Below are 114120 nucleotides of genomic sequence, written 5' to 3' on the forward strand. Positions count from 1 at the left end.
AGTCGCCGGCTTCCTCCGCCATGCGGGCATGGAAGACCACCTGCAGCAGCAGGTCGCCGAGCTCGTCGCAGAGGTCGTTCATGTCGCCGCGCTCGATGGCGTCGGCGACCTCGTAGGCCTCTTCGATCGTATAGGGCTTGATGGTCTCGAAGGTCTGGACGATGTCCCAGGGGCAACCGGTTTCAGGTTGGCGGAGCGCCGCCATGATGTCGAGCAGGCCCTTTATGTCGCGTGAAGGTTCCATGGATCTCAGTTCAGCGGAATGGCGTTTTCGTCCTTGCCCGACTGGTAGCTGTCGGAAAGGCTCTGGTATCGGGCGCGGATGCGGGCATCCTGGGCGGCGAGCCGATCGCGGGTTTCAGCGTCGGAGTCCTTCGAAAGGGCAGCGATCGAGGCGGAATGCCAAAAGGCGTTGTCCTGTGCATAGCCGCCCGGCTCCAGCCGGAAGACCTCTTTCAGGATCTTCAGGTCGTGCGGGATCGCGAAGGCGTCGCGCGAATCCTCGTGGCTGAAAAAATAGTAGAAGTTGTCGAAGCCAGCCCAGGTGATCGCTGAAAGGCACATGGAGCAGGGCTCGTGCGTCGACAGGAAGATGAGATCACGCGTATCCGGCTTTTCCGCCATCTCGTAGAAACGCTTCAACGTATGGACTTCGCCATGCCAAAGCGGATTTTCCGTCTCGTTGTTGGTTTCGGCCAGCACCAGAGACAGATCGGACTTGCGCAGGATCGCCGCGCCGAAGACCTTGTTGCCGGCGGCGACACCCTTTTCGGTGAGCGGCAGGATATCCTCTTCGATGACGGTCAAAAGCCGTTCGGCGAGTTCTGGTTTTGTCATGTCACAGGTCTCCGGCAGGTCGTTGACCGCATTTAACGGAGGTTGCCCATGCGGCGCAATGGCCGCGCCAAGGTCGGCGATTGAACGGGCTCGGAGATATTTGCTCAAAATGGTGCAGCGCCGAGCAAAACAATACGTGCCTGGAAAGGCATTGAAATTTCTGTTCCTTCAATTGTCGTGCGCCATAAGGGATATTCGCCGCAGCCTGTAGAAGGAACGACCGTCTAACCATGCCGCAGCAGCTCGCCGTTTTCCCCGCATTCTTTCGCGTCGCGCAAAAGCGCGTGGCGGTTTTCGGCAATGGCGACGAAGCCTTCGCAAAGGTGCGGCTGCTGCTGAACACGGAAGCGTCGATTGTGGTCTTCGCCGACGCACCGGAAGCGGAGTTCGCGCAATACCTTCGCGAACGCGCCATCGAACATATCGCCGCCGCCTTCGCTCCCGAGCAGTTGGACGGCGCGATCCTCGTTTTTGCCGCGACCGGCAATGCCGCCGATGACCAGCGCATCGTCATCGCAGCACGCGAACGCAAGATCCCGGCCAATGCCGTCGACCAACCCGATTTCTGTGATTTCTTCACGCCGGCGCTCGTCAATCGTGCTCCGGTTGCCGTTGCCATCGGTACCGAAGGGGCGGGGCCGGTCTTGGCGCAGATGATCCGCGCCCAGATCGATCAGCTGCTGTCCCCCTCGCTCGGCGTCGTCGCGTCGCTTGCCGCAAGCTATCGCGAGACGGTCGATCGCCTGGTGCCGCGTGGCGTTGCCCGCCGCCTGTTCTGGCGCCGGTTTTTCCAAGGCCCGGTGGCCGACAAGGTCGCCGGCGGCGATCTGGCTGCCGCCCGCCGCGAGGCTTCGCGTCTGCTCGATGCGCCTGAGAAGGCGAAAGGCCACGTCTGGCTCGTCGGCGCCGGACCGGGCGCTGAAGACCTGCTGACGCTCCGCGCCCAGCGCGTGATGATGGAAGCCGATGCGATCGTTTATGATGCGTTGGTGCCGCAGGCGATCGTCGACATGGGCCGTCGCGATGCCGAGCGACTGTCCGTCGGCAAGCGCAAGGGCTGCCACACCAAGTCCCAGGACGAGATCAACCAACTGCTGGTGACGCTGGCTGCCGAAGGCAAGCGCGTCGTCCGGCTGAAGTCCGGTGATCCGCTGGTCTATGGCCGCGCCGGCGAAGAGATGGCGGCATTGCGTGAAGCCGGCATCAGCTACGAGATCGTTCCGGGCATCACCTCGGCCTTCGCCGCGGCTGCCGATTTTGAATTGCCGCTGACGCTTCGCGGTGTTGCCTCCTCGCTGGTCTTCACGACCGGCCATGATTTGACCGGTGAAGTCCTGCCCGATTGGGCGCGGCTTGCGGTCTCCGGAGCGACGATCGCGGTCTACATGGGGCGCACCGTCGCCGCGTCGGTCGCCGGTCGTCTGATGCAGGCGGGCCTTCCGCCGGAAACGACGGTTGCCGTCATCGAGAACGCCAGCCGCGCGGATCGCCGCCTGCTGCACGGCACGCTGAAGGACCTTCCGGATCTTGAAAACCGCACCGAGCTAGCAGGTCCGGTCATGGTCATCATCGGCGATGCGGTCGCCGGCGCCAACTTCGAGCGGTCCGAACCGCTGGTCGCAGGCAAGGTGCGTGGCGAGAAGAAAAGCGTTGAAGCCGCCTTCGGGCGTGACGAACAGATTTTGAACTGAGGAAGAGGTCATGGTGAGCAAGGTTTTGACGGCAAATCGACTTTCGGACGGCATCTCCGTCTGGCTGGATGCCGCGGGCAACTGGGTCGAGCAGCTTCAGGATGCCTTCATCGCCCGCCATGCCGAGGCCGTGACCGCCCTCGAAGCCACCGGCAAGCAAGCGTTCGACGACAACAAGGTCGTTGATGCGAACGTCGTCGATGTCGAAGAGATCAACGGCGCGCTTCGTCCGCTGCGCATGCGCGAGCGCATCCGTGCCGAAGGCCCGTCGATCCCGTATGCTGCCGGCTACAATGGCCTTTCCGGCCCGAAACACGCTGCCTGAGGAACCGATACCCGATGTACCGTTACGATGAATTCGACCACGCCTTCGTTTCCTCCCGCGTCGAACAGTTCCGCGATCAGGTCGAGCGCCGCCTGAGCGGTGAACTCGCCGAAGACGCCTTCAAGCCGCTGCGCCTGATGAACGGCGTCTATCTGCAGCTTCACGCCTACATGCTGCGCGTCGCCATCCCCTATGGCACGCTGTCGAGCCGCCAGATGCGCATGCTCGCCCATATCGCGCGCAAGTATGACCGCGGCTACGGTCACTTCACCACGCGCCAGAACATCCAGTACAACTGGCCGCGTCTGTCGGACACGCCGGATATCCTTCAGGAACTGGCAAGCGTCGAGATGCATGCGCTCCAGACCTCTGGCAACTGCATTCGCAACGTCACCGCCGATCACTTCGCCGGTGCAGCTGCCGATGAAGTCGCTGATCCAAGGCCTTACGCCGAAATCCTGAGGCAGTGGTCGAGCGTGCACCCGGAATTCTCTTTCCTGCCGCGCAAGTTCAAGATCGCCGTCACGGGTGCCGAGCGCGATCGCGCTGCGATCCAGGTTCACGACATCGGCCTGCACCTGAAGAAGGACGAGAACGGCCGCATCGGTTTTGCCGTCTATGTCGGCGGTGGCCAGGGCCGCACGCCGATGATCGCCAAGAAGATCCGCGACTTCCTGCCGGAAGAGGATCTGCTTTCCTACACCACCGCGATCATGCGCGTGTACAACCTGCACGGCCGCCGCGACAACAAGTACAAGGCCCGCATCAAGATCCTCGTGCACGAGACCGGCGCCGAGGAGCTGTCGCGCCAGGTCGAGGTCGAATTCGCAGCGCTCAAGGACACCGAACTGAAACTGCCGGAGACGGACATCCAGTCGATCTCCACCTACTTCGCGCCGCCGGCTCTCGAAAACCGCGCCGAAGGCTGGGAAAGCCTCGCACGCTGGAAGAAGACTGATCCGGAATTCTCCCGCTGGGTGCAGCAGAATGTGCAGCCGCACAAGCACCCGGACTACGGCATGGTAACGATTTCGCTGAAGCCGATCGGCGGCATTCCGGGCGACGCCAGCGACGCGCAGATGGATGCCGTTGCCGATATCGCCGAGGAATATGCCTTCGACGAAATCCGCGTCAGCCACGAGCAGAACCTGATCCTGCCGCATGTGGCGCTGGCCGATCTCGAGCCGGTCTACCGCGCGCTGGTCGCATCCGGTCTTGCCACCGCCAATGCCGGCCTGATCACGGATATCATTGCCTGTCCTGGGCTCGACTACTGCGCGCTTGCCAATGCGCGCTCCATCCCGGTCGCGCAGGAGATTTCCACCCGCTTCGGCGCGCCCGAGCGCCAGGCGGAAATCGGTGAGTTGAAGATCAAGATCTCCGGCTGCATCAATGCCTGCGGTCATCACCATGTCGGCCATATCGGCCTGCTTGGCGTTGAAAAGAAGGGTGCGGAACTCTATCAGATCACGCTCGGTGGCTCCGGCGACGAGAACACCTCGATCGGCGAGATCATCGGCCGCGGCTTCGAGCCGGAGAAGGTGACCGACGCGGTCGAGACGATCGTCGACACCTATCTGGGACTGCGCCGCGACAGGGAGGAGACTTTCCTCGAAGCCTATCGCCGCGTCGGCCCACAACCCTTCAAGGATGCGCTCTACGGCAGCGCGCAGGAAGCTGCCTGAGGCTCCGAGGAACAGACATGACGAAAATCTGGAAGGAAACTGGTTTCGTGGGCGATGATCCATGGATCATCGAGACGGAGGAAACCAAGGCAGGCTCGAACGAGAAGGCGATCGTCGGTCTCGACGCCTTCCTTGCCAAGGTCGCAGACAGCGACGAAACCGGTCTCGGTGTGGTCATCGCGCCCGCCGACGACGTGACGAAGCTCGCACCACACCTCGATCGCCTGGCGTTGGTGGCGGTCGCGTTCCCGGCGTTCAATGATGGCCGCGCCTTCAGCCATGCGTCGCTATTACGCGCGCGTCTCGGCTTTAGCGGCGAGGTGAGGGCGGTTGGCGACGTGCTGATCGACCAGATCCCGCTGATGCTGCGTTGTGGCGTCGAAAGCTTCGCTGTCAGCAATGCTACGGCTCTGAAGCGCTTGTCCGAAGGACGCCTGCCGGGCATTGCCGTGCACTACCAGCCGACCGCCAAACCCTCGACCGACGCTAAATCCTATAGCTGGCGGCGGGTATCATAGGGTAGGGTTGGCCGCGACAGTGTGAAGCACGCCGAAATTCCCAAAAACGACTATATTTGGAAGAGATTTCCTTTCAACAAGGCGCAGCTTGGAATATCGGCTTATTGTTGATAGACAGGGTCATCATTTACAGGACTTGTAGCTAAGATGAATGCTCCGGCAAAAACGGAAGATTTCGCGATCCAGGCACCGGCGGGCGTCTACGTCGAGACGGTGACCAGCGTTGAACACTACACGGATCGGCTCTTCCGCTTCCGCATGACCCGCCCTGCCGAATTCCGCTTCCGCTCGGGCGAATTCGCGATGATCGGCCTGATGGTCGGCGACAAGCCGGTCTATCGCGCCTATTCGATCGCCAGCCCCGCCTGGGACGAAGAACTCGAATTCTTCTCGATCAAGGTGCCGGATGGCCCGCTGACCTCGCACCTGCAGGGGATCAAGCCCGGCGACAAGGTGCTGATGCGCAAGAAGCCGACTGGTACGCTGGTGCTTGACGCGCTGGTTCCCGGCCGCCGTCTCTACATGTTCTCGACCGGCACCGGCATTGCACCCTTCGCAAGCCTGATCCGTGATCCCGAGACCTATGAAAAGTTCGAGGAAGTCATCCTCACCCATACCTGCCGCGACGTCGCCGAGTTGAAATACGGCTTCGATCTGGTCGAGGAAATCCGCACCCACGAATTCCTGAACGAGATCGTCGGCGACAAGCTGCGCCACTATGCGACCGTGACCCGCGAGGAGTTCCCGTTCAAGGGCCGCATCACCGACCTGATGGTCAACGGCAAGTTCTTCTCCGACCTCGGCCTGCCGCCGCTCGATCCGGCTGTCGATCGCGGCATGATCTGCGGCTCGACCGCGATGCTGAAGGACACCAAGGAAATCCTCGAGGCCGCAGGTCTCACCGAAGGTGCCAACAACAAGCCGGCTGAATTCGTGATCGAACGCGCCTTCGTCGGCTGACCTTTTTTTGTGCAATTTATCGTTCGAGGGGCGCGCCAAGGGTGCGCCCCTCGTCGTTTAAGGCGAAACGCCGTCGAGCTATGCGTCGGCGGTAGTTCCGCCTTTCCCATTCTGCGTACCGCCCTGCGGTCCCAGCGGCTATCGTGCTCCTGCAAATCTTCATAGCGTGCGCACGCAGACATGCGAAAATAGGCGCACGACGAACCAAGCCCGCGCCGTCCTGATATGAGCCTCGTGGGCCATTTCTGGGAGTGCCCGATGAGCCATGTTCCGCCAACCGACCTGGAAGCCAGGATCCGCTGCAAACCGCTGCGTGATCGCATCGCCACGCCGGAAGAAGCGGCCGCGCTGATCAAGGACGGCATGACCATCGGCATGAGCGGCTTCACCAAGGCCGGCGACGCGAAGGCCGTGCCGCTTGCCATGGCCGAGCGGGCCGCACGGGAGAAGTTTCGCATCACGCTGATGACCGGCGCCTCGCTCGGTCATGACATCGACAAGACGCTGACGGAGGCGGGAGTTCTTGCCCGGCGCCTACCGTTCCAGTCGGATCCGGTTCTGCGCGCTGCGATCAACCGCGGCGAGGTGATGTTCATCGACCAACATCTGTCGGAGACCGTGGAGCAGTTGCGCTCCGGCCAGATCAGCCCGATCGACTATGCGGTGGTCGAGGCGGTGGCGATCACCGAAGACGGCGGCATCGTTCCGTCGACATCCGTCGGCAATTCCGCAAGCTTCGCGATCCTGGCGAAGAAGGTGATCGTCGAACTCAATCTCAGCCATAGTCCCGAACTCGAAGGCCTGCACGATATCTTCATTCCGGCGAAGCGCCCGAGCCGCACGCCGATCCCGGTCGTCGCCTGCGACAGCCGCGCCGGTTCACCCTACATCCCCGTCGATCCCGACAAGATCGTCGCCGTCGTCGTGACAGAAAAAGAAGACAGCGCCGCGCGCATCTCGCCGCCGGATGCCGAGACGACGGCGATCGCCGGCCATCTGATCGGCTTCCTGGAGGAGGAGGTGCGCAAGGGGCGGCTCGACATGACGCTCAATCCGCTGCAGGCCGGCATCGGCGTCATCGCCAATTCGGTGCTGAGCGGCCTCGTCGACAGCCCGTTCCATGATCTGCGCATGTATAGCGAGGTGCTGCAGGACAGCACGTTCGAGCTTTTCGAAGCGGGCAAGCTGAGCTTCGCCTCGGCGTCGTCGATGACGCTCTCCAGCGCCTGGGCCGATCGGGTGTTTCGCAATATCGGTGCCTACAAAGACAAATTGGTGCTCCGTCCGCAGGAGGTGAGCAACCACCCGGAGATTATCCGTCGCCTGGGCGTCATCGGCATCAACACGGCGCTCGAATTCGATATCTACGGCAACGTCAACTCGACCCATGTCGGCGGCACCGACATGATGAACGGTATCGGCGGCTCCGGCGATTTCGCCCGCAACGCCTTCCTGTCGATCTTCGTCGCCAAGTCGGTTGCCAAGGGCGGAGCGATTTCATCTGTCGTGCCGATGGTTTCCCATGTCGACCACACGGAGCACGACGTCGATATCCTGGTGACCGAACACGGCCTTGCGGATCTGCGCGGCCTGGCGCCGCGCGAGCGCGCACCCGTCATTATCGAGAACTGCTGCCACCCGGCCTATCGGGCGCTCCTGTCGGATTACTTCGGCCGTGCGGTTTCTACCCGTGGCGGACAAACGCCGCACATTCTGGAAGAGGCTTTCGACTGGCATGTACGTCGGCTGAAGACCGGCAGCATGATGCCGGTGGCCTGACGCGTTTTGACGAAACCAGTGCGAAAGCAATCGCTTACAGTGGTTTCTTTTGGTGGAGACAATGCTTCTTCAGGCGTCTGACAGGTAGCTCATCAGCTCAGCCATCGCGGCCGATGCGCCTTCCGCATCGGCCCGCTCGATCGCATCGATCACCGTGACGTGACGGCGGACCGAGCCGGCCATCTTTTCAGGCGAGGACGAAGCAAACCAGATGCGGCGGGCATGTGTCTGCAGCGGCGCAAGCGCTGCAGTCAGGAACCGGTTCGGGCAGGCTTCTTCCATCAGTTCGTCGAACACTTTGTCGGCGACGAGAAAGCCCTCCATATCGCCTGCCTCGAGGCAGGCGGCCATCTCCGCACCGCAGGCTTTCATCGCGCTTCTGTCTTCGGCGCTTGCGTGCGCTGCGACCAGAGCGGCCGCAAGCGGCTCCAGCTTCTGGCGCGTCTGCATGACATGCACCTGGTCGTCCGGCCGGATCGTGGTGATTTGCAAGCCGACGCGGGGACGGATATCCATAAGACCCTGCCAGGCCAGCTTCTGGATCGCCTCGCGAACCGGTGTTCGCCCAAGCCCGGCAAGTTCGATCAGCTGTCTCTCGGTGACCAGGGCGCCGGGTTCGAGCTTCAACGTGACGATCAGGCGTTCGAGCGCGAGGTAGGCGAGGTGAGCCTGGGATTGCGGTGACATGCCGTTCCTTTGGTCCTGATATATCAGCAGCTTGCACGATTTCCTGCAGCCAGGCAAGCGCCCAGATTGTCCGGATTTACGCCGGTCACGAGCCGCGGTTTTCCGGTGTGCGCGATAAAATAAGTGAATGCTTAAAAAATACGAATTTCAAAGGCATGAATAAACGAACCTCATAGGACGTTTCCAATCGGAATCGTGTTGACGAACCGAAAGGTGCTTGCCACTCTCCCAACAAGGCCTGCACACGAAAGAGGTGTGAGGGCCGTTGCGGCAAGAACCTGGTTGCATGTTTCCTTGGTCGTTGGCGATCGAAGCCAACAGGCACAAGGTTGGGCAACAACCGTCAGCCATCGGCGTTGAGGGGCGCAAGATGCAAGTGGGCGCGTTTCTGGTCTGGTCCTTGATGGCATTTGCGGCGCTGCTGGCCGTACCCGCAGTCAGTCACACCAATGCATTGACGACGTTTTCGCTGATGGCCTCCTCTGCCGCCTTCGTCGGCATGGCGGTCGCCCAGTTCATGGCCGCGCGCCCGCCGTTCGTCGAAGCGCTCTTTGGTGGCCTCGACCGCGTCTATCACTTTCACCGCAGGATCGGCATTTCGGTGCTGTGCCTCATTCTCGTGCACTATTTCCTGAAACCCGACTTCAAGGGCCTGGCGCTGACGAGCGGGCTGAACCAGCTAGCCGCATCCGCCGGAGAATACGCGTTCTACGGTTTCGTCGTTCTGCTCGTTCTCAGCATCGTCAAGATCATCCCGCGGACGAAGATCGAGATCCCCTACCATCTCTGGCGCTACACGCACCGCTTCATCGGCCTGCTCTTCGTGATGGTCGCTTTCCACCAGATGTTCATCAAGCGTCCCTATGACGGCACCGCGCTTCTGGCTGTCTATCTCAACATGTTCGCGACGCTTGGCATCCTCAGCTATGCCTATACCCAGCTGCTGCCGTGGCTCCGAACCCGTGGCTACGAAGTCTTCGATGTCGCCCGCGAGGACGGGGCGACGGTGATTGCGGCGCGGCCACTGCGGCGTGCCCTGCGCGCCAAGCCCGGGCAGTTCGGTTTTCTGCGGGTGCTGAAGCCGGGGCTGCGTGAGCCGCATCCGTTCACGATTGCCGGTATCGAACCTGACGGCATCGTGCGCTTCGCGATCAAGCCGCTTGGCGATTACACCCAGGCCCTGCGCGACGGCATCGCTGTTGGTGACCGGCTGAAGCTCGAGGGTGGCTATGGCCGCTTCAACCACCGCCGTGGCGGCAAGAAGCAGATCTGGCTCGCCGGCGGCATTGGCGTCACGCCGTTCCTGGCGATGGCACGGCATCTCAAGGGCGACGAGGGGCAGGACATCCACATGGTCTATTGCGTGCGCGACCGGCGCGAGGCGATCGGCCTGGAAACCTTCGAGGGGCAGGCCGGAAAGCTCGACAACTTCACGTTTGTCCTGCACGACAGCTCCGTGGACGGGCGTCTGGACGCGGCCAAGCTTGCGAGCAGCAGCGCGATCGATCCGGCGGACGCCGATCTCTGGTTCTGCGGCCCGCCGCCCCTCAGAGAGGCGATCGTCAAGGGCCTGAAAGATCTCGGCAAGCGGCCGAAGCGGGTTGAATTCGAGCAATTTCGGTTTCGATAGTGCAGCAGATTTCAGTAGCGATTCTATTGTTTTAGGGAGTGGGTTTCATGCGCGGTCTGCAGAGAAAGCGAGAAGGCACCTCGTTCTTGTCCGGCTTTGGCCGCGGATCTTTGGCCGCTTCATTCGCGGCGCTGGTCGCCGTCTCGCTCTGTCCCGCTGGCGCCTCGGCGCGCGATGCCTTCGCCGAGGATGCCTTCTCCACCTACAAGGCCAATGTCGACAACGGCAAATACATGTTCAACGCCGCTGGCTGCGGCGCTTGCCACGGCTCCGGCGACAACACCGAACTGCTATCGGGCGGCATGGAGATGAAAACGGCGATCGGCACCTTCTATGCGCCGAACATATCGCCGTACGCCAACGGCATCAGCGGCTGGAGCAATGCGCAGTTTCTGAACGCTGTGCTGGTCGGTCTCGATCGGGAGGGCAACAACCTCTATCCGGTCATGCCCTACACCTCCTATGGCGGCATGAAGCCGGAGGATGCGCTCGACATCAAGGCCTATATCGAGACGTTGCCCCAGGCCGATGCGGCGTCGAAAGAGCATGAGATCGCGTTCCCCTTCAGTCGCCAGACGACGATCACGCTGTGGAAGCGCAGCCACTTCACGGTGCCGGCCTACCAGCCGCGCGAGGAGACGCAAGCCGAGCGCGGTCGCTATCTGGTCGAGAATGTCGGCGGCTGCGGCGATTGCCACACGCCGCGCACCACGACCTACGGGCTCGACCTGGAGCGCGCCTATGAGGGGGAAAAGGATTTAAGTGGCGCGGTCGCGCCCGACATTAGCAAAGCGAAGATGGCCGGTCTTGCCTCGCCCGACGTTTTCACCAAGGGCTTGATCGAGGAAGGCAAGAAGCTCTCGGGCGCGCCGATCAGCGATCCGGTGATGCGGCGTATCGCCAAGGGGCTGAACGTTCTTTCGGACGACGATCGCCGTGCGATCTATGCCTTCCTTGCCGATCGCGAGGTAAAGGCGCCAGCGCCGGTGGCGCAATCGGTCACGGCCGTCTGCAAGGAGAGCACGGCGACCGAAGCGCTCGGCGGCGGCAATGCGGCGCTGGCGCAGCAGGCCGATGCCTTCATCGGCAGATATTGCCGCAATTGCCACGGACCGGGCGAGAGTTCGCAAGGCAGCTACCCGGCAGGCGACCTCGCTTCGATTGCCGCCGACGCAAACTTCGTGACCCCCGGTGACGCCTCGAAGTCGCGGCTCTACGCGACTGTCGTCAGCGGCCGCATGCCGCTCGGCAAGCGGCCCTCTGCCGAGGAGATCAAAGTCCTTGAGGACTGGATCAACGCCCTGAACGAAAAGAGCCTGCCGCAGACGGTCGCCGCAAAACCGGCGCGCGCCCGCCCGATGTTGGGTTATGGCCAGTTCGTCGACGCGGCGCTGAAGGACATCGAGACGGTCAGCGCCCTCGACCGCCCTTACATGCGCTACTTCTCCTATCGCGACCAGTACAACGGCATGATGGGCTGCGAGGACGACCAGACATTCATGAAACGGATGGACGTGCTTGCCGGTGGCTTCAAGAAGCTTCTGAATTCGCTTTCCTACGGGCCGAAACTGGTGCTGCCGACAGAGGTCGACGGCACCAACGGCTTGCTGGTGCGCGTCGATCTGCGCGAACTGCAATGGGATACGGCGGACTATGACTTCCTGATCAAGCGCTACTTCTATGGGATCGACCCCGACAGCGACGCGTCGCTTTCGGCGCTCTCGAAGGAAACGGCGACGCAATTGCCGATCATGCGGGTCGACTGGTTCATGAGCAACGGCGCGCGGCCGGAGATCTACAACCGTCTGATGAAGTTGCCGACCCAGATCGCCGAACTCGAAAAGCGATTCAAGATCGACGTCGCCGGCAACATTCGCAGGCGCGACGTGCTGCGGGCCGGGTTTGCCGACGGATCGTCCGGGGTTTCCGACCACAACCGCATGCTCGAGCGGCACGACATGCCGTTCGGCGGCTACTACTGGAAGTCCTATGATTTTGGCGGCGACGTCGGCAAGCAGGTGCTGAAGCGTTTCCCGCACGGGCCGCGAGAGCTGGCGCCGCTCGACGCGGGCCTCGTGCCGTTCGAGCACGACGGTGGCGAGATGATCTTCTCGTTGCCGAACGGCCTGCAGGGCTACTACCTCTCGACATCAGCCGGCAAACAGCTCGACGTCGGACCGACGACGATCGTGTCGTTCCGTAAGCGACCGATCGGCAAGGGTGTCGAGATCATCAATGCGCGGTCCTGCGTCGATTGCCACGCCGACGGTATCCTTTCGAAGCGTGATCAGTTGCGCGAGCAGATCGAGACGTCGACGCTCTTCAGCAAGGACCAGCAGGACGTACTGCTGGCGATGTATGTGAAGCAGGAGGAACTTGACGAAACCTATCGCAAGGACCGCGAGCGCTTCGTCAGCGCGCTGAAGGTGCTCGGCGTCACCGAGCCGACCCCCGATGGCGGCCTCCAGAGCAAGCACGCGCCGGGCGAGGCCGAGATCATCACCTACTTCGCCGACAAGTACGAGGACGAACTCGATTTCGATGCCCTGGCGGCCGAGTTCGACATGACGCCCAAGCAATTCTCGGAAGCGATCAAGCGGGTTACGAACACCGATGTCCTGCGCCTCGGGCTCGACTGGGTGACGACGCTGGAAGCCGGCGGCACCATTCCGCGCAACGAGGTCGAGCAGCAATATGCGTTGCTGATGGCGCCGCTCACCCAGCGCCGTCCGCTCGACACGACGGCGATCATCGTTGCCGGTTCCGAGCCGATGGCGGACGCCAGGCCGCAGTCGATCGCCGCCGCCGTGCCGGACTATCGCAAGGAGGATGCGGGGGCTGACCACAAGCTCGAACTGGCACTGAACGTGAAGTCGACGACGGCCAAGGTCGGCGACGAGCTTTCCTTCGAACTCAGCGCCAACCAGGCCTGCGAGTTGCAGATCCTCTATGTCGAGGAGAACGGCAATGTCGAGGTCATCCCCGACGTCATGATCGGCAACACCACGCTTAAGCCCGGCGAGCGACGCCTGATCCCTCAGCCGGGCACGGGCACGCTCACCTTCGACACGCCGGCGCCGGCCGAAACGATGCTGGCCTTCTGTCGCGCCGGCGGCCTCGGCGAGCAGAGGCTGACGGTGGAAAAGGCACGGCAGTATGTCGCGACGTCGCGGTTGCCGCCGACGCGGGGGCTGGCGATCAACCTGGCCAAGCGGGCGCAGGGCGATGCCGGTGCCAGCAGTGTTCAGATGGTGACGTTCGAGATCAAGGATTGATGGGCGAGCCATGGTTCAGCTACGGGCATTTCTCCTCGCTTCGGCCGCTTTGGCGGTCTTCACCGCGCCAGCCGTGGCCTGCGACGGCCTTCGCCTGGCTTCGGAGGCGCTGAACCGCGCCGACGAGGCCGGCACCAAGGTGGCGGCCGATCCCGTGAACATGAAAGGCTGCTCGGCGACCGAGATCGCGCTGACCCGGCGCGTCGTGGCGCTCGCAACCTTCAACCGCATTGCAGCGGCCGTGGGGCAGGGCGCCAAGCTTGAGACCTTCGAAACGGAGCTGACGGTTGCAAGCCGGGACGCCGGCGGCCCCTGGCAGATCCTCGACGCGCTCGGCGATATCAAGCGCGGGCGCAAGGATTACGACGCCGCGGCGACCGCCTATCAGCAGGCACTGGAAGATGCGGCAAACGAGGAGCTGACGCCCGATTGGATGGCACCGGACAAGGCCTATATCGAGCGGCTGGATCGCCTGGCCTCGGAAATGCGGCTCGCTGCAACCAAGCCGGTCAAGCTCGCCGCGCGCGGCGCCTGCAAGTTCTCCTATCGCGGTGTCTCGATCCGGAAGAAGGCGACGCCGGTGCGCTATGTCTTCGGCACGGCCGAGTTCACGCCTGAAGGTCTCGAGTCGGCCAAGGATCTATTCGAGTGCCTGAAGTCGGCAAAGCCGCCCGCAATCACCCTGATCGGTCACACCGACCCGGTCGGCACGCCAGAGGCGAACATGGTCTTGTCGATCGCCCGTGCCGAGGCCCTGGCGCATTACCTTGTCGATGAAGGCTATCCCGGCACCTGGACCGTTGTCGGCAAGGGCGAGGAGGAGCCGTTCAAGCCGGACGATCCAAGTGCCTATGACGAGATGATGCTGAACCAGCTCGACCGGCGGGTGGAAGTGGATGTGGGCAAGTGAGGGGGCTGCGGAAAACTCTGTTGGCGACAAGCTTGATCGCCTTGCCTGCATCCGTCGCCAACGCGGCGACCTCGGCGCTTGTTGTCGGCGTCGATGTCTATCCGCACGAAGTGAGCCTCGACGGCGCGGTCAAGGATGCGCTCGACGTGGCGCAGGCGCTGAAGGCGGCTGACGTCGGTCCGATCCGCCAGTTCGTCAACGAGCAGGCAACGAAGGCGGCCATACGCTCCGCCTGGATCGATTTGGTCGCTGGTGCGACGCGCGGCGATACGATCGTCTTCACCTATGCCGGGCACGGTGCGCAGATGCCGGAGCTGGTCGCCGGCAGCGAGGAGGACGGGCTCGACGAATTTCTCGAACTGCCGGGCTTCGACCGGGCACGTGCCGAGGAGACGGCAAGCGAAATCATCGTCGACAACGAACTCAGCGCCTGGTTCGCGGAGGCGGAAGCCAAGGGCATTCACGTGCTGTTCGTCTCCGACAGCTGTTATTCCGGCGGCATGAACCGCTCGATCTTCGGCAAGACGCGGCTGGCGCCGATGGTGCGCGCCAAGGTGCCGCCGCCTTCCAAGGAGGCGCTGTCCGGCGCCAAGGTGAGGGACGTGGAGCTGTCGCAGGTGACGATCCTCGCCGCATCGCTCGAAAGCCAGCCGACGCCGGAGGTGGTGATCGGCGGCGAGCCGCGCGGCGCCCTGAGCTGGAGTTTTGCCCGTGCATTGGAAGGTGCTGCCGATCGCGATGGTGACGGCCGGATTTCGCGGGTCGAACTCGAAGACTATGTGTTTTCCAACGTCAAGCTGCAATCGGAAGCCTTGCAGGTGCCGAACTTCACGCCGCAGTTGGCGCGCTCCGACAAGGAGATCGTACTGTCCCTGCCGCGCAGCGCCAAGGTCGGCGTGGCGCTAACAGCGAACGGCGCGAAGCAGACGCTGAAGTCGCCACGCGAAACCGGATGGACGGGTACGCTGCCATTGCGCGTCGTCGGTGAGATGCCTGATCTTGCCAATATCGGCGGCAATGGCATGCCCTATCGGTGGGAGGCGGCATCCGGGGTCTTCTACACGCCGAACGGGGACGTCGCCGCCGAACATGTCGCGCCCGAAAGGCTCCAGGGCGTGGTCGACAAATTCATCCTGGTGGATTTTCTGAAGGCGCTTGCGGCGCAGAGCCCGGGGTCCGTTTCGCTAAAACCCGTCAAGGACATCTATTTTGCCGGCGACCGCCTGAATGTCGAGGCGCCGCAGGGCGGCTATGCCAACATGCTGGTCTTCAACCTCGCCAACACAGGTGAAGCGCAGCTGCTCGACGTGCAGATTGCCGGAAGCGAAAGCCATGCCTTCAAGCTGCGTGACCTGGAAGTGGTCAAACCCTTCGGCGCGGACCATCTGGTCGCCATCGCGACCAATGCGCCTGTCGATGCGATCGCGGCCGCCTTCGCCAATTCGAACCTCGATGCCGCGGCGTTGCTGCGCTTGCTCGAAACGCGCCTGGAGGGGAGCGAAAGTACGATTGCCGTTCAACCGCTTTACACGAGAGGTCAGGGCCAATGAGCGCGAGCCTCAGATCGCGGGTGTCGTTCCTCCAGATCCTTGCGTGTTTCACGCTCCTCGCCGCTCCTGCGGTCGCCGGCGATCGGGCTTTGCTGGTCGGGGTCGGGAACTATCAGAACCTGCCGGCGGAGTTTTCGCTGCCGGGACCGGCGAACGATCTGGTGGCGATGCAAGGGCTGCTCACGGAACGGTTCGGCTTCGACAGAGCCTCGATCCGTGTACTGAAGGACGGGCAGGCGACCAGGGCGGAGATCCTGTCATCCATGAACGGCTGGCTCGTCGATGCGACCAAGCCCGGTGATCGCGTCTATCTCTATTTTTCAGGCCACGGACTGCAGGTGAAGGACGTGGATGGCGATGAGGCGGATGGGCTGGATGAGGCGATTGCGCCTGCCGACATCGCCGCCGGCGAAACGGATTGGCAAGGCGCTATCCTCGACGACGAGATCGATGCGGTGCTGGAGCGCCTGAAAGGGCGCGCGGTGACGGTCGTGATCGATGCCTGTCACTCCGGCACGATCTCCCGGTCACTGTCCGAGGACATTGCGAAGCCTATCGACGGCGCCCGCTTTCTCCCGCGTCCCGATGCCAAGCCGGTCGAGCAGGCTCTGACCCGCGGCCTTCGGATCGATCTTGCCCTCGTCGACAAGCCGAAGCTCGTGGAAGCCGGGGTGACCGCCTGGAGTGCGGCGGCGCCCTATCAGGTCGCCTGGGACGACGTCCGGCTTCCGACCGCGGATCGGCATGGTGTTTTCACCGCAGCCTTCGTCGCCGGCCAGACCGGCAACGCTGCCGATGCCAATGGCAACGGATTGATGAGCAACGCCGAGCTTCTTGAGTATGTAAAGGCGCAATCTGCGTCCTACTGCGCCTCGCAAGAACAATGCGGCAATCTCGACCCGCAACTGGAAGGCAAGCCCGAGGCGCTCGGCGACAGCGCGATGGTGCCGGAAAAGCGCGATGCGGATGGCAACGGGCAGGGCGCCGACCAGAACGCGAACACCCCGAACGCAGCGGTGCCGGTCTATCAGGCGGCCAACGTCATCGATGCCGTCGGTGATATCATCGGCAAGAGCGAAGCCGGCGATGTCACGCTCTCGATCGATAGGCCGACCACCATGAAGGCCGGTGAGGTCTTCAAACTGACGGTCAACAGCCAGATGGCCGGCAATCTCCTGCTTTTCGATGTCAGCGGCCAGGGCAAGGCAACACAGATCTTCCCGAACGAGTTTGCGCAAAAGATCACGACGCTGGCGCCGGGCGTGCCGCTGACCTTGCCGGATGAATATTACGGCTTCGATTTCGAGGCATCGGGCGAGGGGGACGGCATTTTCGTCGCGCTTGTCGTCAGCGATGCGGTCGACCTGAGCGATCTTGCGCCGATAGCGCGAGGCCTCAAGGTGGAGGTTGATGCGCGCCAGACCTTGAGCGAGATCGTCGCGCGGCTGCAGAAGAACTGGACAGAGGATCTCGACACGCGCGGCATCCACTGGTCGGTCGGCACCCTGCGCTATCGCGTCGAGTAGGATCGAGAACGGTAGAACGAAAAAACCCGCCTCGATGAGGCGGGCTTTTTTCGTGTCGTCTCGGCCGATCCTAGTGCAGGATCTGGCTGAGGAAAAGCTTGGTGCGCTCGTGCTGCGGATTGTCGAAGAACTCGGCCGGCGAATTCTGCTCGACGATCTGGCCCTGGTCCATGAAGATCACGCGGTTGGCCACCTGACGTGCAAAGCCCATTTCGTGGGTCACGCACAGCATGGTCATGCCTTCTTCGGCGAGCGACACCATGGTGTCGAGCACTTCCTTGACCATTTCCGGGTCGAGCGCCGAGGTCGGCTCATCGAACAGCAGGATCTTCGGCTTCATGCACAGCGAGCGGGCGATCGCCACGCGCTGCTGCTGGCCGCCGGAGAGCTGGCCCGGATACTTGTGTGCCTGTTCCGGGATCTTGACGCGCTTCAGGAAGTGCATCGCGATTTCTTCGGCCTGCTTCTTCGGCATCTTGCGGACCCAGATCGGAGCCAGCGTGCAGTTTTCGAGGATCGTCAGGTGCGGGAAGAGGTTGAAGTGCTGGAATACCATGCCGACTTCGCGGCGCACTTCGTCGATCTTCTTCAGATCGTTGGTGAGCTCGATGCCGTCGACGACGATCTTGCCCTTCTGGTGCTCTTCCAGCCGGTTGATGCAGCGGATCATCGTCGACTTGCCCGAGCCCGAGGGGCCGGCAATGACGATGCGCTCGCCGCGCATGACCTTCAGGTTGATGTCACGAAGGACGTGAAAGTCCCCGTACCACTTGTTCATTCCGGTGATTTCGATCGCGACGTCAGTCGCAGATACGGTCATTTTGGAAGCAGTGGCTGCGTTTGCCATGCGATCCTCCCCTCATTTTATCGTTTATGGGCCGTGTCGAGCACGCGTTCCATGAAACCTGAATAGCGCGACATACCGAAGCAGAAAAGCCAGAATATGAAGCCAGCGAAAATTAGCCCTGAGATCGGCGTGACCGAAGAAGCCCAGTTGGCGTCCGTGAAGTTGAAGCGAACGATGCCGAGCAGGTCGAACATGCCGATGATCGACACCAGCGACGTGTCCTTGAAAAGGCCGATGAAGGTGTTGACGATGCCGGGGATCACCAGCTTCAGCGCCTGCGGCAGGACGATCAGGTTCGTCTTCTGCCAGTAGCTGAGGCCGAGCGAATCCGCACCCTCGTACTGTCCCTTCGGGATCGCCTGAAGGCCGCCGCGCACCACTTCCGCCATATAGGCCGAAGCGAAGAGCGACACGCCGATCAACGCGCGCAGGAGCTTATCGAAGGTCACGCCCTGCGGCAGGAACAAGGGCAGCATGACGCTGGCCATGAACAGCACTGCGATCAGCGGAATGCCGCGCACAAGCTCGATGAAGGCGGTGCAGAGCATCTTGATCACGGGCATATGCGACCGCCGCCCGAGCGCCAGCAGAATGCCGAGCGGCAGAGACACGGTGATGCCGACGTAAGACAGGATCAACGTCACCATCAGGCCGCCCCAGAGCGGTGTCTCGACATAGGTCAGGCCGAACCAGCCGCCCGGAAGCATGATGAACGCGATGATCGGCAGGACGGCAAAGAGCAGGATGGCGTTGATGCCCTTGTACGGGACCTTCGGCATTGCCATCGGTACAAGGAAGAGCACGAAGAGAACGCCGACCAAGGTCGGCCGCCAGCGCTCGTCGAGCGGGTAACGGCCATAGGCGAACTGATCGATCTTGGCGTTGACGAACGCCCAGCAGGCGCCGCTCCAGCCTTCCGGCTGGCTGCCGCCTTGCGCAACCGTTGCGCAGACGCCGCGGCCACCGCCTGTCCATGCCGCGTCGAAGAAGAGCCATTGGATGGCCGGTGGCACCAGCCATGCGAGCAACAGCAGGCTGATGATGGTCAGCACCGTATCCTTCGGCGTGGCGAAGAGGTTGTTGCGCAACCAACGGACGACGCCTCCCTTCGCTGCCGGCGGGGCGGAACCCTCGATCATCGAGGCGCGGACAAAAGTTCCCTGGTGTGTGTTCATGATCTTATCTCTCCACCAGGGCCATGCGGGCATTGAACCAGTTCATAAACAGCGATGTCGTGAGGCTCAGCGACAGGTAGACGATGATCCAGATCGTCACGACCTCGATCGACTGTCCCGTCTGGTTGAGGATCGTTCCGCCGACGGCCACGAGATCGGCATAGCCGATGGCGACGGCGAGCGACGAGTTCTTGGTCAGGTTCAGATACTGGCTGGTGAGCGGCGGAATGATGATGCGCAGCGCCTGCGGAACGACGACGAGGCGCGTGGTCAGGCCTGGCCGGATGCCGAGCGCGTGGGCCGCTTCCGTCTGTCCTTTGGACACGCCACGAATGCCGGCGCGCACGATTTCGGCGATGAAGGCCGCGGTGTAGAACGACAGCGCCAGGAACAGGGAGAGGAACTCCGGCCCGATGACCGAGCCGCCCGTCAGGTTGAACTTGCCGGCAACCGGAATGTCGAAGGTGATCGGCGATCCCGTGGCGAAGAACGTCAGGAGCGGCAGGCCGATGATGAGCCCGAGAACCGTCCAGAGCAGCGGGAAACGTTGTCCCGTGGCCTCCTGCTTCTTGCGGGCGTAATGCGCCACAACGAAGCTTAGGATGATCGCGATGACGAAGGCGAAGAACGTGTATTGCCAACCGTCACCGAGCACCGGCTTCGGAAAGGCGAGGCCGCGGTTGTTGAGGAACATGTTCAGCGGTAGCGCTGCCGATTCACGTGGCTGCGGCAGGATCGCCAGAACGCCGCTGTACCAGAAGAAGATCACGAGCAGCGGCGGAATGTTGCGGAACACCTCGACATAGGCGAGCGACAGCTTTGCGATCAGCCAGTTGTGCGACAGACGGCCGATCCCGACTGCAAAGCCGATGATGGTCGCCGTGAATATACCGCAGACCGCGACCAGCAGCGTGTTGAGCAGGCCGACGACCAGTGCACGCTGATAGGTCGAATCGCTGGTATAGGCGATCAGTGACTGCCCGACGTCGAAGCCGGCGCGCCCCCTGAGGAAGTCATAGCCGGAAGCAATGTTCGCCCGTTTGAGGTTTTCGATCGTGTTGTCGGCCACCCAATAGACGAAAGCCCCTACTAGGACGACGGTGATGACCTGATAGAAGATGCCGCGGACCTGAGGGTCGTTGATGAACGACCCGGACGCTTTCGATTTCTCAGGCGTAGTTGTGACGCCAATCGCCATGCAATGCCTCTTTTCCCCTTTTCACCCTTTTGGGTGTTTTTATCGTTGGGATGGGGAAGCGGTTGCCCGCTTCCCCCGTATTATCGGTTCGCCTTAGCGGACCGGCGGAGCGTACTGGATGCCGCCCTTGTTCCACAGCGCGTTGAGGCCGCGCTCGATCTTGAGCGGGCTGCCGGCGCCGATGTTGCGGTCGAAGACTTCGCCGTAGTTGCCGACGGCCTTGATGATGTTCACGGCCCATTCGTTGGTGAGGCCGAGGTCGGTACCGATCTTGGTGTCAGCCTCGACGCCGAGGAAGCGCTGAACGTCCGGGTTGGTGGACTTCTTCATTTCTTCGACGTTGGCCTGGGTGATGCCGAACTCTTCAGCCTGGATCAATGCGTAATGGGTCCAGCTGACGATATCGAACCACTGGTCGTCACCCTGGCGCACGGCCGGGCCGAGCGGCTCCTTCGAGATGATTTCCGGCAGGATCATGTGATCGTCCGGCTTCGACAGCGTCAGACGCAGCGAATAGAGGCCGGACTGGTCGGTCGTGTAGACGTCGCAACGGCCGGCATCATAGGCGGCGTTGACCTCTTCAAGCTTTTCGAAGACGACCGGGTTGTACTGCAGGTTGTTCGCCTTGAAGTAGTCGGCAAGGTTGAGTTCGGTGGTGGTGCCCGTCTGCACGCAGACCGCAGCGCCCGAGAGTTCCAGCGCCGACTTGACGTTCAGGCTCTTGCGAACCATGAAGCCCTGGCCGTCATAGTAGTTGACCGGGCGGAAGTTGAAGCCGAGCGCGGTGTCGCGGTTGATCGTCCAGGTGGTGTTACGGGCAAGGACGTCGACTTCGCCCGACTGCAGCGCCGGGAAGCGTTCCTTGGCGGACGTCGGGGTGTACTTGACCTTGCTGCCATCCGCGAAGATCGCGGCGGCGATTGCCTTGCAGTAGTCTACGTCGAAGCCGCTCCAATTGCCCGAAGCGTCCGGCGCTGCGAAGCCGGCGAGGCCGGTGTTCACGCCGCACTGGACAAAGCCCTTGGCCTTGACGTCATCAAGAGTAGCGCCCGAAGCCGCCTGTGTGCCAATCCCCATGACAGCAGCGCCAACGAGAGCTGTCAGAATTCTTTTTGCCATTTTTAGAACCTTTTTCTGTTGTCGTTAGTTCCAGTCTGCACCGTCGCGTCTCCTAGCGCGGTGAGCCTCCGCCACCCTCCTGGCGCGAGTGTCGGCTATCTCATGCTCAAATTCCATGAGGGTCAAGAGAGGCCGCCGATTTTCTGGTTTTGCATGTGAAAAACTCGAAACAAGCCAGAAAGTTAGGCAGATCTTGGGGGTGCGAAGCACGCTCTGGCGGAAAAATCGCCAGAAGTGGCCATGCAACGGTCAAAACGACACTCCGTGATTTTTGCCACTTGACCGCGATTGTGGCTCGTTCGAAGAGTTTTGCATTCGAAATCAAGAAGCGGAATGAGCAATGGCAGACAGTGGCAATGTGAACGGCAAGGCAGGCATCAACACGCGTCTCGCCCACAGCGGCAACAACCCCTCCGATTACTTCGGCTTCGTCAATCCGCCGGTGGTGCACGCCTCCACGGTGCTGTTCCCGAATGCCAAGACGATGGAAACGCGGGCGCAGAAGTACACCTACGGCACCCGTGGAACGCCGACCACCGACGCGCTCTGCGACGCGATCAACGAACTCGAAGGTTCCGCCGGGACGATCCTCGTGCCCTCGGGGCTGGCGGCGGTCACGGTGCCGTTCCTCGCCTATCTCTCGGCCGGCGATCATGCCCTGATCGTCGACTCGGTCTATTTCCCGACGCGCCATTTCTGCGACACGATGCTGAAGCGCCTTGGCGTCACGGTCGAATACTACGATCCGATGATCGGTGCGGCGATCGAAAGCCTGATCCGCCCGAACACGCGCCTGGTGCACACCGAAGCGCCGGGCTCGAACACCTTTGAAATGCAGGACATCCGCGCCATCGCCGATGCCGCCCATCGCCATGGCTGTATCGTCACCATGGACAACACCTGGGCGACGCCGGTCTACTTCAAGCCGCTCGACCATGGCGTCGACGTGTCGATCCATGCGGCGACCAAATATCCGTCCGGCCATTCGGACGTGCTCTTCGGCACAGTCTCGGCCAATGCCGAGCACTGGCCGGCCCTGACGGAGGCGATGGTGACGCTCGGCGTCTGCGTCTCGCCCGATGACAGCTACCAGATCCTGCGTGGCCTGCGCACCATGGGCATCCGGCTGGAGCGGCACCAGGAAAGCGCCCTGACGCTGGCGAAGTGGCTGGAAACACGCGACGAAGTGGCTCGCGTGCTGCATCCGGCGCTGCCGAGCTTCCCGGGTCATGAACTCTGGAAACGCGACTTCACCGGCGCGAGCGGCATCTTCTCCTTCGTCCTGAAGGCGGATAGCCCGGACCGGTTCAAGGCCAAGGCGCACGCCTTCCTCGATGCGCTCAGGCTCTTCGGGCTTGGCTATTCCTGGGGCGGCTTCGAAAGCCTCGCAGTCCACGTCGGTCTCGGTGATCGCAAGGTGGCGCTGGCGCCGACGGAAGGGCCGGTTCTCCGCCTGCAGATCGGCCTCGAGGACGTGCCGGATATCCGCCGCGACATCGAAGCGGGCCTGGCTGCGGCAAACGCAGTCTGACAAGGAAGGAACGGGCGCCGCGGTTATCCGCGGCGTTCTGCTTTTCTGGGGGAGGTTCGCCGGATGAGCCGGGCCAAATTGCAGCGAGATGCGGCTGGTTCTTAGCGTTCCGGCGCGCCGTAGCCGTAGAGCCAGTCGAGGTCGGCTGCGAGCGCGTCGGCGCCCTTGAGCTTCAGCACCATGTCGCGGCCGATGCGCACCGGGCCGCGGGCGTGATAGGCGAAATGGTTGAAAGCCGCGCGGCGGCGGACACGCGCGATGCGCGGCCGGCGAAGGGCTTCGAATTTCCGCAAGGCAGTCGGGACGCTGAGGTCTTCAGACAGGCAGGCCGCAAGCGCGAATGCGTCTTCAATGGCCATGGCCGCACCTTGGGCCGCAAAGGGCGTCATTGCATGGGCCGCGTCGCCGATCAGCACGGTCCTTTGCCCATCCTGCCAGGCGCCGTCGTCGACGGTGCAGAGCGGCCAGTAGGTGGGCGTTACCGCCTTTTCGAGAAGCGAGCGGATGCCGGGGTTCCAGCCGGAAAAGGCGTTCAGGCAATCCTGGCGCCGCTCGTCCGAATCCTTGCCGACCCAGACCGCGTCGGTCTCCTTGCCCTCGATGATGGCGACGAGATTGAAGCCGCCGACTTCCCGTAGAGGATAGGCGACGAGATGGGCGTGCGGGCCGAGGAAGGCGGTGACCTCGTCGCGCTTCAGCACGCCCGCGGCGATGTCGGCTGCAAGCGTCATGCGCCAGGCGACATTGCCGGAAAATCGGACGCGGCCGGCGCCGGGCACGGTCTCGCGCAGCCGCGACCAGATGCCGTCGGCGCCGATGACGACGTCCGGCTTGCGCCCGGTCACGTCCGCGATCGCCTGTTCCCCGGGCTTGTCGATCTGGCACCCGAGGTGGAGCCGGCAATGCGGTTCGGATTGAACGGCATGCAGCAGGATTTTCTGAAGGCTGGCGCGGTGAAGAACGCCATAGGGCGCATGCCAGCGGCGGCGCGCGAAGGTTCCGGCCGATACGTTGGCAAGCGCGCGCAAGGAGCGGCCGTCGACGAGCCCGATGCGTTCGGGCTCCGTCCATACGCTCTCAAGCTGTGTCTGCAGGCCGAGTTCGATGAGGATGCGGGAGGCGTTCGGCGAGAGCTGCAGGCCGGCGCCGACCTCGGTCAGCGCCGTTGCCCGCTCGATGATGTCGACTTCGAAGCCGCGCCGGGCGAGGCACAAGGCAGCCGTGAGGCCGCCGATGCCGGCGCCGATGATCGCGACGGGGCGCGACATCGCCGCTTATCAGGCAGCTTTATGGGCGAAGAGGCAGCCGGGAGGATTTGTTTCGGTCGCCTTCAGCTTCGGATTGTAGCGGTAGAGCGTGGAGCAGTAGGAGCAGACCTTCTCGCTGTCGTCACCCATGTCGATGAAGATGTGCGGGTGATCGTAGGGAACGGATGCGCCGGTGCACATGAATTCCTTGACGCCGATTTCGATTGCCTGATGTCCGCCGTCATTCTGGAAATGCGGGATGCTGTGGCCGGCCATGTCATGCTCCGATGAATGCAAGTCTGAAGGTCAAATTTGGCGGCACCATAGTCAGCTTTGCCGGAAATGTGTAGCGGCAAAGCTGCCGCAGTTGTGGTTTTTGCCGGTGCGGGGTTTCGCCCGCCAAAGCGACGAACTAGGTTGCGCCTGATCGATATGCCCGAGGATGAATAGATGGATCTCACCCCGCCGCCGTTTTCCCGTTTCAATCATGACGGTCTGGAGATCGCCTTCTTCGATGAAGGCGACCCGTCCGGCGCGCCCATTCTGCTCATCCATGGTTTTGCCTCCAGCGCCAACGTCAACTGGGTGTTTCCGGGTTGGCTGAAGACGCTGGGCGATGCCGGCTACCGCGTCATCGCGCTCGACAATCGCGGCCACGGCAAGAGCAGCAAGCCCTACGACCCAGAACTCTACCGCCCGCAGCAGATGGCTGGCGACGCTGCTGCATTGCTCGGGCATCTCGGGATCGCCGAGGCCCATGTCATGGGCTATTCGATGGGCGCGCGCATTTCGGCCTTCCTGGCGCTCGCGCATCCCGACCGCGTGCGCTCGCTGGTCTTCGGCGGCCTCGGCATCGGCATGGTGTCGGGGGTAGGGGATTGGGATCCGATTGCCGACGCTTTGGTGGCGCCGTCGCTCGACGACGTGACCCATGCGCGCGGCCGCATGTTCCGCGCCTTTGCCGACCAGACCAAGAGTGACCGGCAGGCGCTTGCGGCATGTATCTCGACCTCGCGGGATCTGCTGACTGCGCAAGACATGGGGCGCATCGAGCAGCCGACGCTGATCGGCGTCGGGACGAGCGATGATATCGCCGGATCGGCCGAAGAACTTGCCGCGTTGATGCCGCATGCGCGGGCGCTGGACATTCCCGGCCGCGACCATATGCTCGCCGTCGGCGACCGGGTTTTCAAGAAAGCGGTGCTCGAATTTCTGGCGGAGATCGATCGCGCCTAGCGTATCGTTGTCGCCGCCAGACGCCATTTAAGTCACGCCTGATTTCCCCTATAGTGATGGCAGGCACGGACAAGGAAGGAGAGCGACGATGGTCGCCAAGACCGAACTTCGCCAGGCAGAAGCGCTGAAAGTTATGGACCCGATCTGGAATAGCCTGCGCGAAGAAGCCCGGGTCGCCGCCGAGCAAGATCCCATGCTCGCGGCCTTCCTCTATTCCACCGTGGTCAACCAGCATTCCCTCGAAGAAAGCGTGATCTACCGCATCTGCGAAAGGCTGGATCACCCGGATCTGCAAGCGAACCTTTTGCGCCAGACCTTTTCTGAAATGCTCGAGGACTGGCCGGAATGGGGCGCCATCCTGCGTGTCGATATCCAGGCCGTCTACGACCGCGACCCCGCCTGCACCCGATTTCTCGAGCCGGTGCTCTATTTCAAGGGCTTCCATGCGATCCAGACGCATCGCCTGGCCCATTGGCTGTTGAAGCGCGGCCGCAAGGATTTCGCCTTCTACCTGCAGAGCCGCGCGTCCAGCGTCTTCCAGACGGATATCAACCCCGCCGCCCGCATCGGCCGCGGCATCTTCCTTGATCATGCGACCGGCCTCGTTGTCGGCGAGACGGCCGTCATCGGCGACAACGTCTCGATCCTGCACGGCGTGACGCTTGGCGGCACGGGCAAGGAGGGCAGCGATCGCCATCCGAAGATCGCAGATGGCGTCCTGATCGGCGCCGGAGCGAAAATCCTCGGTAATATCCATATCGGACACTGCTCGCGCGTTGCTGCCGGTTCGGTCGTGCTGAAACCGGTGCCGCCGAAATCGACCGTTGCCGGCGTGCCGGCGAAGGTCGTGGGCGAGGCCGGTTGTTCCGAGCCGTCGCGCCAGATGGACCAGATCCTTGCCAGCTTCGATATCTGACATGCGGGAACCGGTGCGTAGCCTCTTTCGAGGGGTTTACACCCGCCGATGCAGCGTGCGAGAAGCGCCGCACAGTTTAAACGGCTACGGAGACGTGTTTTGAAGCCCGAAGAAATCCGCAAGCTTGAAGCCTATTTCAAGCGCACCTTCAATCAGCAGATGGTCGTCAAGGCTCGCCCGAAGAAGGACGAGTCCGCTGAAGTCTATCTCGGTGACGAGTTCCTCGGTGTGGTCTTCCGCGACGAGGAAGACGGCGAGCTTTCCTACAACTTCTCCATGGCGATCCTCGACATCGACCTCTAAGGTCCAGCGTCGAACGCTTTCAGTATAAACCCCGAAAATCCCTGGGATTTTTGGGGTTTATTGTTTTGTGCGGGAGGTTGATGTCTCTCTGGGCAATTGCTCGCCATTGCTCATCTTGGGGCTGTAGTGAACGCGGCAAGAAATTTCATGCGGGACCGCGATATTTCATCAAGTTGTTGCATCTGTTGTATTTTATTGCATCGCACACTCGTCTTGACTTTTTGTGCAGTGCACATAAACTGAAGCCTCCAGATCAGGCCGTCACCAAGGAGACACCGGATGTTCAACTTCGACGATGCAAACAAGAAGAGCAAGGAAGCCATTGACGTGGCTGTGAAGAGCTATTCCGCCTGGACCAAGGGTCTTCAGGCTATCGCGACCGAAGCCGCCGACTTTTCGAAGAAGTCGTTCGAGGACAGCGTCGCGCATGTCGAGAAGCTGACCAGCGTCAAGAGCGTCGAGGCTGCATTCGAACTGCAGACCAACTTCGTGAAGTCGAGCTACGAAGGCTTCGTCGCCGAAGCAACGAAGATCGGCGAAATGTATGCCGACCTCGCCAAGGACGCCTACAAGCCCTACGAAGCGCCGGTTGCCAAGGCAACGGCAGCAGTCAAGGCAGCCGCTGCAGCAGCCTGATCACCGGCTAGAACAATTTCCCAATAAAAAGGCCGGTCGCAGCGCTTGCGACCGGCCTTTTTGTTTTTCGCATAAGCTGTGCGCAGCCCAAAGAAAGTTGATCAATCTTGCCGGTCAACGTGCGATTATGATTGCAGTGTGTTGGTTCGGTCTTAAAATCTGAAAACGAACCATTAGATAAAGGGCAAGCAGGCTGCGGCCGAGTTCGATGGGTCGCTGCTGGACAAGGAACTGACAAGAATGATCGCCATGCCGGTCCGGATGCAGCAAGGTAGCGATGATGAGGGGAACGGCAACAACCGCAGCACGTCCGTCATCACGCGTACCAAGCCGAAGACCAAAAAGCCGAGTTTGTATCGTGTTCTGCTTTTGAATGACGATTACACGCCGATGGAATTTGTCATCCATATTCTGGAGCGCTTCTTTCAAAAGAACCCGGAAGAGGCGACCCGCATCATGCTTCACGTCCACAATCACGGCGTGGGAGAGTGCGGCGTCTTCACCTATGAGGTCGCCGAAACCAAGGTGACGCAAGTGATGGATTTCGCCCGGCAGCATCAGCATCCGTTGCAATGCGTCATGGAAAAGAAATGAGGAACTAACGTGCCAACATTTTCGCCCAGCCTCGAAAAGGCGCTGCACCAGGCACTGACTTTTGCCAACGAGCGCCACCACGAATACGCTACGCTCGAGCATCTGCTTCTGGCATTGATCGACGATGCCGACGCGGCGGCCGTGATGGGCGCCTGCAACGTCAATCTTGAGACGCTGCGCAAGACCGTAACCGATTACGTCGATAACGAACTTTCGAACCTGGTGACCGGCTACGACGAAGATTCCAAGCCGACGGCCGGGTTTCAGCGCGTGATCCAGAGGGCGGTCATTCACGTCCAATCGTCCGGCCGCGAGGAAGTGACCGGCGCCAACGTGCTGGTCGCGATCTTCGCCGAGCGCGAAAGCCACGCTGCCTATTTCCTGCAGGAGCAGGAGATGACCCGCTACGACGCGGTCAACTTCATCTCGCACGGCATTGGCAAGCGGCCCGGCAGCTCCGAAGCCCGCCCGGTGCGCGGCTCCGACGATCACGAGAGCGAGCAGAAGCCCGCGCGCGACAACGAAGAGGCAAGCGCCAAGAAGCAGCAGGACGCGCTGACCGCCTATTGCGTCAACCTCAATGAGAAGGCGAAGTCCGGCAAGATCGATCCGCTGATCGGCCGTCACGCCGAGGTGAACCGCACGATCCAGGTGCTGTGCCGCCGCTCGAAGAACAATCCGCTCTATGTCGGTGACCCCGGCGTCGGCAAGACGGCGATCGCCGAAGGCCTTGCCAAGCGCATCATCGAAAAGAAGGTGCCGGAAGCGTTGCAGGATGCGACGATCTTCTCGCTCGACATGGGCACGCTGCTTGCCGGTACGCGCTATCGTGGTGATTTCGAAGAGCGCCTGAAGCAGGTGGTCAAGGAACTCGAGGACTATCCGGGCGCCGTACTGTTCATCGATGAGATCCATACGGTAATCGGCGCCGGTGCCACCTCCGGCGGCGCCATGGATGCGTCGAACCTGTTGAAGCCGGCACTGTCTTCCGGCGCGATCCGCTGCATCGGCTCGACCACCTACAAGGAATATCGTCAGTTCTTCGAGAAGGACCGGGCGCTTGTCCGCCGCTTCCAGAAGATCGACGTGAACGAGCCGACGATTGCCGACGCGATCGAGATCATGAAGGGCCTGAAGCCTTACTTCGAAGAGTATCACCACCTGAAATACTCGAACGAGGCGATCAAGGCGGCCGTTGAGCTGTCGGCCCGCTACATCAACGACCGCAAGCTGCCGGACAAGGCGATCGACGTAATCGATGAATCCGGTGCCGCACAGATGCTGCTTCCCGCCAGCAAGCGTCGCAAGCTGATCACCGAAAAGGAGATCGAGGCGACGATCGCGACGATGGCGCGCATTCCGCCGAAGACGGTCTCCAAGGACGACGAGGCGGTGCTTGCCAACCTCGAGCGGGAACTGCGCTCGGTCGTCTATGGCCAGGACCTGGCGATCGAGGCGCTCGCGTCGTCGATCAAGCTGGCCCGTGCCGGCCTGCGCGAACCGAACAAGCCGATCGGCTGCTACGTCTTTTCCGGCCCGACTGGCGTCGGCAAGACGGAAGTCGCCAAGCAGCTTGCGACCTCGCTTGGCGTCGAGCTCCTGCGCTTCGACATGTCGGAATACATGGAGCGGCACACGGTTTCGCGTCTGCTCGGTGCACCTCCCGGCTATGTCGGCTTCGACCAGGGCGGCCTCCTGACCGATGGCGTCGACCAGCATCCGCATTGCGTGCTTCTGCTCGACGAAATCGAGAAGGCGCATCCGGACCTGTTCAACATCCTGTTGCAGGTCATGGACCATGGTTCGCTGACCGACCACAACGGCAAGAAGATCGACTTCCGTAACGTCATCCTGATCATGACGACTAATGCCGGCGCATCGGAAATGGCCCGGGCCGCGATCGGTTTCGGTTCTTCCAAGCGCACGGGCGAAGATGAAGAGGCGCTGAACCGCCTGTTCACGCCGGAATTCCGCAACCGTCTGGACGCGGTCATTCCGTTTGCTTCGCTGCCGACCCCGGTCATCCACCAGGTGGTGCAGAAGTTCGTCATGCAGCTGGAAACCCAGCTCGCCGAGCGCAACGTCACTTTCGACCTCGCGCCGGAGGCGATCGCCTGGCTGGCCGAGAAGGGCTACGACGAGAAGATGGGCGCGCGGCCGCTCGCCCGCGTCATCCAGGAAAACATCAAGAAGCCGCTCGCCGATGAAATCCTCTTCGGCAAGCTGAAGAAGGGCGGCGTCGTCAAGGTGACGATCGGCACCAAGGCCGATGGCACCAAGGGCCTGTTGCTCGATGCAGTTCCGGAGACAACGCCGATCAAGCCGAAGGCGGAAGTATCCCGCCCGGCAATGAAGGCGGCGAAGCCGAAGAAGGCCGAAGACAAGGAAGAGGTGGGCGCCGAGCCCGCGCCGAAGTCCAAGCCGAAGAAGGCTGCCGCCAAGGCGTCAACGGATGACGAAGCCGGGGCAGGCGACGCGGCTCCCAGAAAGGGCCGCACGGTGCCGAAGGTGCCGCGCAAGAAGTAACCCGCAAGACACGTTCGACGGCGCCTGATGCAAACCATCCGGCGCCGTTTTTCTTTGAGGACGAAATAGGAACTCCAGCGTGGTTTTTCGCCCGCGGGCCGGTCCGATAGCCTATATTCGGCCTTGCTGATCCCGGACGATTCGATCCCGGGTCGTCGTGGTCGAGTTGGAAACAATCCGGAATCGCCGATGAAGAGAGAAGAAGACGAGCAATCTTCGCTCGCCTGGTTCGGGAAAGGCATGCGCGGCATCTTCAGCCTGCCAGCCTTCATTCTGATGCTGTCCTTTGTCGGCTTCTGTTCGCTGACGGCCCAGGCCGGCATCCCCGTCGAGCAAGTGGTCTTCATGGTCGGCATGGTCTGGGCGCTCCCGGCCAAGGTCATTCTCGTGAGCTCGATGATGAGTGGCGCGGGTCTCGCGACCGCCTTCCTCGCGGTCTCGCTGTCGTCCGTCCGATTGATGCCGATGGTCGCCGCGCTGATACCGGAATTGCGCGGGTCACGCACGCCGACTTGGCTTCTGCTCTTTCTGTCGCATTTTGTCGCGATCACCGCATGGGTGTTCGCGATGGAGAAGGTGCCGCAGGTGCCGCGTGAGCGGCGCGTCGCCTTTTTCGCCGGCTTCGGTATCACACTGGTGGCGGCAAACATGCTGCTCGTCGCCGTCGTCTACCACTTCGTCGCCGATTTCCCGCCAATCGTCGCCGGCTGCCTTTTCTTCCTGACGCCGGTCTACTTCCTCGCCTCGATCTGGCATTCGGCGCGCCACCCCGTCGTCTACGTGGCGTTGCTCTTCGGCCTTGCCGGGGGGCCGCTGTTCTACTGGCTGTTTCCGGAATTCGACATTCTGCTGGCCGGCCTTGTCGGCGGCACGCTCGCCTGGCTCATCGAGCGCCTCTGGCGCCGCCGCAAGGAGGTGGGAGCATGACCTGGCAGGATGGGTGGTGGGCCTATGTCTTCATCGCGATTGCCGGCTGGCTGGCGACCGACATCTGGCGCTGGCTGGGTGTCATCACCGGCAACAAGCTGCGCGATGATTCCGAGGCTCTGAACTGGGTGAGGGCAGTTGCTACCGCGCTGGTCGCAGCGGTCATCGCAAAGCTCATTCTCTATCCCACGGGCGTACTCGAACAATCTCCGCTCTGGCTGCGCGCCGGTGCCGTCGGCTTTGGGGCTGCCGCCTTCTTCCTGTTTGGACGAAAGCCGGCAATCGGGATCGCGTCATCGATTGCCGCGTTGGCGTTGGGCCTGTGGTGGTTGGGTTTTTAGGCCGAGGCGAGGTCTTTCACCTGACCGTCTGTTAAAGAGCCGGCGTCGCCGGCTCCTGGTTCCCAGAGGGGATGATGCGAGCGCGATTAAAGCGCCTGCCGTACCTTTTCGGCATTGGCCGCGAGGATGGCGCCGTCTTCCATCGTGCCGGAATGCGGCTTCAGCGGCACGCCTGCTTGCCGCGGAATGACGTGGAAATGCAGATGGAAGACCGACTGTCCGGCCGGCGCTTCGTTGAACTGCATGATCGTCACGCCATCGGCGTCGAAAGCTTCCTTGGCGGCAACGGCCAGTTTCTGCACGGTAGCAATCAGCGCCGGCAGCGTTGCGGCATCGGCGTCGAGCAGGTTGCGCGAGGGGGATTTCGGCACCACGAGGAGATGGCCTTCGGCCTGCGGCATGACATCCATGAAGGCGATCGTCGCGTCGTCTTCATAGACGCGATGCGAGGGAATTTCGCCACGCAGGATCTTGGCGAAGATGTTGTTGTCGTCGTAGCTCATTGTTCTTCCTCGTGTAATGAAACCGGCTTCACGAAAAGCGGCTTAGTCGTCCTGCCGTTCACCTTTGCGGAAAGGTCCATGCTCTGCAAGAATTTCGCCCGTTTCCTCCACATCCCTGCGCTCGCGCTGAAGATAGTCGCCGACGGCGCGGGCGAGCCCCGGATGGGTGATGAAATGGGCGGAATGGGTGGTAACGGGCATGTAGCCGCGCGCAAGCTTGTGCTCACCCTGGGCGCCGGCCTCGACGCGCTTCAGCCCCTTGGCGATCGCAAAGTCGATCGCCTGGTGATAGCAGACCTCGAAATGCAGGAACGGGTGATCCTCGATGCAGCCCCAGTGGCGACCGTAGAGCGCATCGCCGCCGATGAAGTTGATCGCGCCGGCGATGTAGCGGCCGTTGCGGCGCGCCATCACCAGCAGGATATCGTCGGCCATGCGTTCGCCGATCAGCGAATAGAAGGCGCGCGTCAGATAGGGGCGGCCCCACTTGCGCCCGCCGGTGTCCATGTAGAAGGCGAAGAACTCGTCCCAGATCGCTTCCGTCAGGTCGCTGCCGGTTAGCCAGTCGATCGAAATGCCGTTTTCGAGCGCAGCCCTGCGCTCCTTCTTCAGCGCCTTGCGCTTGCGTGAGGCAAGGGTCTCCAGAAAATCGGCGTGGGAGCCATAGCCTTCATTGGTGAAGTGGAACTGCTGGTCCGTGCGGTGCAGAAACCCTGCGCGCTCAAGCGCAGGGATCTCGGCTTCGGGCACGAAAGTCACATGGGCCGACGAGACATCGTGTCTGCGGGCAAGCTCCTTCAAGCCTGCCGCAAGCGCATCCTGAACGGCGCTCGTGTTTTCATCCGGTGCCGTAAGCAGCCGTGGTCCGGTCGCAGGCGTGAAGGGGATAGAGCTTTGCAGTTTCGGGTAATAGCGGCCGCCGGCGCGCTCGAAGGCGTCGGCCCAGCCGTGGTCGAAAACGTATTCGCCCTGGCTGTGGCTCTTCAGATAGCAGACGAGGCCGCCGCGCAATTGGCCGTCGCCGCCTTCGAGCAACAGATGCTGGCCGAGCCAACCGGTCTTGGCCGTCGCCGAACCGGACTCCTCGAGCGCCGAAAGATAGGCATGCGAGAGGAAGGGATTGTAGACGCCGCCGGGAAACGCCTTCGATGCACCGGACAGCACGTTCCAGCGTGCCGCCGGTATATCGGTGAAGGATTGCGCGATACGGAGGGTGACGGCGTCTGACATTACGTTAGGAAACCAGGGCCTCCCGCGGGTCGAAACCCTCGAAGGTCATCTGATCCGCATGGGCAAACGTGTAGGCTTCGGCCTGCCGGTCGCGCACGGTCCAGGTAATGATCGTCTTGCCGAGCGTCCGTTCCTTGGTGATGAACGAATTCGGCAGGTGGCCGTAGTGGTAGGAGATGAAGTCGAGCCCGAGTTGCATGGCTTCCTCATGCACGAAGAAAGTCTCCGGATTGGCGCCTTCCGCGGTGAGGCCCAGCGGGTAGGGCGCGTCGAGCGCCTTCAGGTCCTTGAGCAGCCAGTGGTCGAAGCTCATCAGCGCAACGTGACCCTTGTAGCCTTCGAGCGTTTCGAGCACGGCGGCGGCAAAGCCCTCGTCGTCGCCCTTGCGGCCCTTGAGCTCGATGACGAGCGGCACCTTGCCGGCGACCAGGCGCAGCATCTGCGTCAACGTCGGCACCTTGTCCTTCGTGCCGCCGATCGCCATCAGGCCGAGCTCGCCGGCAGTGCGCGAACGCACGTCGCCCTTGATGCCGCAAAGGCGCTGCGTGTCGTCATCATGGAAGACGACCGGGATGCTGTCGGCGGTGTATTGCAGGTCGCATTCGATCGCGAAACCGGCATCGACGGCGCGGGCGAAGGCAGAAAGCGTGTTCTCCCAGACCGCCTTGTTCATGTCGTGATAGCCGCGATGGGCGATCGGTTGGGCTTTCAGCCAGGAAATGTCAGCCATGTCGGGCACTCTGTCAGGCGATTTCGATGACGGCGTCGATCTCGACGGCGGCGTTGAAGGGAAGGGAAGCCATGCCGACGGCGGCGCGCGCATGCTTGCCGGCTTCACCGAGCACGGTGGCGAGCAGGTTGGACGCGCCGTTGATGACGAGGTGCTGCTCGACGAATTCCGGGGTCGAGGCGACGAAGCCGTTGATCTTCACCAGGCGGCGGATGCGCCCGAGATCGCCGCCGAGTGCTGCCTTGGCCTGGGCGAGGATGTTGATCGAGCAGAGTTCGGCGGCGCGCTGTGCGCGGGCAACGTCCACATCCTTGCCGACGATGCCGGTCACGGCGACCTTGCCGTCTTCCATCGGAAGCTGTCCGGAGATGTAGAGCATCGAGCCGCTGATGACGTAGGGCACGTAGTTTGCAACCGGGGTCGCAGCCTGGGGAAGGGTCACTCCGAGGTCCTTGAGGCGCGCTTCGATCTCTGCCGACATGGAAAGCTCCATTGTTGTCTTTTGTGTTAAAATCCTGCATTCAGGCCGGATCGCGGCGGGCGCCGGCTTTTTCCTGCGAACGCCGCCTCGCTTCTGCCGAACGCTTGTTTATAGCATTGCCGGCGAGTCCAACAGGAGGAAACGGATGTTTCATAAAGGCTTCGGTCTCGTCACTTTGGGCAGCGCCTGTTTCGCCGTCATGACACTATCGGGCGCCACGGCGGCGTACGCAAACGCCCTTGTGCCGCACCGTGCCGTCTATGATCTCGAACTCAAGGATGCGTCGGATCGTTCCGGTATCGCCGGCATGTATGGTCGCATGGTCTACGAGTTCAATGGCTCGGCCTGCGCCGGCTATACCGTTAGCTTCCGTTTCGTCACCCAGGTCGATACCGGTGAGGAAGTGCGCCTGACCGATCAGCAGACGACCACCTACGAGGACCTGAAGAACGGCAACTTCCGCTTCCTGACCCGCTCCTTCACCGACGAGAAGTTGGACAAGGAAGTGCGCGGGACGGCGCATGAGGATAAGGCGGGCGTCAAGGTCGAACTGACCGCGCCCGACAAGCGCGAAATAGAACTCGCGGCGAGCCGGTTTCCGACCGCGCACATGATGGAAGTGATCTCGCGGGCGAAGAAGGGCGAGAGCCTCTTTGAGGCACGCATCTTCGACGGCTCCGATTCGGGCGACAAGACCCTGATCACCTCGACCTTCGTCGGCAAGTCTCGCAAACCCTCGGCGGACGAGCCGGATGCCGGCAAGGCGGGCAAGCTCAGCGGCGACAATTACTGGCCGGTGACCATCTCCTACTTCAACGACGACAAGAGCGGCGACGCGCTGCCGATCTACCGCATGTCGTTCAAGCTCTACGAGAACGGGATTACCCGCGACCTGACGATGGACTACGGCGATTTCGTCCTGAGCGGCAAGCTTGCGGACCTCGAAGTGTTCAAATCCGAGGACTGCAAATAGCCGATTGCCGTAAAAAGCGGCGTTTGCGGCTTGATTTATCGGGCGGTTGCCGTTAAGGGGCTGCCCATTCCACACGTGAAGCTTGGGATGTTCCGGGAGAAATCCGGATCGTTCCGCCGGTGGGCCGGTCGAAAGACATGCTCGACGCTTCGCGGAGGTTAAACCGGAAAAGGAGAAAAGGCATGGCATTGCCTGATTTTAGCATGCGTCAGCTTCTGGAAGCTGGCGTTCACTTCGGCCACCAGACGCACCGCTGGAACCCGAAGATGAAGCCGTACATTTTCGGCGATCGCAACAACGTTCACATCATCGACCTCGCACAGACCGTGCCGATGCTGTCGCGCGCCCTGCAGATCGTCAGCGACACCGTTGCCAACGGCGGCCGCGTTCTGTTCGTCGGCACCAAGCGCCAGGCGTCCGAAATCATCGCTGACGCTGCCAAGCGTTCGGCCCAGTACTACGTCAACGCTCGCTGGCTCGGCGGCATGATGACCAACTGGAAGACGATTTCGAACTCGATCCAGCGCCTGCGCAAGCTCGACGAAATCCTCGCTTCGGAAGCTTCGGGCTTCACCAAGAAGGAACGCCTGAACCTTGAGCGCGAGCGCGAAAAGCTGAACCGCGCTCTCGGCGGTATCCGCGACATGGGCGGCACGCCGGACCTGATGTTCATCATCGACACCAACAAGGAATCGATCGCGATCGACGAAGCCAAGCGCCTCGGCATCCCGGTTGTCGCAGTCATCGACTCGAACTGCGATCCGGACCAGATCGACTATCCGATCCCGGGCAACGACGACGCTTCGCGCGCGATCGCTCTCTACTGCGACCTCATCGCACGCGCTGCCATCGACGGCATCGCACGCCAGCAGGGCGCATCGGGCCGTGACCTCGGCGCATCCGCCGAAGCTCCGGTTGAGCCGGCGCTCGACGAGGCCTCCGACGCCTGATCGGGCCTTGGCGGCAGATAAGCTCTGCCGCCCCCAATGAAATGTCGGGACAAGGCCGTTTGTGATGAAAGTCAAAACGGCCTTGTTCTTTTCAGCCAGGGGTGGCGCCGATCCGTTCGGATCATTGGATCCGGACAATGCCCGCGATGATGCAGTCATCACGGTGTCACAATGAAAAGCCATTCCCTGCCACACCTCCTGGTACCGCGCCCTCAAGGGCAGCGCGCCAACCAACAGACAAAGAGGCAATAAGATGAGTGTAACTGCAGCAATGGTGAAGGAACTGCGCGAAAAGACCGGCGCAGGCATGATGGACTGCAAGAAGGCGCTCGCCGAAACCAACGGCGACATGGAAGCTGCGATCGACTGGCTGCGCGCCAAGGGCATCGCCAAGGCCGACAAGAAGTCGGGCCGCACGGCTGCTGAAGGCCTCATCGGTATTGTCAGCGGTGGCGTCAAGGCCGTCGTCGTCGAAATCAACTCCGAAACCGACTTCGTTGCCCGCAACGAAGCCTTCCAGGAACTCGTCCGCGGCGTTGCCAATGTAGCGCTGACCACCGACGGCTCGGTTGAAGCCATTGCGGCTGCAAACTACCCGGCAACCGGCAAGTCGGTCGATGAGACCATCAAGGATGCGATTGCCACCATCGGCGAGAACATGACGCTGCGTCGCGCAGCTCTGCTCAAGGTCGAAGACGGCGTTGTTGCAACCTACATCCACAACGCTGCTGGCGACGGCATCGGCAAGCTCGGCGTTCTCGTCGCGCTGAAGTCGGTCGGCGACAAGGAAGTGCTGTACTCGGTTGGCCGTCAGGTCGCCATGCACATCGCTGCGACCAACCCGCTCGCGATCCGCGCCGACGAAGTCGACGCCGCTGTCGCCGAGCGCGAGCGCAACGTCTTCATCGAACAGTCGCGCGCTTCGGGCAAGCCGGACAACATCATCGAAAAGATGGTCGAAGGCCGCATGCGCAAGTTCTTCGAAGAAGTCGCTCTGCTGTCGCAGGCCTTCGTCATGAACCCGGAAATCACCGTCGGTCAGGCCGTCAAGGACGCTGAAAAGCTCGCTGGCGCGCCGATCGAAGTCACCGGCATGGCTCGCCTGCTGCTCGGCGAAGGCGTCGAGAAGGAAGAGTCCGACTTCGCTGCAGAAGTTGCAGCCGTCGCCAAGGGCTGATTTCTTCACCCATATTGGGAAAACCTTGGGGCATCGCGTGACAACGCGGTGCCCTTCGTGTATCCGGCTTCGTCAATGCGCTGGACCCGCCGGAAAATACGCCGTTGCGGTTGAAACCATGGAGCGCAATGTGTCCTTATGCGCTGTGCGCCGCCTTCGTGCGCACGCGCGCCGATCTGTTCAGGAGCGATGATGCCGGCCGAGCCACTCTACAAACGCGTTCTACTCAAAGCCTCCGGCGAAGCCCTGATGGGTAGCCAGGGCTTCGGCATCGATGTCGCGGTCGCCGACCGGATCGCCGCGGATATCGCTGAGGCTCGCGCCATGGGCGTCGAAGTGGGCGTGGTTGTCGGTGGCGGCAACATCTTCCGCGGCGTGGCCGTCGCTTCCAAGGGTGGCGACCGGGTGACCGGCGACCACATGGGCATGCTGGCGACCGTGATCAACGCGCTGGCGCTCGCAACGTCGCTGCGCAAGCTCGACATCGACACGGTAGTGCTCTCGGCCATCGCGATGCCGGAAATCTGCGAGAGCTTCTCGCAGCGTGCAACGCTCTACCATCTTTCCCTCGGCCGCGTCGTGATCTTCGCCGGCGGCACCGGCAACCCCTTCTTCACGACCGATTCTGCCGCCGCCCTTCGCGCCGCCGAAATGGGCGCGCAGGCGATCTTCAAGGGCACGCAGGTCGATGGCATCTATTCCGCCGACCCGAAGAAGGATCCGACTGCGACCCGCTTCGACCGCCTGACGCACAGCGAAGTCCTCGAGAAGGGCCTTGCCGTCATGGATGTTGCCGCCGTCGCGCTCGCACGCGAAAATGCCATTCCGATCGTTGTCTTCTCCATTCATGAGAAGGGTGGCTTTGCGGAAATATTGACCGGCGGCGGTCGCGCGACCATCGTCACAGACAACTAAGAAGCTGCAGAACGGCCTTGCGGCCGGCGCATGATAGAACGGGAGTTTCGACCATGAGTGAAGGTGTTGACCTGAAGGAACTGAAGCGTCGCATGGATGGCGCCATTTCCGCATTCAAGAGCGATATCGCGTCGCTCCGTACCGGCCGCGCGTCGGCGAACGTTCTCGATCCGGTGACCGTCGAAGCCTATGGCTCGCGCGTGCCGCTCAACCAGGTGGCGAACATCACGGTTCCCGAGCCGCGCATGCTGTCCGTCTCGGTCTGGGACAAGCAGATGGTCGGCGCCGTCGATCGCGGCATTCGCGAATCAAACCTCGGCCTCAATCCGATCATCGACGGCCAGAACCTGCGCATTCCGCTGCCGGAGCTCAACGAAGAGCGCCGCAAGTCGCTCGTCAAAGTGGCACATGACTACGCCGAAAAGGCGAAGGTCGCCGTGCGTCACGTGCGTCGCGATGGCATGGACGACCTGAAAAAAGCCGAAAAGGATGGCGACATCGGCCAGGATATCAGCCGTTCTCAGTCCGAGCGCGTGCAAAAGATGACCGACGAAACGATTTCCGATATCGACCGCTTGCTCGTCGAGAAGGAAAAGGAAATCATGCAGGTCTGATCTGCTCGTGATCTGAGTCTCCTTTCGCGGACGCCTTATGCAAAACCTCACTTCCACGACCGTTCCGGAACATGTTGCCATCATCATGGATGGCAACGGACGTTGGGCGAACGCGCGTGGGCTGCCGCGCACGATGGGGCACCGCAAGGGTGTCGAGACTGTTCGCGCCGCCGTCAAGACGGCGGGCGAGTTGGGGATCCGCTACCTCACGCTTTTTGCCTTTTCCTCGGAAAACTGGAGCAGGCCGGCGGCGGAAGTCAGCGATCTCATGGGGTTGCTCAAGACTTTTATCCGCCGGGATCTTGCCGACCTTCACCGCGAGAATGTGCGCATCCGCGTCATCGGCGACCGCTCCAACCTCAGGGGTGACATTCTGCCGTTGTTGGTGGAGGCGGAGGAAACGACGCGGGCAAATACCGGCATCACGCTTGTTATCGCCTTCAACTACGGCGCGCGGGACGAGATGACACGGGCCATGCGGCGCCTGGCGACGGAAGTCGCGGAAGGACGGTTGCGGCCCGAGGACATTACCGCTGAACGTATCTCGGCGACGCTCGACACATCGGACATCCCGGATCCGGACCTGATCATCCGGACCAGTGGCGAAGAGCGTCTCTCGAATTTCCTTCTGTGGCAGGGCGCCTACTCGGAATTGATCTTCGTTCCGGAACTGTGGCCGGACTTTACCCGAGAGACGTTCCTGGCGGCTCTTGAAAAATACGCCTGCCGCGAGCGCCGCTTCGGCGGCGTCACCGAGCCCACGCTGGCGGTTGGTTCCTGATGCAGACTGAACTCAAGCTTCGTATCGCTTCGGGCGTGGTCCTCGCAGCGGTGACACTGGCGGCGACCTGGTTCGGCGGCTTGGCATTCCAGCTTCTCTCGGCGCTGATTGCGCTGCTGGTGTATTATGAGTGGTCGACGATCACTGGCCTCCAGGAAGGGGATTTCCAGGGCAACGCCGTTGGTTGGCTGGCCATTGTCATCATCGCCGGCCTGATCGTGACCGGATACATCGGCTACAGCCTTCCGGTCCTGGCCGCCTTCGTCGCGCTCACCGTCCTTTGGGTAGCCCTGCAGAAGACCAGTTGGTGGCTTCCGGGCGGCATCGCCTATGCCGGGCTGACCGGCATTTCGCTTGCCGCCCTTCGCGGCGCCGACGATCTCGGCCTGATGGCGACGCTGTTCGTCTTCGCAGTCGTCTGGGCGACCGACATCTTCGCCTATTTTACCGGCCGCGCGATTGGTGGACCGAAGCTTGCCCCGCGCATATCGCCCGGCAAGACGTGGTCGGGCGCGATCGGTGGCACAATTTGCGGCATCCTCGCCGGTGTTGCCGTCTTTATGGCTTATTTTTCGCTGCAAGATCTCCGGATTCCGATCATTGCGCTGGTGCTTTCCGTCGCCAGCCAAGTGGGAGACTTGTTCGAATCCTTCATCAAGCGCCGTTTTGGGGTGAAGGATTCCAGCCGTCTCATTCCGGGGCATGGCGGCGTTATGGATCGGGTCGATGGATTGATTTTCGCGTGCGTCGCGGCGTTGATTCTGGTCATGGTTCAGTATTTCGTCAGCGATGGGCGCCAGATCGCTTTCGGATCAGTCCTGTATAGCCTTTGAGCTTAGGCCCATGGGTGCTTGAGGAACGTTCATGACATATCTGTTTGATGCCCTTCAGATTCTGACCGGCTACGTCATCCCATTTCTTCTGGTGCTGACGCTGCTGGTGTTCGTACACGAGATGGGCCACTACCTCGTCGGCCGCTGGTCGGGTATCCGCATCCTCGCTTTTTCGATCGGCTTTGGCCCCGAACTTGTCGGCTGGACCGACCGGCACGGAACGCGGTGGAAACTGGCGGCGATTCCCCTTGGCGGTTACGTCAAGTTCTACGGCGACGAGGATGCGGCGAGCGTGCCGGACTACAAGCGCCTGGAGGCACTGGCGCCGGAAGAGCGCAGCCAGACCTTCCTTGGCGCCAAATTGTGGAAGCGCGCGGCAACGGTCGCCGCCGGTCCGATCGCAAACTTCATTCTCGCCATCGCCATCTTTGCCGTTCTGTTCTCCGTCTACGGGCGTCAGGTCGCCGATCCGGTGGTTGCGCGGGTGAATGAGAACAGTGCGGCTGCGCAGGCAGGCGTCGTGCCCGGAGACCGTCTGATTTCGATCGACAACACGCCGGTCGTCACCTTCGACGACGTTCGCCGCTATGTCAGCGTCCGTCCGGAAATGCCGATTTCGATTCGCATCGAACGCAACGGCGCGATGCTCGATCTGTCCATGGTGCCGCAGCGCACCGAGCTCACGGACCAGTTCGGCAACAAGATGGAAATCGGCGTCATCGGCATCCTGACCGACCAGGAAGCCGGTAACTTCCGCACCGTCAATTACGGCCCGATCGAGGCCGTCGGGCAGGGCGTCCTGCAAAGCTGGCATGTCGTCACTGGCACCTTCGACTATCTCTCCAATGTCGTGACCGGGCGGATGAAGGCGGATCAGATCGGTGGACCGATCCGCGTCGCCAAGGTTTCGGGGCAGATGGCGACGCTTGGAATTCCGTTTTTGCTGAATATTGCCGCGATCCTGTCTGTTTCCATAGGATTGCTTAACCTCATGCCCGTTCCGGTGCTTGATGGCGGCCACTTGATGTTCTATGCGGTTGAGGCCTTGCGCGGAAGGCCGGTGGGCCCGGCCGCGCAGGATGTCGCCTATCGGATCGGCTTTGCCATGGTGCTGATGCTCATGGTCTTTGCCACCTGGAACGACATATCGATGTTCTTCGGCTAGCGTTCGGCCGGGGAAACGGCGAGGGGGATTTCGACGGATACTGTGAACGATTGGTTTTCAACGGCTTGCGACGAAAGGTTTTGTTTACGATAAATCGAGGCTGTAGTGGCCGTTAAGCCACGGTTCGAATTGAAGTAAACAGAAATTAACGAGCTGGCTTGCTTGTATGGGAAAAGCGGTTAAAACGGCAACCGTGACCGGAGTCGGCACGAAACTGCCGCGCGACGTTTGGAAAAGGTAAGATTTGAACATGAAAGCTGGTTCAAGGTTTTTGAACGCGGTGTCGGCGGCTGCGCTGTCAACAAGCATTGTTGTTTCCGGCGCTGGTGTTGGGTTGCTCGCAGGCACGTCCGTTGCAGAGGCCGCCACCATCAGCCGCGTCGAAGTGCGGGGCGCCACGCGCGTCAGCGCTGAGACGGTTCGTGCGAACATCACGATCGTCCCGGGCAAGAGCTTCAACAACACCGACATCGACGCTTCCGTGAAGCGCCTGTATGCGACCGGCTACTTCTCCGACGTCAGCATCAACGTTTCCGGCGGCACGCTGGTCGTCAGCGTCAGCGAGAATCAGCTCGTCAACCAGGTCGTCTTCAACGGCAACCGCAAGATCAAGGACGACAAGCTGCAGGGCGTCGTGCGCACACAGCCGCTCGGTCCTTACAGCGAAGCGACGGTCGAGACGGACATCCAGTCGATCAAGGACGCCTATGCGGCGATCGGTCGAAGCGATATCACGGTGACGACGCAGGTCGTTCCGGTCGCCGAAGGTCGCGTCAACCTCGCATTCGTCATCAACGAAGGCGAGCGCACCAAGATTTCCCAGATCAACTTCGTCGGCAACGAAGCCTACAGCGACGGCCGTCTGCAGTCGGTCATCGCGACGAAGGAATCGGGCATTTTCTCCTTCATTACGCGCAAGGACGTCTACAATCCCGACAAGCTGCGTGCGGACGAAGAGCTGCTGCGTCAGTTCTACTACAACCGCGGCTACGCTGACTTCCAGGTCGTTTCCTCGGATGCGGCCCTGAATGAGGCGACCAACGAGTACACGGTGACGATCACCGTCGAAGAAGGTCCGCGCTACGACTTTGGTTCGGTTAACGTCGAATCGACCGTTGAGGGTGTCAATGCCGAAGAACTGAAGGGGCTCGTCGTCAGCCGTGAGGGTTCGGTCTACAAGGCCAAGGACGTCCAGGCGACGATGACCGAAATCTCGAAGCGCGTTGCTTCGGCCGGTTACCCGTTCGCTCGCGTCACGCCGCGCGGCAACCGCGATCTCGGCAACCACACGATCTCGGTCGACTACCTCGTCGATCAGGGCGAACGTGCCTATGTCGAGCGTATCGAAATCCGCGGCAACACCCGTACCCGTGACTACGTCATCCGTCGCGAGTTCGACATGGGTGAAGGCGACGCCTTCAACCAGGAAATGGTCGCGCGCGCCAAGCGCCGCCTTGAGGCTCTGGGCTACTTCTCGAGCGTCAACGTTTCGACCGCTCCGGGCAGCGCCGCTGACCGTGTTGTAGTGATCGTCGACGTACAGGATCAGTCGACCGGTTCGTTCGGTATCGGTGCAGGTTACTCTGCCGGTAGCGGCGGTGGCTTCCTCGTCGAAGCTTCGATCGAAGAAAAGAACTTCCTCGGCCGTGGCCAGTACATCCGCGTTGCAGCGGGTCGTGGCGACGAAAGCCGCACGTACAACGTTTCGTTCACGGAGCCGTATTTCCTTGGTTATCGTCTGGCCGCAGGCTTCGACGTCTTCAAGAACGAAAACGACTTCGATGACGACAACTACAGCTACGAAGATCAGGGCTTCAGCCTGCGCGTGACCGCGCCGATCACCGAGAACCTGTCGACGACGCTGCGCTACAACTTCACGCAGTTCGACTATAGTGGTAACGTTGCGAAGCTGTCATCGCCTTACGTTCGTGCGGTCGAGGGTGGCAACTGGGTCCGTTCGTCGGTTTCGCAGTCGATCACCTACAATACGCTCGACGATGCGCAGCTTCCGCATGACGGCATTCTTGCGACCTTCACGCATGAATTCGCCGGCCTCGGTGGCGACTCCGACTTCTACAAGATGACCGGTAAGGCCAAGTGGTACTACACGGTCAACGACGAAGCCGACATCATCGCTTCACTCGGCGGTAGCGCTGGCCATATCTTCGAGACCGGTAGCGATCTGCAGGTCTTCGACCAGTTCCAGCTCGGTACCAGCGACATCCGTGGCTTCGAGCGTAACGGTGTTGGTCCGCGTGATAAGGCAACGGGCGATGCGCTCGGCGGTACGACCTACTTCACGGCTTCGGCCGAGGCGACGTTCCCGCTTCCGGGTATCCCGCGTGACAGCGGCTTCCGCGGTGCAGTCTTCGCTGATGCCGGCACGCTTTACAGCAACCAGGTCAAGATGGCCCCGGGCGAAACCGTGCAGGGCAACAACTCGTCGCTGCGTGCATCGGTCGGTGTTGGTCTGATCTGGGCTTCGCCCTTCGGTCCGCTGCGTGTCGACTACGCATGGCCGATCGCCAAGGAAGATTTCGACAAGGTTCAGAACCTGAAGTTCGGTATTTCCTCGTCGTTCTGATAAGAAGCAGTCCAGAACTGCCAGAAAAGATCGTTCTGGAGTGTACATGGAACAGAATTGGTTTTTTCCGCCCCACGATGGGATCCGCCTGGGCGACCTGGCGGATCGAATTGGGGCGGAATTGGTGGATGTCGCGTTCGCTGACCGCGCTGTCCGCTCCGTAGCGCCGGTCTATCGGGCAAAGCCCGGTGACGTGTGCTATATGTTGTCTCGCAAAAGCCGTGCCGAACTCGAGACCTGTGAGGCATCGGCGATCATTTGCGACAAGACGATTTCGTCTCTCGTCCCCGCCTATATTCCCGTCCTTTTGACAGCGCGGCCGCATACGGCCTTTGCGCTTGCAGGTACGTTGTTGCACGAGATTGCAATGCGTCCGGCACGCAATACGAGCCTAAGCGGGATTGCGCCCGGTGCGTTCGTAGACCCGACTGCGCGGCTTGAAGACGATGTCGAAGTCGAACCGACGGCAGTCGTTGGGGCCGGCGCCGAGATCGGCCGCGGCACGCGCATTGCAGCCGGCGCGGTGATCGGCCCGGGCGTGCGCATCGGCCGCGATTGCACGATATCTGCGGGGGCAAGCTTGCTCTGCGCGCTCGTCGGCAACAGCGTCATCATCCATCCGGGTGCTCGCATCGGCCAGGATGGCTTCGGCTATGCGCCGGGCCCGAAAGGCGGGATGATCAAGATCGTCCAGGTCGGACGGGTCATCATCCAGGATCACGTCGAGATCGGCGCGAATACGACGATCGATCGTGGCACGATGGATGACACGGTGATCGGCGAGGGCACCAAGATCGACAATCTCGTTCAGATCGGTCACAACGTCCGTATCGGTCGCTACTGCGGCATCGTCAGTGGGGTCGGCATTGCCGGTAGCACGAAGATCGGCGATGGCGTCATGATTGGCGGCGGCAGCGGCGTCAATGGCCACATCACGGTTGGAGACGGCGTCCAGATCGCCGCTATGAGCGGCGTGGCCGCCGATGTTCCTGCCGGCGAACGGTACGGTGGTATTCCGGCGCGCCCGATGCGTGATTTCCTGCGCGACGTCGCGGAAATGGCTATGCGGGCAGAGGAAAGACAGAAAAAGAAGAAGGGCGGCGCGAATGAGTGAAGCAGCAACGGTTCTCGGCACGGCGGATATTCAAGAAATCCTGAAGCTGCTGCCCCATCGCTACCCATTCCTGCTCGTCGATCGCATCATCGAGATCGACGGCGACAATTCGGCGATCGGTATCAAGAATGTCTCGGCGAACGAGCCGCATTTCACCGGTCACTTCCCGGAGCAGCCGATCATGCCGGGCGTCCTGCTCGTCGAGGGCATGGCTCAGACGGCTGGCGCGATCTGTGCCCGCAAAGTCGGAACCGGCACGAACCTGGTCTATTTCATGACCATCGACAATGCCCGTTTCCGCAAGCCGGTCGTGCCTGGCGATCGCGTCGAATTCCATGTCGTGAAGCAGAAGCAGCGCGGCAATATCTGGAAATTTCACTGTGATGCAAAAGTTGACGGGCAACTTGTCGCAGAAGCTGATATCGGCGCGATGATAGTCAGCAAGGAAGACGCCTGAACATGATTGCAGCATCTGCGAAGATCCACCCGTCCTCGGTCGTCGAGAGCGGGGCTGTGATCGGCGAGAACGTCAAGATCGGCCCGTTTTGCTACATCGGGCCGAAAGTCGTTCTGGGCGACGACATCGAGATTCTCAGCCATGCCGTAGTGATCGGCCGGACGACGGTCGGCAAGGGAACGAAGATTTTCCCGAACGCCGTGGTCGGTGGCGATTCTCAGAGCGTTCATCACAGTGCTGTCGATACCGAACTTCTGATCGGTACCAATTGCACGATCCGCGAAGGCGTGACGATGAACACCGGGACCGTCGAACATGGCGGCAAGACGGTTGTCGGCGATAACAATCTCTTTCTCGCCAACTCGCACGTTGCGCATGATTGCCGCCTCGGCAACAACATCATCCTGTCCAACAATGTGATGCTGGCGGGCCATGTCACGGTCGAGGACCGCGTCATTCTCGGCGGCGGCTGCGCGGTGCACCAGTTTACCCGCGTCGGCCGCCAGGCCTTTGTCGGCGGTCTGTCGGCTGTCAGCTACGATGTCATTCCCTATGGCATGCTCAACGGCAATCCTGGCCTGCTCAGTGGCCTTAACGTTGTCGGTATGAGCCGCGCTGGCATCGATCGTGCAACGATCCATGTGGTTCGCCGCGCCTACAAGCAGATTTTCGAAGGGCCGGAATCGATCCGCGCCAATGCCGCAGCGATTCGCGAAGACTATATGGATTGCGCGCCGGTCATGGAAATTCTTGACTTCATCGGCGCCGAGAGCGACCGCGCACTGTCGTCGCCGCAACGCGGCAAGGCCTGACTGTGATGTCTTCTGCTGCGAGCCGCGCGGCGACTGGCGGCCGGCTCGCAATCATCGCTGGTGGCGGCGCGCTGCCCCACCATGTAGCCGAAGCAGTTCGTGCGCGCGGCGAAGATCCCTACATCATCGCACTCACGCGTGAAGCCGAAGAAGCCGATTGGATCGATTTCGACCACTCGGTTCTGGCGATCGGCGATTTTGCCAATATCAGCCGGACATTCAAAGAAGAGGGCATAGACCGCGTCGTCTTGTCCGGGTGGGTTCGGCGCCGGCCGGAATGGCGCGATATCCGCCCGACATTGCGGACCCTCGCAAAGATACCGTCAGTTCTAAAGACGCTTGTCTCGGGCGGGGACGATGCGGTCCTGCGCATGGCGATGCAGTTGATCGAGGCAAGCGGCGCGCATGTCATCGGCGTGCACGAAGTGGTTCCCAATCTCCTGGCTGACTCAGGCCCTATAGGCGCCGTAACGCCTGACAGTGACGACCAACGCGACATAGAAGCGGGTATTGCTGCCGCCAATGCGCTCGGCGCGCTCGACGTGGGGCAGGGGGCGGTTGCGGTCGGCGGGCGTGTCGTCGCGCTCGAGGGCGCCGAGGGCACGGACGCCATGCTGGAGCGTGTCGCGGTGTTGAAGGCGGAGGGGCGCGTCTCTTCGCGCCGACGCGGCGTTCTCGTCAAACTTTGCAAGCCCGGCCAGGATCTGCGCGCGGATCTGCCGTCGATCGGCCCGTCCACCATCGCCCTTGCCGAGCGAGCTGGTCTTGCTGGCGTTGCTGTGGAAGCCGGACGGGCGCTGGTGCTGGAACGGAGCGACGTGGTCAGTGTCGCCGATCGAGCGGGGCTGTTCGTCGCCGGAGTGGAGCGCGCATCCGGAGGCAACAGGCGATGAACGCGCCACGGTACAAGCTTGCTGTGATCGCCGGTGAAGTTTCCGGCGATCTTCTGGGCGCCGATCTCGTCCGCGCGCTTCGGGCGCAAAGCCATCGCGACGTCGAACTCGTCGGTGTCGGCGGCGAGGCCCTGGAGGCCGAGGGCCTGCGCTCGCTGTTCGACTATTCCGAACTGTCGATCATGGGTTTCACCCAGGTGCTCGCCCGTCTGCCGAAGCTGATCATGCGCATCCGCCAGACGGCAAAGGCCATCATAGCAGCCCGACCCGACGCGCTTCTGATCATTGATAGCCCGGATTTCACCCACCGCGTGGCGCGAAAAGTCCGTGCTGCATTGCCGGATCTGCCCGTGATCAACTACGTCTGCCCGAGCGTCTGGGCCTGGAAGCCTGAGCGAGCGCCGCGCATGCGCGGCTATGTCGATCACGTGCTTGCCGTCTTGCCCTTCGAGCCGGAGGCGATGGAGCGGTTGCAAGGGCCTCCGACCACCTATGTCGGCCATCGGCTTGCAAGCGACGCCAATGTGCTTGCCGTTCGCGCAAGCCGCCAGCCGCGCCTTTCAGGCGCCAAGGACGGGCGTGTTTCGACCTGCCTTCTGCTGCCGGGCTCGCGCTCGAGCGAAGTCGGTCGGCTGCTGCCGATCTTCCGCGCGACGGTCGAGGAACTCGCTGCCCGCCATCCGGGCGTCCGCTTCGTGCTTCCGACCGTGCCGCGCCAGGAGAAACTGGTGCGGGAAATTACCGCATCCTGGACGATCCAGCCGGAAATTTCCGTCGGCGCAGCCGACAAATGGGCAGCCTTCGATCGGGCCGATGCGGCGATCGCAGCTTCGGGTACGGTCATTCTGGAACTCGCTTTGGCCGGCGTGCCCGTCGTTTCGACCTATGCGCCTGATTTCCTGGTGAAATTCCTGCACAAGCGGATCCGCATCTGGAGCGGCGCATTGCCCAACCTGATTGCAGATTTCCCGATCGTCCCGGAATATTTCGGCGAATCGATCCGGCCCGGTGCTTTGACGCGCTGGATGGAGCGGCTTTCCGGCGCAACGGCGCAGCGGGCCTCGATGCTCGACGGCTACGCACTTGTGCAGCAGCGCATGGCGACCGACCATCCTCCGGGCGAGATAGCGGCCAGGATCGTTCTTGGCTACCTCAACAAGAGCAAGCCGTAAGATTTACCGCTGCCTGAGGGCGCGATTGCAGCAATATTTCACTGAAGATGAAGCCTGGCGCGCAGTGTGCGCTCGGATGGTGTTGTGTTGCCGCCATTACGAGACTGACCGCAACCGGTCCGAAGCGTCGATCTGACGCTGTAAAAACAAAAGCCCGGTCATCGCTGACCGGGCTTCGTTGTCTGTGCTGACTGTCGGTCTTAGCGCTTGGAGACCGGCACGTAGTCGCGCTGCGGAGCGCCGACATAGAGTTGGCGCGGACGGCCGATGCGCTGTTCCGGATCTTCGATCATCTCGTTCCACTGGGCGATCCAGCCGACGGTGCGGGCAAGTGCGAAGAGAACTGTGAACATGGTGGTGGGGAAGCCCAGCGCCTTCAGCGTGATGCCCGAGTAGAAGTCGATGTTCGGGTAGAGCTTCTTCTCGATGAAGTACTCGTCGGTCAGCGCGATGCGCTCGAGTTCCATCGCCACTTCGAGGAGCGGATCGTCCTTGTGGCCGAGCTCGGCGAGCACCTCATGCGTGGTCTTCTGCATGATCTTGGCGCGCGGGTCGTAGTTCTTGTAGACGCGATGACCGAAGCCCATCAGGCGGAACGGATCGTTCTTGTCCTTGGCGCGGGCGATGAATTCCGGAATGCGGTCAGCCGTGCCGATTTCGGCAAGCATGTTGAGCGCCGCTTCGTTGGCGCCGCCGTGCGCCGGGCCCCAGAGGCAGGCGATGCCGGCCGCGATGCAGGCGAACGGGTTGGCGCCCGACGAGCCCGCGAGGCGAACGGTCGAGGTCGAAGCGTTCTGCTCGTGGTCGGCGTGGAGGATGAAGATACGGTCCATGGCGCGCGACAGAACCGGGTTGACAACATATTCTTCGCACGGAACGGCGAAGCACATGCGCAGGAAGTTCGAGGCGTAGTCGAGGTCGTTCTTCGGGTAAACGAAGGGTTGGCCGATGTGGTACTTGTAGGCCATGGCCGCGATCGTCGGCATCTTGGCGATCATGCGCAGCGAGGCAACCATGCGCTGGTGCGGATCGGTGATGTCGGTCGAGTCGTGGTAGAAGGCCGAGAGCGCGCCGACGCATCCGCACATGACGGCCATCGGGTGTGCGTCGCGGCGGAAGCCGGTGAAGAAGCGCGACATCTGCTCGTGCACCATGGTGTGGTGCGTGACGCGGTAGTCGAAATCAGCCTTCTGCGCCTTCGTCGGCAGTTCGCCGTAGAGCAGCAGGTAGCAGACTTCGAGGAAGTCGCCGTGCTCGGCAAGCTGTTCTATCGGGTAGCCGCGGTGCAGCAGCACGCCTTCGTCGCCGTCGATATAGGTGATCTTGGATTCGCACGACGCCGTCGACGTGAAGCCCGGGTCGTAGGTAAACATCTTCGTCTGCTTGTAGAGCGAGCCGATGTCCACGACGTCAGGGCCGATGGACCCAGATCGCACCGGAAGATCCGCCGACTTTCCATCGAGTGTTACAACCGCGGTTTTATCAGTCATCGGACCCTCCGTCTTATGGCAACGTGGCACACAGACGTGCCACGACAATGAACGTTGCGAATTTGCTATATGATTTATTTTCGACTGCCAAGCTGTACGAAAGGCAAATTGTGCGATGCGAAAATGTGCATATGGCGACGCAATAATGGCATGTTACGGCAATAAGTCCAAAGAGATCAATAAGCTCGTCCGATGATGGTGCGGTACCATTCTATATAGGTTTGCCGCTTTTTTCGGCAGATAGCGCCTCGGTTGCAGTTGCGAGACGTTGGTTGCATGATCGGCCGCGAAGTCAGGGGCTAAAGTGCGGGCGCAATGAGCGAAACGGAAATGCGGCAAGCGTCGCTCGACGTCGAACGCGGCAGCTTCGGGGTGCCCGGTTCCGATGCCGCCGTAATCGCGGCGACCGTGCCTGCAACAGGGCGGCTACCCCCGTTTCTCCGGCCGTCGTGGCGGGCAATTGCGAGCCGCGCAGCCCGTTTCCGGCCTGCCGCCGTCAAGCCGGCGTTCCTCGCAGCGATGGAAGACGAAAGGGCATTCGGTCACGGTTTTGTGTTGATCCCGGTGTTCTTGATCTTCGGTGTACTCGCCTGGCTGGCGTTGCCCTTCGATATCCGGATTGCCAATCTTGCAGTGCTGCTGTGCATTTTCGGAATAGCAGCGCTGGCTTGTCGGTGGAAACTGGCGCCCGTGGGTCCTCCGCTGGTTGCCGCGACACTGTTCATCGCTGGCATGCTGCTGGTCGCGATCGAGACATGGCGCACCGACACGGTTGTTCTCGACGCTCCGGTCACCACGAACCTGCGGGGCACCGTCTTTTCACGCGAGCAGGATGATCGCGGCCGGTGGCGCTACGGGCTGGAGATCGAGGAAACGAGCCGGCCAAAGCTGCGCCGTCAGCCGCTGAAGGCGACGCTGGTGACGCGGGGCTCCGGAGAGCCGTTTCCGCTCGGCGCTCTGATCGAGGGGAGGGCGCGCCTGTCTCCGCCCTCAGGCCCGGCGCTGCCCGGCCTGAACGATTTCGCCTTCGACAGTTATTTCAAGGGAATCGGCGCCGTCGGGTTTTTCTACGGCGCGCCGAAGCTATCCGAGAAGGTCGCGAGCGAAGAGGGTGGCACTGTGGCCGCGTTGCTTTCGGCGACGAAAAAGACGATGGCCGCGATGCGGGAAACGGTCGGCGAGAGGATCCGTTCGTCGATCGGCGGCGATACCGGTGCGCTTGCGGCGGCACTGGTCACCGCAGAGGAAAGAGCAATCAGCCGGGAGACCGTCGAGGTGCTGCGACAGGCTGGGTTGGCGCACGTGCTGGCGATCTCCGGCCTCAACATGGCGCTGGCGGCAGGCACCTTTCTGATCGGCGCGCGCACCGTTCTCAGCATGGTACCGGGACTGGCGCATCGTGTGTCGATCAAGAAGGTGGCTGCGGCCGGTGCGCTGCTGATGGTCTGTCTCTACATTCTCATCTCGGGCGGCGCCGTATCGGCGCTGCGCGCCTGGATCATGATCTCGATCATGCTGGTCGCGGTGTTCTTCGATCGCATGTCGATCAGCCTGCGCAACGTCGCACTCGCCGCAATCGTCATCGTCATGCTCATGCCTTCGGCCGTGGCCGGGCCAGGCTTCCAGATGTCCTTCGCTGCCACGCTGGCGCTGGTTGCCGGCTACGGGCGCTGGCGCGAACGGCGCGCCGGCAAAGCCGAAGCGTCCGGCAGCCGCAGCAAGGGGCGGCTCATCACCGGCGTCGCCGCAGGCATCCTGATCACCTCGTTCATTGGCGGTCTGGCAACGTCAGTCTATTCGATCGCCTATTTCCATAGGCTGCCGGCCTATGGCCTCATCGCAAACATTCTCACCATGCCGCTGATCAGCATCGTGATCATGCCATTCGGCCTGTTCGCCATGCTGCTGATGCCGTTCGGGCTCGAGCATCTGCCCTTGATGGCAATGGCGTGGGGTCTCGATCGGATGCTCGACGTCGCGCGGTTCGTGACGTCGCTCGATGGCGAGGTCGTGACCGGCCGCATCGGCCCCATCGGCTTTGTGCTGATCGCGATCGGCGGTGTCTTTCTTTGCGTCCTGCGCAGTTGGCTCGCAATCTCCGGCATCGTCCTGATCTGCGCAGGCTTTCTCAGCCTGGTATTCGAAGGCGGCAGCCGGCCCGATATCGTGATCGCCGAGGACGGCCGGCTCGTCGGCTTGGTCACGGATGATGCCATCGCAACGAACCGGTCGCGCCCGCCGGACTTCATATTCTCGCAATGGCAACGGGCGCTCATCGTCGGGAAACACGAGCGGCCGGCCACGCTTCCGCCTGCGGCCGACGGTCTTTATCCGGCCATGGAACAGGCGGTCAGAAGAGCGCCGCCGATTGAGGGAGAGAAGGCTGCAGCAATCCGTGCCGATTTTTCATCGGCGATCGCGGCAAGCAAGGCAGGCAGTTTCGTCTGCCGCGACAAGCAATGGTGCGCGGCGCGCAGTGCGGTCGGCTGGACGATCGTCACTCTCGAAAATCCACGCCTCTTTCCCGCCCTGTGTGATCAGGCGGACCTGGTCGTGGTCGCTGCGCGGGTCGAAGCCGAAGCGTGCGCAGTGCACAGAGCCCGCATCGTCGATGTCGGTACGCTGCGCCGCACCGGCGCAATCGAAATCCGGGCGGAACAGCAGGAGGGGCTCAGCTCACCCGCCATGCAATTCCGGCCGGCCTTCACGACGCTTGCCCGTCCCTGGGAGCGGCATCGCACCTATGATTGGCGCAGCGGCGCCTTCGTCGAAGACCAGCCGATGCCCTGAAAACGTCGGTCCAGCCTGGGCAATGGACGGTTGCGAAATTATTCTTGATTGATAAACTCCACAAATCCTTGTCATTCGGTTTTCCTTTGCGTAAACAGCCTCGGAAGCGCGCAAGGGTAGTGGCGGACGACGACAAACCCTTCGCCCTGACACGACGAACTGGATCAGTACGTGAGGAACGAGATGCCGAGACGAGCCCGATCGACGATCAATTTGCTGGCAGCCGCAATGCTGGTCCTGTCCTCCGCAGCTTCTCCGACGGCCGCCCTGGCCCAAGCGACAACCCCCGCACCCGCGGCTGACGGCACGCAGAGCGGTGCAACCGCGCCGTCCGCATCCGCGCCGGTGGCGGAAGGTCAGGGCACGGCCGCAACCGTTCCGCCGGTTGACCCGGCGACCCAGGCGCAGCCGGCACTGCAAACTCCAGCCGCCGCGTCGGGCGAGGGAGCCCCGGTCGCGGTTGAAGGCACCACGACGGCTGAAAGCGCGCCTGCAACAGGCGAGGGCGCAGCAAGCCCGGTGCTGCCGCACGACCTTTCTCCAATCGGCATGTTCATGGCCGCCGACGTGGTGGTGAAGAGCGTGATGATTGGTCTTGCGCTGGCGTCCGTCGCCACCTGGGCGATCTTTGTAGTCAAGCTGCTGGAACTCTTTGGCGCCAAGGCGCGCCTGACGCGCGCGGTTCGCCTGCTGTCGGCCGCCAACGGCCTGGCAGACGTCAAGGGCGCCTTCGATAGCAAGTCGGGACCGGCGCCCGAAATGGTCGCCGCGGCGATCGACGAGATGGCCCGCTCGGAGGCGGTGATCGACCACGCGCCGACGGGCGGCCTTAAGGAGCGTGTTTCGTCGCTTCTGACCCGCATCGAGGTTCGCGCCGGCAAGCGCATGACAAGCGGCACCGGCATCCTGGCCTCGATCGGTTCCGTCGGCCCGTTCGTCGGTCTGTTCGGCACGGTCTGGGGGATCATGAATTCCTTCATCGGCATCAGCAAGGCGCAGACGACCAACCTGGCGATCGTGGCGCCGGGCATTGCGGAGGCGCTCCTGGCGACCGCCATCGGCCTGGTGGCGGCGATCCCGGCCGTCGTCATCTACAACTATTTTGCCCGCTCGGTCGGTGGCTACAAGGTGATTCTCGCCGATGCCGCTGCAGCCGTTGAGCGGCTCGTCAGCCGCGACCTCGACCATCGCCTGGCCCGCAAGGCGCAGCCGCGCCGCCAGGACTTCGGTCACGCCGAGACGACCATCGCAAGGATCGGGTGAACCATGGCTGGAAAAATCAGCGACGGCGGCGGCGATCTCGACGAAAACGCCGAGATCAACGTCACCCCCTTCATCGACGTCATGCTGGTGCTGCTGATCATCTTCATGGTGGCGGCGCCGCTTGCCACCGTGGACATGAAGGTCGACCTGCCGCAATCGGCCGCCAAACCGGCGCCGCGGGACGACAAGCCGGTCTTCGTGACGCTGAAGGCCGATCTGGCACTGGCGATCGGCAACGATGAAACGGCACGCGAGAGCTTTGCCGACGAGTTGAAGCGCCTGACTGAAGGCAATACCGAGACACGCGTCCTGCTGCGGGCGGACAAGGCTGTCGACTACGGTGAACTGATGACGGTGATGAACCTCATCCAGAACGCCGGCTACACCAAGATTGCCCTCGTCGGGCTGGAAGGCGCGCCGGGACGCTGATCCCGGCCAGCAATCGTGTCGCCTCCGCTGTTCGCGGTGCAATTCCCTCCCGTTTTTCCGGCGCAAATTGCCGCTGTCGCTTGAAACCGGCCGGTCGCCGATTTATGAGCTTACCTCAAAGGCTTTCCGACGGGAGCCAGTAGACGATCGTGCGTGCTTGCCCGAAACCGGGCGCCGCGCCTATCCGGACCACGAGGGCACTACCATGAATTTCGAAGCAGCGCGCACCAAGATGGTGGACAACCAGATCCGCACGACGGATGTCACGTCCCACTCGATCCTGTCCGCGTTCCTGAGCGTGCCGCGCGAGGAATTCGTGCCTGCCAAGATGAAAGAGCTCGCCTACATCGATACGGATATCGCGCTCGAGGTTGCCAACGGCAACGCGCCGCGTTTCCTGATGGAGCCGTCGCCGCTCGCCAAGCTTCTCCAGCTGGCCGAAATCGCCAAGTCCGATGTCGTTCTGGAGATCGGCTGCGGCACCGGCTATGCATCCGCACTGCTGTCGCAGGTTGCAGGTTCGGTCGTCGCGCTTGAAAGCGATGAAGGCCTCGCCGCCACCGCGACCGAAACGCTGTCCCGCCTCGGCTACGACAACATCGCCGTCGTAACCGGCGAACTCGAGAAGGGATACGCCGCCGAGGCACCCTACGACGTGATCTTCGTTCACGGCTCGGTCGAAGTCCTGCCGACCGCTTTGTTCGGGCAGCTGCGCGATGGTGGGCGGCTCGTCGTCGTTGAAGGATTTGGCAATGCTTCTCGCGCTAAACTCTATGTGCACGAGCACGGAAAGACGTCCGAGCGCCCCGATTTCAACACCGCGGTCAAGCCGCTCCCCGGCTTCCGTCGTGCACAGGAATTTGTTTTCTGAGGTCCCACTTATTGAGGGATATCAACAATTAAATGCGCTGCTAAAATAACAATGTTGCCAATTCGCAACGGGGTACTTGTTTCTTTTTGAAATGGCTGCGCAGAGTACGGCTGCCCAGTTGTCGGAATGCTGATTCCGGGTTTCAAAGAGTGCAGTGGTAGTGATTTGCTCACCAGTGGGCGGTGTGAGCGCTTCATCGCCGTGTCTAGTTGGGGTCACTTTTTGCAAAAAGAGCGGCGCCGCGGAAATAGAGGGCAGGCTCTGCCGCCCCGATCGGAGAGAGAAGTAATGGTGTCGATTGTCCGCAAAGCGGCCCTCATGGCCGCCGTTTCGACAAGCTTGCTGCTTGCACCGCAAGCAGTACTGGCCGAGACGATCTTCGGCGCAATGGCCAAAGCCTACGCAAACAACCCTGACCTGAACGCCGCGCGGGCCGGCCTCAGGGCGACCGATGAGAGTGTGCCGATCGCCAAGTCTGGCTTTCGCCCCCAGGTGGCGGCCTTCGCGTCCGGAACGCTTTCGACCATCGACCGGGAAAAGACCCTGAGCGAAGACCTCCACCAGGGACAGGTCGGCATCACCGTAAACCAGATGGTGTTTGACGGCTTTCAGACGCTGAACAATGTTCGCGCCGCCGAATCGAACGTGTTTGCAACCCGCGAATCGCTGCGCGCCAACGAGATTTCAATTCTCCTTTCGGCCGCCACGATTTACTCCAACATCGCGCGCGACCAGCAGCTCGTATCGATCCGCAAGCAGAACATCGCCTTCCTTCAGGAGCAGGTGAACGCGGCCAAGGCCCGTCTGGACGTGGGTGAGGGTACTCGTACCGACGTCAGCCTTGCAGAAGCCTCGCTCGCCAACGCCCAGTCGCAGCTTATCGTCGCCGTCGCTCAGTTGAAGCAGAGCGAAGCGACCTATGTGCAGATCGTCGGTGATGTGCCGCGGGGCATCAAGCAGGCTTCGCCGGCTTCCAAGAGCCTGCCGCGCACGCTCGATCAGGCTGTGGCGACGGGGCTGCGCGAAAGCCCGATCATTCTGTCGGCGCAGTACTCGGTCGATTCGGCCGGTTATCAGGTCAAGTCGGCCGAAGGCACGATGCTCCCAGGCGTGACGCTGCAGGGCCAGGTCGGTCGCACCACCGGCAATGCTGGCGATCGTGGTCTGGACAGCAACAGTTCCAGCATCACCGCTCGCCTTGAGGTTCCGATCTACCAGGGCGGCGCCGAGTACGGCCAGATCCGCCAGGCCAAGGAACGTCTGGGTCAGCAGCGCATCCTCGTCGATTCCGCTCGCGCTTCGGTGCAGCAGACCATCGTCTCGGCCTATGCTCAGCTGGAAGCCGCGATTGCGCGCATATCTGCCAACAAGGCGCAGATTTCCGCTGCCAAGCTGGCGCTCGATGGTGTGATCGAAGAGCGCAAGGTCGGCCAGCGCACGACCCTCGACGTACTCGATTCGCAGCAGGACGTGCTTCAGGCGCAGGAACTCCTCGCTCTGGCGCAACGCGACGCCGTTGTCGCCAGCTATTCGTTGCTTGCGGCCTCTGCGCGGCTGACGGTCAAGGACCAGGGGCTTCAGGTCGCGGAATATCGCTCCGAGGAGCACTACGAGGCGGTCAAGGACAAGTGGATCGGCCTGCGGACCGTGGACGGTCGCTAAGAGCGTCCTCTCGTCTTTCCAGAAATTGCAGGAGCGCCCCGGTATCCCCGGGGCGTTTCTATTTTTCCCCTGAAAACAAATCTGTGCAAGAATCTTAAGCGTTGATTCGTGGCGTATGTTTCGGCCGCGAACTCACTTAAGGTTTGTCGATAACCGGCACATGTCCGTTTTTGGCACACATGTCAGCCGCGTCGAACGAGGATGGAAATGGCACAGCTCAATGTCGCGCGCGAACCTTCGATGGATGAAATCCTGGCATCCATTCGCAAGATCATTGAGAGCAACGAACCCGGGCAAGCCGGATTCGCGCCGCAGGAGCAGTTCGAGGACGAGGCTAGCGACGAGATCGAGCTAACCATCGACAGCGAGATCGAGACGATCGCCTTTGGCCGGCGCGATGAGCGGGACGAGCCCCCCAAGTCGGCCTCCGTCGCGCCGGCCGTGGAAAGCCCGACGGTACAGACGGAGCCGTCGTCGGCAGCACAGCCGCCGCTTTCGCTGGCCGATGTCGCGGCGCGAGTTCGGGCCGCCTCCGAGCGTCATGCCACGGGTTTTCCCGCACGGGAAGTTCAGCCTGCGCCGCAGGTCGTCGCCATTCAGGACAGTCCTGTCGTCACCTCGCGCATGGCCGCGGTTTCTGCCCCGAAAGCGCCGGTGATCGAGCCGATTGCCGAGGCTGAGGCGCCGGCCGAGCCGGAGGTCGCCGCGCCCTCGCCAGTCGAACTACCGGAAGTTTTAAGCGCTATTCCGCCCGTGGCAGCCGTCGCGCTGGATGCGCCCGCGCCGGAGACGGCACTTGCGGCGATCGTCTCCCCGGAGGTCGGACGCAAGGTCGCTCAGTCCTTCGGCGATCTTGCCCACGCAGTGGATCAGGGATCGCGACGTTCCTTTGATGAAATTGCCGAGGCGATGCTGCGGCCGATGCTGCAGGAATGGCTCGACGACAATCTGCCGACGCTTGTCGAGCGGCTCGTCCGCGAGGAGATCGAGCGGGTCGCGCGCGGCCCTCGGCGCTAAAAACCGAAGCCGAACATCAAAGAAGCCGCGCGATCGTCGCGGCTTTTTGCGTTCATGTTGACTTGCACCGGCCGTTCCGGTTTACAAGACGCTGACATCAATCTCGTAAATTGGCTCCAAAATGCTTGATAAGACCTACGATTCCGCATCCGTCGACCCGCGTATCGCCAAGAAGTGGGACGAAGAAAACGCGTTTCGTGCAGGGGCGGGTGCCAAGCCCGGCGCCGACAGTTTCTGCATCGTGATCCCGCCGCCGAACGTGACGGGTTCGCTGCACATGGGCCACGCGCTCAACAACACGCTTCAGGACGTGCTGGTTCGCTTCGAACGCATGCGCGGCAAGGACGTATTGTGGCAGCCGGGCATGGACCATGCCGGCATCGCGACCCAGATGGTCGTCGAGCGTAAGCTGATGGAGAGCCAGCAGCACCGCCGGCAGATGGGCCGCGAAGCCTTCATCGAGAAGGTCTGGGAATGGAAAGCCGAATCGGGCGGGCTCATCTTCAACCAGTTGAAGCGGCTCGGCGCGTCCTGCGACTGGTCGCGTGAACGCTTCACCATGGACGAAGGGCTGTCAGAAGCCGTTCTCGAGGTCTTCGTTTCGCTCTACAAGGAAGGCCTGATCTACAAGGACAAGCGTCTGGTCAACTGGGACCCGAAGCTCCTGACCGCGATTTCGGATCTGGAGGTCGAGCAGCACGAGATCAACGGCAACCTCTGGCATCTGCGCTACCCGCTGGAGCCCGGCGTCACCTTCGACTACCCGGTTGCCTTCGATGAAGACGGCAAAGCGACCGAGTGGGAAAAGCGCGATTATCTCGTCGTTGCCACCACCCGTCCCGAAACCATGCTCGGAGACAGCGGCATCGCCGTCAATCCCGAGGACGAGCGCTACAAGCCGCTGATCGGCAAGCACGTCATCCTGCCGATCGTTGGTCGCCGCATTCCGGTCGTTGCCGACGACTACGCGGACCCGACCGCCGGCACCGGCGCGGTTAAAATCACGCCTGCGCATGATTTCAACGACTTCGACGTCGGCAAGCGCGCCGGTCTGCGTGCGATCAGCATCATGACGATCGAAGGGCGCATCACCATCAAGGACAACGAGGATTTCCTCGAAGGGCTCAGCGATCCCGCAGCCCTGCATGGCGCCTGGGACGAACTCGAAGGCAAGGACCGCTTCGAAGCGCGCAAGATCATCGTCCGCATCTTCGAAGAGGCGGGCCTGCTCGACAAGATCGAGCCGCACAAGCACATGGTTCCCCATGGCGATCGCGGTGGCGTGCCGATCGAGCCGCGCCTGACGGAACAATGGTACGTTGACGCCAAGACGCTGGCGAAGCCGGCGATCGCCGCGGTCAAGGAAGGCCGGACCAACTTCGTTCCCAAGAACTGGGAGAAGACCTACTACGAGTGGATGGAAAACATCCAGCCCTGGTGCGTTTCGCGTCAGCTCTGGTGGGGGCATCAGATTCCGGCCTGGTACGGTCCGGACGGCCAGGTCTTCGTCGAGAAGACCGAGGAAGAGGCGCTCCACGCCGCTATCCAGCACTATCTGGCGCATGAAGGCCCGATGAAGGCCTATGTCGAGGACCTGCTCGAGAACTTCAAGCCGGGCGAAATCCTGACGCGTGACGAAGACGTTCTCGACACCTGGTTCTCCTCGGCGCTCTGGCCGTTCTCCACGCTCGGCTGGCCGAACGAGACGCCGGAACTGGAGAAGTATTACCAGACCGACGTGCTGGTCACCGGTTTCGACATCATCTTCTTCTGGGTCGCCCGGATGATGATGATGGGCCTGCATTTCATGAAGGATGCCGACGGCACCCCGGTCGAGCCGTTCCATACGGTCTATGTCCATGCTCTCGTTCGCGACAAGAACGGCCAGAAGATGTCGAAGTCGAAGGGCAACGTCATCGATCCGCTCGAACTGATCGACGAGTACGGCGCCGACGCCCTGCGCTTCACGCTGGCGATCATGGCCGCCCAGGGGCGCGACGTGAAACTCGACCCGGCCCGTATCGCCGGCTATCGCAACTTCGGCACCAAGCTGTGGAACGCGACGCGCTTTGCCCAGATGAATGGCGTTACCAGCAGCGATGGCTTCATTCCCGAAGCCTCGTCGCTTACCGTCAACCGCTGGATCCTGACGGAACTGTCGCGCACCATCCGGGACGTTACCGAGGCGCTCGATGCCTATCGCTTCAACGACGCGGCCGGCAGCCTCTACCGGTTCGTCTGGAACCAGTTCTGCGACTGGTACCTCGAACTGCTGAAGCCGATCTTCGGCGGCGAGGACGAAGCGGCAAAGCGCGAGTCGCAGGCTTGCGTCGCCTATGTTCTCGACGAGATCTACAAGCTGCTGCACCCGTTCATGCCGTTCATGACGGAAGAGCTCTGGGCGCAGACGGCGGGCGAGGGGCAGGAGCGTTCGACGTTGCTGTGCCACGCCGAATGGCCGGCGCCGTCCTATGCCGATGACACGGCGGCTGACGAGATCAACTGGCTGATCGATCTGGTCTCGGGCATTCGTTCGGTCCGTTCGGAGATGAACGTTCCGCCGGCGGCAACGGCACCGCTGATCGTGGTCGGCGCCAACAACCTGACGCGCGAGCGGCTGCAGCAGCATGCCCAGGCGATCGGTCGCCTGGCGCGTGTCGAACATATCGATCACGCCACTGTCGCCCCGCGCGGCAGCGCCCAGATCGTCGTTGGCGAGGCAACGGCCTGCCTGCCGCTCGGCAACCTGATTGACCTCTCGGCCGAGAAAGCGCGGCTTGAGAAGGCGATCGCCAAGGTGGAAGCCGAGCGCGAGCGTATCCTCGGCAAGCTGGCAAACGAGAAGTTTGTCGCCAACGCCAAGCCGGAGCTGGTCGAAGCGGAACGTGAGCGTCTCGTCGAACTCGATCTCCAGAAGGAATCGCTGAGCGTTGCGCTGACGCGCGTCGCCGAGGCCGGATGAGGCGAGAAATTCGCTGGGAACGAAGCGGGCGTTCAAGAGAATGCTCGACCGTCAAGAAACGAAATCCGCGGCAGAAATGCCGCGGATTTTTATTTTAGAAATACAAGATAAACTTCCGCCTATCGAGATTTGGCATTGATTCGATCAGTTGAATCCGCTGGGCGAGCGATTAAGCTCGCGTGGTGTTTGAACGGAACTTCAACGGAGTTTTTCGTCGTTCTACCGCAAAAAGCGATAATGTTGTTCCGGTGACACAGGTTTTCGATGGTTTGGAAATCCATTCTAATTTAGTGGATTTCGTCCATGATTTTGGAAAAATGGTTCCAATCTGGCGCCATTGTGGCTAAATCATGAGAATCTTACGTAAATTCTGTGACCGATCGGGCGTGCTACCTGCTAGATCTCGCATTTGCGATTTCACGGGATCGTGAGAATACTTCGGCCCACACGACATGAGGTGGAATGTCGCAGTTTGCAGTGCAGGGGGAGGAGCTGGATGGCTCACATGAATTTCAAGCGGGGTGTTCTGTCGGTAGCAGCGGGTTTGCTGTTTGCCTCCGCCGCGCACGCGGGCGGTCTTGAGCGCGGCGGTTACAACATCGATCTGCTGTTCGATCCGTCGGACTATGCTGGGGAAGCGTCGGCGACTTACGTCAATCCGCAGCGCGAATTGAAGAACGTCCGTGATACCGATACCGGGAACACCAACATCCTTACCGGGACTTTTGGTGGCGGCAATCTCAACAACAGACCGAATACTGCTGACGACACCGAGAGCTACTGGGTTCCGCGCGTCGGCGTTAAGGCGGCCTTTGGTGACAGCGTCGACTGTATGGCTGACTACTCCCAGCCCTGGGGTGCCCACACCAATCCGGGGCAGAACTGGGCCGGTGCCAACAGCAATATCGAAACGAAGGTAGAGAGCGACAACTACGCCGCGACCTGCTCCTACAAATGGGACATGGGTCCGGGCCAGTTCCGTGTGATCGGCGGCGTCTTCTATCAGGAAGTCGACGGCTTCAAGGAAAGGCTGGTTCAGGATTATACAGGCACGCCGCTCGCTGGTGCCTTTACCGGCATTGGCAGGCTCGAGCTTGGAGGGCATGGCTGGGGCTGGCGCGCAGGTGCTGCTTACGAAATCCCCGAGTATGCCTTGCGAGCGAGCCTTGTCTACAACAGTGCTGTCGATCTGGATAACCTCTCGGGCTTCATCGACCTTCGCCAGCTGGGCTTCGTTGTGCCGGGCGTGGGCCTTGTGACCGGTACGAAATACGACGTAAACGGTGCGGCTTCGATGCCGGACTCGCTGGAACTCAAGCTGCAGAGCGGCTTTGCACCCGGTTGGGCGGCATTTGGCTCGGTGAAGTGGACGGACTGGAGCCAGCTTCAGGTCCTGAAGTTCTGCCCCGCAACGGTCTCCCGTACTACGCCATGCACGAGCCTTGATCTTCTCTACCGTGACGGCTGGACGATCACCGGCGGTGTCGGCCACAAGTTCAATGATCAATGGAGCGGTGCTGTCAGCCTGACCTGGGACCGCGGCACCAGCCACGGTTATGGAACGCAGACCGACACCTGGACGCTGGGAACCGGTGTTTCCTACACGCCGACCGAAAATCTTGAGTTCCGTCTTGCTGGTGCTGTCGGCATCATGACCGGCGGCAGTTCCGGCGCGGTCAAGTATGGCGACGACGTCATTGGTGACGACGTTTCCTACGATTTCGACGACGACTTTGTCGGTGCCATTTCGACATCGATCAAAGTGAAGTTCTGATCCTTCGTCATCTGATCCAGCAGGGCCCGGTTTTTACCGGGCCTTTCTTTTGTGTGGAGCTCCTTAACCACGCGTCCGCACTGTCCCGCAATGTGACGATTCAGCAACACTTTTAATGCTAGAGTTTGCTAGGATCAGACTCGTTCCGGCTATGTCCATTTCCCGCCACAAACAGGGAGCAGCGATATAGGAACAAGCCTGCAATGTGAGTGTGATACCTGCAGCGTTTGGGGTGAAATGAAACTTGGATCGACGACCGTCATGAGAGATGTAGCCTCTGGCACGCCAGTGCAAGTGGTCCATTAAAATGACAGCTTCGGAAACTATGTCGAAGTTTCATTGTGGAAAGGTTGCGTCGGCTTTGTCGGCGAAGTGGGTGAAGTTCGCGGCGGCGGGTCGTCCGGACTTGTGTGTTTGCAGCGGTGATGGGTTCGGCGTGGCCGGCTGGAACGGAAGAATTAGACTGTGATGCTTGCGGGTGAACTAAAGTCACTAAAGGTTGCGATACTCGGCGTGTCGCTGGCGGTCTGTGGGACCCTCGCCATGCCGGCCTACGCTTTTGATCCCGGTGCGGGCGTCACCAAGGAATCGGGTCCTTTCGCCCTCTTCAAGTTCGGGTTTTCCGCCTACAAGAATGGCCGCAAGGACGAGGCCGTAGAGGCTTACAAATACGCGGCCGAGAAGGGCCATACCGGCTCCCGCTGGGCTCTCGCCAACATGTACGCCTATGGCGACGGTGTCGCCGAGAACGACCTCGAAGCCTTCAAGATCTACAGCGAAATCGCCCAGCAGGGCGTAGAGCCGGGCTCGGAAGACACCGGTTACTTCGTCAACGCGTTGATCTCCCTTGCCGGCTACTATCGCCGCGGCATTCCCGACAGCCCGATCAAATCCGACATGTCCCAGGCGCGCCAGCTCTATTTCCAGGCGGCATCGACCTTCGGCGTCGCCGAGGCGCAGTTCCAGCTCGCGCGCATGCTCTTGTCGGGCGAGGGCGGTAGCGTGAACGTTCAGCAGGCCAAGAAGTGGCTCAACCGTGCGCGCAAAAGCGGTCACGCCGGCGCCATGGGTGTCTTTGGCAACGTGATTTTCCAGGAAGGCCAGACCGTTCGTGGTCTTGCGTTCATGACCGCGGCGCTCGATCAGTGTTCGCCGAAGGATCGGCCCTGGATGCAGTCGATGCAGGAGCAGGCCTTCTCGCTCGCTAGCGAAGACGACCGGCGCACGGCCATCGCACTGTCGCAGAATCTGCATATGCAGGGCGACGACGACTGATTGTCTCGTCTTCGGACGATCCCCGGCTCGGCCCAGGGATCATTCTCCACATAGTAAGATCTGGAATAACGCGCCTTAGGCTGAAGCGGGCGCGAACGAAAACGTTCCGATAACGGGCACGTGGTCCGAGGGCTTCTCCCAGGCGCGGACATGTTTGTCGATGGATGTCGACACCAGGCGGTCGGTTGCCTCCGGCGACAGCATCAGATGGTCGATGCGGATGCCGAAATTCTTCGGCCAGCAGCCGGCCTGATAATCCCAGAACGTATAGAGCTGCACAGCGTCCGACGTCGCGCGCACCGCGTCGGTGAAGCCGAGATTGCGCAGCCGGCGAAATGCCGCGCGCGTTTCCGGCAGGAAGAGGGCGTCGTTCTGCCAGACCCTGATGTCCCAGCAGTCGTGTTCCTCAGGGATGACGTTGTAGTCGCCGGCAAGGATGAAGGGTTCTTCGAGCAACAGGCGCTGCTTCGCATAGGCCTCAAGCCGGCGCATCCAGGCGAGCTTGTAGGGGTACTTCTCGCTGTCGACGGGATTTCCGTTCGGAAGGTAGAGCGAGCAGACGCGAATCACGCCGCCTTCGACCGAGAAGACGCCTTCGATGAACCGTGACTGTTCGTCCGTATCGTCGCCAGGCAGGCCCCGATTGACCTCGTCCGGCCGCAGCTTGGAAAGCAGCGCGACGCCATTGAAGCCCTTCTGGCCGTGTGTTTCGACATGGTAACCGAGCGCTTCGATCTCGAGGCGCGGAAAGCCGTCGTCCACCGATTTGATTTCCTGCAGGCAGACGATGTCCGGCCCGCTTTCCTTCAGCCAGGCCAACAGGCTGTCGATTCGCGCCTTGACGCCATTGATGTTCCAGGTGGCAATCTTCATGGCTCGAAACGCCCTTCCATGTCGGTTAAGTCCTTGGCGGGCTCATTTCTAGCCGCTCCGGATTCTTTTGACAAATCCGCTACCTGCGGGTTTTCAACAGCGCGCACGAAGCGCGCCGGCGCTTCTTATCAGGGCAGCGGCGGTCGATACGGTATACGCTTCAGGCGCCGAATTGATTCCGCCCGATGGCCGGCTATAGTCCCGCCCATGATCGATCTCGTGCAGAATTATTGGCCGCATATCCTGGCGCTCCTGTCCTTCGCGCTTGGCATCCCCGCGGCCATTCATGCCGCGATGACGAAGGACGACGTGCGCGCCGCGGCCGGCTGGGTCGGTGTCGTCCTGCTTTCGCCGATCGTCGGCGCACTGATCTACGCCGTTGGCGGCATCAACCGCATCAGGCGCTCCTCCATTGGCTCGCAGCGCGCGCTGTTGCGCGGGCAGGGGCCGGATCAGTTCGGCCGCTTCGACGTGTCGGATGCTGACATAGCGGTGCGGTTCGGCGACCGGTTTGCGGCGATGAAGATCCTCGGCGACCGCGTTTCGCGCCATCGCATGTGCACGGGCAATCGCATATCGGTGCTCGCCGGCGGCGACGCCGCCTATGCCACGATGTTGGAAGCGATCGCTGGCGCGCGGCGCTCGATCCTGCTTGAAAGCTATATCTTCGATCGCGACGTCATCGGCCTGCGCTTTGCTGACGCCCTGATCGCGGCCGTGGCGCGCGGCGTCGAGGTGCGGGTGCTGATCGATGCCGTCGGCGCGCGTTACTCGGTGCCGAGCATTGTCGGGTACCTAGAGGCGGCTGGCGTTCCGACGGCGGTGTTCAACGGCAACATTATCATGGGGCTACGGCTGCCCTATGCCAACCTGCGCACGCACCGCAAGATCCTCGTGGTCGACGGTCAGGTTGCCTTTGCCGGCGGCATGAACATCCGGGTGGGCTTCACCAGCGAGATCGCCGGTCAGTCACCGGCGCAGGACACGCATTTCCGCATGCTCGGGCCGGTGGTCGCCGATATCTTCCAAGTCTCGGCCGAAGATTGGCAATTCTCAAGCGGCGAAGTTCTGGCGGGTCCCGCCTGGGCGATAGAAGAGGCGCCGCTGCCGGCCGAGGCGCCGTCGGTGTTGATGCGCGCCGTGCCATCTGGGCCGGACGCCACCAACGAGACCAATCACAAGATGCTCATGGGGGCGTTTTCGGTCGCGCAGAAGAACATCCGGGTGATGTCGCCCTATTTCCTGCCGGACCGCGAGCTGATCAGCGCGCTTGTCACGGCCGCGCGCCGCGGCGTCGAGGTGGATATCATCGTTCCCGCGGTCAACAATCTGCTGCTGGTCGACAGGGCGATGACTGCGCAGTTCGATCAGGTGCTGAAGGGCCATTGTCGCGTGTGGCGGGCGAAGGGGGCTTTCAACCACTCCAAGCTTTTGACCGTGGACGACCGCTGGGCCTATGTCGGGTCCACCAATCTCGACCCACGCTCCCTGCGGTTAAATTTCGAGTTCGACCTTGAGGTTCTCGACCACGGGTTCGCCGAGGCGATCAATGGCACGATCTCCGACATTCTCGCCTCAGCGGAGCCGGTCACGCTCGAAAGGCTGCGCAAGAAATCCTTCGCCGATCGATTGGCGAACCGCATTCTCTGGCTGGGATCGCCCTATCTCTGACGCAAACGGCTCCGTTCGTGGTTGAAACGGAGCCGGCTAAGAAGGCGTGGGGCGCTGGCGTCAGATGGAGAAACTCGTTCCGCATCCGCAGCTGGCAACCGCGTTCGGATTCTTGATCTGAAACGACTGGCCGAGCAGGTTGTCGACAAAGTCGATCTCCGAGCCGCCCATATAGACGAGCGACAGGCTGTCGATCAGCACCTTGGCTTCGTGCTTTTCCAGGACCAGGTCGTCGTCATTGCTGCTGTCGACCAGGTCGAACTTGTAGGAAAAGCCCGAGCAGCCGCCGCCCTCGACGGATACCCTCATGGCGTTGTTGTGGCTGTCGGAACGCAGGATCGTGGCGATCCGCTTCGCTGCAGCATCCGAGAGGGTCACGGTTTCATGCGTCATATCTGCCTCCTGCCGGGGTCAAGAACCGGAGAGAATTGCCCTATATTCAAGCACGCGATCTGGCCGGTTTCGGGACTTTATTCAAGACCGGCGGCCAAGCCGTTGCTTCCGCTTGCGGAATCGGTCGATCTTGCATCACGCGTTTCCGTAGCTTTCACTATAGGTATGAAGGCTTGAATGCCCCGTCAATGGGACGACGAATTAGGTGGAAGATGACATTCGACAAAAATGCGCTCGGCTTCGGTTATGGTGAACATGCGCCGTTCGCGTCGAATCCCTGGATGACGCGCGGCAGGCTCTTTCCCGAAGCGACGAGCGCGACGCGCTCCGATTTTCAGCGCGACCGCGACCGCATCGTGCACACCACGGCGTTTCGCCGCCTGAAGCACAAGACGCAGGTCTTCATTGCCGCCGACGGCGATCACTACCGCACCCGCCTGACGCACACGATCGAGGTGGCGCAGATCGCCCGGGCTCTGGCGCGCGCGCTCAAGCTCGACGAAGATCTGGCCGAAGGCGTCGCTCTCGTGCACGATTTCGGCCACACGCCCTTTGGCCATACGGGCGAGGATGCCCTTCACGACATGCTGAAGCCCTATGGCGGCTTCGATCACAATGCCCAGTCGCTGCGCATCGTCACCAAGCTCGAGCGGCGCTACGCCGAATTCGACGGCCTGAACCTGACCTGGGAAAGCCTGGAAGGTCTCGTCAAGCACAATGGGCCGTTGCTGACTGCAGACGGTGAGGGCACCCGTGGGCCGGTACCGCAGCCGATCCTTGATTATTGCGCGCTGCATGATCTGGAACTGGCGAGCTTTGCGAGCCTCGAGGCGCAGGTCGCGGCCATTGCCGACGATATCGCCTACAATACCCATGACATCGACGACGGCTTGCGGGCCGGCTATCTCACCTTTGAAATGCTCGAGGACGTGCCGTTTCTCGCGCGCCTGATGCGCGAGGTTCACGACCGTTATCCCGGTCTTGAGAGCAGCCGCTTCACGCATGAGATCATGCGTCGGCAGATCACGGCGATGGTCGAGGACGTGATCGGCGTCGCGCAACAGCGCATCGGCGAGATGCGCCCGCAGAGCGCCGCCGATGTGCGCCAGGCCGGCATCGTGATGGCGACCTTCTCCGAGGAGATGGGCGAGACGGACAAGCAGATCAAGCGCCTGCTGATGACCCGGATCTACCGGCACCCGGAAGTCATGCGCGTACGGGAAAATGCCGCCTCGATCGTCTGCGATCTCTACCATGCCTTCATGGACGACCCGCAGCTGATGCGGGAGCACTATTGGATCGACCAGATTGCCGGCATGGCGGAGCCGGCGCGGGCGCGACACGTCGGCGACTACCTCGCCGGCATGACCGATACTTTTGCGATCAGCGTGCACAAGCGCTTGTTTGACCATACGCCCGATTTGCGCTAGGGACGCCCCGCCCGGAGGCTTACGGTTCGGCCGAACCGAGCCTCCTTTTTGAGTTTTGCGCCGGTCACTCGTGGCCGGGAAAAGCGGACGGATCAGATGAATCTCTTCACGGACTTCGAATCAAGAATTAAGGACATTCTCGAAACGCTTGAAAGCGTTCGAGAAAAGCGATCCGAGCTTGACTTCGGCCGTGTCAACGTCGAGCCGCCGCGCGATCCGAGCCATGGTGATGTTGCGACCAATGCTGCGATGGTGCTGGCAAAGCCGCTCGGCATGAACCCGCGCGCGCTTGCCGAACTCATCGTCGAGAAGCTCAAGCAGGACCCGGAAGTCACCGACGTTTCCGTTGCCGGTCCGGGCTTCATCAACGTCCGCCTTTCGGTTTCCTACTGGCAGAAGCTGCTGTCGGACATGGCGCGTGCGGGCGTCGACTACGGCCGCAGCGCGGTCGGTGGCGGCCGCAAGGTCAACGTCGAATACGTATCGGCCAACCCGACCGGCCCGATGCATGTCGGCCACTGCCGTGGCGCCGTTGTCGGCGACGCGCTGGCCAATCTTCTGGCCTTCTCCGGCTATGAGGTCACCAAGGAATACTACATCAACGATGCGGGGTCGCAGATCGACGTTCTCGCGCGGTCGGCATTCCTGCGCTATCGCCAGGCGCTGGGTGAAGAGATCGGCGAGATCCCGGCCGGCCTTTATCCGGGCGATTATCTCGTGCCGGTCGGCGAAGCGCTCGCCGACGAATACGGCACCAGCCTTCGACTGATGCCCGAAGACAAGTGGATGCCGCTCGTCAAGGACCGGACGATCGACGCGATGATGGCGATGATCCGCGAGGATCTCGCGGCGCTGAACGTCAATCACGACGTCTTCTTCTCCGAGCGCACGCTGCACGCGAACGGCGCTGCCGCCATCCGCACCGCGATCAACGACCTCACCTTCAAGGGGCACGTCTACAAGGGCACGCTGCCGCCGCCGAAGGGGCAGTTGCCGGAAGACTGGGAAGACCGCGAGCAGACGCTGTTCCGCTCGACCGAGGTTGGTGACGATATCGACCGGCCGCTGATCAAATCGGACGGCAGCTATACCTATTTCGCCGCCGACGTTGCCTATTTCAAGGACAAGTTCGACCGCGGCTTTGACGAGATGATCTATGTGCTCGGCGCCGACCATGGCGGTTACGTCAAGCGCTTGGAAGCGCTGGCGCGCGCCGTCTCCGGCGGTTCGTCGAAGCTTACAGTTCTGTTGTGCCAGCTGGTCAAGCTCTTCCGCGACGGCGAGCCGGTGAAGATGTCGAAGCGCTCCGGCGACTTCGTCACGCTGCGCGACGTCGTCGATGAAGTCGGCCGCGATCCGGTGCGCTTCATGATGATCTACCGGAAGAACTCGGAACCGCTCGACTTCGACTTTGCTAAAGTAACAGAACAGTCGAAGGATAACCCGGTCTTCTACGTGCAGTATGCGCATGCGCGCTGCCGCTCGGTCTTCCGCCAGGCTGCGGAAGCATTCCCGGACCTGAACCTCGAATCGGCCGATCTCGCCAGTGCCGTTCTGGGCCAGATCTCGGATCCGGCGGAGCTGCAGCTCGTTGCCAAGCTCGCAGAATATCCGCGAGTCATCGAGGCTGCGGCGCAGGCTCAGGAGCCGCATCGCATCGCGTTTTACCTGTATGATCTTGCCGCCGCCTTCCACGGTCATTGGAACAAAGGTAAAGAGAATCCAGAATTACGTTTTGTTAACGATAAAAATAGAGAATTAAGTACTGCCAGACTCGGGCTGGTGCATGCTGTCGCTTCGGTATTGAAATCCGGCCTGTCTATTACAGGCACCTCCGCACCGGAGGAAATGCGATAAGTATTGTCACCATTTTCCCACAATGCACTGGCACAGCGATACAGGCAATTGTGAGTGGAGAGCATGGCAGACAAACAATTCGCACGAAGCGGGCCGGCTGAATTCGATGTATTGGCAGACGATGATCCGTTGGCCGAACTCGCCCGGATCGTCGGTTACGATGCCCGGCCGGCCGTCCAACAGTTGCAGGAACTGCAGCGACACCAGGAGGCGGTGCGTCAAGACCCCGCCTTCGATCTCGAAGACGAACTGCTTCGCGCGTTCGACAGCTACGACGCGCCGCGGTCCGTGCCGCAGCCGGCTGCAGGCCAGCCGGCTCCGATCGAAGAGCCCCGGTTCGAGGCTGTAGCCGAACAAGAAGAGCCTCGGTTCGAGCCGGTAGCAGAACACGTCGTCGTGCACGAAGAGCCGGTGGCGGAGCCCGTTGCCGAGCTTGAAGAGCCGATGTTCCTCCAGCCCGAACGCGTCGAGGCGGCGCCAGCCCCCGTCGCTGACGAGGACTATGCTGAGGTTCATGCCTTCTCCGTCGCGCCGCAGGTTGCCGAAGCCGGCAACCCTGAGGCCTACGTCGATGAGCCGTCGTTCGATCTTGAACGCGAACTCGAATTGTCGCTTGGCGAAGCCGACCTGCTGTCGGACGATGTTGTCGAGGTTGCTCCTCACGTCGAGCCGCAGGAAAGCGATCCACGTGACCAGATCGTCGATACGTGGCAGCCGCCGGTCGTCGAGGCCGCTTCGGCCTGGGCCGAGCCGGCTCCGGTTGCAGATGCGTTTTCGGCTTTTGAACAGCCGCGCTTCGATGTCGTGGCCGAAGAGCGCGAAGTTGAGCGTTCCTATCAGCTTGAGCCTTCCTATCAGGAAGACCTGATCGCAGCTCAGCCAGTCGTCGAGCAGGATGTCGCTCGCGACGATCTCTTGGCCGACATCGAACGGTTCCCGGTTCCGCCGGTTGCCGCGATGGTTGCCGCCGCGGTCCAATCGCATCCGGCTCTTCATTCGGAAACGCAGCCTGTCGTGGCACCGGTGGTCACGCCAGTCGCCGCCACTGCCGCTCCGATAAAGAAGAGCCCCTATCCGTTTACGCCGACCTTCAGCCGCGCGACGCCGGTTGCATCTGCCTCGGGTGCCAGCCAGCAGCGTGCCTTTGCGGGCCCGCTGGTATCGTCGGTCGCAACGCCCGTTGCAGCTGGTGCTGCGCCGGTTGCGGCAATCGCTGCTGCCCCGGTTCAGGTCGTGGAACCAGTGGTCGAGGCGGCCAAGCCATTTGCGCAGCCGGAGCACGAGCCGAGCTTCGACATCGAGAACTTCGAAATGGAGCTCTCCGACGAGGCGCTGAAGCTCGACTTTGCTGATGTTGTTGTCGATGAGCCGGTCGTTGCCGCCGTCGTACCGCAAGCCCCGGTGCAGCCGGTCGTGCAGGCCGCCATTCCGCAGCGCGAGCCGGAGCGGTTCGTCGAACCTTACGTCGCCCCCGCGCCGGTTGAGCGCCAGGAAGCACAACCCGAGAGCACGCTGCCCTTCGATCCTTCGATGATTTCCGAAGCCGAGAACGGCGTGGCGCCGATCGCGGACATGGACGTGCCGCAACTGCCGGTCATCGAGACGGAGAAGCCGGTCGCCTATCCGGCCGACTACGATCTCGATATCGATGCGGAAATGGCCCAGCTCTTCGGAACGCCGGCTCCGGTGAAGGAAACCCGTCCGGCTGCCGTCGAAAAGGTAGAACCGGCCCGTCCGGCGCCGGCTGTTGCCGCTGCTCCGGCCTTGGGTCAGGGGTCGCTTGACGATTTCGACGAATTTGAAAAGGCGATGGAAGAAGACTTCCGCCGCTCGATCGTCGAACGCCCGGCCGTTGCCCGCGATGCCGAACGGCTTTCCGCGGCGCAGAGCCAGCAGGATGCCGGCGAATACCGCGAATATGGCACCGGCCGTCGCTCGCAGCGCACGATGTTGCTGGCGGCAAGCGTTGCCGGCGTCATCATCCTTGGTGGCGCTGCCGTCTACGCCTGGATGGGCGGTAGCGGTGCGGTCAACTCGGCCGAAGGCCCGAAGATCATTCTGGCGGACAAGGCCCCGGTCAAGGTCGTGCCCGAGGAGAAGGGCGGCAAGACCGTGCCGAACCAGGACAAGGCGGTTTATGACCGCGTTGCCGGTGCTCAGGCCGGCGCGCCGCAGCAGGAAGCCTTGGTCTCTTCGACCGAGGAGCCGATGGATGTCGTCCAAAGGACGCTGACGCCGGAGACCCTGCCGCTCGAAGGCAGCGACGAGGCCGAAACCCTGCAGACGGCACTGCCGAACGAAGAGGAAGGCGATCGCCTGCTGCCGGATGGCGGCAACGGTGAGACCGCGGCCCAGGAGGAAGACAAGACGCCGGCCGTCGCACCGAGGAAGGTGCGCACGATGATCGTCAAGCCGGATGGAACGCTGGTCGCTCGCGAAGAGCCGGTTGCAGCACCGGCGACCGATGTCGCCGGCACGACCCAGCCGCTGCCCGCAACGCCTTCGAACGACGTCGCGGCCGCAGGTCAGGCTTCGGCCAGCACCGACCAGGTCGCGCTCGCCGCGACGGGCAACGCCAACATCGAGCAGGTTCCGGTGCGCAGCGTTACGACGACGGCTTCCGCCGGTGGCGAAAAGGCTCCGACGCCGCAGACCCGCCCGGCCGCACAGCCGGTGGAAAACGCCCGCCCGGCGCAAGAGCAGGCCGCTCTCCCGGCTGAGACGCAGCCGGCACAGCAGGTTGCCACCGCATCGGTTCCGGCCGGTGGCTACTTCATCCAGGTCGCCTCTCTGCCGTCCGAAGCGGAGGCGCAGAAGTCCTACAACAGCCTTTCGAACAAGTTCGGAAGCGTCATTGGCGGCCGCGGCGTCGACATCCGCAAGGCGGAAATCGCCGGCAAGGGCACCTACTACCGCGTCCGTATCCCGGCCGGTTCGAAGGACGAGGCCAATGCCCTTTGCTCCAAGTACAAGGGCGCCGGCGGAAGCTGCCTGGTTACCAAGTAAACGGGCATAGTGATCGAGTTGACGAAAGGCGCGGCCGAAAAGGCCGCGCCTTTCGCGTTTTCGGAATTCCGATTGCCCCATGACCTTGTGAAATGAGTGGGGTGCCCTGTCTTTGTGACTTCGCGCCGGGCAGCCCGCGCTCTATGCTTTTGGGATGAGCGAATCAAAAGCATTTATCTCCGGCTGCAAGGGCCTTTCCCTCACGAGCGACGAGCGCGATTTCTTCGCGGCAGAACGCCCCTGGGGCTTCATCCTGTTCGGGCGCAACATTGGCGAGGCGCAGCAGATCTCGGATCTGGTGGCAGCCCTTCGCGACAGCATCGGCAATCCGAATGCGCCCGTGCTCATCGACCAGGAAGGCGGACGCGTTCAGCGCATCCGCCCGCCGCTCGTTCAGCAATATCCGAATGGCGCGGCTATCGGCGAGATCTACCGCCGCGACGCGGAGCTCGGTCTGCGGGCCGCCTGGCTGATGGGGCGCTTGCATGCCTTTGACCTGATGCGCTTCGGCATCACCGTCGATTGCCTGCCGGTGCTCGACGTGCCGGTGCCCGGCAGCCACGACGTCATCGGCAACCGCGCCTACGGCCACGATCCGGAGAGCGTCACGGCCATCGGCCGTGCGATGGGCGAGGGGCTAAAGGCCGGCGGCATGCTGCCGGTGATGAAGCACATGCCGGGCCACGGCCGCACCTTCGTCGATTCGCACCACAACCTGCCGGTCGTCAGCGCCACCTTCGATGAGCTTGCTGCGAGCGACTTCCTGCCCTTCGTTGCGATGAAGGACGAGGTAATGGCGATGTCGGCGCACATGGTGTTCACGACGATCGATCCGGACAATCCGGCCACCACCTCTGCGAAGGTCGTGCGCGAGATCATTCGTGGCCATATTGGCTTCGACGGCCTGCTGATGTCGGATGACGTGTCGATGAACGCGCTTGCCGGCGACATGACCACCCGCGCGCGCAACATCATTGCCGCGGGACTTGATCTCGTCTTGCATTGTCATGGCATAATGGAGGAAATGAAGGCCGTCGCGGATGTCGTGCCGGTTCTGGCCGGCGAGAGCTTGCGCCGGGCGAGGGCCGCAGAAGCCGCGTTCCGGGCGCCCGACGATGCGAGCGAAGTCGATTTGCGGGCGGAGTTCAACGCCCTGTTTGCAACGGTCTGAGGCAAACGAAGACCGAAGGCAAACAGAGACTGAAGGAAAGGGTCGGGCTGCCAGTGAGCAATGCGGGCGAAAGACAAGGCAAGCCTGCGTCGAAGGCGCCGATGGACCCGCTGTGGCAGGACGAGACTGCCGAGCGCGGACTGCATGAGGAAGCGCTGGTGGTCGATATCGCCGGCTTCGAAGGCCCGCTCGACCTGCTGCTGCATCTCGCCCGAAGCCAACGCGTCGATCTTTCGCGCATTTCCGTCCTGGCGCTCGCCGAGCAATACATTGCCTTTATCGAGCGGGCGCGCAGCATACGCATCGAGCTTGCGGCCGACTACCTCGTCATGGCCGCATGGCTCGCCTATCTGAAATCGCGGCTGCTGATCCCGCAGCAGGCGAAGGATGACGGACCTTCCGGCGAAGAGATGGCCTCGGCGCTCGCCTTCCGGCTGAAGCGGCTGGAAGCGATGCGCGAGGCGGCGACGCGGCTTATCAACCGAAACCGGCTCGGCCGGGACGTGTTCGTGCGCGGTGCACCGGAGCATATCGTCACCGAGAGGAAATCCGGTTTCGACGCTTCGCTCTACGATCTGCTGAGCGCCTATGCGAGCCTGCGCCAGCGACAGGCGATCACCCAGGTGACGATCGAGAAGCGCCACGTCTGGTCGCTGTCCGGTGCGCGGCTGATCCTGGCCCGTATGATCGGCGGCCTCGACGACTGGACGGCGCTCGATCACTTTCTAGTGCGCTACATGACGACGCCGAAGGAGAGGGCAACGGCAATCGCCAGCTCCTTTGCCGCGTCGCTCGAAATGGTTCGCGAGGGCCGTCTCGAAATCCGCCAGGAAGAAGCCTTCGCGCCGATCTATCTTCGACGCGGACCAAATCCGATCGATGCGGAGACCCTTGCCGAGATGGAGGCAGCCCGTGGCTGAAGCCCAGAAGTACCTGCCTGGCGTTCCCGACGAGGACGACGAGATCGAAGCGGCATCCTTCGATCCACGGCTTGAGCAGGAGGCCGAGCGTATCGCCGAAGCCCTGGTGTTCGCTTCGGCGCAGCCGGTGTCCGAGGTCTATATCGAGAGCCGGCTTCCGCTGGGTGCCGATGTGCGCGCGATCATGCTGCGGCTGAAGGCCCTTTATGCGACGCGCGGCGTCAACCTTGTCCAGGTGGCAGACCATTGGGCCTTCCGCACGGCCGCCGACCTCTCCTTCGTCGTTCAGACCGACGAACAGGAGGTCCGCAAGCTTTCACGAGCCGCTCTCGAGGTTCTGTCGATCATTGCCTACCATCAGCCGGTGACCCGCGCCGAGATCGAGGATATCCGCGGCGTGCAGACCTCGAAGGGCACGCTCGACGTGTTGATGGAGGCGGGATGGGTCCGCTTTCGCGGGCGGCGGCGCACGCCCGGGCGTCCGGTGACCTTCGGCACGACGCGTGACTTCCTCGACCACTTCGGCCTTGAGGAATTGCGCGACCTGCCGGGCATCGAGGAGTTGAAGGGCGCCGGGCTGCTTTCCGGCCGCGTGCCTTCGAACCTCAACATCCCCGTTCCGACCGGCGACGACGAACTCGCCGAGAACGAGGATCCGATCACCCAGCTCGATCTGGAGGAACTGGGGCTCTTGACACCGAAGGGCGAAGAAGCCGATTAGAAAAACCTGATTATAGATATCGGCTTTCCATGGCGTTGGGTCCCGCTGGCCTTGCGCCACTGGTGTCAAGGAATGCAAGAGCATGGTTTCAGATCCGCAGGACGCTCCCGTCATGACCACGCGACGGACAGCGGGCGTCTCCTTCGCGGCGAGCCTGACCTTCGAAGATATCCATCACAGCTATCACGCCAAGGAAACGATCAAGGGCGTCAGCCTGGCGGCAAAGGCCGGCGAGGTCTTGTGCCTGCTCGGGCCTTCGGGATCCGGCAAGACGACCCTGCTGCGCATCGCCGCGGGCATCGAGCGGCAGAGTGCCGGGCGTCTGATGCTCAACGGCCAGGAAATTTCCGGTCCCTCTGTTTTCCTGCCGCCGGAAAAGCGTGGCGTCGGGCTGATGTTCCAGGACTTCGCGCTTTTCCCGCACATGACGATCCGCGACAACGTCCGCTTCGGTCTGACGGCGATCCCCAAGAAGGAGGGCCTGATCCAGGCGGATGCGGCACTCGAGCGTGTTGGCCTGTCGCACTATGCCGATCAGTATCCGCATGTGCTGTCCGGCGGCGAGCAGCAGCGCGTGGCGCTTGCCCGTGCGCTCGCGCCGCGTCCGGCGGTGCTGTTGATGGACGAACCCTTTTCCGGCCTCGACTCGCGCCTCAAGGATTCAATACGCGCCGATACGCTCGCGATCCTCCGGGAGACGCGGGCAACGGCGATCGTCGTCACGCATGACGCCGAAGAGGCGATGCGCATGGCGGATCGCATCGCGCTCCTGAAGGACGGGCGCCTCGTTCAGGTGGGAACGGCCGACGAGCTTTACCGCGAGCCGCGAGATCTTTTCGCCGCCGGTTTCTTCTCGGAGATCAACGTCTTCGATGCCCAGGTTCGTGGCGGTCGCGTCGAGACGCCGGTCGGAAGCGTTGCAGCCGGCCCCCACCCGGAAGGCAAGCGCCTCTCGGTGGCCGTCAGGCTGTCTGGGGTGCGCGTCGGCGAAGAAGGTGGCGACATTCCTGCCCGCATTCTCTCCCGTCGCTTCATCGGCGTGGTCGAGCTTCTGGAGCTCGCCGTGCCGCGTTGCGAGGAGGTGGTCCGGGCCCGCATCAGGGCGGACCGATTGCCGCATGGATTGCGTGATGTAATGCTTTCAGTTAACGAGCGGGATATATTACTGTTTGAAAAAAGCAGTTCGGCATCTTAGGGTCTGTCACAACGAGACGCGTGCTTGAGGCACGCCTGAAAATTGACATGTGATAGAGCCTAAATCGGGGAAGGCTCAGAGGAGTAAGAGCATGGGTTCGTTAAGCATTTGGCACTGGCTGATCGTTCTGGTCGTGGTGCTGCTCTTGTTCGGTCGCGGCAAGATCCCTGAACTGATGGGTGACGTTGCCAAGGGCATCAAGAGCTTCAAGAAGGGCATGTCCGACGACGATGCGGCTGCTACCGACAAGACGCTCGACGGCAAGACCGTTGACCACAAGTCTGACGAAGTTCGCTAACAGTCTGGTGTCGGTGAAGCCTGTCCGGTGTCCTTACCGGGCCGGCGGCATCAAGGGTTTGCAGGACATATCGCATGCTTGATATCGGCTGGACCGAGCTCGTCGTCATCGCAATCGTTCTGATCGTGGTTGTCGGGCCGAAAGACCTTCCGCCAATGTTGCGGGCTTTCGGCCGCATGACTGCGAAGATGCGCGGCATGGCATCGGATTTCCGTCAGCAGTTCGATGAAGCGCTGCGCGAAGCGGACCTCGACGAGGTTCGAAAGACCATCAGCGACGCGCAAAGCCTCAATCCGGCCAATGCGTTGCGCGATGCGATCAATCCGCTGCGACAGATGGGCAACGATATCAAGGCGGACCTGCAGAAGGCGGCAACCCCCGACCAGCCCGCGACACCGAGCAGCGTCGATCCGGTGACCGCCGTGGAGCCGGCTGTTGCGCCAGCCGCGGTTGAAACCAAGCCTGCAGATGCGGTTGCCGCCGCGGCAATCGGTTCGGCCAATCGCCAGATCGAGCGCTCAGAGGTCGCCGCCGTGCCGGCAGAAAAGCCGAAACGTGCGACCAAGGCGAAAACCGATCCGGCCCCGGCCGTAAAGAAGGCCGCCCCCAAGTCGGCAACGACAGCGCCCAAGGCCGCAGCAGCCACGCCCAAGGCGGCCACGGCAGCGGCGAAGTCTTCTGCCAAGGCGCCCGCGAAGCCGGCCGCTGAAAAGAAAAAAGTGACGCCGACAGCGGTTGAGCCTGCTGCCAAGACGTCAAAGCCGCGCACCAGCGCGCGCAAGAAAGGTGAAGCATGAGCGGCGATATCGAGGACCGGCCGCAGCCGCTGATCGAGCATCTGATCGAATTGCGCAGGCGCCTGATGTGGGCCGTCGGCGCATTCTTCGTTGCGTTCCTCGTCTGCTTCTACTTCGCCAAGGGCCTGTTCAACCTGCTGGTGCTGCCGTTCAAGTGGGCCGTAAGCTGGGCGGGCCTGAACCATCGCAACGTCGAGCTCATCTACACGGCGCCGCAGGAGTTCTTCTTCACCCAGATCAAGGTGGCGATGTTCGGTGCGCTGGTCATCGCCTTTCCGGTGATCGCGGCACAGATCTACAAGTTCGTGGCACCTGGGCTCTATAAGAACGAGCGCGCAGCGTTCCTGCCGTTCCTGATTGCGTCACCGCTCCTGTTTCTGCTCGGCGGCGCACTGGTCTATTTCTTCTTCACGCCGATGGTCATGTGGTTCTTCCTGGCCATGGAGCAGGGTGGTGGCGAAGGGCAGGTGGCCATTCAGCTTCTGCCGAAGGTCTCGGAATATCTGAGCCTGATCATGTCGCTGGTCTTCGCCTTCGGGCTCGTCTTCCAGCTGCCGGTCATCACCACGCTTCTTGCCCGCGTCGGTTTCGTGACGTCTCAGGGCCTTGCCGAGAAGCGCAAATACGCGATCGTGATCGCCTTCGTTGTCGCGGCCGTGCTCACGCCGCCCGATCCGATTTCCCAGATCGGCCTTGCGCTGCCAGCCATCCTTCTCTACGAAATTTCGATCTATACGGCGCGACTCGTCGAAAGGCAGCGGGCAGCGGACGCGCTCAAGAGCGAGGCTGCTGAGTCGCAGGAAGGATCTTCCGGAGAGGTCGGCCCCGCCAAGGGCTGAGCATTCGAGATTTCGCGCCGTGATCTGACCAACGCGTGGAACGAAAATGCTTGATATCAAATGGATCCGTGAGAATGCCGAGATGCTGGACGCCGCCCTGGCGAAGCGGGGCGCGGAGCCTTTGTCGGCATCTCTGATCGCGCTCGACGAACGCCGCCGCACGAACCTTCAGGCGCTGCAGGACATGCAGTCGCGCCGCAACGCGGCCTCGAAGGATATCGGCGCTGCCATGGCGCAGAAGAATGCCGAGCTCGCCGATAGGCTAAAGGCGGAGGTGGCTGACCTCAAGAACGCCATGCCGGCGCTGGAAGAGGACAGCCGCAAGATCGAGGCCGAGCTCAACGATGCCCTGTCGCGCATTCCGAACATCCCGTTGGACGATGTTCCCGTCGGCTCCGACGAGAGCGGCAACGTCGTCAAGAGCGTCGTCGGCAAGAAGCCCAGCTGGAACCACCAGCCGCGCGAGCATTTCGAGGTCGGCGAAGCACTCGGCCTGATGGATTTCGAGGGCGCGGCCCGCATTTCCGGCTCGCGTTTCACGATCCTGAAGGGGCAATTGGCGCGGCTCGAGCGCGCGCTCGGCCAGTTCATGCTCGACCTGCACACCCAGGAACACGGTTACACTGAAGTGCAGCCGCCGCTTCTCGTGCGCGACGATGCGATGTACGGCACCGGCCAGCTGCCGAAGTTCGCCGAGGATCTTTTCCGCACCACCGACGGCCGCTGGCTGATCCCGACCGCCGAGGTGCCGCTGACCAACATCGTTCGCGAACAGATCCTCGAAGGCGAAAAGCTGCCGCTGCGCTTCACTGCGCTGACGCCGTCCTTCCGTTCGGAAGCAGGCTCTGCCGGTCGCGACACCCGCGGCATGCTGCGCCAGCACCAGTTCAACAAGGTCGAACTGGTGTCGATCACCGATGCGGAATCGTCGATCGACGAACACGAGCGCATGACCGCCTGCGCCGAGGAGGTGCTGAAGCGCCTCGGCCTGCATTACCGCGTCATGACCCTTTGCACCGGCGACATGGGCTTTGGCGCCCGCAAGACCTACGATCTCGAGGTCTGGCTGCCGGGACAGGACACGTTCCGCGAGATTTCGTCGTGCTCGGTCTGCGGCGATTTCCAGGCACGCCGCATGAATGCCCGCTATCGCACCAAGGAAGACAAGGGAACCCGCTTCGTTCACACGCTGAACGGTTCGGGCGTTGCTGTCGGCCGCGCGCTCATCGCCGTCATCGAGAATTATCTGAATGACGATGGTTCGATATCGGTGCCGGAGGTGCTGGTTCCCTACATGGGCGGCCAGACGCGCATCGAAAAGGTTGCCTGAGCGAACGTCGAGGGGAGTACGGCATCATGCGGATCCTGCTGACAAACGATGACGGCATTCACGCCGAGGGGCTGTCGGTGCTCGAACGGGTCGCCCGGACGATTTCGGATGACGTCTGGGTCGTCGCGCCGGAAGCGGACCAGAGCGGCCTTGCCCATTCGCTGACGTTGTCGGAGCCGTTGCGGCTGCGGCAGATCGCGGAAAAGCGCTTTGCGCTTCGCGGCACGCCGACCGATTGCGTCATCATGGCTGTCCGCAAGGTGCTCGATCGCAAGCCCGATCTCGTGCTGTCCGGCGTCAACATCGGCGCCAACATGGCCGACGACGTGACCTATTCCGGCACCGTCGCCGGCGCCATCGAGGGAACGCTGCAGGGCATCCGCTCGATCGCGCTAAGCCAGGCCTACAATCACACGGTCGGAAAGACGGTGCCTTGGGATGTTGTCGAAACCCATGCGCCGGCCTTGATCCGCAAGCTGATGAAGGTGGACCTGCCTGACGGCACGCTGCTCAACGTCAACTTCCCGAACTGCTCGGCGGATACCGTCGCCGGCACGGAAGTGACGTCGCAAGGCAAGCTCGACTTCGGCCTTTCGATCGACGAGCGAACCGACGGTCGCGGCTTTCCTTATTTCTGGCTGCGTTTCGGCGAGCGCTTCGGCGATTTCCGCGCCGGCACCGACATTCACGCCCTGCGTGAGAACATGATTTCGGTCACGCCGCTCAAACTCGACCTCACCGACTACAGTGTCCAGGATCGCCTGGCACGGGCGCTCAACGAGGGAGCCGTTGATTGAGCGCGCGGGTGACGGAACAGGAAGGCTTTGCCAAGATGGTGCTGCGGCTGCGCGCCGAAGGCATCACCAACCATGACCTGCTGAAGGCCGTCGAACAGACGCCGCGCAGCTACTTCGCGCCGCCGCAGTACCAGGCCGAAGCCCATTCGCAGCGAACGATCCCGCTCGATTGCGGTTCGTTCATGGAGGGGTACGACTTTGCGGTCCGTCTGCTGCACAGCCTCAATCTGAAATCCGGCCAGCGTGTTCTCGAAGTCGGCACCGGCAGCGGCTTCACCGCCGCGGTCATGGGACGCGTTGCCGAGCGCGTGCTGACGATCGACCGCTATCAGACGCTGGTCGGCATCGCCCAGAAGAACCTCGAGAAAACGGGCATTCGCAACGTCATCGTCCGGCACGCGGACGGCAGTGCCGGCGTGCCGGGTGAGGGCACCTTCGACCGGATCCTCATCACCGCCGCCTTCAACAGCTTGCCGCGCATGTTCTCGGATCACCTGGTTTCCGGCGGCACCCTTTTGGTGCCGATCATGATGAGCGAGACCCATTGTCGGGTCGTGCGCGTCAGCCGCACGGGCAGCCGTTTCGATCGCGAAGATCTGTTCGACGCGCCTTACCTTCCGATCGTGCCGCAACTGGCATCGTTCCTCTAATCGTCGAAATCCCCTCCACTCGAGCGAGAAGCCGCGCTCGCGCCGATATAGACTATTAACGAGTCCTTAACTTCCTCCAGCTTCGCGCAAGCTTCGCGCCATACGCCTGCCGTGCACGGACAGGGTTCCCGCCTGTGAGTCGTCGCTTGCCTTGCGACGTCGGCGGACACCGGTCGCGAGGTACGGAGACGGCACATGCAGATCGCGAACAGGTTGACGGCGGCAGCATCGGGCGACGGGCTGAACAATCTTGCCGGGCGCAATGCCGGCCAGACGAATTCCGCGGGCAAGGATGAGCAGGCGGCACAGGCGCTCGCCGCGACTTTCTTTGATCCGACGCCACGCATATCGCTTTCGGCCGATGCCCTGCTTTATCTCGGCCAGACCAAGAAGGCCTCCGACGGCCAGCCGGCGCTCACCCGCGAGGAATGGAACAATCGCCTGTCGCCGCAGCTTGCCTCGCGCGAGTACCAGGCCTTCGGCAAGTTTCTCGATTCCGGCGATCACCAGGCCTATTACAAGAGCTTCATAGACTACTACGACGGTCTTCGGCCGGAGGACCAGAACAGTCTGCGCTATTTCGGGACACGCGAAGCGGCCGTGGCCGGCCTGCGGTCGCTCGAATATGAAGAAGCAAGCGGCGCGGACGGAGATGCCGCCTTCCAGACGCTGGTGAGCGTCCTGCTCGAGGAAGACAAGACGGCCCAATCCGAAACCCTGGCGCAGCCGGCCGGTCGGCAGATTTTTGCCTGGGACCTGACGAGCATCAGCTACGAGGAAGACCAGACGGAACGCCGGCCCGTGTCCGAGATCGAGCGCCTCTATTCCGAACTGATCTAGCGTTACGCTTTCCTGCCCGGGCGGCCGCTGCGGCGGCGGCTGCTAACATGCGCTTGACGGGCGGCCGTCGGCCTATGGTTAGCATTTGGTCAAATTAGTCCTTTGGTGGGGTCTACCTTAACCACGCGGTAACTCTAATACGCTTTAATCAATCCACATCGAGTTGCGTTCGGAGTGGGTAAGCGTCATGCGTAAGTTTGTATCTCCCGGGGTTGGAAAGTCGACGATCCGCCTTTGCGTGGCGGTCCTGCTGGCAGGCGTCGCAACAGGCTGCAGTTCGGATGCAAGCCGGTTTGACGGCCTGTTTTCGCGGTCCGACAACGTCACCACAAATTCCATCCCGCGAGACGCAACGCCGGTTCCGCGCGGGGATGTGTCCGTCGGTCAGATGGCTGCGGCGCCGGTTGATAACCGCGGCTCGGCTCTCGGCCAGCCCTATCCGGCGGCAGCCGGGCAAGGTGCCTACGATCCGGTAAACACCGCATCCACGCCCGTGTCCAACGCCCGCGTCGCCTCGACCCCGATCTCCGTTCAGCGCAACACCCTGGCTGATCCGAGCCAGGCTGCCCATCAGCGTCCGGAAGCCCAGCCGTTCCCGGCAGCACGCCAGCAGGCCGCACTCGCCACGCAGCAGACGCTTCCCGCAACGGTCAAGGAAACCGCAAGCAAGAGCGGCTGGACGACACAGAACGCCCCGACGATCATGGTTCGCCCGGGTGACAATGTCGCCGTTCTCTCCAAGCGTTTCGGCGTTCCGGAAAAGGAAATCCTGAAGGCCAACGGCCTGCAGTCCGCAGCGCAGGTCGAAACCGGCCAGCGTCTCGTCATCCCGACCTTCGGCGTCGCAGGCAGCGCGGCCAAGGCCGCCGCCACCAACTCGATCGCCGATCTCGATGGCAGCAACCGCCAGCCGTCGCCGCTGCCGGTCAACCAGCGCGACGTCGCGATCCTGCCGGGTTCGGCCCAGTCCCGCGAAAAGGGCGAAGGCAAGTCCGACGTCGTTGCGGGCAAGCCGGCAACGAACGGCGAGGGTGCCGGCGGCGGATCCTACACCGTCAAGCCGGGCGACTCGCTCAACCGTATTGCCAAGACGACGGGTGTCTCCGTTGCTGCCCTCAAGCAGGCAAACGGCCTGACGGCCGAATCGATCCGCGTCGGCCAGACGCTGCAGCTGCCGGGTGCAAATGGTGCCGCTCCGGACCAGGTCAAGACGGCCTCCGTTCCGAAGAAGGCAGAGCAGCCGCAGGTCGCTTCGCTCGACAAGAACAAGCCGGCTGAATACCAGGCGCCGGTTGCCAAGCAGAGCGTCAGCGAAGTCGCCAGCAAGTCGACCGACATGGGCGAAGATTCGCCGAAGTCGACCGGCATCAGCAAATACCGCTGGCCGGTGCGCGGCGCGGTCGTCGCAGGCTACGGCGCCAATGTCGACGGCAACCGCAACGACGGCATCAACATCTCGGTGCCGGAGGGCACGCCGATCAAGGCCGCCGAAAACGGTGTCGTCATCTATTCGGGCAGCAGCCTGAAGGAACTCGGCAACGCCGTCCTGGTCCGTCACGACGACGGCACGGTCACGGTCTACGGCAATGCGTCCGAACTCAAGGTTCAGCGCGGCCAGAAGGTTCAGCGCGGCCAGACGCTCGCAGCCTCCGGCATGACCGGCCGGGCAAGCCAGCCACAAGTTCACTTCGAGGTGCGCAAGAACGCCACCGCGGTAAACCCGGCGACCTTCCTCGAATAGTCTCGATCGGTCGCAGAACCGACCCGGATCCGATGTTATGGCGCCGCCTGTCCTTTTGGGCAGGCGGCGCTTCTGTTTCGCGATATCGGTGGAGTGCGTCGCCCGCGACGCGCCCGGTTACCCGTCGATCCTGTGGCGCAGGCGCCCGGCGAGATCCTGGATGAACTGCCAGGCGACGCGGCCGGATCTCGCGCCACGGGTCGTTGCCCATTCCAGCGCCTCGGCATGCAGGGTTTCGCGATCGCGCTTGAAGCCATAGTGCTCGGCATAGCCGTCGATCATCGCCAAATAGTCGTCCTGGCTGCATTTGTGGAAGCCGAGCCAAAGACCGAAACGGTCGGACAGCGATACCTTCTCTTCGACCGCTTCCGACGGATTGATGGCCGTCGACTGTTCGTTCTCCATCATGTGCCGCGGCAGCAGGTGCCGCCGGTTCGAGGTGGCATAGAGCAGCACGTTGGAAGGGCGCCCTTCGACGCCGCCGTCAAGCACGGCCTTCAACGACTTGTAGGACGTATCGTCGTGATCGAAGGACAGGTCGTCGCAGAAGACGATCACCGGAACCGGCGCGGTCTTCAGAATGTCCATCAGCGCCGGCAGGGTGGCGATATCTTCGCGATGGACCTCGACGAGCTTCACCGCAACGCCGGTGTCGCGCGCAACCTGCGCATGGACCGATTTCACCAGCGATGATTTGCCCATGCCGCGCGCGCCCCAGAGGAGCACGTTGTTGGCCGTGAAGCCCTCGGCAAAGCGAAGCGTATTGTCGAGTAGGATGTCGCGGACGTGGTCGACCCCGGTGATCAGGGACAGTTCGATGCGGTTCGGCTTGGCGACCGGCTGCAGATGGTGCGTCGCCGGTGCCCAGACGAAGCACTCGGCAGCGGCCCAGTCGTTGGCTGCGGCGGCCGGCCCTGCCATGCGCTCGATCGCCGCGGAAAGCTTCTGCATTTCCCTGATGAGTACGTCGATCTTTGCTTCCGGCATATGTCTCTCTCCACTCGCTGAATCAGGTGTTTGGCCGTACCGTCCTGATTCGAGGCGGCATGGCCCGGGTGTTTACCGTAACCGCGTCGCGGCCTGGTCCCACCAGAAACCCGGTAGCACGCAGGTTTACGCTGGAAAAGGTCACCGAGGCCCGCGCGAGGGGTTCTCCTCTTGTGTAAATTGTGTCAGAGGCACAGGAACGGGTACGGGTGCCCGCGGCTTTGCAGAGCGGCCGGGCGTCCCTATATTCCGGCCGATTTGGCGCGGAGGAACCGCCGATATTTGAACTCAAGGAGTGATCGATGTTCATTACCGAAGCTTTTGCGCAGACTGCCGGCGCCCCTTCCGCCGGCGGCGCGGACATTCTCATGTCCATCCTGCCGTTCCTGCTGATTTTCGTCGTTATGTATTTCCTGATCATCCGTCCGCAGCGCGCTCAGATGAAGCGCCGCGAGGAGCTCCTGAAGAACATCCGTCGCGGTGACCAGGTCGTGACCGGCGGCGGCATCGTCGGCAAGGTTACCAAGGTCGTCGACGACAGCGAACTCGAAGTCGAAATCGCCGATGGCGTGAAGATCCGTGTCGTCCGCAGCGGCGTGTCGGAAGTTCGCGTCAAGGGTGAGCCTGTCAAGGAATAAGGCAGGAACAGCCACCACCAGCCAAGCAACTGGAGCGTTTGAGGCATGCGCAGATTACCGCCGTTGAAACGTATCCTCGTCTGGTTGGTGGCGCTTGCCGGCATCGCCTTTGCGCTGCCGAATGTTTTGACCCGGGAAGAGGCAGCCGAGCTTCCGGCTTGGCTGCCGCACCGCCAGGTGGCGCTTGGGCTCGATCTCCAGGGCGGCTCCCATTTCATGTTGCGGGCCGCGCGTAGCGACATTGTCGCCGAACGGCTCGAGACGGTCGCCAACGAGGTCGGAAAATCCCTGCGCGATGCCGACATCGCCTATATCGGCCTTTCCGGCGAAGGCCAGTCGATCACCTTCCGCGTTCGCGACCGCTCGCAACTTTCAGCCGCTCGCGAGCGGCTGAAGCCGCTGACGGCGCCTGTCGAGATCGGTGGCTTCGGCTCCGAGCCGATTTCCGAAGTTGTGTTCGACAGTGCGGAACCGGATGAGCTGGTTCGCCTGCGCCTGACGGACGAAGGCATCGACTACCGGCTCTCGCTGGCCGTGGCGCAGTCCATCGATGTCGTGCGCCGCCGCGTTGCCGAAGTCGGCGCCACCGATCCGTTGATCCAGCGTCGCGGCGACGACCGGCTGATCGTGCAGGTGCCCGGCCTCAGTGATCCGCAGCGGTTGAAGGACCTGCTCAGCCAAAGGGCCAATCTGGCTCTGCGGATGCTCGACACCTCCGTGCCCGTGCAACGGGCGGTCGAGGGGCAGCCGCCGTCCGGAACGGAAGTCCTCTATTCCTTCGACGACCCGCCGGTGCCCTATCTCGTCGAAAAGGCGCCGCTGCTTGCCGCGGCGAATTATGTTGCGGCCCAGCCGGAACCTGATGCTTCCGGCGAAAGCGCGTCGGTTGCCATCAAGATCGATGCCGCGTCGCAGCAACGCGTTGCCGCCCTTGCGGCGCAGCAGCCGCCAAGGGACGCAGCGATCGTTCTGGACGGACAGGTCATCGCGACGCTCAAGCTGTCGGAGGCGGTCAACGGCGATACCTTGCGCATCTCCGCGGACCTGCCGGCCGAAGGTGCGACCGACCTTGCCGCTCTCGTCCGCACGGGACCGCTTCCCACGCCCCTGACCTTTGTCGAAGAGCGGACGGTCGGCCCCGGCGTCGGTGGCGACGCCATTGCCGATGGCCTGAAGGCCGGCCTGGTCGCTGCGGTCGCGGTCGCCGCTTCCATGATTTTCTTCTACGGCGTCTTCGGCGTCTTTGCCGTCATTGCGCTTGCCCTGAACATTGTCCTGATCATCGCGGCGCTTTCCCTCTCGGGCGCGACGCTAACCCTTCCGGGCATTGCCGGCATCATTCTGACGATCGGCGTCGCGGTCGATTCGAACGTGCTGATCTACGAGCGCCTGCGGGAAGAGGTTCGCGGCGCCGAGCCTCTGCGGCGCACGATCAACGACGCCTTTTCGCGCGTGTTCAGCAGCATCTTCGACGCCAACCTGACGATGCTGATTGCGAGCGCAATTCTCTTCTATCTCGGCTCCGGATCGGTGCGTGGCTTTGCCGTGACGCTTGCGATCGGCAGCGTGACGACGCTCTTCACCGCCTACACGGTGACCCGCCTGATCGTGAAGCGCTGGCTGCGCCACTGGAAGTCGGAGCGCCTGCCGAAGGGTATTCGGACTGGCCGCTTCAGCGACCTGGACATCCGCTTCATGCGGATCCGCAACCCGGTCTTCATCCTGATGGCGGCCCTGTCGCTTGCCTCTGTTCTGCTGCTTGCCGGTATCGGGCTCAATCTCGGCGTCGACTTCAAGGGCGGCTCGATCATCGAGCTGCATTCCAAGGGCGGACCGGTCGATGTCGCCGATCTTCGCGCGCGCCTCGACGAGCTGAATTTCGGTGAGGTCCAGGTGCAGCAGCTCGGCTCGGGCGAAGACGTTCTCGTTCGGGTGCCGTCGCAGGAAGCGGGCGACAACGCCGAGCAGACGGCCGCCGGCGTCATCCGCTCGGAACTTTCGGACGAGTATGATTTCCGCCGCGTCGAGGTGGTCGGCCCCGTCGTGTCGGGCGAACTGACGCGTGCCGGCACCATCGGGCTTGGCGTTTCGTTCCTGGCGATCCTGCTCTATGTGTGGCTGCGTTTCGAATGGCGCTTCGCCGTCGGCGCGATCATCGCCACGACGCACGACGTGCTGCTGACGATCGGTTTCCTGGTGCTGACCGGCATCGAGTTCAATCTCGGCAGCATTGCCGCGGTTTTGACGATCGTCGGCTACTCGCTGAACGACACGGTCGTCATCTACGATCGCATCCGCGAAAACCTCGCGCGCTACAAGCGCATGCCGTTGTCGGTGCTGATCGATACGTCGATCAACCAGACGCTGTCGCGTACGATCCTGACGGCGCTGACGACGGTTCTGGCCCTGACTGCGCTTTATCTCTTCGGTGGCGGCCTCATCCGCGCCTTCAGTGTTACAATGCTGTTTGGCGTTATCGTCGGAACGATCTCGTCCATTTATATCGCCGGGCCGATCCTCATCCTGTTCAGGAAGCGGACCGACCACATTCCGGGGGACGAGAACGCCTCCGGCGCGGATACGGGTGCCGCCGGCGCGGCAAAGGGTGCTGTTTGAAATGCCTAAGGGAATTGAAATTCGCGAAGCCCACTTTCCGGGACGTGCGCCCATCGATGCCTACGGCAATGGTGGCTTTCGCTTCGCAGACATGTCGCATCGTGGCTCGATCCTGATGCTGCCCTCGGGCGTCTATGCATGGGAGGTCGCCGAGGGCGATGCGCTGACGGTCGAGAAGTTCTACAAGGTCATCGATGAGGCGAAGGACATCGAGGTGCTGCTGGTCGGCACCGGCAAGGACATTCGCCCGCTGCCGGCCGAAGTGAAGACAGCTTTGCGCGCCGCCAACATATCGTCTGATCCCATGAGCACCGGGGCCGCCGTCCGCACCTACAATGTGATGCTGGCCGAATCGCGCGCCGTCGCCGTCGCACTGATCGCCGTCTGATCGGACCTGGGGAAGACGACGTGCACGATAACTCCGCCCAGATCCTGTCTGACCTCAGGGACACGGACCGCGACCGGTATCTCGCCTGCCTGCTTGCGCCTGCCGACAAGCAGCCAGCCCTTGCCGCGCTCTATGCCTTCAACGCGGAGATTGCGCGTATCCGCGATCTCGTGCACGAGCCGATCCCGGGCGAGATCCGCATGCAATGGTGGCGGGACCTCATCGGCAACGACGCGTCGACCGGGGAAGGGCATCCGCTTGCTGAAGCGCTTCTTGGCTGCATTCGCAAGCACCGCCTGCCGGTCTCCGTGTTCGAGAACATGATCGATGCACGGATCTTCGATCTCTACGACGATCCGATGGAGGACCGCTCGGCGCTCGAGGGCTATGCCGGCGAGACCGCCTCGGCGCTGATCCAGCTCTCGTCCCTGGTGCTTGATCCAGAGAATGCCGCGAAATCGGCCGAAGTCGCCGGTCACGGCGGTGTGGCGCAGACGGTCGCAGGCCTCCTCATGCTGCTGCCGCTGCATTTGCGCCGTGGCCAGGTCTACCTGCCGGCGGAGTTGCTGCGCGCCACCGGTCTCGATCGCGAAACGCTGATCGCCGGTGAAGACAGCGCCGCGATCGGCCAGGCGATCCGGGCTTTCGCGGGCTTCGGGCGGGATCATCTCGCCAAGGCGCGTGCGCAAATGGCAGCGATCGCGCCGTCGAATTTCCCGGCCTTCATCCCGCTTGCGCTCGTCGAGCCTATCCTTAACCGCGCCGAGGCTGCGGGTGCCGGGCTTCTGCAGAAGCCCATCCGCCCGGCCCAGTGGCAGCGGCAATGGTGGATGTGGCGTGCCGCGCGCCGCCGTCGCTTCTGATACGTCCGGACGATCGACCAGAGGTTCGGTCTGCTCGGGCATTAGCGCGGGAGTGTTTGCCGTGACGACAAATTGGCACAAGCCTCGCAGCGTATAGAAGCGCTTTATCGGCGTCATGCCGAGCGAAGGGGAGCGCCCGCGGATGCTTTGGTTATTGCTCATCGCCGTTATCGTCTTGGTCGGCGCATTCTACATGTGGATGAACGCCCGCGCCGAGCGGGACTGGGACAATCCCGATGCCGGTTCCGCGATGGTGGAATTCGGTCGCGCCTTTCCTGATGAGGCGATCCGGGCGCTGCATTCGACGGCGGATCGCACGGCGATCTTTCTGCGGCTGCATGACGGCAAGGCGGGCTTCATCCAGTCGCACGGCACCCATTATGTCTGCCACGTGATCCAGCCCGGAAAGGTCAGGGTCAACAGCTCCGAGACCGGCCGCGGCCTGATCGTGCATTTCCCCGATTTTGCTTATCTCGACAACGACTTCGAATTTCAGAGTGCCGGCGAGGCCGCCGAGGTTTCGCTCTGGCTGCTCGGCAGCTTCAGCCCGAAATCGGAGTTCGAGCAGCCGGCCGCCGAGCCGCCGCACACGGCGCAGGCGACCGAGTAAGCTCTCTCCGCGCACTGCTATAGGAACAGGCCCGCTTGCATCGCTGCAAGCGGGCCTTTTGTCGTGGAACTAATGCGAGTCCGTCTGTCAGGCGGACTTGCCGAGCCAGGCGGCGCAATCGGCGAGTGCGCGCGACGCCGTCGCCTGCTTCTTGGCGACCGCCTTTTCCTTGCCGCGGAAGCGCTTGACGCCTTCCGGCTTGACGATCGCGCCCGGATCGAGCGGCGGGAACAGGCCGAAGTTGACGTTCATCGGCTGGAACGAGCGCTTGCCCGGTTCATCGTCGGAGACGATATGCCCGCCGGTGATGTGATTGAGCAGCGCACCGAAGGCGGTGGTCGCCGGCGGCGGGGCCAAAGTCTCGCCCTTGCGCTCGGCGGCGGCGAAGCGGCCGGCGAGCAGGCCGATGCTCGCACTTTCGACATAGCCTTCACAGCCGGTGATCTGTCCGGCAAAGCGCAGGCCGGGCCGCGACTTCAGCGTCAGCGTTCCATCGAGCAGCGTCGGCGAGTTGATATAGGTGTTGCGATGCAGGCCGCCGAGACGGGCGAATTCGGCGTTCTCCAGGCCCGGGATCATGCGGAAGACTTCGGCCTGTGCGCCGTATTTCAGCTTCGTCTGGAAGCCGACCATGTTGTAGAGCGTGCCGAGCGCATTGTCCTGGCGCAACTGTACGACGGCGTAGGGCTTGACGGTGGGGTTATGGGCATTGGTGAGGCCCATCGGCTTCATCGGCCCGTGGCGTAGCGTCTCGCGGCCACGCTCGGCCATGACTTCGATCGGCAGGCAGCCATCGAAGTAGGGCGTGCCTTCCCACTCCTTGAAGCCGGTCTTGTCGCCGGAAACCAGCGCATCGACGAAGGCGTTGTACTGCTCCTCGGTCATCGGGCAGTTGATGTAGTCCTTGCCCGTGCCGCCGGGACCGACCTTGTCATAGCGGGATTGGAACCAGCAGACATCCATGTCGATCGTCTCGGTATAGACGATCGGCGCGATGGCGTCGAAGAAGGCGAGCGCATCGGCGCCGGTTTCTGCGCGGATCGCCTCGGCAAGGCCAGGGGCTGTCAGCGGGCCGGTCGCGATGACGGCGAGGTCCCAATCTTTCGGCGGCAGGCCGGTGACTTCCTCGCGCACCACCGTGATCAACGGATGGGCGGCGATCGCCGCGCTGACCGCGTCGGAAAAGCCGTCGCGATCGACCGCGAGCGCACCGCCGGCCGGCACCTGGTTGGCATCGGCCGATTTCATGATCAGCGAGCCGGCAAGGCGCATTTCCGCGTGCAGAACGCCGACCGCGTTGCTGGTGGCGTCATCCGAGCGGAAGGAATTGGAACAGACGAGTTCGGCAAGGCCGTCGGTCTTGTGGGCGTCCGTGCCGCGCACGCCGCGCATCTCGTGCAGGACGACCGGCACGCCGGCTTCGGCGATCTGCCAGGCGGCTTCCGATCCGGCAAGACCGCCGCCGATGACGTGGATGGGGGAATGGGAAGAAGTGTCTTTGCTCATGGCCGGCTTCCTATCACGGCTCGGCCTTCCGTTCCAACGCCTATAAACGAAAACGGCGCCCTGAAGGCGCCGTCTTGAAAGTCCTGGTCGTTCGTTCCGATTAACGGAAGGAACGGGCCGCAATGTTGCGGATGTCGTAGCGGGTGATGCCGATGTCATTGAGAGCGTGGTTCGACAGGTTGCCGAGCTCGCTGACGGTGCGGCGGTAGTTGATCCAGCTTTTTGCGATACGAATCGGGTTCATGGTCTTTTCCTCAAAATCAGGTTGTCGCGACAGCCATCTGTCTGCGTCGTTGAGGTTCTTATACGCTTGTCTAATTAGAAGGTGGAGTGCAAAGAAAATGCAGCTGCTATGCATTTGTGCAGTGCATCGCCGCATAGATGGGCACCGCTTCAAAAGGCGGCATCGATTAAGGATTGATTAAAATCTTAATTGCCTGCCGATAAGAGACTGTTTTTCAAACGTATTTAAGAGCTGACGGTGAGGGACGACGAAGCGTCTCTCGGTGAACCCGGTTCCGTTGCATGGGCAGTTGCAGATGGCGGAACATCCGGTGTCTCTCGCAAGTGCGAACGCGTCACCTGGATCATAATGGCGGCGCCAAATGAAAACGCCCCCCGGAATGAACCGGAGGGCGTCTACTGGAGGTCGGTTGCGCTTAAGGCGCAGCCTGAATTACTTGATCGCCTGGCGAGCAACGTACGGGATGTCGCCACGGCCGATGCCGAGGTCAGACAGTTCGCGGTCGGTCATGCGGCCGAGTTCGTTGCAGGTCTGACGATACTTGCGCCAATTGTTGAAAGAGCGTGCGAGGTTCATGATCCTATCCTTTCTAGGGTCGTGTGCCAGCGCTTAATCTCTCTTGCTGGCCGTCATCTGATGCTCTGGAATATAATCGTTTTGAGCAGAAGTTACAGAGACAATGCTGCATCGCACCCATGCAGGCCGTGCAAGCCTCTGCGTGATGGAGCGTTCGCGGCTGGCGTCTAAAACGCGCGGCGCAATCGACTTGTCGTGGCTGGAAGCTGCCCGAAATGTGAGGGGCCAGAAACAAACAACGCCCGCTGGGGGAGGAGATCCAGCGAGCGTCGCTTTGTTCTGATCGGCAACCGGGAGGAGGAGTGTCGCCGATCCAAATCGAGGGGCGCTGGGAGGAGGAGTGCGCCGCCCCGATCGATGAGTTGAATATAGTATGCAGGCGGGTGGACGTGTAGCGCCGATGCTGAATGGCACCTATGCGAAATTCGCATGGCTGGAGACGCGTACCAGCCCAATGTGCACGAAAAATGTGCAGGCAGTCCTGTTTGCAGAGGGCTATTGGAGGAGGGAGCTGAAAAAGAATAACGCCCGCTGGGGGAGGAGGTCCAGCGAGCGTCATTAGGAGTGATTGGCAACTGGGAGGAGGAGTGTTGCCAATCTGATCGGAAGAGCGCTGGGAGGAGGAGTGCGCTCATCCGAATTCCGTCGGTTTTACCCGGGCCTTTCTCAGTAAACTGAGGCGGTTGGCCATTTCCGCTGGCGACCGTCTGGCTTCATGCCTTCGTTCGCCTTTGATGATTTGAATATAGGACCTTTAAATCGATTTGTGCAGTGCAATATCCGCATGGAAGATATGCGCGTTGCGCAAGCCGTTCATTCGTCCCTATCGGTTTGGTGCGCAACTGCCGCAGGGCGATTGTGTTTCCGCGCCGATACGTGGTTAGGTGGGGACTGAACGGAACCAATTCAAGCATCGGATTCTAGGCTGGGGGCAGGATGTACCGCGCGCGTCTCGAACGAGACTTCAAGCACTGGATCGACAAGGGGCTACTGCAGGAGAATGCGGCGCGCGCCATGCTTGCCGAATATGACGGTCGCGAGTCGACGTTCCGGGCCGGGCGCGTCCTGCTCATTCTCGCCGCGCTCCTGTTGTCCGCGTCAATCCTGCTGCTTGTCGCAGCCAACTGGGAGGCGCTGCCCCGTCTTGCCCGCGTCGCCGGCATCGTCGCCTTGGTCTGGGGCTTTCACTTTGCCGCCGCCTGGCTGATCCGCACCGGGCGCCCGACGCTCGCCGCTGCCGCGCTCGTTCTGGGGGCGGCTGCCTTTGGCGGTGGCATCGCCCTGATCGGGCAGATGTATCATCTGTCCGGCGATGCGGCCGACGCCGCGCTGCTGTGGTTTGCTGGCGCCGTGCTCTCTGCCGTGGCATTTCGCTCCGCAGCCATGGCCGCGGTTACCGGCGGGCTCGCCTGGTTCTATTTCGCAACGGTGCTGAAAGACGATGGGTTCAGTGCCACGCCGGACTGGCGCATGTGGTCCGTTCCGGCGCTCGCGGTGATCGTCGTGCTGCTGGTGCGCTTCACGGCCGCCGACAGGGTTCGCCATCTCGCCTATCTGCTCGTCCTGTCGTGGCTCGCCTGGCTTTATCTCGATAATGCATCGCTCGCCTTTGCCGGTGGCCTCGCTGCGTTCGGCCTCGTCGCCTTTCTCGCGGCGACGCTGCCCGGCTCGCCGCTTCGCGCGCTTGCGGTCGATGCCGGTTCGGCACCCGCTTTCTACTCCTTCGCGCTCGCCTTGCTTGGTTTTACCGCTCTCCAATATGAAGCCGTCGGAGTGACGACGGAGGTCGCGACCGGGGCAGGGACGCTGCTCGTGGCGCTCCTCGGCATTGCGCTTGCCGGGGCGCAGAACGGCGCCGTGCGCTATCTCGGCTACGTCGCCTTCGCCGGCGAGCTTCTCTATCTCGCCTTCGAGACACTTGGCTCGATGCTCGGCACCTCGGGCTTCTTCCTGATTTCCGGGCTGGTGGTTGCCGGCATCGCCTGGCTCGTCATCCGCATCGAGGGGCACTTGGCAAATGCGCGCGGGACGGAGGCGCCACAATGACAGCTGCAAAGACCCGTTGGCTGAACCCATTGCTGGCGGCCCTGCTGGTTGCGGGCGTACAGACGGCGGCCCTTGGCTACATGATCGAGAGCAGGGCGTCGATCCTTAGAAGCGGCCGTGACGTGCTGTTGAAGACCGTGCCCGTCGATCCCCGTGATCTGCTTCGGGGTGACTACGTGATCCTGAGCTACGACATTTCCAGGCTCCAGCCGGAACTGTTCAAGGGCGATACGCCGAAGCAGTCGGAAGAGGCGCAGATCTACGTTCGGCTGGAAAAGCAGCTCGACGGTTTCTGGGCGGCGACCGAAGCGTCCTTCCAGCCGCTTGGCCCCGCCGGCGACAGCGTCGTCCTTCGCTCGCTGCCCTTTATCTACTATCCTTCGTCCGGGCTCTCGTCCGTCAGTGTCGAATACGGGATCGAGCGCTTCTATGTGCCGGAAGGCGAGGGGCGGACGCTGGAGGAGGCGCGCAACGCCGAGGCGCTCTCCGTCAATATCCGCGTGGACGCCAAGGGAAAGGCCCAGATCCGCGAGATCGCAGTCAATGGCAGCCCGGTCTATGAAGAGCCTCTCTATTAAGCTGCGCCGTCCCCCGCCGGATCGGTGGTGAAATTCCCGCATTTTCCCTTTGATCCCGCGAGAACGAGTGATATAGAGACGCCGCGCTCGGGAAAGCCCTGAACTTTTCAGCATGCCCTTTGTATCCGCGGTATTCCGCTGGTTGGACTTGCGGGAATACGAACAGGCGGTGCGATTGTCTGAACGCGGGTATGGTGAAATTGGTAGACACGCCAGATTTAGGTTCTGGTGCCGCAAGGCGTGGGAGTTCAAGTCTCTCTACCCGCACCAGACAGCGATCGCGCCCGAAGTCCGGATTCTGCAGGGATGAAGGGGGCTGGAGTGCCATTTTGCTTGCAAAACGGTTGCAGAACTGCGTAAAGCCACTCCCGGCAAATGGATCGGCTCACGTGCTCGCCAGACCTTTCGAAGGGGAAGAGCACAGTCAACGTGAAATGAAGGTTTGAACATGCAGGTTATCGAAACGCTCGCTGAAGGGCTGAAGCGCGAACTCAAGGTCGTTATCCCGGCCAAGGACATGGAAGCTCGTATGAACGAGCGCCTGGCCGAAGTGAAGGACCGTGTGAAGATCAACGGCTTCCGTCCGGGCAAGGTACCGGCCGCGCATCTGAAGAAGATCTACGGCAAGTCGATCATGGCTGATCTCGTCAACGAGATCGTCCGCGACAAGCCGACCGAGATTCTTTCGGGCCGTGGCGAAAAGTCGGCGACCCAGCCGGAAATCGCGATGACCGAGGACGAGGCAGAAGCCGACAAGATCCTCAACGCTGAAGCCGACCTCGAATTCACCGTTGCCTACGAAATCATCCCGGCGATCGAGCTCAAGGACGTTAGCGGCATCAAGGTGACCCGCGAAGTCGTCGAGATCGCTGAAGACGAAGTCAACGAGCAGATCCTCAAGATCGCCGAAAGCGCTCGTAGCTACGAATCGAAGAAGGGCAAGGCTGCCAACGGCGACCGCGTCACCATCGATTACCTCGGCAAGGTCGACGGCGTTGCCTTCGACGGCGGCAAGGACGAAGACGCTGAGCTGGTTCTCGGCTCCAACCGCTTCATCCCGGGCTTCGAAGAACAGCTCGTTGGCCTGAAGGCTGGCGACGAGAAGGTCATCACCGTGACTTTCCCGGCTGAATACCCGGCTGCAAACCTTGCTGGCAAGGAAGCCACCTTCGACATCACCGTCAAGGACGTGGCTGGCGCCCAGGACATCGAAATCAACGACGAACTGGCCACCAAGCTCGGCCTCGAATCGGCTGACAAGCTGAAGGAAATCGTCCGCGGCCAGATCGAAAGCCAGTACGGCAACCTGACCCGTCAGAAGGTCAAGCGTCAGATACTCGACCAGCTCGACGAACTCTACCAGTTCGAAACGCCGCAGCGCCTGGTTGACGCCGAATTCGAAAACATCTGGCGCCAGATCAACACCGACCTGCAGCAGGCCGGCAAGACCTTCGCTGACGAAGAAACCACCGAAGAAGAAGCCCGCGCCGAGTACCGCAAGCTCGCCGAGCGCCGCGTTCGCCTCGGTCTGGTTCTCTCGGAAATCGGCGAAAAGGCCGGCGTCCAGGTCAGCGACGACGAACTGCAGCGTTCGCTGTTCGAACAGCTGCGCCAGTTCCCGGGCCAGGAAAAGCAGATCCTCGACTACTTCAAGAACACCCCGGGCGCCGCTGCTTCGCTGCGCGCTCCGCTGTTCGAAGAAAAGGTCGTCGACCACCTGCTCGGCGAAATCTCGGTAACCGACAAGACGGTTTCCAAGGAAGAGCTGACGGCTGACGACGAAGAGACCGAAGGCAAGGCTGCCAAGAAGGCTCCGGCTAAGAAGAAGGCCGCTGCCAAGGCTGAAGCCGCCGAAGGCGAAGAAGCTGCTGCTCCGAAGAAGAAGGCGCCGGCCAAGAAGAAGGCCGCTGACGACAGCGCCGAGTAATCGGATCGAAGCCTTAGGAATCGAAAGGCCCTGCCGCTTGCGGCAGGGCCTTTTTCGTTGTGGCTCGACAAACCCATCGTCCTGTCGAAGCGATGACCGGAAGCCGATTTTTGACCCGGCCGAACGCGCGACTGGCTAAGCGATGTTGAGGAGGAGTGCGCGGTGGTCGGAGACTTCGGGCGCTGCGACGACATCGAAGCGAGCGACGCTGACTGCGCCATTCGCCAGCATGTAGTCGGCAAAGCGGCCGCTCTTTCGATAGTGCGAGGTGCGCGTGTCCGTGTGGCCGCGGGAAACGACGAGGTCGACGAGGCCCAGCTGCCCGAGCGTCTGAAACGTTTGGCTGTCCGGGAGCACGTTGAAGTCACCGCAGACGACCAGCCGTTCGTCGCCGGGCCAGACCTGGTGGATGAGACCCACCAGCGCGTCGGCCTGCGCGCCGCGTTCCGGACTGTCGTTCTTGCCGCCGACCTCTCGCAGCCCGTGCATCTGCGCGATCGTGATGGGTGTGCCGGCGTCGTGATCGAACAGTCGGATGCAATGGGCGTTGCGCGCACGCGGATGCGGCCCCCAACCGTCGGGCGAAAAGCCGCCGTGCACGAAACCGAGTGCCTGGCCAATGACGGAATAGCCCCGCCGAACGAAGGTAGCCAGGCCGAATTCCGATGCCACGGGCGCTTCACCGGCAAAGAGCGTCCCTCGCGCCGTCGGGCAGAAGAATCCGTCATGCCCCGGAAGTAAGGCGGCGATCTCGTCGAAGAGGTTGGCGCGTTGCGGCAGTTCCACGTCCGCATCGCGATAGCTCAGCCATTCGGCCTCGGTCGTCGGTGATCGCGCGACCTCCTGCAGGCACAGGACGTCGGCGTCGACATCGGCGAGATAGCTCATCAAAGGCGAATGGAGCTTGCCGCCCCAGGCATTGAGCGAAAGGATGCGCATGGTGTTCGGCTCTCTTGATCGGGAGAGGTGAAGCTAGCCGATTCGCCGGCGTCCCGCGCATTTCAGATGCCGGTATTGAGGGACAGGCGGCCGTAGCGCGGAGCCACCAACTGTGCCCTTCGGGCGTTTGGCCGCCGCCGTCATCGTCGACGGCGGTCAGCTCTGTCGCTGGAAGCTTACGCTTTCGGTGCTTCCTGCTTGATCTCGCCCATGCGGTTCCAGGCGTCGAGGCCGGCAATCTTGTAGGCTTCGGCCAGCGTCGGGTAGTTGAACGTGTTTTCGACGAAGTACTCGACCGTGCCCTTGAGGTTCAGCACCGCCTGGCCGATATGCACCAGCTCCGTCGCGCCTTCGCCGATGATATGCACGCCGAGCAGGCGGCGGGTCTTCAGCGAGAAGATCATTTTCAACAGGCCGGAATCGAGCCCCATGATGTGGCCGCGCGAGGTCTCGCGGAAGCGGGCGATGCCGCATTCGTAGGGGATTCCGCGTTCCTTGACCTCTTCTTCCGAGAGGCCGCAGGTGGAGATCTCAGGCACGGCATAGATGCCGTAGGGGAAGTACTTCTGCGGCTCCATCGCGATCGCGCCGATGGCGACGCGCGCAGCGATGCGGCCCTGTTCCATCGAAGTCGAGGCGAGGCTCGGGAAGCCGACGACGTCCCCGGCGGCATAGATGTTGGGCACGGAGGTCTGGAAGGTCTCGGGATTGACCTTGAGGCGCCCGCGGCTGTCGGCTTCAAGTCCGGCGGCCGGAAGGTTGAGCGTATCGGTCGCGCCCATGCGGCCCGCGGCAAAGAGCACCATGTCGGTCGTGATCTTGCGGCCGTTGTCGAGCGTCAGCAGCACCTTACCATCGTCTAGCCTCTCGACCGTTTCGGCCTTCTGCCCGAGGTGCAGTTTCATGTTGCGGTCGCGCAGCTGGTAGATGAAGTCTTCGACGATTTCCTTGTCGATGAAATCGAGCATCGTTGTCTTCGGGTCGATTACCGTCACCTGGGTGTCGAGCGCGCTGAAGATCGTCGCGTATTCGATGCCGACGACGCCGGCGCCGATCACCACCAGTGAACGCGGCAGGGTCTCGATGTCGAGCAGTTCGTCGCTGTCGAGCACGGTCTTGCCGTCGAACGGCATGTAATCCGGGCGGAAGGGCTTGGTGCCGACGGCAAGCATGATGCTGGTGCCGGACACGAGCATGGTCTCGCCGTCGTCCTTGACGACCTCCAGCGTGGTCGGATTGACGAAGCTCGCCTTGCCGCGCATCTGCTGCACGCGGTTGCGTGCAAACTGGTGTTCGAGAACCTCGACCTCATGATTGAGGGTGATGATCAGGCGCTGCCGCAGGTCGTCGGCGCTGATCTCCTGCTTGACGCGATAGGAGCGTCCGTAAAAGCCGCGCTCGCGCCAGCCCGAAAGATTGAGCGCCGTTTCGCGCAGCGTCTTGGAGGGAATCGTGCCGGTGTGAACCGAAACGCCGCCAACGCGTTTTCCCTGTTCGATGACGAGGACCTTCTTGCCGAGCTTGGCCGCCTGGATGGCGCCGCGGCGGCCGGCAGGTCCGCTTCCGACAACGATGAGATCGAACTGGTTCATAGGCGTTTCCGTTAGAAGGTGGAATCGTTGTGCGTTGCGAAAACTCTCGCTCGCAAGCCTCTATACCGTCAATGGCACGGTTTGATGAAGTGGTTTTCATAGCCGAAACAGCCGGATGAGAATATATAAGGGAGTGCGCGTATGCTTGGTTCCGTTACGACATCCGGAGCCCGTCGGTGTCGTATTTGCCTGGGAGGCTGACGATGGGATTGGAGCTGACGAACAGGGTTTTGCCACAGTCTGACGGTGAAGCCGTCATCCCGCATTCACAGCCGCGCGCCGGCGTCGTTGCGGCCGCGGTTTACGAGAACGGCGTGCGCGTCCGCGATATCCGCATCGAAGACGCAGGCAAGTGGCGCGATCGTCCGGGCGCGGTGGTCTGGATCGGCCTGCATGAGCCCGATGCCGAACTGTTGCGGCAGATCCAGCAGGAATTCGATTTGCACGACCTGGCGATCGAGGACGCCTGCAAGGCGCACCAACGGCCGAAACTGGAGATCTATGGCGATTCGATCTTTGTCGTAGCCCGCACCGCGCACATGGTCGGCGACGAGATCGCCTTCGGCGAGACGCATCTGTTCGTCGGGCGCGGTTACGTCATCTCGGTCCGACACGGTGCGTCGACCTCCTACATGGCCGTGCGCCAGCGCTGCGAATCTTCGCCGGCAGCCCTTGCCCATGGCGAGAACTACATCCTCTATTCGATCCTCGATTTCATCGTCGACAACTACATGCCGGTGATCGAGGCGATCCACGAGGAAGTCGAGGAGCTGGAGGACCGGCTGCTGCGCGAGCGGTTGGTCAAGGGCGACATCGAACGCCTCTATCTGCTGCGGCGCAATCTCTTGCGCCTGCGAAACGCGGTCGTGCCGCTGGTCGACGTCTGTCGACGGCATGAGCACATTGATCTGCCGGGCATGGATGCAGCACTGCAGCCGCTCTTCCGTGACGTCACCGACCACGTGCGCCGCGTTCAGGAGGATATCGACGCTTTGCGTGAAGTGCTCGCCTTCACCTTCGAGGCGAGCCTGATGGTCGGGCAATCCGAGCAGACGGAGATTTCGCGCAAGCTCGCGTCCTGGGCCGCGATCCTAGCGGTGCCGACGGCGATCGCCGGCATTTACGGCATGAACTTCGACGACATGCCGGAGCTCAAGTTCCGCTATGGCTACTTCGTCGTGCTGGCTGTCATCATCGGACTGTGCGGCACGCTCTACCGCTTCTTCCGCCGCGCGAAATGGCTTTAGGCCCGAGCGCCAATCAGGCCGACTTTGCCAGTTCCGAACTTGGAGGACGTCGTGGCAAGCCTTCTGGAAACGCTTGGGGACCTGATCGGTACGAACTGGAAGCGCCGCGACGCGGCCAAGCGGAATTCGCGCACCTATGTCTGCCGCTGTGGCAGTCACATCTTCTTCGGCAATACCCTTTGCAACAGCTGCCAGGCGCCGCTCGGATATCTGCCGGGTGAAGACGTGCTGATGCCGCTTGAACCGGGCCCGCAGCCGGACACGTGGGACGCGGGTGGCGGGCGGCCGTTGCTGAAGTATTGCAGCAATCGTGACACTGCCGCGTTGTGCAACTGGATGCTGATCGCGAGCGAGCCGAGGTGCCTTTGCATCGCCTGCCGGCTGAACAGGACCATTCCGAATCTCGATTGCGAGGACAATGCCCGTCACTGGGGGCTGATCGAAGCTGCGAAGCGACGACTCGTTTCGCAGCTGCTGTCGCTCGGCTTGCCGGTGAAGTCAAAGGTCGACGAGGACGAAAAGCACGGTCTGATGTTCGATTTCCTGCGTTCGCCGGAGAACGGGCCGCGCGTGCTGACCGGGCACGCCGACGGTTTGATTACGGTCAACATCGAGGAAGCGGATTCTGTTCAGCGGGAGAAGATGCGGCTCGAACTGCATGAACCCTATCGCACGCTGCTCGGCCACTTGCGACACGAGGTCGGCCACTACTATTGGAACAGGCTTGTTCTCAACGGCCCTTGGCTGGAGCCCTTTCGTTCGCTTTTCGGAGATGAGCGCGCCGACTATGCGGCGGCATTGAAGGCGAACTATGAGAACGGCCCTCCCGTAGACTGGGCCGACCGATACATCAGCGCCTATGCTTCCACACATCCCTGGGAAGACTGGGCGGAAACCTGGGCACATTACCTGCATATGATCGATAGCCTTGGCACAGCGCTCGGGTTTGGGCTCGATGCAGAAGATCTTGAAGCGATTATCGAGCCGTTTGAGCGCGACGCCTTGTATGCGCCCGAAGACACCGGCGCCGACGGGTTTCTGTCGCTGTTGAATTCCTGGATTGAAATGACGATGGTGCTCAACGAACTGGCGCGCAGCATGGGCCAGCCGGACTTCTACCCCTTCGTGATGTCGAAACCGTCAGTGGCGAAACTGCAGTTTGTGCACATGGTCGTCGAGGCTTCTCGCTCGGCGGGGACGGAGTCTGTCGAATCCGGCCTTTCGGGGTGACCGCTTTCGCCACTGTTTGCGGCAGCGTGGCGCCACTACCGGGCTGGTGCCTCCGCCGTGCGAAACGGCTGGGTGCCGGCGTGATCAGAACAGTCGCAGGCCCTTCAGGCTAACGTGTCCATCCTTGCCGATGATGATGTGATCGTGCACCGCAATGCCGAGCGGCTTGGCCGTCTCGACGATCAGCTTGGTCATATCGATATCGGCGCGCGACGGGGTCGGATCGCCGGATGGATGATTATGCACGAGGATGATCGCCGTTGCAGAAAGTTCGAGTGCCCGTTTGACCACTTCACGCGGGTAGACCGGCGTGTGGTCGATCGTGCCCTTCTGCTGCACTTCGTCGGCAATCAGCGTGTTGCGCTTGTCGAGGAACAGGATGCGGAACTGTTCCTTCGTCTCGTAGGCCATCGCCGCGTGGCAATAGTCGATAACGGCGCTCCAGGACGAGAGAAGCTGCTTCTGGCGAAGTTCGCTCTTGAGTGTTCGGTGACCGATCGTGGAGATCAGCTTGAGGTCGAGGGCAACCGCTTCGCCGATACCGCTCACTTCCTGCAACAGCGCGATCGGGGCGCCGAAGACACCGGCGAGCGTGCCGAAGCGGGCGAGCAGGGCCTTGGCGATCGGCTTGGTATCCTTGCGTGGGATCAGCCGAAAGAGCAGCATTTCCAGGATTTCGTAATCTGCAAGCGCCGAGTCGCCCTGTTCCCGGTAGCGCGTCCGCAACCGGTCGCGATGACCGTGGTAATGGGCCTCGGGTTCCGGCGCCTTCTTCGTCGCCGGTTTCCCGTCCAGCTGCAACTGCGGAAAAAACGTCCTCTCGTCCGCCGATGGCGCCAAATCGCCGTCAGGGGAGATTGGACGTTTCGTCATGCGGCGTGATCGTGCTGACGCCGGGCTTGAACAGGCCCGCCGGCGAAAGCGTGAAGATCTCGCAGCCATCGGCGGTGACGCCGACCGTGTGCTCGTATTGCGCCGACAGCGACCGGTCACGGGTGACCGCGGTCCAGCCGTCCGAGAGCACCTTCACATGCGGGCGGCCGAGATTGATCATCGGCTCGATGGTGAAGATCATGCCCTCGCGCAACTCCGGGCCTTCATTGGCGCGGCCATAGTGGAGGATGTTCGGCGCATCGTGGAAAAGCTTGCCGACGCCGTGGCCGCAGAAATCGCGCACTACGGAGCAGCGCTCCGCTTCGGCATAGACCTGGATCGCTTCGCCAATGGCGCCAGTGCGGGCGCCGGGGCGCACGGCGGCAATGCCGCGCATCAGGCTTTCATGGGTGACGTCGAGCAGTCGCTCGGCGGCACGCTTGATCTCGCCGACCGGATACATCCGGCTCGAATCGCCGTGCCAGCCATCGACGACATAGGTGACGTCGATGTTGACGATATCGCCTTCGCGCAGCGGCTTGTCGTTCGGGATGCCGTGGCAGACAACGTGGTTGATCGACGTGCACGACGATTTCGTGTAGCCGCGATAGTTGAGCGTCGCCGGCAGCGCGCCATTGTCCATGCCGAACTCGAAGACGAACCGGTCGATCTCGTCGGTGGTGACGCCCGGCTGCACCCGCGAGACGAGCTCGTCCAGACAACGCGCGGTCACCTGGCAGGCTTTTCGCATGCCCTCGAAACCTTCCGGTCCGTAGAGCCGGATAACGCCGGTATTCTTGTAGGGCGCAGACCCTGCCTCGATGTAAGTCACCATTCCAAAGCTTTCAGTTGTTCCAGTCGGATTTCATAGAGCAGCGAGGGCCGCTTCGTCCACTGCCATCAATCCGGTCGGGCGGATTTGCGTTGGCGAAACCTGACATTTGACCGCGTAGGCCTCGACACCACGTGACATCGCGCGGTCGAAGGCGCGTGCATAGGCGGGATCGAACTCGCGGCAGATCCTCAACCGGTCACAGTCATCGCGCTGCACGAGATAGATCATCACCGCACGGTGACCTGCCTCGACCATATCACCGAGCTCGTCGAGATGTTTCGCACCGCGCGTCGTCGGACTGTCAGGAAATTCGGAAAGACCGGGCGTGCGGCTGAAATGTACGTTCTTGACTTCGACATAGGCACGGCCGCGCTCGGGATCGCTGAGGAGAATGTCGATGCGCGAGTTGCGCCCGTATTTCTGCTCGCGCGCACTGTGTTCATAGGTATGCAGGTCGGAAACGAGCCCCAGCCCGATGGCTTCTTCCGCAAGTCGGTTGGGCAGGCCGGTGTTGATGCCGACCATCGTTCCGTCGACCTCGACGATTTCCAGCATATGACGGTACTTCCGCGTCGGGCTGTCGTGTTCCGACATCCAGATGCGTGAACCGGGTGTCGTCAGCCCGCGCATCGAACCGGTATTGGGACAGGATCCGGTCATGGCCGTGCCATCAGCCAACAGGGCGTCGAAGAGAAAGCGCTTGTAGCGCTGCACGAGGGTCGCGGCCGTCAGCGGAGGATCGAAGATCAAGGCAGGTCCTGCAAAATGGTTCAGGCGCGGGCGCGCACGTAGGAGCCCGGCGCTTCCTCGAGCGAGTTCAGCGGACCGCCCGGCTTGCGGGGCGCAACGCGTCGCTTGTCGAGTTTCTCGATCCATTGGTGCCAATGCGGCCACCACGATCCCGGTGTTTCCTTGGCGGCCTTGAACCAATCGTCGAAGTCACCCTTGGGCGCGCCGCCGGTCCAGAACTGATACTTGCCCTTGTCCGGCGGGTTGACGACGCCTGCAATATGGCCCGAACCGGAGAGAACATAGGTGACCTTGCCGCCGAACGAAGCGCTGCCGAGGAATACAGAGCGTGGCGGCGCGATGTGGTCTTCCTTGGTCGCGAGATTGTAGATCGGGATCTTCACGTCGCCGAGTGACACCTGTTTGCCGGCAAGCACCATCTCGCCCTTCGAAAGCTTGTTATCGAGGTAGCAGTTGCGCAGGTAGAAGGAATGATTGGCCGCCGGCATCCGCGTCGAATCGGAGTTCCAGTAAAGCAGGTCGAAGGGCAGAGGCTCCTGGCCCTTGAGGTAGTTGTTGACGAAGTATGGCCAGATCAGCTCCGAAGCGCGCAGCATGTTGAAGGCGGTCGCCATCTTCGAGCCGTCGAGATAGCCGGTCACGCTCATGTTCTGTTCGATCTGGCTGATCTGGTCCTCGTCGACGAACACCTTGAGATCGCCCGCATGGGTGAAATCGACCTGCGTCGTGAACAGTGTCGCCGAGCGGATGCGGTCGTCGCCCTCGGCAGCGTGCAATGCCAGCGTTGCGGCAAGCAGGGTGCCGCCGACGCAATAGCCTATGGCATTGACTTCGCGCTCACCGGTCGCCTGCTCGACGATATCGAGCGCAAAGCCGATGCCTTCGCGGGCATAAGCTTCCCAGTCCTTGGTCGCGTGCCGTTCGTCCGGGTTCACCCAGGAGATGACAAAGACCGTGTGTCCCTGGTCGACCGCCCATTTGATGAAGGATTTCTGCGGGTTGAGATCAAGCACGTAGAACTTGTTGATCCAGGGTGGGCAGATCAGCAGCGGCCGCTTCAGCACGGTCTCCGTCGTCGCCTCGTATTGCAGCACCTGGCAGACGTCGCTCTGGGCAATGACTTTGCCCGGTGTCATCGCGATATTTTCGCCGATCGCAAACTTGCTGGTGTCCGTCTGCCGAAGCTTGAGGTCGCCGCGACCGGCGGCGATGTCCTCGGCAAACATCTGCATGCCCTTGACCAGGTTGGCGCCGCTCGAGGCAACGGTCTCGCGGTAGAGCTGCGGATTGGTGGTGACGAAGTTCGTCGGAGACAGCGCGCTCGAAACCTGCCTTACGTAGAAGGCAGCCTTGTGCTTCGTGTGGTCGTCGAGCCCCTCGGCGTCCTCGACCATGCGTTCGGCCCAGTCCGACGTTACGAAATAGGCCTGGCGAATGAAGTCGAAGAACGGGTTCTTCACCCAGTCCTCGTCGGCAAATCTCTTGTCGTTGCGCTGGAGGGCGGCAGGCGCGGCCGTCTCTTCGCCGGACATGCGGTGCAGCGTGCGCGACCAGATCTCAAAGAAGCTGCCCATCAGGTGAGTCTGCGCTTCGAGCGTGCGGCGAGGGTCGGAAAGCCAGTACTCCGAGACCTTGGACAGCGTCTTGACCATGTCGGTGACGGGCTCGGCGAAGGTATCGGACTTCTGGCCCGATTCCCGCGGCGCCAGCCAGGCGGAGGCCGCCTTGCCAAGCTGTTCCATGGCGCGGGCGAGGTTGACGGCGAGGCTTTCCGGATCCTTGACGATATAGGGTTCGACGGATTTGGGATCGAAGCCTGCGTAGCCGTCCTTGCCTTCCGCATTCCTCTCTGCTGTCACCCGGCGTCCTCCACAGCATCTTGTTTGTTTTGTATTTTTACATTCTGCCCGAAAATGATTACAAGGGCTAGCGCATCGTCGCGCCATCAAAATAGAGGTCGTCTCCAGTATGCTTGCCGTCGGAAAACAGCGTTCCATCACCTGGGTTGCCGGGATCGTTCTGCTAGGCACGCTTGCTGGCTGCAACAGCCAGGGGACCAACTTCGAGAATTATCCGTCGGTCTATGGCCAGAAGCCGGCCGCAACGGCGCAGATGACCAACGAAGAAGCGACCAATATGCAGGCGCGCCTGAGCTCGCTCGGTGCTGCGCGCAAGTCCGGCGCGATCTCCGAAGCGGAGTACCAGCGGCGCCTGAAGGAGATGCGCGCGCTCGCCGAACAACACGGCACGGACACGCTTAAAGAGATCCAGAATTAGCGCTTGCCTTTCCGGTGATTTGGACGCAAAGCGTTCAATGGCCGCATGGACGGCCGTTCACCACAGCGCACGGTTTCGCAAAGGCTTGAGCCGCTGGCGGGAGCGTGCGCCAAACGAGGTTTGGAGATGGAAGAGTTTCACAAAGTCCGGCGTTTGCCGCCCTATGTTTTCGAACAGGTCAACCGTTTGAAAGCAAGCGCGCGAGCGGCCGGTGCTGACATCATCGACCTCGGCATGGGCAATCCGGATCTACCCACACCACAGTCGATTGTCGACAAGCTCTGCGAGGCCGTTCAGGACCCGCGCACGCATCGTTATTCGTCGTCGAAGGGCATTCCCGGGCTGCGTCGTGCCCAGGCCGCCTATTACGCCCGCCGCTTCGGCGTCAAGCTCAACCCGGATACCCAGGTCGTCGCCACCCTTGGCTCGAAGGAGGGCTTCGCCAACATGGCGCAGGCGATCACCGCACCTGGCGACGTCATCCTGTGCCCGAACCCCACCTATCCGATCCACGCCTTCGGCTTCCTGATGGCCGGCGGCGTCATCCGCTCGATCTCGGTCGAGCCGGACGAAACCTTCTTCGGGCCGCTGGAACGCGCCGTTCGCCATTCCATCCCGAAGCCACTGGCGCTGATCCTCAACTATCCGTCGAACCCGACGGCGCAGGTAGCGACGTTGGACTTTTATAAGGACGTGATCGCCTTTGCGAAGAAGCACGACATCATCGTGCTGTCCGATCTCGCCTACTCGGAAATCTACTTCAACGACGCGCCGCCGCCGTCGGTGCTGGAAGTTCCGGGCGCGATCGACTGCACGGTCGAGTTCACTTCGATGTCGAAGACATTCTCGATGCCGGGCTGGCGCATGGGCTTTGCCGTCGGCAACGAGCGTCTGATCGCGGCACTGACGCGCGTGAAGTCCTACCTCGATTACGGCGCCTTCACGCCGATCCAGGTGGCCGCCACCCAGGCGCTGAACGGCGACGGCAGCGACATCGCCGAAGTGCGCAACATCTACAAGCGCCGCCGCGACGTGATGGTCGACAGCTTCGGCAAGGCCGGCTTCGAAGTGCCGCCGCCGGCAGCGACGATGTTTGCCTGGGCGAAGATCCCGGAGAAGTTCCGTCATCTCGGTTCGCTCGAATTCTCAAAACTCCTCGTCGAGAAGGCTGATGTTGCGGTCGCTCCCGGTATCGGCTTCGGCGAGCAGGGCGATGATTACGTTCGTCTCGCTCTGGTCGAAAACGAGCACCGCATCCGTCAAGCGGCGCGCAACATCAAGAAGTTCCTATCGACCGCCGACGAGACGATGCACAACGTCATCTCGCTGAACGCTCATAGGTAAGAAGTCGGGAGGCGTGTTTGACGCGCGCCTCCTTCCACACTGGCCCCGCTGTTCTCGCGGTGCGCCCTCTACATGTTAGGAAATGGCTATGGCAGATGCCCTCAAAATCGGCATTGCGGGCTTGGGTACCGTCGGTGCCTCGCTCGTGCGAATCCTCCAGGATCGTCACGAGATGCTTGCGACAACGTGCGGACGGGCAATCGAGACCACGGCCGTAACCGCGCGCGACCGCAACAGGGACCGTGGCGTCGACCTTTCGAAGACCGCCTGGTTCGACGACGCCATTTCGCTTGCGCGTGACGCCGATATCGACGTTTTCGTCGAGCTGATGGGCGGTTCCGGCGATCCGGCCTATTCGGCCGTCAAGGCGGCGCTGCAGCGCGGCATTCACGTGGTCACCGCCAACAAGGCGCTGCTGGCTGCTCATGGCATCGAACTCGCCAAGATCGCCGAGGAGAAGGGCGCGCTGCTCAACTACGAAGCGGCTGTTGCCGGCGGTATCCCCGTCATCAAGGCGCTGCGCGAATCCATGACGGGCAACACGATCTCGCGCGTCTACGGGATCATGAACGGCACCTGCAATTACATCCTGACGAAGATGGAGAAGGAACAGCTGTCCTTCGAAGCCTGCCTGAAGGAAGCCCAGCGCCTCGGTTACGCCGAAGCCGACCCGGCCTTCGACATCGAGGGTAACGACACGGCCCACAAGCTTTCGATCCTGACGAGCCTTGCCTTCGGAACGGCGATTGCTGCCGACGACATCTACCTTGAAGGCATCACCAACATCTCGATCGACGATATCCATGCGGCCGCCGATCTCGGCTACCGCATCAAGCTTCTCGGCGTCGCCCAGCGCACCGAAAGCGGCATCGAGCAGCGCGTCCATCCGACGATGGTGCCTTATGATTCCGTCATCGCTCAGGTCGATGGCGTGACCAATGCGGTTGCGATTGAATCCGATATTCTCGGCGAACTCCTGATGGTCGGCCCTGGTGCCGGCGGCAACGCGACGGCTTCGGCCGTGCTCGGCGATATCGCCGACATCGCCAAGAGCCGCCCGGGCGCCCAGCACGTTCCGGCCTTCGGCCGTCCGACCAATGCGCTGCTTCCCTACAAGCGTGCGCAGATCCAGAGCCACGAGGGCGGCTACTTCATCCGCCTGAAGGTCGTCGATCGCACCGGCGTCTTCGCCAGCATCGCGACCCGCATGGCCGACAACGGAATCTCGCTGGAATCGATCATGCAGCATTCCAAGCAGCTGATGGACACGGGCGAGCCGCAGACGATCATCCTGGTCACGCATGCGACATCGGAGCACTCCGTTCGCGATGCGATCAAGGCGATCAAGGGCGAGGGCTACCTCGTCGGCGAACCGCAGGTCATCCGCATCGAACGTCCGAAGGCAAACTGAGGGCGACAGGGCCCGAGACCATTCGGCATATCGGCACGCAGTGCAGCTTGCCGCCGATAGATTGGAAGCCTCGCCGCGCAAGCAAGCCGGCGAGGCTTCTTTCTTTATGCCTTGGGCGCCGATAGCAGCGCAGATCCCCGCAAAACGTGGATCTCTGTGTATGCCGTTCTGAAAACGGTCACGATTTCCAGGGTTATGCGCTAAGAGGAATCAAGCGCCAAGCGGGTGGACGAGCATGGAAGAATTGGTGGATCCGGTACAGCGGGCCTTTCTGAACGTCGAGCGGTCGGTCAGCGGACAGCGATGGGTGTCGCGCCTCGACCAGGCGGGTCAGAACCGGGCGCTCGCCATCAGCCAGGTCCACGGCTACTCCGACCTGCTCGGGCGCGTGCTTGCCGGCCGTGGCGTCGTGCTCGACGATGCCGCAAGTTTTCTTGATCCGACGCTTCGCTCGCTGATGCCGGACCCGGACAAACTGACCGATTGCCGCAAGGCTGCAGAGCGACTGGCAACGGCCATCAAGCGCCGCGAAAAGACGGTGGTCTTCGGTGATTATGATGTCGATGGTGCCGCGTCTTCGGCGTTGATGGCGCGTTTCCTGCGCCATTTCGGCATCGATGCGGAAATCTACATTCCCGACCGGATTTTCGAAGGCTATGGCCCGAACCCGACGGCGATCGAGCAATTGATCGACAACGGCGCCGATCTCATCGTCACCGTCGACTGCGGCTCGACCAGCCATGAATCGCTTGCCGTTGCCGAGAAACGCGGCGTCGATGTCGTGGTCATCGACCACCATCAGGTCGGTGCGGCGCTGCCGCCTTGCCATGCGCTGGTCAATCCCAACCGTGAGGACGATCTCTCGGGGCAGGGGCACCTTTGCGCCGCCGGCGTCGTCTATCTGGTTCTCGTCAATACCTTGCGTGTCTTGCGCAACGCCGGCGACAGCCGCGTCGCTTCGTTCGACCTGCTGGCCCAACTCGATCTGGTGGCACTGGCAACCGTCTGTGACGTCGTGCCGCTCAAGGGGCTGAACCGCGCCTATGTGGTCAAGGGACTGATCGCAGCGCGCCATATGGGCAATGTCGGGCTTTCGGCGCTGCTGCGGAAAGCGGCGATCGGTGGCCCGGTCACGCCCTATCACCTGGGCTTTCTCGTCGGCCCGAGAATCAATGCCGGCGGACGCATTGGCGATGCGGCACTCGGCAGCCGGCTGCTGGCGATGGAAGACGCTGCCGAGGCGGAGAAGATCGCAGCCCAGCTCGATGAACTCAACCGCGAGCGGCAGGCGATGGAAGCCGTCATGCTGGCCGAGGCGGAGGCTGAGGTTCTGGCCGAATACGGCACGGGCGAGGGCGCTTCGGTGATCGTCACCGCGCGCGAAAACTGGCACCCGGGCATCGTCGGGCTGCTCGCAGCCCGCATCAAGGAAAAATTCCGCAGGCCGACCTTTGCTATCGCCTTTGACCCCAATGGACGTGGCACCGGCTCCGGCCGCTCGATCAACGGCTTCGACATGGGCAAGATGGTCCGCGCCGCCGTCGACGGTGGTCTGCTGGTAAAGGGCGGCGGCCATGCCATGGCGGCCGGCCTCACCGTCGAGCGCGCGAAACTCGGAAAGCTCCGGCAGTTCTTCGAGGAACGTGCGGAAGCCGCTGTGCGTGAGCTTGTCGCCATCCAGACGCTGAAGGTCGACGGCGCGCTTGCAGCATCCGGTGCGACGCTGGAACTGATCGACCTCCTGGAGCAGGCGGGCCCCTATGGCTCAGCCCACCCGCAGCCCGTCTTTGCCTTTCCGCAGCATCGCCTGCGCGACAGCCGCCAGGTCGGCGCCAACCACGTCAAGGTGACGCTGGAGGGCCAGGACGGCAGCCGTCTCGACGGGATAGCCTTCCGGGCGACCGAGACGCCGCTCGGCGACTTCCTGCTGTCGAGCCGCGGCGCGTCCATTCACGTCGCGGGCTCGGTCTCGGCAGATCTCTGGCAAGGCCAGCGTCGCGTGCAACTGCGCGTCACGGATGCCGCCAAGGCGCTGTAGCATCGCCACGCAGGACACGCTTGCCGCTGGCCAAGTTTAGAGGCTGGCGGCCCCTGGAGCAGGGATTGGCGCGTCAGTCCGATGCTAATGCAACTACCTTTGGAGTGATCAGTACCGTGAGCGAGACGCCATCTACCCGCCTCGTTGATCAGCGCATGCGAAACCGGATCATGGACGCAATGAGCTGGTTGGCGGAAGGCGCTGCGGCCGTGCAAAGGATGAGCGCGCAAGAGTAACTTTGAGATGTTTTATGATTGGGTGGATCACGATAACCCCATTTGGCCTGTGACGATGACACCTTCGGAGGTGGAAGCAGTCACCCGGGCACTTGGAGTCGTCAACGTTGCGGTTGCGGAACTGGAGGACATCCATGACGACAACTCCGTCATCGCCTCTGGCTGGCTTGAGCGCATCTCGCCTGTGGCCGGCGCGGCCCGCGACTTGATGCTCACTCGTGGCTCCTTTGATGAAGAGTTTGAAGAGCGCGAACCGAGCAATAGAGCTTTTGATGCTGTCTTGGGCGATTATCAGGGGCCGACTTCGGGCGAGAGCGGCGAACGACTATAGTCACGTCGTTTCGGATATCTTGGCACGCCCAACGGGAATCGAACCCGTGTTGCCGCCGTGAGAGGGCGGCGTCCTGACCGCTAGACGATGGGCGCACATGCGTTGCAGCTCGCTGCCAAATATTACGCTCGTTCAGCGCAAATCACGACAGGAAGATGAGCTGCAGCCCTGCGGAGAGCATTGCTTAATATTAGGAGTGTGGGGGAGAAATTCAACACAGTGGCACGCCCTAGGGGAGTCGAACCCCTCTTCCCAGAATGAAAATCTGGTGTCCTAACCGATAGACGAAGGGCGCACTCGCTGTGTGGGCGCCTTATAACCAGCGACTCTGGATACCGCAAGCGCCAATCTCAGGATTTTTGTGATTTTCCTGTTCAAAATACCAGGAAAGATTCATGCCGGCACAAGGCGGAAATGCGGGTGTCGAAACGCGCGTTAAATAGCTGTTCCAACGACAGAAAATCGATTTCGAATTGGAGGAGGAGATCAACACAGTGGCACGCCCTAGGGGAGTCGAACCCCTCTTCCCAGAATGAAAATCTGGTGTCCTAACCGATAGACGAAGGGCGCACTCGCTGTGTGGGCGCCTTATAGCCAGCGACTCTGGATACCGCAAGCGCCAA

General features: G+C 62.1%; 102 protein-coding genes and 4 tRNA genes (1 of these 106 only partly in view). 75 read left to right on the forward strand and 31 right to left on the reverse strand.

Features of this window, described 5'->3' with window-relative positions; genetic code table 11:
- Both mazG and ACIQUG_RS02235 read right to left on the reverse strand, forming a co-directional pair.
- Positions 1 to 244: the 5' end (the start) of a nucleoside triphosphate pyrophosphohydrolase gene (gene mazG / locus ACIQUG_RS02230; RefSeq protein ID WP_402316930.1), read on the reverse strand. Its footprint begins 590 nt before the window's first position; only the first 244 of its 834 coding nucleotides appear in the window; it begins with the start codon at positions 242 to 244; its stop codon lies beyond the left edge, outside the window.
- 5 nt (positions 245 to 249) lie between these two features.
- A complete protein-coding gene (locus tag ACIQUG_RS02235; RefSeq protein ID WP_402316933.1) occupies positions 250 to 837 on the reverse strand; it encodes a deaminase in 588 nt (195 codons plus the stop codon).
- A gap of 230 nt (positions 838 to 1067) precedes the next feature.
- Between ACIQUG_RS02235 and cysG the strand changes: the two genes are divergently transcribed.
- The 6 genes from cysG to ACIQUG_RS02265 all read left to right on the forward strand — a co-directional run bounded on the left by cysG (position 1068) and on the right by ACIQUG_RS02265 (position 7795).
- Entirely contained in the window at positions 1068 to 2528 is a 1461-nt protein-coding gene (cysG, locus tag ACIQUG_RS02240) for a siroheme synthase CysG (protein WP_402316935.1), read from the forward strand.
- A 10-nt stretch (positions 2529 to 2538) separates the two neighbouring features.
- Positions 2539 to 2853, forward strand: a complete 315-nt coding sequence (locus ACIQUG_RS02245) for a DUF2849 domain-containing protein (RefSeq protein ID WP_402316938.1) — start codon at positions 2539 to 2541, stop codon at positions 2851 to 2853.
- A 14-nt stretch (positions 2854 to 2867) separates the two neighbouring features.
- Complete coding sequence (locus ACIQUG_RS02250) at positions 2868 to 4538, forward strand: nitrite/sulfite reductase (protein WP_402316940.1); 1671 nt, start codon at positions 2868 to 2870, stop codon at positions 4536 to 4538.
- A 17-nt stretch (positions 4539 to 4555) separates the two neighbouring features.
- Positions 4556 to 5056 (forward strand): DUF934 domain-containing protein, encoded by a 501-nt coding sequence (locus ACIQUG_RS02255; RefSeq protein WP_402316943.1) that lies wholly within the window; start codon positions 4556 to 4558, stop codon positions 5054 to 5056.
- 147 nt (positions 5057 to 5203) lie between these two features.
- Positions 5204 to 6016, forward strand: a complete 813-nt coding sequence (locus ACIQUG_RS02260) for a ferredoxin--NADP reductase (RefSeq protein WP_402316946.1) — start codon at positions 5204 to 5206, stop codon at positions 6014 to 6016.
- Between the two features lie 258 nt (positions 6017 to 6274).
- Entirely contained in the window at positions 6275 to 7795 is a 1521-nt protein-coding gene (locus ACIQUG_RS02265; protein WP_402316948.1) for an acetyl-CoA hydrolase/transferase family protein, read from the forward strand.
- 69 nt (positions 7796 to 7864) lie between these two features.
- Here the strand turns inward: ACIQUG_RS02265 and ACIQUG_RS02270 are convergent, their stop codons facing one another.
- Complete coding sequence (locus tag ACIQUG_RS02270; protein ID WP_402316951.1) at positions 7865 to 8482, reverse strand: GntR family transcriptional regulator; 618 nt, start codon at positions 8480 to 8482, stop codon at positions 7865 to 7867.
- A gap of 370 nt (positions 8483 to 8852) precedes the next feature.
- Here ACIQUG_RS02270 and ACIQUG_RS02275 point away from each other — a divergent pair, with 370 nt between their 5' ends.
- The 5 genes from ACIQUG_RS02275 (at position 8853) to ACIQUG_RS02295 (ending at position 17373) form a co-directional block, all read left to right on the forward strand.
- A complete protein-coding gene (locus ACIQUG_RS02275; RefSeq protein ID WP_402316953.1) occupies positions 8853 to 10112 on the forward strand; it encodes a ferric reductase-like transmembrane domain-containing protein in 1260 nt (419 codons plus the stop codon).
- 110 nt (positions 10113 to 10222) lie between these two features.
- Complete coding sequence (locus ACIQUG_RS02280) at positions 10223 to 13387, forward strand: c-type cytochrome (protein WP_402316956.1); 3165 nt, start codon at positions 10223 to 10225, stop codon at positions 13385 to 13387.
- Between the two features lie 10 nt (positions 13388 to 13397).
- A complete protein-coding gene (locus ACIQUG_RS02285; RefSeq protein WP_402316958.1) occupies positions 13398 to 14297 on the forward strand; it encodes an OmpA family protein in 900 nt (299 codons plus the stop codon).
- Between the two features lie 20 nt (positions 14298 to 14317).
- Positions 14318 to 15847: a caspase domain-containing protein gene (locus tag ACIQUG_RS02290; protein WP_402316961.1), complete on the forward strand. Its 1530-nt coding sequence runs from the start codon at positions 14318 to 14320 to the stop codon at positions 15845 to 15847.
- Positions 15844 to 17373 (forward strand): caspase family protein, encoded by a 1530-nt coding sequence (locus tag ACIQUG_RS02295; protein WP_402316964.1) that lies wholly within the window; start codon positions 15844 to 15846, stop codon positions 17371 to 17373. The genes ACIQUG_RS02290 and ACIQUG_RS02295 overlap by 4 nt, the downstream gene beginning before the upstream one ends.
- Before the next feature lie 70 nt (positions 17374 to 17443).
- Here the strand turns inward: ACIQUG_RS02295 and ACIQUG_RS02300 are convergent, their stop codons facing one another.
- From ACIQUG_RS02300 to ACIQUG_RS02315, 4 genes are all read right to left on the reverse strand, one after another.
- Positions 17444 to 18220, reverse strand: a complete 777-nt coding sequence (locus tag ACIQUG_RS02300; RefSeq protein ID WP_043622118.1) for an amino acid ABC transporter ATP-binding protein — start codon at positions 18218 to 18220, stop codon at positions 17444 to 17446.
- A gap of 17 nt (positions 18221 to 18237) precedes the next feature.
- Positions 18238 to 19395 carry an amino acid ABC transporter permease gene (locus tag ACIQUG_RS02305; RefSeq protein ID WP_402316966.1) on the reverse strand — a complete coding sequence of 386 codons (1158 nt, stop codon included), beginning with the start codon at positions 19393 to 19395 and terminating at the stop codon, positions 18238 to 18240.
- 4 nt (positions 19396 to 19399) lie between these two features.
- Complete coding sequence (locus tag ACIQUG_RS02310) at positions 19400 to 20593, reverse strand: amino acid ABC transporter permease (RefSeq protein ID WP_402316969.1); 1194 nt, start codon at positions 20591 to 20593, stop codon at positions 19400 to 19402.
- A gap of 93 nt (positions 20594 to 20686) precedes the next feature.
- Positions 20687 to 21712: an amino acid ABC transporter substrate-binding protein gene (locus ACIQUG_RS02315; RefSeq protein ID WP_402316972.1), complete on the reverse strand. Its 1026-nt coding sequence runs from the start codon at positions 21710 to 21712 to the stop codon at positions 20687 to 20689.
- 340 nt (positions 21713 to 22052) lie between these two features.
- On the opposite strand from ACIQUG_RS02315, the gene ACIQUG_RS02320 reads away from it, so the two are divergent.
- A complete protein-coding gene (locus ACIQUG_RS02320) occupies positions 22053 to 23243 on the forward strand; it encodes a cystathionine beta-lyase (protein ID WP_402316975.1) in 1191 nt (396 codons plus the stop codon).
- A 101-nt stretch (positions 23244 to 23344) separates the two neighbouring features.
- On the opposite strand, the gene ACIQUG_RS02325 is transcribed toward ACIQUG_RS02320, so the two are convergent.
- Both ACIQUG_RS02325 and ACIQUG_RS02330 read right to left on the reverse strand, forming a co-directional pair.
- Positions 23345 to 24511, reverse strand: coding sequence for an FAD-dependent monooxygenase (locus tag ACIQUG_RS02325; RefSeq protein ID WP_402316978.1), 1167 nt, complete (start codon positions 24509 to 24511; stop codon positions 23345 to 23347).
- Between the two features lie 9 nt (positions 24512 to 24520).
- On the reverse strand, positions 24521 to 24766 hold the full coding sequence (locus ACIQUG_RS02330) for a zinc-finger domain-containing protein (RefSeq protein WP_043622135.1): 246 nt from the start codon (positions 24764 to 24766) through the stop codon (positions 24521 to 24523).
- Between the two features lie 174 nt (positions 24767 to 24940).
- On the opposite strand from ACIQUG_RS02330, the gene ACIQUG_RS02335 reads away from it, so the two are divergent.
- The 8 genes from ACIQUG_RS02335 (at position 24941) to ACIQUG_RS02370 (ending at position 31969) form a co-directional block, all read left to right on the forward strand.
- Positions 24941 to 25726, forward strand: coding sequence for an alpha/beta fold hydrolase (locus ACIQUG_RS02335; protein WP_402316982.1), 786 nt, complete (start codon positions 24941 to 24943; stop codon positions 25724 to 25726).
- Between the two features lie 88 nt (positions 25727 to 25814).
- Positions 25815 to 26642, forward strand: coding sequence for a serine O-acetyltransferase (gene cysE / locus ACIQUG_RS02340; protein WP_402316985.1), 828 nt, complete (start codon positions 25815 to 25817; stop codon positions 26640 to 26642).
- 99 nt (positions 26643 to 26741) lie between these two features.
- Complete coding sequence (locus ACIQUG_RS02345) at positions 26742 to 26945, forward strand: DUF3126 family protein (RefSeq protein ID WP_034796738.1); 204 nt, start codon at positions 26742 to 26744, stop codon at positions 26943 to 26945.
- Between the two features lie 279 nt (positions 26946 to 27224).
- Positions 27225 to 27581 carry a phasin family protein gene (locus tag ACIQUG_RS02350; protein ID WP_034796735.1) on the forward strand — a complete coding sequence of 119 codons (357 nt, stop codon included), beginning with the start codon at positions 27225 to 27227 and terminating at the stop codon, positions 27579 to 27581.
- A 240-nt stretch (positions 27582 to 27821) separates the two neighbouring features.
- The gene (gene clpS, locus ACIQUG_RS02355; RefSeq protein ID WP_043622145.1) at positions 27822 to 28175 is read left to right on the forward strand and encodes an ATP-dependent Clp protease adapter ClpS; all 354 of its coding nucleotides are present in this window, start codon (positions 27822 to 27824) and stop codon (positions 28173 to 28175) included.
- A 9-nt stretch (positions 28176 to 28184) separates the two neighbouring features.
- A complete protein-coding gene (clpA, locus tag ACIQUG_RS02360) occupies positions 28185 to 30701 on the forward strand; it encodes an ATP-dependent Clp protease ATP-binding subunit ClpA (RefSeq protein ID WP_402316990.1) in 2517 nt (838 codons plus the stop codon).
- 189 nt (positions 30702 to 30890) lie between these two features.
- A complete protein-coding gene (locus ACIQUG_RS02365; protein ID WP_402316993.1) occupies positions 30891 to 31628 on the forward strand; it encodes an AzlC family ABC transporter permease in 738 nt (245 codons plus the stop codon).
- Positions 31625 to 31969 (forward strand): AzlD domain-containing protein, encoded by a 345-nt coding sequence (locus tag ACIQUG_RS02370; protein ID WP_192446036.1) that lies wholly within the window; start codon positions 31625 to 31627, stop codon positions 31967 to 31969. The genes ACIQUG_RS02365 and ACIQUG_RS02370 overlap by 4 nt, the downstream gene beginning before the upstream one ends.
- Positions 31970 to 32055: 86 nt before the next feature.
- Here the strand turns inward: ACIQUG_RS02370 and ACIQUG_RS02375 are convergent, their stop codons facing one another.
- Genes ACIQUG_RS02375 through ACIQUG_RS02390 form a run of 4 tightly spaced genes read right to left on the reverse strand, consistent with a single transcriptional unit; the run spans position 32056 to position 34913 of the window.
- Positions 32056 to 32472, reverse strand: a complete 417-nt coding sequence (locus tag ACIQUG_RS02375) for an HIT family protein (RefSeq protein WP_043622157.1) — start codon at positions 32470 to 32472, stop codon at positions 32056 to 32058.
- 42 nt (positions 32473 to 32514) lie between these two features.
- Entirely contained in the window at positions 32515 to 33702 is a 1188-nt protein-coding gene (locus tag ACIQUG_RS02380) for a GNAT family N-acetyltransferase (protein ID WP_402316997.1), read from the reverse strand.
- A gap of 4 nt (positions 33703 to 33706) precedes the next feature.
- On the reverse strand, positions 33707 to 34432 hold the full coding sequence (locus ACIQUG_RS02385; RefSeq protein WP_402317000.1) for a glycerophosphodiester phosphodiesterase: 726 nt from the start codon (positions 34430 to 34432) through the stop codon (positions 33707 to 33709).
- A gap of 13 nt (positions 34433 to 34445) precedes the next feature.
- Positions 34446 to 34913 carry a RidA family protein gene (locus tag ACIQUG_RS02390; protein WP_043622203.1) on the reverse strand — a complete coding sequence of 156 codons (468 nt, stop codon included), beginning with the start codon at positions 34911 to 34913 and terminating at the stop codon, positions 34446 to 34448.
- A gap of 145 nt (positions 34914 to 35058) precedes the next feature.
- Between ACIQUG_RS02390 and ACIQUG_RS02395 the strand changes: the two genes are divergently transcribed.
- From ACIQUG_RS02395 to rseP, 8 genes are all read left to right on the forward strand, one after another.
- Positions 35059 to 35886 (forward strand): cell envelope integrity EipB family protein, encoded by an 828-nt coding sequence (locus ACIQUG_RS02395; RefSeq protein WP_192446038.1) that lies wholly within the window; start codon positions 35059 to 35061, stop codon positions 35884 to 35886.
- A gap of 182 nt (positions 35887 to 36068) precedes the next feature.
- Positions 36069 to 36836, forward strand: coding sequence for a 30S ribosomal protein S2 (gene rpsB, locus ACIQUG_RS02400; RefSeq protein WP_043622167.1), 768 nt, complete (start codon positions 36069 to 36071; stop codon positions 36834 to 36836).
- A 253-nt stretch (positions 36837 to 37089) separates the two neighbouring features.
- Positions 37090 to 38013: a translation elongation factor Ts gene (gene tsf / locus ACIQUG_RS02405; protein ID WP_043622170.1), complete on the forward strand. Its 924-nt coding sequence runs from the start codon at positions 37090 to 37092 to the stop codon at positions 38011 to 38013.
- Between the two features lie 192 nt (positions 38014 to 38205).
- Positions 38206 to 38928, forward strand: coding sequence for a UMP kinase (gene pyrH, locus ACIQUG_RS02410; protein ID WP_043622205.1), 723 nt, complete (start codon positions 38206 to 38208; stop codon positions 38926 to 38928).
- A gap of 53 nt (positions 38929 to 38981) precedes the next feature.
- Entirely contained in the window at positions 38982 to 39542 is a 561-nt protein-coding gene (frr, locus tag ACIQUG_RS02415; RefSeq protein ID WP_034796704.1) for a ribosome recycling factor, read from the forward strand.
- 37 nt (positions 39543 to 39579) lie between these two features.
- Positions 39580 to 40323 (forward strand): isoprenyl transferase, encoded by a 744-nt coding sequence (locus tag ACIQUG_RS02420; protein ID WP_192446039.1) that lies wholly within the window; start codon positions 39580 to 39582, stop codon positions 40321 to 40323.
- The gene (locus tag ACIQUG_RS02425; RefSeq protein WP_192446040.1) at positions 40323 to 41156 is read left to right on the forward strand and encodes a phosphatidate cytidylyltransferase; all 834 of its coding nucleotides are present in this window, start codon (positions 40323 to 40325) and stop codon (positions 41154 to 41156) included. Before ACIQUG_RS02420 ends, ACIQUG_RS02425 begins: the two co-directional genes overlap by 1 nt.
- A gap of 31 nt (positions 41157 to 41187) precedes the next feature.
- The gene (gene rseP / locus ACIQUG_RS02430) at positions 41188 to 42321 is read left to right on the forward strand and encodes an RIP metalloprotease RseP (protein WP_402317007.1); all 1134 of its coding nucleotides are present in this window, start codon (positions 41188 to 41190) and stop codon (positions 42319 to 42321) included.
- Positions 42322 to 42405: 84 nt separating this feature from the next.
- Here the strand turns inward: rseP and ACIQUG_RS02435 are convergent, their stop codons facing one another.
- On the reverse strand, positions 42406 to 42630 hold the full coding sequence (locus tag ACIQUG_RS02435; protein ID WP_192447221.1) for a hypothetical protein: 225 nt from the start codon (positions 42628 to 42630) through the stop codon (positions 42406 to 42408).
- On the opposite strand from ACIQUG_RS02435, the gene bamA reads away from it, so the two are divergent.
- The 6 genes from bamA to lpxB are packed head-to-tail and all read left to right on the forward strand — an operon-like array spanning position 42572 to position 49353.
- On the forward strand, positions 42572 to 44905 hold the full coding sequence (bamA, locus tag ACIQUG_RS02440) for an outer membrane protein assembly factor BamA (RefSeq protein ID WP_402317010.1): 2334 nt from the start codon (positions 42572 to 42574) through the stop codon (positions 44903 to 44905). The two genes, ACIQUG_RS02435 and bamA, sit on opposite strands and share 59 nt — an antisense overlap.
- A 46-nt stretch (positions 44906 to 44951) precedes the next feature.
- Entirely contained in the window at positions 44952 to 46019 is a 1068-nt protein-coding gene (gene lpxD, locus ACIQUG_RS02445) for a UDP-3-O-(3-hydroxymyristoyl)glucosamine N-acyltransferase (protein ID WP_402317013.1), read from the forward strand.
- Positions 46012 to 46476, forward strand: a complete 465-nt coding sequence (gene fabZ / locus ACIQUG_RS02450; RefSeq protein WP_034796695.1) for a 3-hydroxyacyl-ACP dehydratase FabZ — start codon at positions 46012 to 46014, stop codon at positions 46474 to 46476. The genes lpxD and fabZ overlap by 8 nt, the downstream gene beginning before the upstream one ends.
- Positions 46473 to 47288, forward strand: coding sequence for an acyl-ACP--UDP-N-acetylglucosamine O-acyltransferase (gene lpxA / locus ACIQUG_RS02455; RefSeq protein ID WP_192447140.1), 816 nt, complete (start codon positions 46473 to 46475; stop codon positions 47286 to 47288). Before fabZ ends, lpxA begins: the two co-directional genes overlap by 4 nt.
- A 5-nt stretch (positions 47289 to 47293) precedes the next feature.
- A complete protein-coding gene (locus tag ACIQUG_RS02460) occupies positions 47294 to 48181 on the forward strand; it encodes an LpxI family protein (protein ID WP_402317017.1) in 888 nt (295 codons plus the stop codon).
- Entirely contained in the window at positions 48178 to 49353 is a 1176-nt protein-coding gene (gene lpxB, locus ACIQUG_RS02465; RefSeq protein WP_402317019.1) for a lipid-A-disaccharide synthase, read from the forward strand. Before ACIQUG_RS02460 ends, lpxB begins: the two co-directional genes overlap by 4 nt.
- Before the next feature lie 200 nt (positions 49354 to 49553).
- Here the strand turns inward: lpxB and gltA are convergent, their stop codons facing one another.
- Positions 49554 to 50843 (reverse strand): citrate synthase, encoded by a 1290-nt coding sequence (gene gltA / locus ACIQUG_RS02470; RefSeq protein WP_034796688.1) that lies wholly within the window; start codon positions 50841 to 50843, stop codon positions 49554 to 49556.
- Between the two features lie 315 nt (positions 50844 to 51158).
- Here gltA and ACIQUG_RS02475 point away from each other — a divergent pair, with 315 nt between their 5' ends.
- From ACIQUG_RS02475 to exoR, 9 genes are all read left to right on the forward strand, one after another.
- The gene (locus ACIQUG_RS02475) at positions 51159 to 53633 is read left to right on the forward strand and encodes a ComEC/Rec2 family competence protein (protein WP_402317023.1); all 2475 of its coding nucleotides are present in this window, start codon (positions 51159 to 51161) and stop codon (positions 53631 to 53633) included.
- 183 nt (positions 53634 to 53816) lie between these two features.
- The gene (exbB, locus tag ACIQUG_RS02480; protein ID WP_402317026.1) at positions 53817 to 54896 is read left to right on the forward strand and encodes a tonB-system energizer ExbB; all 1080 of its coding nucleotides are present in this window, start codon (positions 53817 to 53819) and stop codon (positions 54894 to 54896) included.
- Between the two features lie 3 nt (positions 54897 to 54899).
- Positions 54900 to 55325 carry a TonB system transport protein ExbD gene (gene exbD, locus ACIQUG_RS02485; protein WP_034796684.1) on the forward strand — a complete coding sequence of 142 codons (426 nt, stop codon included), beginning with the start codon at positions 54900 to 54902 and terminating at the stop codon, positions 55323 to 55325.
- A gap of 205 nt (positions 55326 to 55530) precedes the next feature.
- Positions 55531 to 56196, forward strand: coding sequence for a protein-L-isoaspartate O-methyltransferase (locus ACIQUG_RS02490; RefSeq protein WP_043611551.1), 666 nt, complete (start codon positions 55531 to 55533; stop codon positions 56194 to 56196).
- Positions 56197 to 56484: 288 nt separating this feature from the next.
- The gene (locus ACIQUG_RS02495; protein WP_402320525.1) at positions 56485 to 57858 is read left to right on the forward strand and encodes a TolC family outer membrane protein; all 1374 of its coding nucleotides are present in this window, start codon (positions 56485 to 56487) and stop codon (positions 57856 to 57858) included.
- 207 nt (positions 57859 to 58065) lie between these two features.
- Positions 58066 to 58875: a DUF2497 domain-containing protein gene (locus ACIQUG_RS02500; RefSeq protein ID WP_402317031.1), complete on the forward strand. Its 810-nt coding sequence runs from the start codon at positions 58066 to 58068 to the stop codon at positions 58873 to 58875.
- Between the two features lie 121 nt (positions 58876 to 58996).
- Positions 58997 to 61837, forward strand: a complete 2841-nt coding sequence (locus ACIQUG_RS02505) for a valine--tRNA ligase (protein ID WP_192446049.1) — start codon at positions 58997 to 58999, stop codon at positions 61835 to 61837.
- A gap of 496 nt (positions 61838 to 62333) precedes the next feature.
- Entirely contained in the window at positions 62334 to 63611 is a 1278-nt protein-coding gene (locus ACIQUG_RS02510; protein WP_402317034.1) for an outer membrane protein transport protein, read from the forward strand.
- 468 nt (positions 63612 to 64079) lie between these two features.
- Complete coding sequence (gene exoR / locus ACIQUG_RS02515; RefSeq protein WP_043611562.1) at positions 64080 to 64886, forward strand: exopolysaccharide production regulator ExoR; 807 nt, start codon at positions 64080 to 64082, stop codon at positions 64884 to 64886.
- Between the two features lie 75 nt (positions 64887 to 64961).
- Here exoR and xth read toward each other — a convergent pair whose 3' ends face one another.
- A complete protein-coding gene (gene xth / locus ACIQUG_RS02520) occupies positions 64962 to 65759 on the reverse strand; it encodes an exodeoxyribonuclease III (RefSeq protein ID WP_402317038.1) in 798 nt (265 codons plus the stop codon).
- Positions 65760 to 65966: 207 nt separating this feature from the next.
- On the opposite strand from xth, the gene ACIQUG_RS02525 reads away from it, so the two are divergent.
- The gene (locus ACIQUG_RS02525) at positions 65967 to 67430 is read left to right on the forward strand and encodes a phosphatidylserine/phosphatidylglycerophosphate/cardiolipin synthase family protein (RefSeq protein ID WP_402317040.1); all 1464 of its coding nucleotides are present in this window, start codon (positions 65967 to 65969) and stop codon (positions 67428 to 67430) included.
- Between the two features lie 60 nt (positions 67431 to 67490).
- On the opposite strand, the gene erpA is transcribed toward ACIQUG_RS02525, so the two are convergent.
- On the reverse strand, positions 67491 to 67823 hold the full coding sequence (gene erpA / locus ACIQUG_RS02530) for an iron-sulfur cluster insertion protein ErpA (RefSeq protein ID WP_043611569.1): 333 nt from the start codon (positions 67821 to 67823) through the stop codon (positions 67491 to 67493).
- Between the two features lie 212 nt (positions 67824 to 68035).
- Here erpA and ACIQUG_RS02535 point away from each other — a divergent pair, with 212 nt between their 5' ends.
- Entirely contained in the window at positions 68036 to 69253 is a 1218-nt protein-coding gene (locus ACIQUG_RS02535; RefSeq protein WP_402317044.1) for a deoxyguanosinetriphosphate triphosphohydrolase, read from the forward strand.
- A 96-nt stretch (positions 69254 to 69349) separates the two neighbouring features.
- A complete protein-coding gene (gene argS, locus ACIQUG_RS02540) occupies positions 69350 to 71110 on the forward strand; it encodes an arginine--tRNA ligase (RefSeq protein WP_402317047.1) in 1761 nt (586 codons plus the stop codon).
- A gap of 6 nt (positions 71111 to 71116) precedes the next feature.
- Here the strand turns inward: argS and ACIQUG_RS02545 are convergent, their stop codons facing one another.
- Entirely contained in the window at positions 71117 to 72094 is a 978-nt protein-coding gene (locus ACIQUG_RS02545; RefSeq protein ID WP_402317050.1) for a hypothetical protein, read from the reverse strand.
- A gap of 30 nt (positions 72095 to 72124) precedes the next feature.
- Here ACIQUG_RS02545 and ACIQUG_RS02550 point away from each other — a divergent pair, with 30 nt between their 5' ends.
- The 13 genes from ACIQUG_RS02550 (at position 72125) to ACIQUG_RS02610 (ending at position 85415) form a co-directional block, all read left to right on the forward strand.
- Positions 72125 to 74116 carry an SPOR domain-containing protein gene (locus ACIQUG_RS02550; protein WP_402317052.1) on the forward strand — a complete coding sequence of 664 codons (1992 nt, stop codon included), beginning with the start codon at positions 72125 to 72127 and terminating at the stop codon, positions 74114 to 74116.
- Between the two features lie 154 nt (positions 74117 to 74270).
- The gene (gene nagZ, locus ACIQUG_RS02555) at positions 74271 to 75287 is read left to right on the forward strand and encodes a beta-N-acetylhexosaminidase (protein WP_402317055.1); all 1017 of its coding nucleotides are present in this window, start codon (positions 74271 to 74273) and stop codon (positions 75285 to 75287) included.
- A gap of 53 nt (positions 75288 to 75340) precedes the next feature.
- Complete coding sequence (locus ACIQUG_RS02560) at positions 75341 to 76207, forward strand: segregation and condensation protein A (protein ID WP_402317057.1); 867 nt, start codon at positions 75341 to 75343, stop codon at positions 76205 to 76207.
- Positions 76200 to 76928, forward strand: a complete 729-nt coding sequence (scpB, locus tag ACIQUG_RS02565) for an SMC-Scp complex subunit ScpB (protein ID WP_402317060.1) — start codon at positions 76200 to 76202, stop codon at positions 76926 to 76928. The genes ACIQUG_RS02560 and scpB overlap by 8 nt, the downstream gene beginning before the upstream one ends.
- Positions 76929 to 77010: 82 nt before the next feature.
- Complete coding sequence (locus tag ACIQUG_RS02570; protein ID WP_043611584.1) at positions 77011 to 78123, forward strand: ABC transporter ATP-binding protein; 1113 nt, start codon at positions 77011 to 77013, stop codon at positions 78121 to 78123.
- 91 nt (positions 78124 to 78214) lie between these two features.
- Positions 78215 to 78421: a twin-arginine translocase TatA/TatE family subunit gene (locus ACIQUG_RS02575; protein WP_043611585.1), complete on the forward strand. Its 207-nt coding sequence runs from the start codon at positions 78215 to 78217 to the stop codon at positions 78419 to 78421.
- 74 nt (positions 78422 to 78495) lie between these two features.
- Positions 78496 to 79218 (forward strand): Sec-independent protein translocase protein TatB, encoded by a 723-nt coding sequence (gene tatB, locus ACIQUG_RS02580; RefSeq protein ID WP_402317063.1) that lies wholly within the window; start codon positions 78496 to 78498, stop codon positions 79216 to 79218.
- Complete coding sequence (tatC, locus tag ACIQUG_RS02585; protein WP_402317066.1) at positions 79215 to 80057, forward strand: twin-arginine translocase subunit TatC; 843 nt, start codon at positions 79215 to 79217, stop codon at positions 80055 to 80057. Before tatB ends, tatC begins: the two co-directional genes overlap by 4 nt.
- A gap of 46 nt (positions 80058 to 80103) precedes the next feature.
- Positions 80104 to 81387: a serine--tRNA ligase gene (serS, locus tag ACIQUG_RS02590; RefSeq protein WP_402317068.1), complete on the forward strand. Its 1284-nt coding sequence runs from the start codon at positions 80104 to 80106 to the stop codon at positions 81385 to 81387.
- Positions 81388 to 81413: 26 nt separating this feature from the next.
- A complete protein-coding gene (surE, locus tag ACIQUG_RS02595; RefSeq protein WP_192446062.1) occupies positions 81414 to 82184 on the forward strand; it encodes a 5'/3'-nucleotidase SurE in 771 nt (256 codons plus the stop codon).
- Complete coding sequence (locus tag ACIQUG_RS02600) at positions 82181 to 82834, forward strand: protein-L-isoaspartate(D-aspartate) O-methyltransferase (RefSeq protein WP_043611598.1); 654 nt, start codon at positions 82181 to 82183, stop codon at positions 82832 to 82834. Before surE ends, ACIQUG_RS02600 begins: the two co-directional genes overlap by 4 nt.
- Before the next feature lie 195 nt (positions 82835 to 83029).
- Complete coding sequence (locus tag ACIQUG_RS02605) at positions 83030 to 83674, forward strand: biotin biosynthesis protein BioC (RefSeq protein WP_402317071.1); 645 nt, start codon at positions 83030 to 83032, stop codon at positions 83672 to 83674.
- A 187-nt stretch (positions 83675 to 83861) separates the two neighbouring features.
- A complete protein-coding gene (locus tag ACIQUG_RS02610; protein ID WP_402317074.1) occupies positions 83862 to 85415 on the forward strand; it encodes a peptidoglycan DD-metalloendopeptidase family protein in 1554 nt (517 codons plus the stop codon).
- A gap of 117 nt (positions 85416 to 85532) precedes the next feature.
- Here ACIQUG_RS02610 and ACIQUG_RS02615 read toward each other — a convergent pair whose 3' ends face one another.
- Entirely contained in the window at positions 85533 to 86402 is an 870-nt protein-coding gene (locus ACIQUG_RS02615; RefSeq protein ID WP_402317077.1) for an ATP-binding protein, read from the reverse strand.
- A 302-nt stretch (positions 86403 to 86704) separates the two neighbouring features.
- On the opposite strand from ACIQUG_RS02615, the gene yajC reads away from it, so the two are divergent.
- The 5 genes from yajC (at position 86705) to ACIQUG_RS02640 (ending at position 91517) form a co-directional block, all read left to right on the forward strand.
- The gene (yajC, locus tag ACIQUG_RS02620; protein WP_034796611.1) at positions 86705 to 87040 is read left to right on the forward strand and encodes a preprotein translocase subunit YajC; all 336 of its coding nucleotides are present in this window, start codon (positions 86705 to 86707) and stop codon (positions 87038 to 87040) included.
- A 45-nt stretch (positions 87041 to 87085) separates the two neighbouring features.
- On the forward strand, positions 87086 to 89656 hold the full coding sequence (gene secDF, locus ACIQUG_RS02625; RefSeq protein ID WP_402317080.1) for a protein translocase subunit SecDF: 2571 nt from the start codon (positions 87086 to 87088) through the stop codon (positions 89654 to 89656).
- A 1-nt stretch (position 89657) separates the two neighbouring features.
- Positions 89658 to 90044, forward strand: a complete 387-nt coding sequence (locus ACIQUG_RS02630; RefSeq protein ID WP_402317083.1) for an Mth938-like domain-containing protein — start codon at positions 89658 to 89660, stop codon at positions 90042 to 90044.
- A gap of 20 nt (positions 90045 to 90064) precedes the next feature.
- On the forward strand, positions 90065 to 90907 hold the full coding sequence (locus ACIQUG_RS02635; protein WP_402317085.1) for a phytoene/squalene synthase family protein: 843 nt from the start codon (positions 90065 to 90067) through the stop codon (positions 90905 to 90907).
- 142 nt (positions 90908 to 91049) lie between these two features.
- Positions 91050 to 91517, forward strand: coding sequence for a hypothetical protein (locus tag ACIQUG_RS02640; protein WP_034796603.1), 468 nt, complete (start codon positions 91050 to 91052; stop codon positions 91515 to 91517).
- Between the two features lie 87 nt (positions 91518 to 91604).
- Here the strand turns inward: ACIQUG_RS02640 and trmFO are convergent, their stop codons facing one another.
- From trmFO to ACIQUG_RS02655, 3 genes are all read right to left on the reverse strand, one after another.
- Positions 91605 to 93023: a methylenetetrahydrofolate--tRNA-(uracil(54)-C(5))-methyltransferase (FADH(2)-oxidizing) TrmFO gene (gene trmFO, locus ACIQUG_RS02645; RefSeq protein WP_043611619.1), complete on the reverse strand. Its 1419-nt coding sequence runs from the start codon at positions 93021 to 93023 to the stop codon at positions 91605 to 91607.
- Between the two features lie 100 nt (positions 93024 to 93123).
- The gene (locus ACIQUG_RS02650) at positions 93124 to 93267 is read right to left on the reverse strand and encodes a DUF1127 domain-containing protein (RefSeq protein ID WP_064816989.1); all 144 of its coding nucleotides are present in this window, start codon (positions 93265 to 93267) and stop codon (positions 93124 to 93126) included.
- Between the two features lie 432 nt (positions 93268 to 93699).
- Positions 93700 to 93843: a DUF1127 domain-containing protein gene (locus tag ACIQUG_RS02655; protein ID WP_064816990.1), complete on the reverse strand. Its 144-nt coding sequence runs from the start codon at positions 93841 to 93843 to the stop codon at positions 93700 to 93702.
- A gap of 936 nt (positions 93844 to 94779) precedes the next feature.
- On the opposite strand from ACIQUG_RS02655, the gene ACIQUG_RS02660 reads away from it, so the two are divergent.
- The 4 genes from ACIQUG_RS02660 to tig all read left to right on the forward strand — a co-directional run bounded on the left by ACIQUG_RS02660 (position 94780) and on the right by tig (position 98394).
- Positions 94780 to 95889, forward strand: a complete 1110-nt coding sequence (locus ACIQUG_RS02660) for a DUF2157 domain-containing protein (protein WP_402317090.1) — start codon at positions 94780 to 94782, stop codon at positions 95887 to 95889.
- Positions 95886 to 96467: a GDYXXLXY domain-containing protein gene (locus tag ACIQUG_RS02665; protein ID WP_402317092.1), complete on the forward strand. Its 582-nt coding sequence runs from the start codon at positions 95886 to 95888 to the stop codon at positions 96465 to 96467. Before ACIQUG_RS02660 ends, ACIQUG_RS02665 begins: the two co-directional genes overlap by 4 nt.
- Positions 96468 to 96652: 185 nt before the next feature.
- Positions 96653 to 96737 (forward strand) — tRNA-Leu (locus tag ACIQUG_RS02670).
- A gap of 178 nt (positions 96738 to 96915) precedes the next feature.
- The gene (tig, locus tag ACIQUG_RS02675) at positions 96916 to 98394 is read left to right on the forward strand and encodes a trigger factor (protein ID WP_402317105.1); all 1479 of its coding nucleotides are present in this window, start codon (positions 96916 to 96918) and stop codon (positions 98392 to 98394) included.
- Positions 98395 to 98529: 135 nt separating this feature from the next.
- Here the strand turns inward: tig and ACIQUG_RS02680 are convergent, their stop codons facing one another.
- Positions 98530 to 99333, reverse strand: coding sequence for an endonuclease/exonuclease/phosphatase family protein (locus ACIQUG_RS02680; protein ID WP_402317118.1), 804 nt, complete (start codon positions 99331 to 99333; stop codon positions 98530 to 98532).
- Positions 99334 to 99509: 176 nt separating this feature from the next.
- Entirely contained in the window at positions 99510 to 100925 is a 1416-nt protein-coding gene (sthA, locus tag ACIQUG_RS02685; protein WP_402317121.1) for a Si-specific NAD(P)(+) transhydrogenase, read from the reverse strand.
- A 203-nt stretch (positions 100926 to 101128) separates the two neighbouring features.
- Between sthA and ACIQUG_RS02690 the strand changes: the two genes are divergently transcribed.
- Together ACIQUG_RS02690 and ACIQUG_RS02695 are read left to right on the forward strand one after the other, a co-directional pair.
- Complete coding sequence (locus ACIQUG_RS02690) at positions 101129 to 102172, forward strand: magnesium and cobalt transport protein CorA (protein ID WP_402317123.1); 1044 nt, start codon at positions 101129 to 101131, stop codon at positions 102170 to 102172.
- A gap of 51 nt (positions 102173 to 102223) precedes the next feature.
- Positions 102224 to 103402, forward strand: coding sequence for a putative zinc-binding metallopeptidase (locus tag ACIQUG_RS02695; RefSeq protein WP_402317126.1), 1179 nt, complete (start codon positions 102224 to 102226; stop codon positions 103400 to 103402).
- 84 nt (positions 103403 to 103486) lie between these two features.
- Here ACIQUG_RS02695 and radC read toward each other — a convergent pair whose 3' ends face one another.
- The 4 genes from radC to phaC are packed head-to-tail and all read right to left on the reverse strand — an operon-like array spanning position 103487 to position 107719.
- Positions 103487 to 104275: a DNA repair protein RadC gene (gene radC / locus ACIQUG_RS02700; RefSeq protein ID WP_402317129.1), complete on the reverse strand. Its 789-nt coding sequence runs from the start codon at positions 104273 to 104275 to the stop codon at positions 103487 to 103489.
- Positions 104250 to 105110 (reverse strand): type I methionyl aminopeptidase, encoded by an 861-nt coding sequence (gene map / locus ACIQUG_RS02705; protein ID WP_402317132.1) that lies wholly within the window; start codon positions 105108 to 105110, stop codon positions 104250 to 104252. The genes radC and map overlap by 26 nt, the downstream gene beginning before the upstream one ends.
- Positions 105111 to 105140: 30 nt before the next feature.
- A complete protein-coding gene (gene sfsA / locus ACIQUG_RS02710; protein ID WP_402317135.1) occupies positions 105141 to 105860 on the reverse strand; it encodes a DNA/RNA nuclease SfsA in 720 nt (239 codons plus the stop codon).
- Positions 105861 to 105880: 20 nt separating this feature from the next.
- Positions 105881 to 107719: a poly(3-hydroxyalkanoate) polymerase subunit PhaC gene (gene phaC, locus ACIQUG_RS02715; protein WP_043611642.1), complete on the reverse strand. Its 1839-nt coding sequence runs from the start codon at positions 107717 to 107719 to the stop codon at positions 105881 to 105883.
- Positions 107720 to 107828: 109 nt separating this feature from the next.
- Between phaC and ACIQUG_RS02720 the strand changes: the two genes are divergently transcribed.
- The 5 genes from ACIQUG_RS02720 (at position 107829) to ACIQUG_RS02740 (ending at position 113497) form a co-directional block, all read left to right on the forward strand.
- Positions 107829 to 108137 (forward strand): hypothetical protein, encoded by a 309-nt coding sequence (locus ACIQUG_RS02720; RefSeq protein WP_043611643.1) that lies wholly within the window; start codon positions 107829 to 107831, stop codon positions 108135 to 108137.
- Positions 108138 to 108263: 126 nt separating this feature from the next.
- Positions 108264 to 109481, forward strand: a complete 1218-nt coding sequence (locus ACIQUG_RS02725) for an LL-diaminopimelate aminotransferase (RefSeq protein ID WP_034796568.1) — start codon at positions 108264 to 108266, stop codon at positions 109479 to 109481.
- A gap of 88 nt (positions 109482 to 109569) precedes the next feature.
- Positions 109570 to 110892, forward strand: coding sequence for a homoserine dehydrogenase (locus ACIQUG_RS02730; RefSeq protein ID WP_043611645.1), 1323 nt, complete (start codon positions 109570 to 109572; stop codon positions 110890 to 110892).
- A gap of 235 nt (positions 110893 to 111127) precedes the next feature.
- Positions 111128 to 112930 carry a single-stranded-DNA-specific exonuclease RecJ gene (gene recJ, locus ACIQUG_RS02735; protein WP_402317140.1) on the forward strand — a complete coding sequence of 601 codons (1803 nt, stop codon included), beginning with the start codon at positions 111128 to 111130 and terminating at the stop codon, positions 112928 to 112930.
- A gap of 243 nt (positions 112931 to 113173) precedes the next feature.
- Entirely contained in the window at positions 113174 to 113497 is a 324-nt protein-coding gene (locus tag ACIQUG_RS02740; protein ID WP_402317143.1) for a hypothetical protein, read from the forward strand.
- Positions 113498 to 113517: 20 nt separating this feature from the next.
- Here the strand turns inward: ACIQUG_RS02740 and ACIQUG_RS02745 are convergent.
- The 3 genes from ACIQUG_RS02745 to ACIQUG_RS02755 form a co-directional block, all read right to left on the reverse strand.
- Positions 113518 to 113592, reverse strand: a tRNA-Glu gene (locus tag ACIQUG_RS02745).
- A gap of 125 nt (positions 113593 to 113717) precedes the next feature.
- Positions 113718 to 113792, reverse strand: a tRNA-Glu gene (locus ACIQUG_RS02750).
- Positions 113793 to 113992: 200 nt separating this feature from the next.
- Positions 113993 to 114067, reverse strand: a tRNA-Glu gene (locus tag ACIQUG_RS02755).
- Between the last annotated feature and the right edge of the window lie 53 nt (positions 114068 to 114120).

This window comes from Ensifer sp. NPDC090286, assembly GCF_044769565.1.
GTDB lineage: Bacteria > Pseudomonadota > Alphaproteobacteria > Rhizobiales > Rhizobiaceae > Ensifer.

What these genes read in the sequence shown, in the direction of transcription:
- ACIQUG_RS02315 (WP_402316972.1), bottom strand. Translation starts at nt 21,712, where the DNA reads ATGGCAAAAAGAATTCTGACAGCTCTCGTTGGCGCTGCTGTCATGGGG.
- ACIQUG_RS02235 (WP_402316933.1), bottom strand. Translation starts at nt 837, where the DNA reads ATGACAAAACCAGAACTCGCCGAACGGCTTTTGACCGTCATCGAAGAG.
- ACIQUG_RS02295 (WP_402316964.1), top strand. Translation starts at nt 15,844, where the DNA reads ATGAGCGCGAGCCTCAGATCGCGGGTGTCGTTCCTCCAGATCCTTGCG.
- ACIQUG_RS02740 (WP_402317143.1), top strand. Translation starts at nt 113,174, where the DNA reads ATGTTTTATGATTGGGTGGATCACGATAACCCCATTTGGCCTGTGACG.
- sthA (WP_402317121.1), bottom strand. Translation starts at nt 100,925, where the DNA reads ATGAACCAGTTCGATCTCATCGTTGTCGGAAGCGGACCTGCCGGCCGC.
- ACIQUG_RS02335 (WP_402316982.1), top strand. Translation starts at nt 24,941, where the DNA reads ATGGATCTCACCCCGCCGCCGTTTTCCCGTTTCAATCATGACGGTCTG.
- ACIQUG_RS02265 (WP_402316948.1), top strand. Translation starts at nt 6,275, where the DNA reads ATGAGCCATGTTCCGCCAACCGACCTGGAAGCCAGGATCCGCTGCAAA.
- ACIQUG_RS02490 (WP_043611551.1), top strand. Translation starts at nt 55,531, where the DNA reads ATGAATTTCGAAGCAGCGCGCACCAAGATGGTGGACAACCAGATCCGC.
- exoR (WP_043611562.1), top strand. Translation starts at nt 64,080, where the DNA reads ATGCTTGCGGGTGAACTAAAGTCACTAAAGGTTGCGATACTCGGCGTG.
- ACIQUG_RS02725 (WP_034796568.1), top strand. Translation starts at nt 108,264, where the DNA reads ATGGAAGAGTTTCACAAAGTCCGGCGTTTGCCGCCCTATGTTTTCGAA.
- ACIQUG_RS02275 (WP_402316953.1), top strand. Translation starts at nt 8,853, where the DNA reads ATGCAAGTGGGCGCGTTTCTGGTCTGGTCCTTGATGGCATTTGCGGCG.
- ACIQUG_RS02310 (WP_402316969.1), bottom strand. Translation starts at nt 20,593, where the DNA reads ATGGCGATTGGCGTCACAACTACGCCTGAGAAATCGAAAGCGTCCGGG.
- ACIQUG_RS02575 (WP_043611585.1), top strand. Translation starts at nt 78,215, where the DNA reads ATGGGTTCGTTAAGCATTTGGCACTGGCTGATCGTTCTGGTCGTGGTG.
- ACIQUG_RS02680 (WP_402317118.1), bottom strand. Translation starts at nt 99,333, where the DNA reads ATGCGCATCCTTTCGCTCAATGCCTGGGGCGGCAAGCTCCATTCGCCT.
- ACIQUG_RS02730 (WP_043611645.1), top strand. Translation starts at nt 109,570, where the DNA reads ATGGCAGATGCCCTCAAAATCGGCATTGCGGGCTTGGGTACCGTCGGT.
- bamA (WP_402317010.1), top strand. Translation starts at nt 42,572, where the DNA reads ATGAAAGCTGGTTCAAGGTTTTTGAACGCGGTGTCGGCGGCTGCGCTG.
- ACIQUG_RS02320 (WP_402316975.1), top strand. Translation starts at nt 22,053, where the DNA reads ATGGCAGACAGTGGCAATGTGAACGGCAAGGCAGGCATCAACACGCGT.
- tig (WP_402317105.1), top strand. Translation starts at nt 96,916, where the DNA reads ATGCAGGTTATCGAAACGCTCGCTGAAGGGCTGAAGCGCGAACTCAAG.
- ACIQUG_RS02270 (WP_402316951.1), bottom strand. Translation starts at nt 8,482, where the DNA reads ATGTCACCGCAATCCCAGGCTCACCTCGCCTACCTCGCGCTCGAACGC.
- ACIQUG_RS02615 (WP_402317077.1), bottom strand. Translation starts at nt 86,402, where the DNA reads ATGCCGGAAGCAAAGATCGACGTACTCATCAGGGAAATGCAGAAGCTT.
- trmFO (WP_043611619.1), bottom strand. Translation starts at nt 93,023, where the DNA reads ATGAGCAAAGACACTTCTTCCCATTCCCCCATCCACGTCATCGGCGGC.
- ACIQUG_RS02500 (WP_402317031.1), top strand. Translation starts at nt 58,066, where the DNA reads ATGGCACAGCTCAATGTCGCGCGCGAACCTTCGATGGATGAAATCCTG.
- ACIQUG_RS02660 (WP_402317090.1), top strand. Translation starts at nt 94,780, where the DNA reads ATGTACCGCGCGCGTCTCGAACGAGACTTCAAGCACTGGATCGACAAG.
- clpS (WP_043622145.1), top strand. Translation starts at nt 27,822, where the DNA reads ATGATCGCCATGCCGGTCCGGATGCAGCAAGGTAGCGATGATGAGGGG.
- surE (WP_192446062.1), top strand. Translation starts at nt 81,414, where the DNA reads ATGCGGATCCTGCTGACAAACGATGACGGCATTCACGCCGAGGGGCTG.
- ACIQUG_RS02390 (WP_043622203.1), bottom strand. Translation starts at nt 34,913, where the DNA reads ATGTCGGCAGAGATCGAAGCGCGCCTCAAGGACCTCGGAGTGACCCTT.
- ACIQUG_RS02300 (WP_043622118.1), bottom strand. Translation starts at nt 18,220, where the DNA reads ATGGCAAACGCAGCCACTGCTTCCAAAATGACCGTATCTGCGACTGAC.
- lpxD (WP_402317013.1), top strand. Translation starts at nt 44,952, where the DNA reads ATGGAACAGAATTGGTTTTTTCCGCCCCACGATGGGATCCGCCTGGGC.
- ACIQUG_RS02570 (WP_043611584.1), top strand. Translation starts at nt 77,011, where the DNA reads ATGGTTTCAGATCCGCAGGACGCTCCCGTCATGACCACGCGACGGACA.
- tatC (WP_402317066.1), top strand. Translation starts at nt 79,215, where the DNA reads ATGAGCGGCGATATCGAGGACCGGCCGCAGCCGCTGATCGAGCATCTG.
- ACIQUG_RS02640 (WP_034796603.1), top strand. Translation starts at nt 91,050, where the DNA reads ATGCTTTGGTTATTGCTCATCGCCGTTATCGTCTTGGTCGGCGCATTC.
- rpsB (WP_043622167.1), top strand. Translation starts at nt 36,069, where the DNA reads ATGGCATTGCCTGATTTTAGCATGCGTCAGCTTCTGGAAGCTGGCGTT.
- ACIQUG_RS02395 (WP_192446038.1), top strand. Translation starts at nt 35,059, where the DNA reads ATGTTTCATAAAGGCTTCGGTCTCGTCACTTTGGGCAGCGCCTGTTTC.
- ACIQUG_RS02460 (WP_402317017.1), top strand. Translation starts at nt 47,294, where the DNA reads ATGTCTTCTGCTGCGAGCCGCGCGGCGACTGGCGGCCGGCTCGCAATC.
- ACIQUG_RS02605 (WP_402317071.1), top strand. Translation starts at nt 83,030, where the DNA reads ATGCAGATCGCGAACAGGTTGACGGCGGCAGCATCGGGCGACGGGCTG.
- tatB (WP_402317063.1), top strand. Translation starts at nt 78,496, where the DNA reads ATGCTTGATATCGGCTGGACCGAGCTCGTCGTCATCGCAATCGTTCTG.
- ACIQUG_RS02285 (WP_402316958.1), top strand. Translation starts at nt 13,398, where the DNA reads ATGGTTCAGCTACGGGCATTTCTCCTCGCTTCGGCCGCTTTGGCGGTC.
- ACIQUG_RS02495 (WP_402320525.1), top strand. Translation starts at nt 56,485, where the DNA reads ATGGTGTCGATTGTCCGCAAAGCGGCCCTCATGGCCGCCGTTTCGACA.
- ACIQUG_RS02365 (WP_402316993.1), top strand. Translation starts at nt 30,891, where the DNA reads ATGAAGAGAGAAGAAGACGAGCAATCTTCGCTCGCCTGGTTCGGGAAA.
- gltA (WP_034796688.1), bottom strand. Translation starts at nt 50,843, where the DNA reads ATGACTGATAAAACCGCGGTTGTAACACTCGATGGAAAGTCGGCGGAT.
- ACIQUG_RS02370 (WP_192446036.1), top strand. Translation starts at nt 31,625, where the DNA reads ATGACCTGGCAGGATGGGTGGTGGGCCTATGTCTTCATCGCGATTGCC.
- exbB (WP_402317026.1), top strand. Translation starts at nt 53,817, where the DNA reads ATGCCGAGACGAGCCCGATCGACGATCAATTTGCTGGCAGCCGCAATG.
- ACIQUG_RS02330 (WP_043622135.1), bottom strand. Translation starts at nt 24,766, where the DNA reads ATGGCCGGCCACAGCATCCCGCATTTCCAGAATGACGGCGGACATCAG.
- ACIQUG_RS02435 (WP_192447221.1), bottom strand. Translation starts at nt 42,630, where the DNA reads ATGCTTGTTGACAGCGCAGCCGCCGACACCGCGTTCAAAAACCTTGAA.
- ACIQUG_RS02475 (WP_402317023.1), top strand. Translation starts at nt 51,159, where the DNA reads ATGAGCGAAACGGAAATGCGGCAAGCGTCGCTCGACGTCGAACGCGGC.
- cysE (WP_402316985.1), top strand. Translation starts at nt 25,815, where the DNA reads ATGGTCGCCAAGACCGAACTTCGCCAGGCAGAAGCGCTGAAAGTTATG.
- radC (WP_402317129.1), bottom strand. Translation starts at nt 104,275, where the DNA reads ATGACGAAACGTCCAATCTCCCCTGACGGCGATTTGGCGCCATCGGCG.
- ACIQUG_RS02665 (WP_402317092.1), top strand. Translation starts at nt 95,886, where the DNA reads ATGACAGCTGCAAAGACCCGTTGGCTGAACCCATTGCTGGCGGCCCTG.
- ACIQUG_RS02380 (WP_402316997.1), bottom strand. Translation starts at nt 33,702, where the DNA reads ATGTCAGACGCCGTCACCCTCCGTATCGCGCAATCCTTCACCGATATA.
- ACIQUG_RS02250 (WP_402316940.1), top strand. Translation starts at nt 2,868, where the DNA reads ATGTACCGTTACGATGAATTCGACCACGCCTTCGTTTCCTCCCGCGTC.
- ACIQUG_RS02375 (WP_043622157.1), bottom strand. Translation starts at nt 32,472, where the DNA reads ATGAGCTACGACGACAACAACATCTTCGCCAAGATCCTGCGTGGCGAA.
- yajC (WP_034796611.1), top strand. Translation starts at nt 86,705, where the DNA reads ATGTTCATTACCGAAGCTTTTGCGCAGACTGCCGGCGCCCCTTCCGCC.
- ACIQUG_RS02420 (WP_192446039.1), top strand. Translation starts at nt 39,580, where the DNA reads ATGCAAAACCTCACTTCCACGACCGTTCCGGAACATGTTGCCATCATC.
- ACIQUG_RS02505 (WP_192446049.1), top strand. Translation starts at nt 58,997, where the DNA reads ATGCTTGATAAGACCTACGATTCCGCATCCGTCGACCCGCGTATCGCC.
- xth (WP_402317038.1), bottom strand. Translation starts at nt 65,759, where the DNA reads ATGAAGATTGCCACCTGGAACATCAATGGCGTCAAGGCGCGAATCGAC.
- nagZ (WP_402317055.1), top strand. Translation starts at nt 74,271, where the DNA reads ATGAGCGAATCAAAAGCATTTATCTCCGGCTGCAAGGGCCTTTCCCTC.
- ACIQUG_RS02720 (WP_043611643.1), top strand. Translation starts at nt 107,829, where the DNA reads ATGCTTGCCGTCGGAAAACAGCGTTCCATCACCTGGGTTGCCGGGATC.
- ACIQUG_RS02245 (WP_402316938.1), top strand. Translation starts at nt 2,539, where the DNA reads ATGGTGAGCAAGGTTTTGACGGCAAATCGACTTTCGGACGGCATCTCC.
- ACIQUG_RS02385 (WP_402317000.1), bottom strand. Translation starts at nt 34,432, where the DNA reads ATGGCTGACATTTCCTGGCTGAAAGCCCAACCGATCGCCCATCGCGGC.
- ACIQUG_RS02630 (WP_402317083.1), top strand. Translation starts at nt 89,658, where the DNA reads ATGCCTAAGGGAATTGAAATTCGCGAAGCCCACTTTCCGGGACGTGCG.
- erpA (WP_043611569.1), bottom strand. Translation starts at nt 67,823, where the DNA reads ATGACGCATGAAACCGTGACCCTCTCGGATGCTGCAGCGAAGCGGATC.
- ACIQUG_RS02325 (WP_402316978.1), bottom strand. Translation starts at nt 24,511, where the DNA reads ATGTCGCGCCCCGTCGCGATCATCGGCGCCGGCATCGGCGGCCTCACG.
- ACIQUG_RS02535 (WP_402317044.1), top strand. Translation starts at nt 68,036, where the DNA reads ATGACATTCGACAAAAATGCGCTCGGCTTCGGTTATGGTGAACATGCG.
- ACIQUG_RS02545 (WP_402317050.1), bottom strand. Translation starts at nt 72,094, where the DNA reads ATGCGATTGGACCGCGGCGGCAACCATCGCGGCAACCGGCGGAACCGG.
- ACIQUG_RS02425 (WP_192446040.1), top strand. Translation starts at nt 40,323, where the DNA reads ATGCAGACTGAACTCAAGCTTCGTATCGCTTCGGGCGTGGTCCTCGCA.
- ACIQUG_RS02350 (WP_034796735.1), top strand. Translation starts at nt 27,225, where the DNA reads ATGTTCAACTTCGACGATGCAAACAAGAAGAGCAAGGAAGCCATTGAC.
- ACIQUG_RS02655 (WP_064816990.1), bottom strand. Translation starts at nt 93,843, where the DNA reads ATGAACCTCGCACGCTCTTTCAACAATTGGCGCAAGTATCGTCAGACC.
- serS (WP_402317068.1), top strand. Translation starts at nt 80,104, where the DNA reads ATGCTTGATATCAAATGGATCCGTGAGAATGCCGAGATGCTGGACGCC.
- map (WP_402317132.1), bottom strand. Translation starts at nt 105,110, where the DNA reads ATGGTGACTTACATCGAGGCAGGGTCTGCGCCCTACAAGAATACCGGC.
- recJ (WP_402317140.1), top strand. Translation starts at nt 111,128, where the DNA reads ATGGAAGAATTGGTGGATCCGGTACAGCGGGCCTTTCTGAACGTCGAG.
- lpxB (WP_402317019.1), top strand. Translation starts at nt 48,178, where the DNA reads ATGAACGCGCCACGGTACAAGCTTGCTGTGATCGCCGGTGAAGTTTCC.
- fabZ (WP_034796695.1), top strand. Translation starts at nt 46,012, where the DNA reads ATGAGTGAAGCAGCAACGGTTCTCGGCACGGCGGATATTCAAGAAATC.
- argS (WP_402317047.1), top strand. Translation starts at nt 69,350, where the DNA reads ATGAATCTCTTCACGGACTTCGAATCAAGAATTAAGGACATTCTCGAA.
- ACIQUG_RS02650 (WP_064816989.1), bottom strand. Translation starts at nt 93,267, where the DNA reads ATGAACCCGATTCGTATCGCAAAAAGCTGGATCAACTACCGCCGCACC.
- ACIQUG_RS02510 (WP_402317034.1), top strand. Translation starts at nt 62,334, where the DNA reads ATGGCTCACATGAATTTCAAGCGGGGTGTTCTGTCGGTAGCAGCGGGT.
- frr (WP_034796704.1), top strand. Translation starts at nt 38,982, where the DNA reads ATGAGTGAAGGTGTTGACCTGAAGGAACTGAAGCGTCGCATGGATGGC.
- ACIQUG_RS02305 (WP_402316966.1), bottom strand. Translation starts at nt 19,395, where the DNA reads ATGAACACACACCAGGGAACTTTTGTCCGCGCCTCGATGATCGAGGGT.
- ACIQUG_RS02610 (WP_402317074.1), top strand. Translation starts at nt 83,862, where the DNA reads ATGCGTAAGTTTGTATCTCCCGGGGTTGGAAAGTCGACGATCCGCCTT.
- tsf (WP_043622170.1), top strand. Translation starts at nt 37,090, where the DNA reads ATGAGTGTAACTGCAGCAATGGTGAAGGAACTGCGCGAAAAGACCGGC.
- ACIQUG_RS02525 (WP_402317040.1), top strand. Translation starts at nt 65,967, where the DNA reads ATGATCGATCTCGTGCAGAATTATTGGCCGCATATCCTGGCGCTCCTG.
- ACIQUG_RS02690 (WP_402317123.1), top strand. Translation starts at nt 101,129, where the DNA reads ATGGGATTGGAGCTGACGAACAGGGTTTTGCCACAGTCTGACGGTGAA.
- ACIQUG_RS02255 (WP_402316943.1), top strand. Translation starts at nt 4,556, where the DNA reads ATGACGAAAATCTGGAAGGAAACTGGTTTCGTGGGCGATGATCCATGG.
- secDF (WP_402317080.1), top strand. Translation starts at nt 87,086, where the DNA reads ATGCGCAGATTACCGCCGTTGAAACGTATCCTCGTCTGGTTGGTGGCG.
- rseP (WP_402317007.1), top strand. Translation starts at nt 41,188, where the DNA reads ATGACATATCTGTTTGATGCCCTTCAGATTCTGACCGGCTACGTCATC.
- ACIQUG_RS02260 (WP_402316946.1), top strand. Translation starts at nt 5,204, where the DNA reads ATGAATGCTCCGGCAAAAACGGAAGATTTCGCGATCCAGGCACCGGCG.
- pyrH (WP_043622205.1), top strand. Translation starts at nt 38,206, where the DNA reads ATGCCGGCCGAGCCACTCTACAAACGCGTTCTACTCAAAGCCTCCGGC.
- cysG (WP_402316935.1), top strand. Translation starts at nt 1,068, where the DNA reads ATGCCGCAGCAGCTCGCCGTTTTCCCCGCATTCTTTCGCGTCGCGCAA.
- exbD (WP_034796684.1), top strand. Translation starts at nt 54,900, where the DNA reads ATGGCTGGAAAAATCAGCGACGGCGGCGGCGATCTCGACGAAAACGCC.